We start from the raw sequence: 111,900 nt of genomic DNA on the forward strand, positions 1-111,900 counted from the left end.
CGGCGCCTGCTCGCGGCCTGGTTGGTGCTGGTCAGCGCCGCGACCGTCGCCGCGGGCGCCGCGGGGTGGGGGCTGGGCCTGCCCTGATCGCGCCTACCTGCGCCGACCCGCGCCTACCCGCGCAGCATCTCCGCCACGAGGAAGGCGAGCTCGAGCGACTGCTGGGTGTTCAGGCGCGGGTCGCAGGCCGTCTCGTACCGACCGGCGAGGTCGGTGTCGGAGATGTCCTGGGCGCCGCCGAGGCACTCGGTGACGTCCTCACCCGTGAGCTCGACGTGGATGCCGCCGGGGTGGGTGCCGAGGCGCTGGTGGACCTCGAAGAAGCCCTGCACCTCGTCCACGACCTGATCGAAGTGGCGCGTCTTGTAGCCCGTGGACGCCTCGACGGTGTTGCCGTGCATCGGGTCGCACTGCCAGATCACCTGGTGGCCCGACGCCGTGACCTTCTCGACGATGGCGGGCAGCACGTCGCGGACCTTGCCCGCGCCCATGCGGGAGATCAGCGTCAGGCGGCCCGGCTGGTCGTGCGGGTCGAGGCGCTCGACGTACTCGACGGCCTGCTCGGGCGTGGTGCCCGGCCCGATCTTGATCCCGATCGGGTTGGCCAGCAGCTCGGCGAAGGCGATGTGGGCGCCGTCGAGGGCGCGGGTGCGCTCGCCGATCCACAGGAAGTGCGCGCCGAGGCTGAACAGCCGGGCGTCCTCGCTGCTCGTGGCCTCGACCCGGGAGTCCAGCCGCAGGAGGGCGCGCTCGTAGTCGAGCACGAGGGCCTCGTGGCTGGCGAAGATCTCGGTGGAGTGCAGCGAGTGGTCGGTGACGCCGCAGGCGTTCATGAAGCGCAGCGCCCGGTCGATCTCAGCGGCCACGGCCTCGTAGCGCTCGCCCGCGGCGGAGGTGCGGACGAACTCGCGGTTCCAGTCGTGCACCTCGTGCAGGTCGGCCATGCCGCCCGAGGTCAGCGCACGGACGAGGTTCATGGCCGCGCCGGCGTTGGCGTACGCGCGGATCATGCGGCCCGGGTCGGGGACGCGGCGCTCGGCGTGCGCGGCCAGGGAGTTGACCATGTCGCCGCGGTAGGACGGCAGCCCCAGCGCGTCGACCGGGGACGAGCGCGGCTTGGCGTACTGCCCCGCGATGCGCCCGATCTTGACCACGGGCAGCGACGCGCCGTAGGTCAGCACCACGGCCATCTGCAGCAGCGTGCGGATGTTGCCGCGCAGGTGGGGCTCGGTGTTGTCGGCGAAGGTCTCGGCGCAGTCGCCGCCCTGCAGCAGGAACGCCTCGCCCCGGGCCACGGCGGCGAGCTGGGACTGCAGCCGGTCGACCTCGGCGGGGACGGTGATCGGCGGCACGTGCTCGAGGACCGTGCGTACGTCGGCGACCGCCTGCGGGTCCGGCCAGTCCGGTTGCTGGGCCGCCGGACGGGCGAGGGCGGCGTCCAGGCGGTCACGCAGGTGCGGGGACAGCGGGGGCAGGCCGGGCAGGGTGTCCACGGGCAGGTCGACGGACCAGTTCACGCCGGCCAGCCTAACGGCGGCGTGCGGGGAGCCGTCCCTCGTCCTCGCGGGGCGGACCCGTCACGTCCCGGTGGGGTCCTCCCCACCGTGCAGACGCCGCCAGTGGGCGTCGATGACCCGCCACCGGGCGAGGTTGTGGCGGGCGTCGGCCAGCGCGTCATGCGCGTCGGCCGGCGGCGTCGGTAGCTCGGGGCGGCCCACGTCCTCCCACCGCTGGCGCAGGTCGCGGGTGAAGCGCGGCAGCGCCCGCGGGAGGTCCGGCATGGCTCCCCACAGCTGGGCGATCGCGACATGGTCGTAGGCGGCGTACCAGGCCCACAGCTCGGCGGGGCCCTCGCCGGCGGTGACGAACTCGTAGAACGCCTCGCGGATGGCCAGCCGGCTGCGCCACGCCGGGTCCGACATCGGGGGCAGCTTGTCGAGGACGTTGCGGCGCACCCACGGGCCGGCCCGCATCGGGTCGAACTGGGTGGAGATCGCGTAGAACTCGCGGCCCTGCTCGTCGACCGCGCCGAGCGACACCAGCTCGATGGTGGTCCCGTCCTCGATGAACTCGCAGTCGTAGAAGTACCGGGCCACGCCTCCATTGTCGCGTCACGCGCAGGTCAGGCCGCCTCCGGGGCCTCCTGCTCCTTCTTCGCGGTGCTGGCGTAGACGTCGACGTACTCCTGCTCCGAGAGCACCCGGATCGCGTCCATGACCTCGTCGGTGATCGCCCGCTCGACCTGCCGGTCGTCGGTGATGCCGTGGTAGCGGGAGAAGTCGAGGGGGGCGCCGATGCGGATCCCGATCCGGTGGGGCCGCCAGAACCGGGAGCCCACGGGGTTGGCCTTGTCCGTGTCGATCATCGCGACGGGGACGACGGGCACGCCCGCCTCGAGCGCCATGCGCGCCACCCCGGTCCGGCCCTTGTAGAGACGGCCGTCGGGCGAGCGCGTGCCCTCCGGGTAGATGCCGAACAGCCGGCCCTCGCGCAGCACCCCGATCCCCGTGTCCAGCGCGGCCCGCGCGGCGCGCCCGTTGCCCCGCTCGATCGGGATCTGGCCCATGCCCGTGAAGAACCAGCGCTTGAGCGTGCCGACCACCCCGGGCTGGGTGAAGTACTCGGCCTTGGCGGGAAAGGACATCCGCCGCGGCACCATCAGCGGCAGCACGAACGAGTCGATCACCGCCAGGTGGTTCGACGCGACCAGCGCCCCGCCGCGGCGCGGGAGGTGCTGAGCTCCCTCGACCCGCGGCCGGAACGCCACGCGCATGAGGGGTCCGAGCAGCACCCACTTCATCAGCCAGTACAGCACCGCGCGCTCCCGTCCCGTGCTCCTCGACCGGGGGGTCAGGGTAGGCCCGGAGTCGGGCGACGACGACCCCTCGACGCGCCGCGCGGCGTCGAGCAGTGGTACGCGCCCGCCGCCCGGTGCGGACCCCCCGGTGCTCGAGGCGCCGAGAACCGTGTGGGGGGTCCTGCCCCGCCACGACCTCCTCGCCGCGCCCGCGGAGCTCGGGCGCGTGTGCTGCCGGCGTGGCTCCCCGGCCTCCGGTGACGAAGTCCGCGATAGGCGCGGACGTCGTCACCGAGGTGTCACGCGCCCGGCGCCGCGCACAGCACCAGCAGCAGCACCGGCCCGCCCCGACGCCCTGGAGCCCGCGTCGGCGTCATGCCCCCGGGGGCGGCCCCCGGCGCCGTCGAGGCGCACCACGGGTGCGCCGCCGTGATGGTGTCACCTGCACCCACCCGGGGGCTCCACGGGAGGACCCCGCCGCGACCGCCGCGCGCCCGTCCGGACCAGCGTGCGGACCGCCCGGCGCGCCGGGCCCCCCGCCGCGTGACCCGACCGTGTGGGACGTGCCACGATGGGGTTCTCCCACCGCTCCCCGCCCCTTCGTCCGAGTGCGCGATCCGGAGGACCACGTGCCCGTCATGCCCGGAGCCGAGCCCTTCGCCTCCGACCCCGGCGACGGCTCGCGGGAGATCGGCGTGGTGCTCAGCCACGGACTCACGGGCACGCCCCAGAGCATGCGGGCGTGGGGGGAGCACCTGGCCGCCCACGGCATCGGAGTCCGCGGGCCGCGGCTGCCGGGGCACGGCACCCGGTGGCAGGACCTCAACCGCACCCGCTGGCCCGACTGGTACGCCACCGTCGAGCGCGCGGTCGACGAACTGCGCGGCGAGTACCGCTCGGTCTTCGTCTTCGGCCAGTCGATGGGCGGCACCCTGACGCTGCGCCTCGCCCAGGAGCGGGGCGACGACCTCGCCGGCATCGCGCTGGTCAACCCGTCGGTGACGACGCTGCGCCGCGACGCCGCGGTCGCGCCGTACATCCAGTGGCTGGTGCCCTGGGTGCCCGGCGTGGCCAACGACATCAAGAAGCCGGGGGTCACCGAGCTGGCCTACGACCGGCTGCCCACCCGCGCGGCGGTCTCGCTCACGGCCCTCTGGCGGCTGGTCCGGGCCGAGCTCGACCGGGTGCGCTGCCCGGTGCTGCTCTTCCGCTCCCCCAGCGACCACGTGGTCGAGCCGCTGAGCAGCGAGCTCGTGCTCTCCGGCATCGGCTCGGACGACGTCACCGACGTCGTGCTCGCCGACAGCCACCACGTGGCCACCCTCGACAACGACGCCCCGACGATCTTCGCCGACAGCGTGGCGTTCGTCCGCCGTGTGCACGCCGCCCGCACCGGCAACCCCGCCGACCCCGCCGGCTCCATCCCAGGGACACCCGCATGACGCCGCCCGATCCGGACGACACCCGACCCGACCCCGGCCCCGACAGCGGCCGTCCCGACTCCGCGCGCCCCGACACGGCCCGCTCCCAGAGCGGATCGGAGCCGACGGGGCCCGACGACTCCCGCCGTCCCGGCCTGCCCGACGACATCGACGCGGCCTTCGCCTCGATCGTCGCCGACTGGGCGGCGGCCGGGGCGCCGCGCTGGCCCGACGAGCCGTTCGACCCCGACGTCCGTCGCGAGGACGGCCCCTCGTCCGGCCTCGGTACCGCGACGCCGCCCGGCGGCGCGGAGCTCGGCTCGCAGGGCACCGACCTGTCGCCCGCCCCGCCGGCCCCGCCCGCCCCGCGGCCCCAGGGCGAGGTGCGCCCCACGCCGCCGGTGCCCCCGAAGCCCCCGGCGGCGCGGCCGACCCCGCCGCCCGAGGACGAGCACTTCGTGCCGCCCGAGCCGCCGCCGCTGCCGCGCCTGGGTCTGAGCAGCATGCTCGGGCTCGGCATGCTCGTGATCGGTGTCGTGCTGCTCGCCGTGCCCGGGCTGCTGGGCGGCCCGGTGGGTCTCGGCATCGTCCCGGGCCTGCTGGCCATGACCGCCGGCCTCGGCTGGCTCGTGTTCGGGCTGCGCCGCGGCCGCGACGAGGGCACGCACGGCTCGGACGACGGCGCCGTCCTCTAACCCCGGCTGGCTCCGGCTAGCTCCACCCGCGTTCCCGCGCGTCGATCGCCGCGCCGACCATGCCGGCGCGGCCTCCGAGCATCGCCGGGTGCACGGCGGCCAGGCGTCGGTGTCGCCCGCCGGTGACGTCCTCGACGTACCGCCGGCGGGCACGCTCGAGGTAGAGGTCGGCCGACGCGGACACCTCGCCGCCCACGACGACGACATCGGGATCGAACACGTCGGCGACCAGGGCCAGCGCCTGGCCCAGCCAGTCGGCGAACTCGTCGACCACCCGGCACGCGAGCTCGTCGCCCTGCTCGGCGGCCCGGGCGACGTCGCGGCCGGTGATCGGCTGGGCGCGCTCCCACGGGGCGCGCAACAGGGAGAAGTCGTCGGTGGCGTTGACCAGCTCCTCCGCCGAGCGGCCGAGCGCGGTGCCGCTGCAGTAGCGCTCGAGACAGCCGCGCTTGCCGCACGGGCAGGGCCGGCCGTCACGGACGACGGTGAGGTGCCCGAGCTCCGGGGCGACGCCGTGGGCACCGCGGAACACGGTGCCGTCGAGGAGCAGCGCCGCCCCGATCCCGGTACCCAGCGCCACGAGCACCGCCACCGACGCCCCGGCGGCCGCGCCCACCCGGTGCTCGGCGAGACCCGCGGCGTTGGCGTCGTGCTCGAGGACCACGGGCAGCCCGAGGCGTGCGGCGAGCCGGTCGGCGACCGGGTCGTCGCGCCACGGCAGGTGCGCGCCGAAGGCGACGGTGCGCCGGTCGGGGTCGACGAAGCCGGCGACCGCCAGCCCCACCGCCGCCACCGGGTGGCCGGCGCCGAGCCGGCCGACGAGCCCGGCGACCGCGTCGTCGAGCGCGTCCGGGTCGTCCGCGGTGGGAGCCGACGCCTCGGCGAGGACCGTGCCCTCGCCGTCCACCACCCCGGCGCGCACGGAGGTCCCGCCGACGTCGACGCCGACGGTCAGCACGAGGCGCCGCTGTCGGGGCCCTCGGCGCCGTCCCGTCGGGGTGGGCGGCGGATCGCGATCCGCTGCACCGAGGGGCGCGCGGTGCCGCCGGACGCGGGGGGCGCGACGCGGGCACCCCGCGCCGGCCGCGCCGCTCGCGGGGCTTCCGGGGCGGGATCGGGCGGCGCGCCCGTCGGCGGGACCTCCGTCGTCCCGTCCGTGCCGGGGACGCCCAGCCCGCGGAAGGCGGCGGAGCGGGGCGAGGCCCGCCGGACCGGTGGCCGGCGCCGCCCACCCGCGGACGGCGGTCCGGGCGGCTCGGCGGTGGCGTCGGCGCCGGGCGCGCCGGTGGCGTCGGAAGTGGCGTCGGAAGTGGCGTCGGCGGTGGCGTCGGCGGTGGGCGCGTCGTCCGTCGGGACCGCGTGCTCGTCCCGGGGCGCGGCGGCGTCCTGCGGCTCCTCGCGCGCCGCGGCCTGTGTGGCGGGCGGCCCCGTGCCCCAGCCGTCCCACGCGCCCCACTCGGGCGGCCAGCCCGGCGGGGGCCCGGGATCGCCGCCCGGCGGCGGCGTGGGGTGGGCCGTGGACGTCGGAGTGTGGTGCGCGTGGCCCGGGTCCTGGTGGGCCTGGACCATGAGCCGCAGCAGCGCCATGACGCCCGAGGCGTGCTCGGCGAGGCGGGCGGTCAGCTCGGGCTGCTCCCCGCGCAGGGCGGCGACGAGCGCGCAGAGCGGACACCACGTGCACGGCCCGGCGCTCTGAGCGGGGCGAGGACCCGGCGCGCCGGGGGCACGGTCCACCCGCGTGCCCAGCCAGTCCAGCAGCGCGGACGCCGTGGCGCGCGCCTCCTCGGTCAGCCGCTCCTGCGCGGCGCGACCGGCGTCCCCGGCGGCGTCGCTCGACCCGCCCCCCTGCGGCCCGCTCACCGCATCCACACGGCGGGATCGGGGCGGAAGACGACGGACAGCACGTCCTCCTCCAGATCGGCACCCGTCACCTCGCAACGGCGCAGGACCGGGGGCAGCGCGACCGCGCGGCGCCGGCCGTCGACGGTGACGGCGAGCTCGTCGCCGATCCGCGCGAGGTCCACCGCCGCGTCGCCGATGCCGACGACGTGCAGGTCGAGCACGAACTCGCTGTCCGGCGCCGTGCCGACGCCGCCGGTGCGCCGCACCGCGACCAGGGCGCGCCCGACCGGTCCGTCGAGCGGGTCGTCACCCCCGTAGATGACCTCGGCCAGCTCGGCCAGCGCCTCGACGCCCACCGGCTCGCCGGCCTCGTGCGGCACGCGACGCACCGGGACGTCGCCGCCGACGCCCGACAGCTCGGCGAGCACCGCCTCCTGCTCCTCACGTCGAGCCCGCACCCACGACGCAGCGGGGCCGCGACCATGGCCGGCGTCGGGCACCAGGCGGTTGGCGACGATGCCGTCGACGTGCAGGCCGTGCAGAGCCAGCGCGGTCAGCGTGCGGCGGGTCTCGGCCGCCACGACGCGCTCAGGGGTGAGCACGAGGCGGATCGTCGTGGTGCGGTGGTCGGCGAGCAGGTCGCGCAGGCCGGCGAGCTGCTCGGCCAGGCGCGAGAGCGACGCCGCGGCGGTGTCCCACTTCGCGACCGTCGCGCTGCTGCCGGCGAGGCCCGCGAGGACCCCCCGCACGGCGCGGCGGTGGGCCGGGAACAGCCGCTCGAGGTAGGAGCCGAGCGCCTCGGGCAGGGCCAGCAGGCGCAGGGTCTCGGCGGTGGGCCCGCAGTCGACGACGACGACCTCCCAGGGGCCGTCGACGGTCGCGCGGCGCACGTCCTCGAGGGCGAGCAGCTCCTCCACGCCGGGCAGGACGGTCAGCTCGTCGGCGACCATCTCGTCGACGCCGGCGCCTGCGAGCAGCGTGCGCAGCTGGGCGCGCAGCGGCTCCCACGCGTCGTCGACGAGCGCGCGGGTGTCGATGTGGGCGGCGAACAGCCCGGGATACGCGCGCGGCGCCACCTCCACCGGCGTGCCGTCGAGGCGGGCGGCGAACGCGTCACCGAGCGAGTGGGCGGGATCGGCCGACAGGACGAGCACCTTGCGCCCGCCGCGGGCGAGCGCGACCGCCGTCGCCGCCGCCGCGGTCGTCTTGCCGACGCCGCCCTTGCCCGTGAACAGCAGGACCCGCACTCAGCCCTCCACGCGCCGCTTCAGTCCCGTCAGCGCTTGATCCATGATCCGCTTCTCGGCCCGGCGCTTGAGGAGGCCCGGCAGGGGCACTGCGAGGTCCACCGAGAGCGTATAGGTGACCTCGGTGGCGCTGCCGTCCTCCGACAGGCGGTACCGGCCGCGCTGGGAGCGCTGCATCTGCCCGGAGACGAGGTCCCACGTGACGCCGTCGTCCACCCAGTCGTAGGCCAGCACGTAGGTGTCCTTGATCGGCCCAGCGTCGAGGGAGAACCGGACCTGCTCGGGGCGGCCCTCGTCGTCGTGGGTCAGCACGCTGGCCGAGGTGATCGCGTCCGCCCACTCGGGGTAGCGCTCGAAGTCGGCGATGACCCCGAGCACGTCGGACGCCGGCGCCGCGATCGTGATGGATTGGGTCGACTCGTCGGCCATGGCGGCAGAGGCTACCGCCGGGGCGGTGCCGGGCGGCACGCGCGGTGCGCCCGGCCCCGTGCGGCGTGACGACGCCCTCAGCAGGTCACGCGAACGTGATCGGGCCCTCGTCGGGGTGCGCCGGCGGCACGCCCGGCGGGCGGCCCGCCTCCAGCCGGTCCTTGAGCGCGAACGCGAGGACCTTGGCCGCCCGCTGGCGTCGTTGGGCCTCGCGGGTCGCCGCCCGCCGCCCGAGCGGGGCGCCGACCGGGTCGACACGCAGGAACCAGTGCAGCACCGTGCCGTCCCCGACGGCCTCCAGCCACACCTCCATGCTCCCGCGCCAGGCGTCACCCACCACGCTCCACCGCACGCCCTGGGGTCCGCGATCGGCGAACACCCGCAGGTCGAGGTCCGGCCAGAGGCGGCGCCACCGCGCCGGGTCCGCGAACTCCCGGGCCAGCCGCTCGGGGGGCACCGCGAGGAAGGTCTCGTCCACCACGTCCACCGCCGCCACACACCCAGCGTGACAGGCTCTCCCCCGCGGACACGCGTCCGGCCGGTTGACCGATTCGTCCGGCTACTTGGAGGTAGTGGACCCGCGCGGGACGCGACTAAGGTCACGCCGGAACGCAGCGAGGCGCCCGGGGCAGGAGTGGAGAGAGATGAAGCAGTACGCGGAGCCGGCGGTCGCGAAGGTGGCCGACGACGACAACCTCACCGCCGCCCCCTGGGCCAACGCCGACGCGCACGGCGGTGACGTCGCCTACCGCCGCCTGGTGGGCGACGACTGGCAGGACGTCACGTTCGCGACCTTCCGCGACGAGGTCGCCGCGGCGGCCAAGGGCTTCATCGCCGCGGGACTCCAGCCGGGCGACCGGGTCGGGCTGATCTCGAAGACGCGCTACGAGTGGACGTTGCTCGACTACGCGCTCTGGGCCGCCGGCGCGGTCACCCTGCCGATCTACGAGACCTCGTCGTCCGACCAGGTCGAGTGGTGCCTGTCCGACTCCGGCGCGCGGGGCGTCATCGTCGAGGACGACGCGCACCGCGAGATCGTCGAGTCGCTGCGCGAGAAGCTGCCCGACCTGCAGCACGTCTGGCAGATCGACGGCGCCGACGGGGCCGTGGCGGCGCTGCGCGACGGCGGGGCGGGGGTGGACGACGCGACGCTCGAGGAGCGCCGGAAGGGCGTGCACGCCGACCACCTCGCGACCCTGATCTACACGTCGGGCACGACCGGGCGACCCAAGGGCTGCGAGATCACCCACCGCAACCTGCTCTTCGAGGTGCGCGCGGTCGCCGACACGTTCTCCGACCTCATGCAGCCCGGCAACGCCACGCTGTTGTTCCTGCCGCTCGCGCACATCTTCGCCCGCGTCATCCAGTGCGCCGCGATGGAGTACCGCTACACGATCGGGCACTTCGCGGACACCAAGAAGCTGACCACCGAGCTGCCGCGCTTCAAGCCCGACTTCCTGCTGTCGGTGCCGCGCGTGTTCGAGAAGGTCTACAACGGCGCGAAGGTCAAGGCCCACAACGAGGGCAAGGGCCGGATCTTCGACATGGCCGAGGCCACGGCCGTCGACTACAGCAAGGCGCTCGACCACGGCGGCCCGGGCATCGCGCTGCGGCTGCGCCACGCCCTGTTCGACAAGCTGGTCTACAGCCGCCTGCGCGCAGCGCTCGGCGGGCAGTGCCAGGGCGCGGTGTCCGGCGGCTCGGCGCTCGGCGCGCGCATCGGGCACTTCTTCCGCGGCATCGGCGTGCCGATCCACGAGGGCTACGGGCTCACCGAGACCAGCGCGGCGATCACCGCCAACCCCAACCGAGCGGTCAAGGTCGGCACGGTCGGGAAGCCGATCCCCGGCGTCACCATCGCCATCGCCGAGGACGGCGAGATCCTCGCCAAGGGCGACGTGGTGTTCCGCGGCTACTGGAACAACCCCGACGCCACGGCCTCGGCGATCGTCGACGGCTGGTTCCACACCGGCGACCTCGGCGACCTCGACGACGACGGCTACCTCTCGATCACCGGGCGCAAGAAGGAGCTGATCGTCACCGCGGGCGGCAAGAACGTCGCCCCCGCCGTGCTCGAGGACCGCGTCCGCGCCCACCGGCTGGTCAGCCAGGCCCTCGTGGTCGGCGACAACCGGCCCTACGTCGGGGCGCTGATCACCCTCGACGCCGAGGCGCTGCCCGGCTGGAGCTCCGAGCAGGGCAAGGAGGGCGCCGACGCGTCCGCCCTCGCCGAGGACCCGGACCTCCAGGCCGAGATCGCCGGCGCCATCGAGGAGGCCAACAAGGCGGTCTCCCGCGCCGAGGCCATCCGGCAGTGGCGCATCCTCGCCAGCGACTTCACCGAGGAGAGCGGCGAGCTCACCCCGACCATGAAGCTCAAGCGCAACGTCATCGCCGAGAAGCGCGCCGCCGACATCGAGGCGGTCTACGAGCGCTGACGTCCGTGGCAGCGAACGCGCTGTTCGCTGCTTCTATGCGTTCGAAGTCCCCGTTCACGCGCGGGCGAGGGCGCGGAGGCGGGCGGCGCGGGCCTCCCAGGTCCAGTCGGCGCGCATCCACCGACGCCCGACCGCGCCCATCGCACGGGCGGAGTCGGGGTCGGCGAGGAGGTCGGCGAGGGTGTCGGCGACGTCGGTGGGGTCGCGGCCGTCGACGAGGCGGCCGGTCTCCCCCGGTCGGATGGTCTCGGGCGCGCCACCCGACCGCCCCGCGATGACGGGCACGCCGGTCGCCTGGGCCTCGAGCAGGACGATCCCGAGCCCCTCGACATCGAGGCCCCCGCCGAGCGTGCGACAGGGCAGCGCCGACACGTCACCGGCGGCGTGGTGGGCCGGCACCTCGTCGGGGGTCATCGGCCCGGTGAACACGACGTGGTCGGCGACGCCGTGGGCCTTGGCGAGGCGGCGCAGCCGATCGCGATCGGGTCCGTCGCCGGCGACCACGAGCGCCGCGCCGGCCACCGCCGAGCGCAGCCGCGGGAGCGCGGCGATCAGCACGTCCTGGCCCTTGCGACGCACCAGCCGCGACACGCACACCACCAGCGGTCGCTCCCCCAGCCCGTGGCGGCGCCGGATCTCCTCGCGCGCACCCGCGTCGGGACGGAAGCGCGCGGTGTCGATGCCCGACGGCAACGGCTCGAGGGCGACGTCCGGGCCGAGCGCCGGCGCGATCCGCCCGCGGGTGTACCGGCTCACCGTCGTCACGACGTCGCTGCCGCGCCCGATCCGCCGGAGCAGCTGGCGGCTACCCGGCAACATCGACCACCCCACCTCGTGACCGTGCGTGCTCGCGAGCACCCGTGCGGCGCCCGCGCGGCGCAGGGCCGGCGCCATGAGACCCAGCGGCGCGGCCGCCCCGAACCAGGTGGTGTGGATCCCGTGCGCGCGCACCAGCTCGGCCGCTCGGCGCGTCGCGACCGGCGTGGGCAGCATCATCGTCGTCGGCAGGCGGTGGACCTCGAACGGCTGCGCGGCGTCGAAGCGTCGGCACGCCTCCCGGGCCTCGGGCGAGCGTGCCCAGGTGGAGGCGAGCACGACGAGCTCGTCGGCGGGCAGGTGCGTGGCGAGCGCGTGCAGATAGGACTGGATGCCGCCGGGCCGGGGCGGGAAGTCGTTGGTGACCAGCAGCGTGCGCGGCACGGGCGCGAGCCTCGCACGCGCGCCGCCGGGTCCCCGGCACGGGCGTCACGCCCAGCGTCGGAGGAACTCCACGGTGGCCGCGTCGACGTCGCGGGGGTGCGACGCGCTCAGGAAGTGCTGCCCGCCGTCGACCACGCGAAGCTCGGCCTGCGGAGCGTTGACGAACCGTGGGATCTCGTCCTCGGCGTTCGCCACCGAGTACACCTCGTCCGCGGTGCCCTGGAGCCACAGCACCGGGCACCGCACGCCGTCCAGCCGGCCGTGCAGGCCGTCGCGGTCGCGCAGGTTGATCGAACTCGTCCTCAGCCGGCGCCGCCCGGCGTCGCCGCGGTAGTTCTGCTGGTGCGTCGAATGCCAGAACGCTCGCGTCTCCGCGTCGACGTCCGCGTCGAACCCGGCCTCGAGCACCGCGTCGACCAGATCCGTGGGGATCACCCAGTCGTCGTCGACGGGCTCTGCCAGCGCGTCGATGGCCGGGGTGCAGAAGGCCACGCCGTCCCAGCACCCGAGCTCCCGGCTGCGCGGGCTCTCGGAGTCCATCGACGTGCCCAGCGGTATGACACCGCGGACGACGCCGGGCGCGAGCAGGGCCATCCGGACCGCGACCCAGCCGCCCTGCGACGTGCCGAGCACGAAGGCCTGCGGGATGTCGAGGGCGCGGAGGACCTCGAGCGCGGCGACGGCGCTGTCCCAGTAGGTGAAGTCCTCGTACCCGGCGCGCGTGCGACCGTGGCCGTAGGGCTCGACCGCGAGCAGGTTGGCGGTCGAGAGCAGCTCCTCGTCGGCGAACTGCGGCCGGTACAGCTCCACCGACGTACTGAAGGAATTGACCATGACGAGCGTCGGCCGCGACGCGTCGTACCCTCCGCCGAGGGCGTACCCGATGCTCGAACCGCCGAGGTGGGGCACGGAGAGGGTCTGGGCGACGCCCACGGGCTGCCTCCTGGAGGAGTCGGTCGGCGGCCACGATCCCGTCGCCGACCACTGAGGCCACGGCGGGCCCACGACGGATCGTCTGGTGCGCGCGACGACGGTGTCAACGAGCGCTCGGGACGCCCAGGGGCGCGACCCGTCTAGAGGACGATCCGCCGGACCCCGGTGACATTGCTGCGCACGTTCGACACCTTCACCACGTCGCCGGACTGCGGCGCCTCCAGGAACTTGCCACCACCGACGTAGAAGCCGACGTGGCTGACCGGGCTGTTGAAGAAGATCAGGTCGCCGGGCTGCGCGTCCTGGGGAGCGACGGGGACACCCACCAGCGCCTGCTGCCGGGACACCCGCGGCAACCCCACGCCCACCTGCCGGTACGCCCATTGCACGAGGCCCGAGCAGTCGTACGTGCTGGGGCCGGTGGCACCCCAGACGTACGGCTTGCCCTGCTGGGTGAGCGCCACCCGCAACGCGTCCATCGCGATGCCGACGCCCGGGATGTCGGTGGGATAGGCCGTCGTGCCGCCACTGCGCAGCGCGGCCAGCGTGTCCGGCGACGCCTCGGCGAGCGCGCGCTCCGCCGCGGCCACCTCGCGGTCGGCGTCGACCTTACGGCGGGCGGCGTCGTCGGCGGTGCGCTGCGCGTCGGAGGCCGAGCGTTCGGCGTCGAGGGCGCGGGCCGCGGCGTCGCGCTCGGAGCCCTCGGCCGCCGCGGTCGCGTCGAGGAAGCGCTGGACGATCGCCCGGTTGTCCTCGGAGATGCTGTCGAGCAGCGCGGTGCGGTCGAGGTAGGCCTGCGGGGACTCGCTGCCCAGCAGCGCGCCCAGCGCGTCGAGCTGGCCCCCCTGATACGCCGCTCGGGAGACCTGATCGACGTCGACGAAAGCGCGGTCGCGCTCCGCGCGGGCGGCGTCGGCGACCACCCGGGCGTCGTCGGCCTCCCGACGGGTGCGGTCGGCCTCCCCTTGCCGGACCTCGAGCTGCTCGGCCGCGTCCAGCGACGCCTCCGTGGCATCGGCCGCGCGGGCGTTGGCCTGGGCGAGGGCCGTGACGGCGTCGGAGGCGCCGGGCGGGACGATGGGGTCGGCCGTGGCGGGTGCGGCACCGGCCGCGAGCAGCCCGGCGACGAGGGCCGCCACCAGCGAGGCGACGAGGGCCCCCGGGGGACGGGCCACGGGACGGTGCGGGAGCCCGGGGGGGGGCGAGAACCGGCCTCGCTGGCGTGCGGGGTGGTGCCAACCGCGGGACGGGGGGACGCCACGGCCTCGTCGGGTCCTCTCTGCGCTGCGCGGCACAGCCGACCCTCCGGACCGGGGACCGGCCCTCGTGGCCCGTGCCCGGACCGGACGCGTCGGCCCCCGACGGCCTCCATCCGGGATCCACCACGCCGTACCCGGCAGTAGGTGGGCGGCGACACTGTAGCCGAGCCCCTGGCGGACGCTCGCACCGACGGCGCCGAACGGTGGGCGCCCGGGCGGCGGACGGTCCGCCCCGGGAAACAAGCCGCGCGCTCACCCCACGTCCCGGGCCCGGCGCGGCGCGGCGCGGCCGTCGCGGGCCGGTGGTGGCGCCGCCGGCGCCGGCAGCACGAGGCGCAGCCGGGGGATCAGCCCGTGGTCGGCCAGCACCTCGAGCGCCCGCTGCTCGACGGGGCCGAAGTCCAGCGGCAGCGGGCCGCCGGGCGCGGCGTCGGAGGGCCCGGCGGCGCTCGCCGCGGGCACGGTGGGCGTGCCGAGCAGCACCCCGACCACGCAGTCGTGACAGGCCACGTCGCGGACGGCACAGGTGTCGCAATCGATGAGCACGTCGGCCTCCCGGCCTCGGTCCCCGGCGGGTCCGGGGTCGTGGCGCGCACGCTAGGAGCGCCCCCCGACAACGCCGGGCCGGTCCGTGCCCAGGGCTGCTCAGATCCGCGCCAACCGGTGCAGCAGGACGCTCGAGGGCACCGGGTGCGCGCCTCGGCGGCGCACGGACTCCACGACCGCGCGGTCCGAGGTGACGACCACCAGTGGCCGACCCGACGGCTCGGCGCCCACCAGGGAGCGGATGAGGTCGTCGGCGAGCACGCCCGGTTCGCTGAAGAGCACCCGCACCCCGCGCACCGAGTGCGTCGGCACCCCGGTGATCCCCGCCCCGTCGAACACCAGCGTGGTCTCGGCGCCCGTCCGGGACGCCAGGGGCGCGACGGCGGCGACCAGGCGCTCGCGCTGCGAGGCCAGCGACAGGTCCGGCCACCCGGTCTTGGTCACGTTGTAGCCGTCGACGAGCAGGTGCACCTCGGGCAGCGCGAGCAGGCGGTCCAGCGCGGCCGGGTCCGTGACGCGGGCCTTCGGCGCCGTGCCCGCCCCCGACCCGACGAGCTCCGCGGGGCGTGCACCCTGGTCGCCGGCGCGCAGCCCCAGCTCGCGCCGGAGGCCCTCGGCCGCACCCGCGACGGTGTCGACGAGCAGGGCCAGGCGCGCGTCGTCGGCCCGCCGGGCGTCGAGGGCGGCCCGGCGGGCGCCCGCGAGCTCCTCGACCGCGCGCGCGGCACGCTCCTCCGCCGCGGCCACCGCCTCCCGACCGCGGTCCCGCTCGCGGCGCAGCTCCTCCAGCTCGGCCCGCAGCCCGCCCTCGCCCTCCTCGCGCGCGGCGCGCAGCTCGGCGGCCTCGTCCTCCGCGCGCCGCACCCGCGTGCCCTGCTCGCGCAGGCGGGCGCGCAGCTTCGCGATCTCGTCGCGGTTCTCCTGCGCCGCCGCCTCGACCGCCGAGCGCGCCTCGTCACGCTCGGCGGTCAGGCGGCGCACCTCGCCCTCGAGCCGCTCGGCGCGGGCCAGCGCGGTGTCGCGCTCGGCGCGGGCGCGGGCGGCGTCCGCGCGGTCTGTGACGTCGCGGACCAGCTCCGATCCGTCCTCGCGGCCCTCGAGCACCGCGACCGCCGCCGCGTGCAACGGCTCGGTCTCCGCCCACCGCTCGGGTCGCTCCTCGGTCCACCACTCGACGACCTGCGCGGCGAAGCCGTCGGCCGTCCCCACGGCCGCCAGCAGCGGCGCCGCGCCGACCCGGGCGCGCTTGGCGGGGGCGAAGCGAGCGACGGCCCGCACGGACGGCGGCAGGTCCGGGACCGGGAGGTGGCCGACGGCGGTGGCGGTCAGTTCGGCCACCTTGGCGCGCACGGGCTCGGGCGCCCGGTCGAGCAGCCGTGCCCGGACGGCGGAGCGAGCCGCGTCGTCAGCGGCGTCAGCGGCGACGGCGCCGTCGGCGCCGTCGGCGCGGTCGCCCGGCGCGCCCGGGTCGCCGCCGCCGTCCGTCATGACCGGTCAGGCTAGACCCGCCGACGGCCGCGGGCCGGGCGCGCGCCGCGGCGCTGTCGGGGGCGCTGTCGGGGGCGCTGTCGGGGGCGCTGTCGGGGGCGCTGTCGGGGGCGCGCCCTACCGTCCGCCCCGATGGACGCTCCCGCCCGTCCGGTCACCGGCCCGGACCCCCAGCTCTCGTTCGGCGAGCTCGGCACGCCGCTGTCGGCGGTCACCTTCGTCGTGGTCGACCTGGAGACCACCGGCGGCCCTCCCGACTCCGACGCCATCACCGAGATCGGCGCGGTCAAGGTGCGTGGGGGCGAGGTCGTCGGCGAGTTCGCGACGCTGGTCGACCCCGGGACGTCGGTCCCACCGGCGATCGTGTCGCTCACCGGGATCACGACGGCGATGGTCACCGGCGCGCCGCGGCTGGGCTCGGTGTTGGGCGCCTTCATGGAGTTCTGCGCGGGGGCGGTGCTCGTCGCGCACAACGCCCCGTTCGACGTCGGGCACCTGCGGGCGGCGTGCCGGCGCCACGGTCCGCCCTGGCCGCGGCCGGCCGTGGTGTGCACGGCACGGCTCGGGCGCCGCGTCCTCACGCGTGAGGAGGCGCCGTCCTGCCGGCTCTCGGCGCTCGCCACCCTGTTCCGGTGCGGTACACGCCCGATCCACCGCGCCCTCGACGACGCCCGGGCCACCGTCGACGTCCTGCACGGGCTGCTCGAGCGGGTCGGTGGCCGCGGGGTGTCGACGCTGGAGGACCTGCTGGCGCTGCAGGTCGAGGTCAGCCCGGTCCAGCGGGCCAAGCGGCACCTGGCCGACGCGGTCCCCGAGGCGCCCGGGGTCTATCTCTTCCGCGGGCCGGGCGACGAGGTGCTCTACGTCGGCACCAGCGGCGACCTGCGCCGACGCGTGCGCTCCTACTTCACCGGCGGCGACAAGCGGGCGCGCATCACGGAGATGGTCGGCCTGGCCGAGCGGGTCGACTGGGTGGTGTGCGCGCACGCGCTGGAGGCCGAGGTCCGCGAGCTGCGCCTGCTCGCCGGGCACGCGCCGCGCTACAACCGCCGCTCCCGCTTCCCGCACCGCGGGTGGTGGGTCGCGCTCACCGACGAACCCTTCCCCCGGCTCTCGGTGGTCCGCACCCCTCGCGCCGACGCGATCGGCCCCTTCGGGCGCCGGCCCGACGCGGTGCGGGCGGTCGAGGCCCTCCAGGACGCGGTGCCGCTGCGCCCGTGCACCCAACGCATTCCCGCCCGCGGCGCCGCGGGCACTCCCTGTGCGCTGCACGAGATGCGCCGCTGCGCCGCGCCGTGCGCGGGTCACGTCGACGTCGAGGCCTACCGGCCGGTCGTGGACGACGCCCGGGCCCTGGTGCGCGGCGCCGACGACACGGGGCTGCGCCGGCTCTCGCTCACCGTCACCGAGCTGGCGGCGGCCGAGCGCTTCGAGGACGCCGCGGCCCACCGCGACCGCCTGGCCGACCTCGCCGCCGCCCTCGGCCGGGTCCAGCGCCTGTCCGCGGTCGCCGGGGCGCCCGAGATGATCGCCGCCCGGCCGGACGGCGAGCGCGGGTGGGACCTCGCGGTCGTGCGCCACGGGCGCCTCGCCGCCGCGGGACGGGCCCGCCGCGGGGTGCCGCCGATGCCCGTCGTCGAGACGCTGGTGGCCACGGCGGAGACGGTCCGCCCCGGCGACGGGCCACTGCGTGGGGCGCCGCCCGAGGAGGTCGCCGTCGTGACGCGCTGGCTCGAGCGCCCCGGGACGCGCATGGTGCGCACCACGACGCCGTGGGCGATGCCCGCGTCCGGCGCGGGCGCCTGGGGTGCGTGGGTGGGCCGGGCCCGCGACGCGCGCCACGCGGACCACCGCCCCGAGCACGTGGGAGCGCGCGGGGAGCCGCCCTAGACTGCCCGCCACCCGGGGCATCCGGTCCCGCCGCGGAGAGGAGGAAGGCCCGTGATCACGGCCTTCGTGCTGGTCCACGCCGACGCCGACCGCATCCCCGAGACCGCCCAGGCCATCGCGGACCTCGAGGGCGTGTCCGAGGTCTATTCCTGCGCCGGCGACGTCGACCTCGTGGCCGTGGTCCGCGTCCGCGAGCACGAGCAGCTCGCCGACGTCATCGCCGGCGGCCTGAGCAAGGTGGGCGGGGTGCGCAGCACGACGACCCACATCGCCTTCCGGTCGTACTCGTCACGCGACGACGCGTCGGCGTTCGCGGTCGGCCTCGACTAGCTCGTTCAGCTCGACGGGTCGGTCTCGCGGGCCTGCCGGGCCACGGCCGACCAGCGCGCCAGCAGGTCGGCGGCCGCGCCGGAGTCGACGGCCTCGGCCGCCCGGCGCCGTCCGGCGGCCACGGCCTCGTGCAGGTCGCGCGCCGCGGCGTCCGAGACGGCCTCGTCGTGCGCGGCCAGCGCGGCTCCGGCGTTGAGCAGCACGGCCTCCCGCACCGCGCCGGGCTCGCCCGCGAACACCGCCCGGGCCACCGCGGCGTTGTGCGCGGCGTCGCCCCCGCGCAGCGCCTCGGGCCCCGAGCGCGGTACCGCGAGCGCGGCCGGGTCGAGCGTCTCCACGCGCACCCCGGCGGGACCGGCGTGCCACACGGTCGTGGTCGTGGCCGTGGTGACCTCGTCGAGCCCGTCGTCGCCGCGCACCACCACCGCGCGGTCGCCGCGCGCGGCGAGGACCTCGGCGAGGATCGGCGCGAACCGCACGTCCGCGCAGCCGATGAGCGCCGCCCCGGGACGGGCCGGGTTGGTCAACGGCCCGAGCAGGTTGAAGGCCGTCGGCACCCCGAGCTGGCCGCGCACCGGGCCGGCGTGGCGCATGGCCGGGTGGAAGACCTGGGCGAAGCAGAAGCCGATGCCGACCTCGTCCACGCAGCGCGCGACGGCGGCCGGACCGAGGTCGACGGGCACGCCGAGGGCCTCGAGCACGTCCACCGACCCGCTGCGCGACGACGCGGCCCGCCCGCCGTGCTTGACCACGCGCGCGCCGGCGGCGGCCACGACCACCGCGGCCATCGTCGAGATGTTGACGGTGTGCGCCCCGTCTCCGCCGGTGCCCACGACGTCGACGACCGGGCCGGGCACGTGCACCGGACGGGCGTGGGCCAGCATCGTGCGCGCGAGGCCCGCGATCTCCGGGGCCGTCTCGCCCTTGGCCCGCAGCGCGACCACGAACCCGGCGACCTGCGCCGGCGTGGCCTCGCCCGACATGACCTGGTCCATGGCCCACGCCGTGTCGTCCGCGGCGAGGTGCTCCCCCGCCAGCAACCGCCCGAGCAGCCCGGGCCAGCTCGGGGGCGCGACCGCCGCGCCGCCCGCCCGCCCGGTCACCCGCGGACGGCCGGACGGGCCCGCTCGCGCAGCACGGTGGCCACGGTCTCGGCCGCGGTCACCGGGTCGAGCGGCTGCACCAGCACCGCGTCGGCCTGCGACCACGTCGCCAGCCAGTGGTCGTCGCGCCGGCGCACGACGACGATCACCGGAGGCGGGTCGTCGCTCTCGTTCTTCAGCTGCCGGCAGACACCCATGCCGCCGGTGGGCTGGGCCTCGCCGTCGAGCACCGCGAGGTCGATCTCGCCCGCGTCGGCGGCGCCGAGCACGTCGGCGACGCTGGCCGCCTCCACGAAGCGCAGGCGCGGCAGGTCGGGCGCCGGGCGCCGCCCGACCGCGCTCGCGATGGCCTCGCGCACCTCGGGGCGGTGGCTCATGACCACGACCGTCAGGGTGGGTCCGGGGGCGGTCACCGCGAGGCCCCGGCACCGCGTCGCTGGGCGTCCGTCATGGCCGGGATGCTAGCGGTCGCCCCCCGGGGCCACGAGCGGCCGCCACACGGGTACGACGGCCCGACGTACGACGGGAGGTAGGAGAACCCGCAGGTGGGAGGCGGTGCAGGTCGACACGGGTGCACACCCCGCGGATCACGGTCTCGCCCCGACGGGCTGGTGTCGGGCGGAAGTGTCATCATGACCCGCGTGACGACCGCTCAGGGTGCGCCGGCGCCTTCCTTCAGCGCGAGGATTCACTCCCTCAACCGGCCCAACGTCGTCAGCGTGGGGACGATCATCTGGCTCGCCAGCGAGCTGATGTTCTTCGCCGGGCTGTTCGCCATGTACTTCGTCGCGCGTGCGAACGCCGAGGAGTGGCCGCCCTACCCCACCGAGCTGAACGTCCCGTTCGCACTGGTGAACACGATCATCCTCGTGGCCTCGTCGTTCACCTGTCAGTACGGCGTGTTCGCGGCCGAGCGCGGGGACGTGTTCGGGCTGCGGCGCTGGTACGCGGTCACGTTCGTGATGGGCCTGATCTTCGTGCTCGGCCAAGTCTACGAGTACTCGGTGCTGGTCACCGAGCACGCCACCACGATTGCCAGCAGCTCCTACGGCTCGGTCTTCTACATCACCACCGGGTTCCACGCGCTGCACGTGACGGGCGGCCTGGTCGCGTTCGTCCTGCTCGTCGCCCGCACGTTCCTGAGCCGCTTCACCCCGGCACAGGCCACCGCGGCGATCGTCGTCTCGTACTACTGGCACTTCGTGGACGTCGTCTGGATCGGTCTGTTCGCCGTCATCTACTTCATCCGCTGAGCGCCGTGACCACCACACCGCAGGACCCGCAGCATCCCCAGCGAGGAGAGCTCGAGGTTGGGCACCCCATGAGTGACGAGAAGCCCCGCACGGCCCGCACCCGGGCGCGCCGCGGGTCGAAGATGCGGCGCCGCCTGTCCGGCCTCCTCGCCCTGGGCGTCGCGCTGGTCGCCGTCGGCGGCCTCTACACCGTGATCACCCCGGACCCCGAGCCGGCGCTCGCCGCCGACCCGGCGATCGTCCGCGAGGGCCAGCAGATCTACGACAACTCCTGCATCACCTGTCACGGCACCAACCTGCAGGGCGTCGAGGGTCGCGGGCCGAGCCTCATCGGCGTCGGCGAGGCGTCGGTGTACTACCAGGTCTCCACCGGCCGGATGCCGCTCGCGGCGCAGGGCGCGGCGGCCGAGCGCAAGCCCCCGCGGTTCAACGAGGCCCAGATCGACGCGCTGGGGGCCTACATCCAGGCGAACGGCGGTGGTCCCGTGACGCCGGTCGTCGCCCAGGGCGAGCAGCTGCGCGGGAACGACCTCGGCCGCGGCGGCGAGCTGTTCCGGCTGAACTGCGCCCAGTGCCACAACTTCACGGGTCGCGGCGGGGCGCTCTCGTCGGGCAAGTTCGCGCCGAACCTCGACCCGGCGAGCGAGCGACAGATCTACGCGGCGATGCTCTCCGGCCCGGCCAACATGCCGACCTTTGCCGACTCCCAGCTCAGCCCCGACGAGAAGCGCGACATCATCGGTTACATCAAGTCGGTCGGCGCGGCGAACGAGGCGACCGACCCGGGCGGCGCGGGGCTCGGTGGCTTCGGTCCGGTGCCGGAGGGCGCCGTGGCGTTCTTCGTCGGTCTCGCCGCCCTCATCGGTATCTCTCTGTGGATCGGATCCCGCCAGTGACTCGCCCCGACCAGGACGCGGCATCGCCCATGCAGTCGCACCCGTCGGACGCCGTGCCGCGCGTCCCGTCCGACGAGGAGCTCGCCCGGATGAGCACCGAGGACCTCGTGCGCCTCGGCAACCGGCTCGACGACATCGAGATCGTCTCGGAGCGTGATCGCTTCCCGGTGCCCGGGACGCGCGCCGAGAAGCGCGCCGAGCGCCAGGTCGCGGGCTGGTTCATCCTCGCGACCCTCAGCGGCATCGCCTTCCTCGTGGCGTTCATCGCGTGGCCGTGGGAGTACGTGGCGCCCTTCGAGGAGGGCGCTTTCTGGTACACGCTCTACACCCCCGTCATCGGCTTCACGTTCGGTTTCGCGGTCTTCGCCCTCGGCATGGGCGTCATCGCCTACTCGAAGAAGCTGCTGCCCGAGGACCTGACGATCCAGCAGCGCCACGACGGCCGGTCCCCCGAGGTGGATCGACGTACGGCCGCCGCGCGCCTGGTGCAGACGGGGCAGCGCAGCGGCCTCACCCGCCGCAAGATGGTCGTCCGCTCCGTGGGCGCCGCCGGCGGCGTCCTGGGCGTGGGGGTCCTGGTGGCCGCGTTCGGCGGGTTCATCAAGAACCCGTGGAAGGAAGGCCCGAACTCGCCCCTGCTGGTCACGGACTGGCATTCCGAGGACGGCGAGCGCGTCTACCTCCGTCGCAACACCGGGGTGGCCGAGGACGTCGTCCTCGTCCGTCCGGGTGACCTCGAGCCCGGATCGATGGAGACGGTCTACCCCTTCAAGGAGTCCATGCGGACCCATCCCGAGGAGCTGGCCCACGTCCTGAAGTCGCCGGACTCGCCGGTCATGCTGATCCGGTTGCGCCCGAACGTGACCGTGATCAAGCGGGAGGGCCAGCAGGACTTCAACTACGGCACGCTGTTCGCCTACTCCAAGATCTGTACGCACATGGGATGCCCCACGTCGCTGTACGAGGACCAGACGAACCGCATCCTCTGCCCCTGCCACCAGTCGCAGTTCCTGGCCAACGAGTACGCCAAGCCCATCTTCGGCCCGGCGGCCCGTCCTCTACCGCAACTGCCGATCGCGGTGGACGATCAGGGGTACCTGTACGCACGCAGCGACTTCATCGAACCGGTGGGTCCGGCGTTCTGGGAGCGGAACTCATGAGTGCGATCACCACACCCACCCGCAAGGGCGGCAGCACGGCGATGAAGCTCGTCGGCACCGCGGCCGACGAGGCGGACAGCCGGTTCCACCCCGCCGGACCTCTCCGTCGGCAGATCAACAAGGTCTTCCCCACCCACTGGTCGTTCATGCTGGGCGAGATCAACATCTACGCGTTCATCGTGTTGTTGATCTCGGGAACGTGGCTGGCGGTCTTCTACGACCCCTCGATGGCCGAGGTGACCTACGAAGGGCTCTACGTCCCGCTGCAGGGCGTCGAGATGACCCGGGCGTACGAGTCGACCCTCAACATCTCGTTCGACGTCCGCGGCGGGCTCTTCATCCGCCAGGTCCACCACTGGGCGGCGCTGCTCTTCGTCGCGGCGATGATCGCGCACATGATGCGGACGTTCTTCACCGGGGCGTTCCGCCGGCCGCGTGAGACCAACTGGGTCCTGGGCGTCGTCCTGCTGCTCACCGGCATGATCGAGGGCTTCCTCGGCTACTCGCTGCCCGACGACCTGCTCTCCGGCACCGGTATCCGCACCGGCGTCTCCGCGATCATCCTGTCGATCCCGGTCATCGGGACATGGCTGCACTGGGTCGTGTTCGGCGGGGAGTACCCGGGCAACATCATCATCCCGCGCCTGTACATCGTCCACGTCTTCCTGCTGCCCGGGATCATCACGGCGGTCATCGCGCTGCACGTGGCGCTGGTGTGGTTCCAGAAGCACACCCAGTTCCCCGGGCCGGGGCGCACCGAGCGCAACGTCGTGGGTGTCCGCATCCTGCCGACGTTCGCGGCCAAGGCCGGCGGCTTCACCGTCGTCTCGATCGGCTTCATGGCCATCATGGGCGGCGTGTTCCAGATCAATCCGATCTGGAACCTCGGGCCCTACAACCCCGTGAAGGTGTCGGCCGGCTCGCAACCCGACTGGTACATGGCCATCTTCGACGGGGCGGTCCGATTGTGGCCGGCGTGGGAGATGTACCTCTTCGGCCGGTACACCGTCTCGGCGATCTTCTTCCCCGCCGTGATCGGCATGGGTCTGCTGACGACGTTGCTCGCGCTCTACCCGCTCATCGAGCGCAAGCTGACCGGCGACGAGGCGCACCACAACCTGCTGCAGCGCCCGCGTGACGTCCCGGTCCGGACGGCCACCGGCATGATGGCCATGTTCTTCTACTTCTGGCTGCTCGTGGCCTGCGGCAACGACATCATCGCCTACACGTTCGACATCTCCCTGAACGTGATGACGTGGATCGGCCGCATCGGGCTGCTCGTCGGCCCGCCGATCGTCTACTTCGCCACCTACCGGATCTGCCTCGGCCTCCAGCGCAGCGACCGTGAGGTGCTCGAGCACGGCATCGAGACCGGCCACATCAAGCGCCTGCCGCACGGTGAGTTCGTGGAGGTGCACCAGCCGCTGGGCGGCGTCGACGACCACGGCCACGCGGTGCCGCTGGCCTACCAGGGCGCCAAGGTGCCGAAGCGCATGAACGACCTGGGTTCGGCCGGCGAGCCGCTCAAGGGCGGCTGGTTCCGTCCCGACCCCGCCGAGGAGCAGGACAAGCTCACCAGCGGGCCACGGGGCGGCGACCCGATGGAGGTCGAGCCGGGCGAGAGCCGCGAGCTCGCCGGACGTCCCGACGCCGGGCGTCCACGCGACATCCAGGAGTAGCACACCGCACGACCGCCGACGGGCCGGGAGCGTCACCGCGACGCTCCCGGCCCGTCGTCGTCGTACACCCCCGCGCTTCCCGCGCTCCCCTACCGCTGCTGTGGCACACGGGGTGTGCCAGCAATGCGGCTTTGCTGGCGTTCAACGCCAGGATCGCCACAGCCACGCCGCGGCGACACGCCGACGACGGCTGCGAGTACGGCCCCGAGCACGGCCCGAGGCACAACCCCGAGCACGGCCCCCAAAAGGACCACCCACCCCCGCGAGCCAGGCTTTCGCGATCCTGGGCCCCGCAGCACTGCGAGGGGCACGTCCGGCATCCGGATCGGGCTTCCTCCGCTGCCGTCCGTGCCCCTCGCGCGACCGTCCGGGAGGAGGCCCGCTCCCCCGGCCCCACCCCGAAGGCACCGGACGCGTCCTCACCGCCGCCGGCATCGATCACGTCCTCGAGCCCCCGGGGCACCGCCGCCACCCACCCCGTGCGTGCCACGAACGCCCCGTTCGCCTGGCGAGAAGCAGCGAACAGCGCGCTCGCTGCACCCGAGAGCCCGTCCAGCCGGCCCGGGGAAACACCACGGCCCCGCTCCGGCAGGCGGAGCGGGGCCGTGGAGAGGCCGGGAAGGTGCGCGCGTCAGTGCGCCTCGGGACCGACGTGGTACTCGAACACGAGACCGCAGATGGCGATGATGAGGCCCACGGCACCGGTGATGATGAGCCACCACTGCCAGTAGGCCACACCCAGACCCGTCACGGCGGCGCCACCGGCGACGGCGATGGGCCAGTAGCTGCCGGGGCTGAAGAAGCCCAGGTCGCCGGCGCCGTCGGAGACCTCGGCCTCGGGGTTGTCCTCCGGGCGCTCCTCGAGCCGGCGCGCCACGAACCGGAAGTACGTCCCGATGATCAGGGTGAGGCCACCGGTCAGCGTCAGGGCGACGATGCCGACCTCCTCTCCGGAGAGGACGCCGTACACGATCGCGCAGACGAAGCAGAAGACCGTGAGGATCTCGAAGATGCGGGATTCGACTCTCACCGGGTCCTCGCTCTCGGGTGGATGGGACGGGTGCGCAACGTCGCTACCGGATGGCCTGTTGGGCCGTCGGGTCCGGGTTGTAGACGTAGGTGGTGATCGATTCGGGGTTGCAGAGCTCGCCGCAGTTCATCGCCCCGAGCGCCTCGTTCGTGGTGTAGGGCTGCCCGGTCACGGGGTTGACCTGCTGGCGCAGGCCCAGGAACTGGTCGAACAGGTTCGGCGGCAGGGCGCGGACCTCGAAGTTCATCATCGAGTGGTAGGCGCCGCAGTACTCCGCGCAGCGACCGACGAACGCGCCGGGACGCTCGATGCGCTCGATGATCCAGCTGTTCTTCTGGTCGTTCTGTTCCGGGTACGGGAAGACGTCGCGCTTGAAGAGGAACTCCGGCACCCAGAAGGAGTGGATGACGTCCTTCGACTCCTGGGTGAACTGGATGGGCCGGTCGGTGGGCAGCACGAGGATCGGGACCGAGCTCGTGGTGCCGACGACGGAGGCCGGCAGGCCGTTGGGCGCGATGGTCTCGGGGTAGGTGAACTCCCAGTTCCACTGGAACCCGGTGATGTCGACGCGGAGCTCGTTGCCCGTGGGCGCGCGGTCGACGACGTTCTGGACGACCACGGTGAAGTAGAAGAGCACCGCCACGATGATCAGCGGGATCACCGTGAGCACCAGCTCGAGCGGGAGGTTGTACTGGAACTGCCGGGGCAGGTCCGACGCGCCGGCCTTCTTGCGGTGGAACGCGACGGTCCACGCGGTGAGGCCCCAGACGATGGCGCCGACGACGAGCGCGGCGATCGCGGCGCCGGTCCACAGCGTGCGCATCTGTTCGGCCTCGGGCGTGACCCCGACCGGCCAGCCGAAGCGCAGCACCTCGTCGACCGAGCACCCGGAGGTGGTCACCGCGACCACGACGGCGGCCGCGGCCAGGCCCAGGACCCGGCGCGCGCGACCGGTGCGGGCCCGGGGCGGCGTCCCATCTCGGCGCACTGCTGCTGCCTTCCTCCTCGCGCGGTGCCCCCGCCCGATCAGGGGCACGGACGGCCCCGGACGGTGCGGCGAGCGGCCCGGCGACCCGGGCCCCGACGTCGCTGCGGAGACTAGCCGAGCCAGCCACTACGCGCTGTCGGAGGGGCGCGCGGGGCGGCACGGGTCGGCACACCGGGGTCGTCATACTGAACACGCCCCGCGCGTGGTGGCGGGGCACGTGACCGGAGGAACCGGAGGTGTCAGCGGACGCGTGTGCGGGCTGATGGGATTGATCACGCCGGGCGGCGAGGGCGCGGCGCGCGCCGAAGCGGTGCGCCACAGCCTCGTCTGCATGCGACACCGGGGACCCGACGAATCCGGTGAGTGGCACGACGACGACGTGGTGCTCGGGTTCAACCGGCTCTCGATCATCGACGTCGAGGGCTCCCACCAGCCCCTGACCTACGCCAGCGACCGTTACCGGATCGTGTTCAACGGCGAGATCTACAACTACCTCGAGCTGCGCGAGGAGCTCACCCGCGACCACGGCGTGCAGTTCGTGACCGAGGGCGACACCGAGGCCATCGTCGCGGCCTACGACGTCTGGGGCCGTGACGCCGTCCGACGGTTGCGGGGCATGTTCGCGTTCCTCATCTGGGACACCCACGAGCGCGTGCTGTTCGGCGCCCGCGACCCGTTCGGCATCAAGCCGCTGTTCGTCTCCGCCGGCCCGAACGGCGTCGCCTTCGCCAGCGAGAAGAAGAGCCTGCTCGAGCTGGCCAAGGCCCTCGGCGAGCCGACCACGGCACCCGACCCCGCCGCGCTGCAGCACTACCTGCAGCTGCAGTACGTCCCCGAGCCGCTCACGCTGCACCGCGCGATCCGCCGCGTCGAGTCGGGTACGTCGTTCACCGTCTCCCCCGGCGAGCCGCTCGCCACCGAGCGGTACTTCCACCCCACGTTCGACGTGAAGCCGGTCGACGACGAGACCCGCGTGCACGCCGAGATCACCGAGGTGCTGCGCGACTCGGTGGCCAAGCACATGCGCGCCGACGTCACGGTGGGCTCGTTCCTCTCGGGCGGCATCGACTCGACGGTCATCGCGGCGCTGGCCCGCGAGCACAACCCGGACCTCATGACCTTCACCAGCGAGTTCGCGCGGGAGGGCTACTCCGAGGCCGACGTCGCCCGCGAGTCGGCCGAGGCGATCGGCGTGCGGCACGTGGTCCGGACGGTCAGCGCCCAGGAGATGATGGACGCGCTGCCGCTGATCGTCTGGTACCTCGACGACCCCGTGGCCGACCCGGCGCTCGTGCCGCTGTGGTTCGTGGCCCGCGAGGCGCGCAAGCACGTCAAGGTCGTGCTCTCCGGGGAGGGCGCCGACGAGCTCTTCGGCGGCTACACCATCTACAAGGAGCCGCTGTCGCTCGCGCCGTTCGAGAAGCTGCCCGGCGCGGTGCGCAAGCTCGCCGGGGCGCTGTCGACGAAGCTGCCCGACGGGATGCGCGGCAAGGACCTGCTGCGCCGGGGCGCGCTCCCCCTGGAGCAGCGCTACTACGGCAACGCCCGCATCTTCCGCGACGACCAGCTCGGCGCGGTCCTGCGCGGCCACGACCCCGAGCTCTCGCACGTCGACGTGACCCGCCCGATCTACGCCGACTCGGGCAGCTGGGACCCGGTGGCGCGCATGCAGCACGTCGACCTGTTCACCTGGCTGCGCGGGGACATCCTCGTCAAGGCCGACAAGATGACGATGGCCAACTCCCTCGAGCTGCGCGTGCCGTTCCTCGACCGCGAGGTGTTCGAGGTGGCGTCGCACCTGCCGACCGAGCAGAAGGTCGCGCACGGCACGACGAAGTACGCCCTGCGCCGTGCAATCGAGGACATCGTGCCGCCGCACGTGCTGCACCGGCGCAAGCTCGGGTTCCCGGTGCCGATCCGCTTCTGGCTGGCCCACGACATGCTCGAGTGGGCCCGCGGGATCGTGCGCGACTCCCAGACCGAGGCGATCCTCGACAAGGCGGCGGTGCTGAGGCTCATCGACGAGCACCGCACCGGTCCCGTCGACCACTCGCGACGCATCTGGACGCTGCTCGTCTTCATGCTGTGGCACGGCATCTTCGTCGAGGAGCGCATCCGTCCGGAGATCCCGGAGCCGAACTACCCGGTGTATGCCTGAACGTGCCCCACGCAACGGTGCGGTCCCGGACGCCCCGGGTTTCACCTAGGGTCGATCGCTGGTCCGAAGGACGTAAGCCATTCGAGAGGCATCCATGGACGTACTGGGGATCGGCAACGCGATCGTCGACGTGCTCTTCCGCACCGACGACGACACCATCCGGGCGCACGAGCTGCCCAAGGGCGGCATGACGCTCATCGACGAGACGCAGGCGGAGAAGCTCTACACCGAGGCCGGTGAGACCACCGAGCGCTCGGGTGGCAGCGTCGCCAACGCCATCGCCATCGCGGCCGCCCTCGGCGCCGACGCGGGGTACGTCGGGAAGGTCTCGGACGACCGCCTCGGCACCTCGTTCACCGAGTCGATCCGCTCGCACGGGGTGCACTTCACGACCCCGGCGCTCTCCGGGAGCCCGGCGACCGCCCGCTGTCTGGTCATGGTCACCCCGGACGGCGAGCGCACGATGTCGACGTTCCTCGGCGCCTGCACGGCGCTGGGCCCCGACGACATCGAGCAGGACGACGTCGCCGGCAGCAGGGTCAGCCTCATCGAGGGCTACCTCGCCGACACCGAGCAGGCCCGCGCGACGATCGGCAAGGTCGTCGACGCCGCCGCGAAGAGCAAGGCCCGGGTGGGCCTGACGCTCTCCGACGCCGGCTGCGTCGACCGTCACCGCGAGTACTTCCGCGAGCTCGCCCGTGAGAACGTCGAGATCATCATCGCCGACGAGGACGAGATGGCGGCCCTGGTCGGTGATGAGCCGGCCACCTCGCTGCTGCGGGGCAACGGCGGCAACTGCGAGCTCGTGATCGTCACCCACGGGGAGAAGGGGTCGACGGTGTACGCCCCGGGCGGCGTCGTCGAGGACGTCCTGGTGCACCCGGCCGAGCAGCTCGTCGACACCACCGGCGCCGGCGACGCCTACGCCGGCGGGTTCCTCTACGGCTGGACCCGCGGGCTCGATCTGGCGACCTGCGGGCGGATCGGCGCCGTCGCCGCGTCCCTCGTCGTCGCCCAGCTCGGTGCGCAGCCGCCGGAGGGCCTGCGCGAGAAGGTCGCCGCCCTGGTCCCAGGCCTGGAGGTGCGCTGACGCGCACGCACACGACGGGCCCCGGACCTCGATCGAGGTCCGGGGCCCGTGTGTGTCAGCGCGTCAGTTGAAGCTGTCGCCGCAGGCGCACGACCCACCCGCGTTGGGGTTGTCGATGGTGAAGCCCTGCTTCTCGATGGTGTCGACGAAGTCGATGACCGCGCCCTGCAGGTACGGCGCGCTCATGCGGTCGACCGCGACGGTCAGGCCGTTGAAGTCGCGCTCGAGGTCGCCGTCGAGCGAGCGGTCGTCGAAGAAGAGCTGGTAGCGCAGGCCCGCGCAGCCACCCGGCTGGACGGCGATGCGCAGCGACATGTCGTTGCGACCCTCCTGGTCGAGCAGGGCCTTCGCCTTGCCGGCGGCGGCGTCGGTCAGCTCGACGCCGTGCGGCTGAGCTGACGGAGCCTCGACCTCGGTCGGCGCTGCGGGGTTCTCGACGGTCATGGTTCTCCCTTGAGCTCCCGGGACGGACGCTGTGCACACTCCTGCTCGGCACAACCCGGTCGCGGTGCCGTGTGTTCCCTCGGGGCCCACCCGGTGTGCCCCGCGGCCGACGTCCATCGTCGCACACGTCGCGCGCCGCGACCTGCGAGCGCGCTCACCCCGGCGGCCGCGCTCCCCACCGCCGGGCGACACCCTCGGCGAGGTCGGCCAGCCGGGCGGCGGGCTCGGCCAGCGCGGCCTCGACCGACCCCGCGTCGGCGGCCACCGAGTAGGCGCCCTCCAGACCGGCCTCCAGCGCCTCGCCGGTGCTCAGGTCGACCTGACCGGCCAGCGCGATGCACGGCACGCCCCGCTCGCGGGCCCGGGCGGCCACGACCGAGACGAGCTTGCCGTGCAGCGACTGTCCGTCGAGCCGGCCCTCGCCGGTGACCACGAGGTCGGCCCGGGCGAGGGCCTCGTCGAGGCCGGCGACCTCGCGGACCAGCTCGCCGCCGGCGACCCGTCGCGCCCCGAGCGCCGCCAGCGCCGCACCCAGCCCGCCCGCCGCGCCCGTCCCCGGCTGCTCGGGGAGGTCGGGGCGCCCGCAGGCCTCGGCCAGCACCGCGCCCCACGCCCGCAACGCGGCGTCGAGGGCCGCGACGGTGTCGGCGTCCGCGCCCTTCTGCGGCCCGAACACCGCGGCGGCACCCTCGGGGCCGGTCAGGACGTGGTCGACGTCGGCGGCGACGACGAGCCCCACGCCGGCGAGGCGCTCGTGCACCGCGGCGAGGTCGTCGAGCCGGGCGACCCGCGCCAGCGCCCCTCCCCCGTCGGCGAGCGCCCCACCCTCCGCGTCACGCGCCGTCGCGCCGAGCGCGGCGAGCATCCCCGCACCGCCGTCGGTGCACGCCGAGCCGCCGAGCCCGACGACGATCGTCGACGGCCCGCGCGCGGCGGCGGCCGCGACCAGCTCGCCGACGCCCCGGCTGGTGGCCGCCGAAGCGGTGTCCGGGGTGCGCTCCGCGACGAGGTGCAGTCCGCACGCCGAGGCCGACTCGACGTAGGCGGTCGTCGAGCTCCGCCGCGCCCCGTCTCCCGCCCCGTCGAGCTCGAGCCAGGTCGCGACGGTGGGCGCCCCGAGCGGGCCGGTCACCTCGACGTCGTGGCGGGTGCCGCCACGGGCGGTGTGGAGGACCTCGACGAACCCGGTGCCGCCGTCGGCGAGGGGCAGCAGCACGCACGTGTCGTCGGGGACCGACCGCGCCCATCCCCGCGCCATCGCCGCGGCGGCCTCGGCGGCGGTCAGGCTGCCGCCGAAGGAGTCGGGGGCGAGCAGCACGCGCATGGCGAGCACGGTAGGGGGTCGCGCGGGAGACGGAGCGCAGCGGAGCTCGACCCTGGACGAGGTGCCCTATCCTGGGCGACGTGAACTTCCTGCGCCGTGGTTCGTCGTCTGGCTCCGCGTCCCCCTCCGAGGCTGCCGACACCGCGACCGGTGCCGAGGCCGAGGACCGGGAGACGGTCGTCGTCGGCGAGCGGGCGCGGACGGCGGGCAAGGGACGCCCGACGCCGTCGCGACGCGACGCGCAGGGCAAGCGGCGCGGCCCGGTGGCGCCGGCGCCGAAGACCCAGCGGGAGGCGATGAAGCGGGCCCGCGCCCTGCGCGGCAACAAGGACGACCGCCGCAAGGCCGCCGCCGATCGCCGCAAGCGCATGATGGCCGGCGACGACGCGGTGCTCCTGCCCCGCGACCGCGGTCCCGCCCGGGCCTACGCGCGCGACCTGATCGACTCGCGGCGCAACCTCATGGGCCTGTTCATGCCGCTCGCGGTGGTCATCTTCATCACGGTGATCGTCCCCGTGCCGCAGGTGCAGACCCTGGGCAGCCTGATCTGCCTGGTGATGCTCGTGATGATGGCGCTCGAGGGCGTCCTGCTCGGCCGCTACGTCGTCTCCAACGTCCGCGCCAAGTTCCCCGACGAGCAGATCGGCGGCCTGTCCTACGGCTGGTACGCCTTCACCCGCGCCACCCAGCTGCGCCGGCTGCGCATGCCCGCGCCCCGGGTCGCGCGCGGCACCAAGGTGGCCTGATCCCGCGGGCCCTCGTCCTCGGCGGCACGCGGTCGGGTAAGTCCGCGTACGCCGAGGGGATGCTCGACCCCGCGGGGCCCGCGCTCTACGTCGCGACCGCCCGCGGTGTCGACCCGGACGCGGACCCCGAGTGGGCCGACCGCGTGGCGGTGCACCGCGCCCGGCGCCCGTCGTCGTGGCGCACCGTGGAGGACGCGGACCTGCCGGCGGTGCTCGCCGTGCGCCGCGACGAGCCCGTGCTGGTCGACGACCTCGCCACCTGGGTGACCGGCCTGCTCGACGACGCCGGCTGGGCGCGCGACGCGCCGTCGGTGGCGGCCGGGCGCGATGCGCTCACGGCGGCGGTAGGGGGCTACGAGGGGCACCTCGTGCTCGTGTCGGCGGAGGTCGGGCTGGGGGTCGTGCCCTCGACCAGCGCCGGGCGACGCTTCCGCGACGAGCTCGGCGCGCTGAACCAGTCCCTCGCGGCCGTCTGCGACGAGGTGTGGCTGCTGGTGGCCGGGCTGCCGCTGCGGCTGCGGTGAGCGCCACCGGCTACCGTCGCGGCTGATCGCCCGGATCGAGGAGGGGACCCGCGTGCACCCGGTCGCGACCGGCGCTGGCAGCTCCGCGCCGCCCGGTGTGGCGCCCCCGGACGAGGCGACCCGCCGCGAGGCGGCCGCCGCGCTGCCGGGTGGCACGTACGGCCGGCTCGAGGACCTCGCGGCGTGGCTCGCCGCCTGCCAGGGCCGCGCGCCGGCCCGGGCACCGCGGCGGGCGCGCGCCGTGCTGTTCGCCGCCGACCACGGCATCGCCGCGGCCGGTGTCTCCGCCCACGCCGCCGACGAGACCGCCGCGCGGGTGGCGGCCGTCCGCGACGGCGTGGCCGCCGTCTGCCGGTTCGCCGAGGCCGCCGGCGCGGGCCTGCGGGTCGTCGACGTCGGCCTCGCCGCCGCGGCACCCGGGGACGAGCGCGACGACCGCGCGGTGGCGCGCGGCAGCGGGCGGCTCGACGTCGAGGACGTGCTCACCGAGGAGCAGGCGCTCGCCGCCCTGCGCAGCGGGCGGGAGGTGGCCGACGAGGAGGTCGACGAGGGCGCCGACCTGCTGGTCGTCGGCGAGCTCGCCGTGGGCGTCAGCACCCCCACCGCGGTGCTCGCCGCGGCGATGACCCGGCGGGAGCCGGTGGCCGTGGTGGGCCGCGGCAGCGGGATCGACGACCGGGTGTGGATGGTCAAGGCGGCGGCGGTCCGCGACGGGCTGTGGCGCACCCGGGCGGTGGGCCGCGACCCGCGGGGCCTGCTGCGCGTGGCCGGCGGGGCGGACCTGGCGGCGCTCACCGGCTTCCTCGCGCAGGCCGCGCGCCGGCGGACCCCGGTGGTGCTCGACGGTGCAGCGACGGCCGTGACCGCCCTGCTCGCCGACGCCGACGCCCCCGGCGCGCGGGCCTGGTGGGTGGCGGGAACACGCTGTCCCGAGCCCGCGCAGGCGCTCGCGCTCGACGTCCTGGGGCTCGAGCCGTTGCTCGACCTGCAGATGCGCGCCGGCCAGGGCACCGGGGCGCTCGCCGCCGTGGGCCTGCTGCGCGCCGCGGTCTCCGTGACGGGGTGAGGTGACCGGGCCCGTCCGCGGCGGGCTGGCGCTGGCCGTCGCGATGTTCACCGTCGTCCCGCTGCGCGCCCCGCGCATCGACCGCGCCGCGGCCGGGGTCGCCGTCGCCGTCGTGCCGGTGGTGGGCGTGCTGCTGGGCACGGGGCTGGGCGCCGTGGCCGCGGGGCTGGTCGCGGCCGGCGCGCCGGGGCTGCTCGCCGGGTTCGTGGCGGTCGGCCTGGGTGCGGCGGCGACGCGGGGGCTGCACCTCGACGGGCTCGCCGACCTCGCCGACGGGCTGGGCGGCCACGGCGACGCGGCCCGCACCCTGGCGATCATGCGCGATCCCGGGGTCGGCGCGTTCGCGGTGATCTGGCTGGTCGTGGTGCTCGCGGTGCAGGCCACGGCGCTCGGTGCCCTGGCGGAGCGCGGGGTGCTCGTCGCGACGGTGGCCGGGGGCCTGGCGCTCGGGCTGGGGCGCGCGGCGTTCGCCTGGGTGGCGCGCCGCGGGGTGCCGGCAGCGTCGCCCGACGGCCTGGGCGCGCTCGTCGCCGGGACCCAGCCGATGTGGGTCGCACCGGCGTGGCTCGTCGTGCTGGCCGGGGCGGCGTCCCCGGTGCTGGAGCTCCACGCCGTCGGCGCAGCGTTCGCGGCCGCGGTCGTGGTCGTGGTCGCCGCCGCCCACGCCCGCCGGCGCCTCGGCGGGGTCTCGGGCGACGTCTTCGGCGCCTGCGCCGAGCTGGCCGTCACCGCGACCCTTGGCACTGCGTGCTTGTGAGCGCTCGTCCGTGCCAGGGCACGGACGAGCGCGCACACGTGCGTCAGTGCAAACGCACCATCCAGCCGTGGGGGTCGGGCGCCGCGCCCCGCTGGATGGCGGTGAGCCGATCGCGCAGCCGCTGGGTCATCGGGCCCGGGGTGCCGTCGCCGATGTCGTACGCGCCGCCCTCGTGCTTCACCGTGCCGACCGGCGTGATCACCGCGGCCGTGCCGCACGCGAACACCTCGGTGAGGTGGCCCGCCGCGACCTCCTTCTCCATCTCCTCGGTGGAGATCCGACGCTCGGTGACCGTGGCGCCCTCCTCCTTCGCGAGCTGGAGCAGCGAGCGGCGGGTGACGCCGGGCAGCAGCGAGCCCGACAGCTCGGGGGTGACGACCTCGACGTGGCCGGCGGGGTCGGTGAACACGAAGAAGAGGTTCATGCCCCCCATCTCCTCGATCCACCGGTGCTCGAAGCCGTCGAGCCACACGACCTGGTCGCAGCCCTGCGCCGACGCCTGGGCCTGTGCCGCGAGCGAGGCGGCGTAGTTGCCGCCGCACTTGGCCTCGCCGGTGCCCCCGGGCACGGCGCGCACGTAGTCGGTGGACAGCCAGACCGTCACCGGGGCCAGCCCGCGGGGGAAGTAGGCGCCGGCCGGGGAGGCGATGAGCAGGTAGAGGTACTCCTCGCTGGGCCGCACCCCCAGCCCTGACGACGACCCGAACATGAACGGCCGCAGGTACAGCGAGTCCTCCCCGCCGGCGGCCGGGACCCAGCGCTCGTCGACGGCGACGAGCTCGCGCAGCGAGTCGAGGAACAGCTCCTCGGGCACCGGCGGCATCGCCAGCCGCTCGGCCGAGCGAGCCATGCGGGCCGCGTTGGCCGCGGGCCGGAACGCGTGGATCGAGTCGTCGGCCCAGCGGTAGGCCTTGAGCCCCTCGAAGATCGTCTGGCTGTAGTGCAGGACGACGGACGCCGGGTCCATCGACAACGGCCGGTACGGACCGACCTCGGCGTCGTGCCAGCCCCGGACGGCGTCCCACGAGGCGGTGACCATGTGGTCGGTGAAGTGCTTGCCGAACCCGGGCGCGGCCAGTACCTCCGCCACGCGCTCCGCGGTCGCCGGGGCGGGGTGCGGGGTGCGGGCGAAGGTCGTACTCATGGGGCCAGACTAGTCGCCCGGGGCAAGGCTCTCCGGCGAACCCAGCGCCGCCCGCGTCACCAGTCCGGCGACCCGCCCGTCGCGCACGACCCAGGCGGCGTCGGCGTCGCCGAGGCTCGCCCGGGCGGTCTCGATCCCCTCCCCCGCCCCGACGCCGGGCGCCGGGGGGTCGACGTGCGCCAGCACGGGCTCGTCCTCGGCGAGCCCCTCCAGGCCCGCGGCCGTCACCGCCCCGAGGATCTCCGCGGGCGCCGCCGGACCCTCGCGGTCGTGCGCGACCGGCGCGGGACCGGGCACGCGGGCCAGCACGTCCCGCGCCCGCCCGACCGTCCACGACGCCCGCACCACCGGCACGTCGCACCGGCAGGTCCCCGACCAGCGGTCCGTCGCCGTGGGCCTCGGTGAGGAACCCGAGCCGGCGCAGCCAGCCGTCGTCGAAGTACTTCGACAGGTAGGCACGCCCCGAATCGGGCGCGATGACGACGACGAGGTCGTCGGGCCCGAGGTCGCGGGCCACCCGCAGCGCGCCGGCCACCGCCGTCGCCGACGACCCGCCGAGCAGCAGGCCCTCCTCCCGGGCGAGGCGCCGCGCCGTGGCCATCGTCGTGCGGTCGTCGACGCGGACCACCTCGTCGGCCACCCCGCGGTCCCAGTTGGCGGGCCAGGGGTCGTCCACGGTGTCGGGGTGGCGGTAGTGCCCGATCGCCTCGACGTAGTACGGGCTGCCGTCGCCGCCGCCGTACGCCGAGGTCTCCGGGTCGACCCCGACCACGCGCACCGGTCCGCGCGCCTTCAGCTCCGCGCCCGTGCCCGACAGCGTGCCGCCGGTGCCGATGCCCGCGACGAGGCACGTCACCCGGCCGCCGGTCTGCTCCCAGATCTCCGGCGCGGTCGTGTCGCGGTGGGCCTGCGGGTTGGCGGGGTTGCCGTACTGGTCGGCGAGCCACCCGCCCGGGGTCTCAGAGGCGATCCGCGCGGCCAGGTTGGTGACGTGGCGCGGGTCCTCGCGTGTGAGCCCGCCGGGCGTCCTCACGACCTCGGCGCCGTAGGCGCGCAGGGCGGCGATCTTCTCGGCCGCCGTGGTGTCCGGGACGACGATCATCGTGCGATAGCCGAGGACCCCGCCGACCAGCGCCAGCCCGATGCCCGTGTTGCCCGACGTGCCCTCGACGATCACCCCGCCCGGACGCAGGACGCCCGCCGCCTCGGCGGCGCGCACCATGGCCAGCGCCGCCCGGTCCTTCACGCTGCCGCCGGCGTTCTGCCACTCGGCCTTGACGTAGACGCGGGGCGCCAGGTCCGCCACGACCCGGCGCAGCCGGATCAGCGGGGTGGCGCCGATGGCGTCGAGCACCGACTCGTGCACGCTCCCGGACACGTCGCGTGTCTACACGCCCTTTGCGCTGCGCGCGTGTGCGCGGTTGCCCGTGCCGGGGCACGGGCACGCACTCACGAGCGCGGAGCGCAAACTGGCCCGGTGACGTTCACGGGCTTCGGCGAGGCGGTCGTCGACTTCTACGAGGGTCTCGAGGCCGACAACTCGAAGGCGTACTGGGCCGACCACAAGGCGGTCTACGACGAGCACGTCCGCGCCCCGATGGTGGCGCTGCTGGCCGACCTCGAACCGGAGTTCGGCGAGGGCAGGATCTTTCGTCCCTACCGCGACCTGCGGTTCTCGGCGGACAAGACGCCCTACAAGACGCACATCGGTGCCACGGCGGGCCCGCGGTACGTGCAGGTGTCCGCCGAAGGGCTCATGGTCGCGGCCGGCTACTACGCGATGACCTCCGCCCAGATCGCGCGGTACCGCGCCGCCGTGGGCGACGAGCGCCACGGGACGGCGCTCGCGGCGATCGTCGACGACCTGCGCGCCGAGGGGTTCAGCGTCTCGGGCGAGCAGCTCAGGACGCGCCCACGCGGGGCCGACCCGGACCACCCGCGGCTGGAGCTCCTGCGCCACAAGAGCCTCTACGGGTGGCGCTCCTGGCCGCCGTCCGACGAGCTGCACGGCCCGGCCCTGCGCGACCGGGTGGCGACGACCTGGCGGCGCCTCGCACCCCTCGGGCAGTGGCTCGACGAGCACGTCGGCGTCGACCTCGACGACACCGCCGACCGCCCGGGCCGCCGCCGCCGCTGAGCCCCCGCCGCGCTCACCGCTCCCACGCACCGCCGTCCGTAGCGTGATCACCGTGCGGACGAGGACCCGGGCGGCCGTCGTGACGGCGGTGCTGCTGGTGCTCGCGCTGCTGGGGGCTGCGCTGTGGTGGGCGGCGGCCGAGCGCGGGTTCACCGCTCGTGACCTGTGGGAGGTCGTCGACCCGCCGCCGGAGCCCTGCTCGCAGGACGACCCGACGACGTCGGGCTGCCTCACCCCGACCGCGCTGCGCCTCCACGACGCTGCGGTCGCCCGCTTCGGCGAGCCCGGGCGTGGCGCCCCCATCCGCTCGATCACCTGCTGGTCGGAGCACGCGTGGAACCCGTCGAGCGACCACCCCGTCGGGCGCGCCTGCGACTTCTTCCCCGCCGCATCCGGCACGTTCCCCACCGGCGACGACCTCGCCGCCGGCTGGGCCGTCGCGCAGTGGCTGCGGGACAACGCCCGCGAGCTCGACGTCCGCTACGTCATCTGGCAGGGCCGCATCTGGGTTCGCGGCTCGTCCGACGCCGGTAACGGCTGGGGCCGGCCCTACCGCGGCGGCGGGGTGTACGACCCGCAGGACGCCACCGGCGGGCACTACGACCACGTCCACGTCAGTGTGAGCGAGCGCTCCCGGGCACGACCCTGACCCCGGAACCGTCGGCCGGGGTCAGCCCGGGCCGAGCTCGATGGCCGCGCGGAAGGAACCGTCCATGTGGAACGGCACCGACTGGTGCTGGTGGACGATCCGCCACGCGTCGTCGACCCGACGCAGGGCGTAGGTCGAGCGGAACCACAGCGTGAGGGGCTCTGGCTCGCCGACCGGCCTTGCGGTCAGGCGGGTCAGGCCGTGGACCACGGCCAGGTCGCCGTCGGTGAGCACCGCCCGCGGGCTCCTCGTCGCCGAGTCCACCGTCGCCCAGCCCATCAGCCGGGCGAAGGCCCGCGTCGCGGCCGCCGGAGCACGGTTCACCGAGCCGTCCCCCGCCGAGCGGGAGGAGCGGCTGCCGGTCGTGCTCGAGGTCCTCTACCGGATCTTCACGGAGAGGCACACCGCGAGCTCCGGCGACGCCGTGCTGCGCACCGACCTCAGCGCGGAGGCGATCCGGCTGACCCGCCAGCTTCACCTCGGGCTGCTCGCGCTCATGCTGCTCACCGACGCGCGCCGGGCGTCGGTGAGCAGCACCCCGACGGGGCGCTGGTGCCGCTGGCCGAGCAGGGCCGGGACCTCTGGGACCGCACCGCGATCGCGGAGGGCGTGGCGCTGCTCGACGGGGTCCTGTCCGAGGCCGAGCTGGGCCCGCTCCAGGTGCAGGCCGCGATCGCCGCGGTGCACGACGACGCCCGGTCGGCCGAGGACCCGGACCGGCCCCGGATCCTCGGCCTGTACGGCGCCCTCGAGGTGCTCGCGCCCTCGCCGGTCGTGACCCTCAACCGCGTCGTCGCGCTGGCGATGGTCGAGGGCCCGGACGCCGGGCTCGCGCGCCTCGACGTGCTGGCGCCGTCGCTCGCCGTGCACCACCGCGTCGACGCCGTCCGCGCCCACCTGCTCGGAACGCCGGGGCGACCACGTCGCGGCCGCGGAGGCCTACCGGCGCGCGGCACGGCGCACGCGGAGCGGTCCGGAGCAGCGCTACCTGGCCGCCCGCGCGGCCGCCCTCCCGTGAGCGGCACCGCGGTCACGTCGGGATCGGGTCGTGCTCCCAGTCGCGGAGGTTGACCTGGTCGCACTCGAGGGCGAAGGCGTCGATCTCCTCGGTGCTCGCGCCGCGGGAGAACAGGTCGACCAGGCCGCGGAAATAGTGCTCCCGCGGCGCCCCGGGCACGAACAGGATGAGGAAGCGGGCGCGCTCGTCGCCGACGGCGGCGAAGGCGTGGACGCCGTTCACCGGGACGTGCGCGAAGTCGCCGCTGCCCAGCACCTCCCAGCCCCTCCCGCTCATCACGGCGAGGCGGCCCGAGATCACCCAGAACGACTCGGAGAAACCCTGGTGGTAGTGCGGCACGGCACCGAGACGGCCCGGCTCGGTGGAGCTCTCGAAGAGCCCGAAGCCGCCGCCGACCACGTCGGACGGCGCGGTGAACACGGCCGGGCCGGCCTGCTCGACGTCGGCACGGAACCGGTAGGTGCCCGGCTCCGCCGCGGGGACCTCGGTCGGGAAGCTCACCCGGTCACCGCACCTTCGAGGCCACGAACGGCGGCGTGACGACCTCGCACTCGAGCGCCCGCCCGCGCACGTCGACCGCCAGCACATCGCCCTCGTCGATCCCCGCGGCGGTGTCGAGCAGGGCGAGCGCGATGCCCGTCCTGAGCGTCGGCGAGAACGTGCCGGAGGTCGTCTCCCCCACCGCGTCGTCGCCCCGGCGCACCGTCATGTGCCCGCGCGGCACGCCGCGGCCGGTCGCCCGCAGCCCCCACGAGCGGCGTCGCGGGCCCTCTGCGCGCTCGGCGAGCAGCGCCTCACGACCCCAGAACTCCTCCTTGCGCCACCCGACCGCGAACCCGCACCGCGCCTGCAGCGGCGTGATGTCGGGGCCGAGGTCCTGGCCGTGCAGCGGCAGCCCCGCCTCGGTGCGCAGCGTGTCGCGGGCGCCGAGGCCGGCCGGCAGGCCGCCGCGCTCGCCGACCACCGCGGCCAGCGCGTCCCACAGCTCGCCGGCACCGTCCGACGGGGCGATGAGCTCGTAGCCCCGCTCCCCGGTGTAGCCCGTGCGGCACACCCGTACGAAACGCCCCTGCCACTCGGCGTCGACGAAGGCCATGTAGTCCAGCTCGGCGTCCTCCGCGAGCAGACCCACCTCCGCGAGCACCGCCGGCGACACCGGGCCCTGCACGGCGAGCACCACGTGCGCGTCGTGCTCGTCGGCCACGGTGATCCCGGCCGGGGCCACCCCGGCGAGCCGCCGCCCCACGCCGGCGGAGTTGGCGGCGTTGGGCACGGCGAACACCTCGTCCGGGCCGACGAGGTAGAGGATGAGGTCGTCGACCACGCCGCCGTCCTCGGCGCAGCACAGCGTGTACTGCGCCTTGCCGGGCACGATGCGCGAGAGGTCGTTGGTCAGGCACCGGTCCACGAACGCCGCGGCGCCCGGACCGCTGATGCGGACCTTGCCCAGGTGGCTGACGTCGAACAGTCCGACCGCCTCGCGCGTGGCGGTGTGCTCGGCGACGGTGCCCCCTCGACCGTCACGGCTGTACTGCACGGGCATCTCCCAGCCGCCGAACGGGGCGAACGACGCGCCGAGGGCGACGTGGTGGTCGTGCAGCGGGCTGCGGCGGGCAGGGGTGGGCGCGGCGGTCACGGTCTCGGACACCCGCCGCACCGTACGGGAGCGGGTGCGGTCCTAGCATGTGATCGACACCGCCGGCAGAGGGAGACACCCGACGTGAGCAGCAGCCCCGACCTCGAGCTCCTCGGCGCCGAGCCGGGGGCCGACGCGCTCTCCGACGCCGACGCCCTCGTCGTCGGCGTCCGCCCCGGTGAGGGAGCGTCCGACCCCGTCCTGGTCGGCCCGACATCCGTCCTCGGCGAGCTCGCGGACGAGCTGCCCGGGCTCGTCGCGCTGCTCGGTGGCAGCGGCAAGGCCGAGGAGACGACGCAGGTGCCGACGCGCGGGGCGATCGGGGCCCCGGTGGTGCTCGCGGTCGGGCTCGGGAAGGAGCCCGCCGGGGAGGACACCGCCGGCGAGACGCCCGACCTCGCCGAGCAGGTCCGCCGGGCCGCCGGCGCCGCCGCCCGCGCGTTGCACGGCAAGGCCGCGCACGTCGTCACCACGCTGTCGGGAGTCGACCTCGCCGCCGCGATCGAGGGAACGCTGCTCGGCGACTACGAGTTCACCGCGTACAAGAAGGCGCCAGAGAGCGCGCCGACGGAGCTGACCCGGGTCGCGCTGGTCGGGGACGGCGGCCAGGCCACCCTGACCCGGGCCACCACGGTCGCGCGCTACGTCGCCGCCGCGCGCGACCTCGTCAACACCCCACCCAACGACCTCTACCCCGACGCCTTCGCGCAGCGGGCGAGGACGCTGGCCGAGGCGGCCGGCGTCTCGGTCGAGGTCCTCGACGAGCACGCGCTCGCCGAGGCCGGGTACGGCGGGGTGCTCGGGGTCGGCGGCGGGTCGTCCCGCCCGCCGCGGCTGGTGCGGCTGACGTACGCGCCGGCGCACCCGGTCAAGAAGGTCGCCCTCGTCGGCAAGGGCATCACCTTCGACACCGGCGGCATCTCGATCAAGCCGGCGGCGAACATGGACCACATGACCTCGGACATGTCCGGGGCCGCCGGGGTCGTCGCCGCGACCTGCCTGGCCGCCGAGCTCGGGCTCGACGTCGAGGTCGTCGCCACCGTGCCCATGGCCGAGAACATGCCGTCGGGCACGGCCTACCGCCCGGGCGACGTGCTGCGGATGTACGGCGGCACGACGGTCGAGGTGCTCAACACCGACGCCGAGGGCCGGCTGGTCCTGGGTGACGCGATCGCCCGGGCCTGCGAGGACTCCCCCGACTACCTGCTCGAGACCTCCACGCTCACCGGCGCCCAGCTCGTCGCGCTCGGCTCGCGGACGCCCGGTGTCATGGGCACCGACGCGTTCCGCGACCGGGTGGCCACGCTCGCGGTGGCCGCCGGTGACGGGGGCTGGGCGATGCCGCTGCCCGAGGAGCTGCGCGCCGACCTCGACTCCCGCGTCGCCGACCTCGCCAACGTCACCAACCACCGCTTCGGCGGCATGCTCGTCGGCGGGATCTTCCTGCGCGAGTTCGTCGCCGACGACGTCCCGTGGGTGCACCTCGACATCGCCGGCCCGTCGTTCAACACCGGCGGGCCCCACGGCTACACGCCGAAGGGCGGCACCGGTGTACCCGTCCGGACCATCGTCGCGGTCCTCGACGACATCGCCCGCCACGGCTGACGCGGGATCGTCAGCACGGAGGGCAGCCGAGTGGTGACACGGATGGAAGGATGACCCCGGACATCACCGTCACCGGGACCGTCAGCACCGGCGCCCCTCTGACGGGCACCGCACGCCACACGCCGACGCGGGAGAAGCAGCCGTGACCGACACGTACGACGTCATCATCCTCGGAGCGGGCTCCGGGGGGTACGCCTGCGCCTTCCGCGCCGCCGAGCTCGGCCTCTCGGTCGCGCTGGTGGAGAAGGACAAGGTCGGCGGCACGTGCCTGCACCGCGGCTGCATCCCCACCAAGGCGCTCCTGCACGCGGCCGAGGTGGCCGACTCCGCGCGCGAGGGCGAGCAGTTCGGGGTGAAGAGCTCGCTGTCGGGCATCGACATGAGCGGAGTCAACTCCTACAAGGACAACGTCGTCGCCCGCCTCTACAAGGGCCTGCAGGGCCTGGTGAAGGCCCGCAAGGTCACGCTGATCGAGGGCGCGGGCAAGCTCGTCGGCCAGGACACCGTCGAGGTCGACGGCCAGCGCTACCAGGGCCGCAACATCGTGCTGGCCTCCGGCTCGTACTCCAAGACGCTGCCCGGGCTCGAGCTCGGCGGCCGGGTGCTGACCTCCACCGAGGCCATCAACCTCGACTACGTCCCCGACCGCGTGGTGGTGCTCGGCGGCGGCGTCATCGGCGTGGAGTTCGCCAGCGTGTGGAAGAGCTTCGGCTCCGAGGTCACCATCGTCGAGGCGCTGCCCCACCTCGTACCGAACGAGGACGAGTTCCTCTCCAAGTCGCTCGAGCGCCAGTTCCGCAAGCGCGGGATCGCGTTCAAGACCGGCACCAAGTTCACCGGCGTCGAGCAGACCGCCGACTCCGTGACCATCTCGCTGGAGAACGGCGAGCAGATCGAGGCCGACCTGCTGCTCGTCGCCGTGGGCCGCGGGCCGAACACCGCCGACCTCGGCTACGAGGAGAACGGCATCACCCTCGACCGCGGCTTCGTACCGACGAACGAGCGGCTGCACACCGGCGTCGGCAACGTCTACGCCGTCGGCGACATCGTCCCCGGCCTGCAGCTGGCCCACCGCGGCTTCCAGCAGGGCATCTTCGTCGCCGAGGAGATCGCCGGGCTGAACCCGCCGGTGATCGACGAGAAGGGCATCCCGCGCGTCACCTACTGCGAGCCGGAGGTCGCGTCGGTCGGGCTCACCGAGGCACAGGCCAAGGAGCTCTACGGCGACGTCGCGACCATGACCTACGACCTCGCGGGCAACGGCAAGTCCCAGATCCTCAAGACCGCGGGCGCCGTCAAGCTCGTCAAGGGCGGCACCGGCGACGACGCCCCCGTGGTCGGCGTCCACATGATCGGGACGCGGATGGGCGAGCAGGTCGGCGAGGCGCAGCTGATCTACAACTGGGAGGCCCTGCCCGACGAGGTGGCCAACCTCGTCCACGCCCACCCGACGCAGAACGAGGCCCTCGGGGAGGCGCACCTCGCGCTCGCCGGCAAGCCCCTGCACAGCCACTCCTGATCCCGGCAACGGCTGACCCACCACCCGAGACACGAGCGAGGAGCCCGAGCACGATGGCCTACTCCGTCCAGATGCCTGCCCTCGGGGAGAGCGTCACCGAGGGCACCATCACCCGGTGGTTGAAGCAGGAGGGCGACCACGTCGAGGTCGACGAGCCGCTGCTCGAGGTGTCCACCGACAAGGTCGACACCGAGATCCCCTCGCCCCAGGCGGGCGTGCTGCAGCGGATCGTGGCCCAGGAGGACGACACCGTCGAGGTCGGCGGCGAGCTGGCCGTGATCGGCGACGAGGGCGAGTCCGCGGGGCCCTCCGGCGGCGACACCGACGCGGCGGCCCCGTCGACCAGCGAGGAGCCGCAGACCTCGCAGCCGGAGCCCGAGCCGACCCCGGAGCCCGAGCCGACCCCGGAGCCCGTGGCGTCCTCGGACGGGTCGGGCGCGTCCGCCGGGGGCTCGTCGGGCGGCACGACCGTCGAGATGCCGGCGCTGGGCGAGTCGGTCACCGAGGGCACGGTCACCCGTTGGCTCAAGCAGGTCGGCGACACCGTCGAGGTCGACGAGCCGCTGCTCGAGGTGTCCACCGACAAGGTCGACACCGAGATTCCCTCGCCGGTCGCCGGCACCGTGCTGGAGCTGCGCGCGAACGAGGACGACACCGTCGAGGTCGGCGGGGCGCTGGCCGTCATCGGTGACGCCTCGCAGGCGTCGGGCGGCGGCTCGGCGCCGGAGCCGGCGCCCCCGCAGGAGGCGCAGCAGGAGTCGCAGCCGGCCCCGCAGCAGACCTCGCAGGACCCCCGGCCCGAGCCGGAGCGTCCCGCCGAGCCGGAGCCCGCGCAGGCGCCCAGCGGCGCCCAGGCCGCGTCCGGCGCCGACGACTACGTCTCCCACGAGACCGAGCAGTCGACCGGCCCGACGGGCCCGGCCAACGCCGGCGCGCTGCACCCGCGCGCGGACACCTCGCAGGGCAACGGCGCCTCGGCGCCCTCCGCCCCGTCCACCGAGGCCGGCTCGCCGTACGTGACGCCGCTGGTGCGCAAGCTGGCCGCCGAGCGCGGGGTCGACCTCTCGTCGCTCACCGGCACCGGCGTGGGTGGGCGCATCCGCAAGCAGGACGTGGTCAAGGCCGCCGAGGAGCAGGAGCGCGCCGCGTCGGCGAGCTCGCAGCCCGCGGGCGACGCCCCGGCCACCGCCGCCGCGCAGGGCGGTTCGGGTGACGGCGCGGTGCACGGCGGCGAGGTGCAGAAGCCGTCGGCGGCGGGCGCCCGCGGCGCGTCGGGGGCGGCGGCGCCGGACACCTCGGGGCTGCGCGGCACGACGCAGAAGCTCTCGCGGCGCCGGGCGACGATCGCCAAGCGCATGGTCGAGTCGCTGCAGGTCTCCGCGCAGCTGACGACCGTCGTCGAGGCGGACCTCACCCGCATCGCGCGCCTGCGCGACCGGGCGAAGGCCGAGTTCCAGCGCCGCGAGGGCGTCAAGCTCTCCTTCCTGCCGTTCATGGCGCTGGCGACGGTCGAGGCGCTCAAGGCGCACCCGGCGGTCAACTCGATGATCGACACCGAGAAGGGCGAGGTCACCTACCACGGTGCCGAGCACCTGGGCATCGCCGTCGACTCGCCGGCGGGCCTGATCGTGCCGGTGGTGCACGACGCCGGGGACCTCAACCTCGCCGGGCTGGCTCGCAAGATCGCCGACGTCGCCGAGCGCACCCGGGCGAACAAGATCACGCCGGACGAGCTCTCGGGGGGCACCTTCACGATCACCAACACCGGCTCGCGGGGCGCGCTGATCGACACGCCGATCATCAACCAGCCCCAGGTCGGCATCCTCGGCACCGGCGCCGTGGTGAAGAAGCCGATGGTGCTCCAGGACGACTCGGGCGGCGACGTGATCGCGGTGCGGTCGACGGCGTACCTGTGCCTGTCGTACGACCACCGCATCGTCGACGGCGCGGACGCCGCCCGCTTCCTCAACACGGTCAAGGACCGTCTCGAGGGCGGCGCCTTCGAGGGCGAGCTGGGTCTGTAGCCGGCGCTACCGCCCACTCCGCGGGGAGCGAGGGACGCCCTGGCTGCGTGGCACGCCGTCGGGGCGTCCCTCGCTGCCTCACGGCTCGCTGCGCCCGAGTGAGCGAGGGGCGCCCTCGCTGCCTCCCACGCAGCGAAGGTGACCCTCGCTCCCGCGCCGTCCGTCGTTCGCCCACCGACGCCCCCGGGTCGCGGCGAGCAGGACACTCCGCGACGATCACCCCATGCGCGTCGTCATCGCCGGGTCCTCCGGGCTCATCGGCACCGCCCTGGTCCCACGCCTGCGGGAGGCCGGTCACGAGGTCGTCCGCCTGGTGCGCCGCACCCCGCACGGTCCTGATGAGCGCGGATGGGACCCATCGGCGGGCCACATCGAGCCCGGCGCGCTCGACGGGGCCGACGCCGTGGTCAACCTCAACGGCGTGGGTGTCGGTGACAAGCGGTGGACCGGCGCCTTCAAACAGGAGCTGAGGGACAGCCGCCTGATACCCACCGATCTGCTCGCGCGTGCCGTTGCCGAGAAGGGCATCCCGGTGATGGTCAGCGCCTCGGGGGTGGACTACTACGCCGACGCGGGCGACATGGCGATCGACGAGAACGCCCGGTCCGGTACGGGCTTCCTCTCGGCGCTGTGCCGCGACTGGGAGCGTGCTACGGCACCCGCCTCCGACGCCGGCGCGCGGGTGGTGCTCCTGCGATCGGGCCTCGTCCTCTCGCCCAGTGGCGGGGTGATGGGGCGGATCAAACCGTTGTTCCGGTTCGGCCTCGGCGCTCGGCTCGGCTCCGGCAAGCAGTACTGGCCCTGGATCACCCTCGACGACGAGGTCGCCGTGATCACGCACGCACTGGAGAGCGAGACGCTCACCGGGCCGATCAACGCCACGGGACCGGCGCCCGTGACCAACGCCGAGTTCACGCGGTGCCTCGCCGAGCACATGGGCCGGCCTGCACCATGGTTCGCTCCGCCGATCGCCCTCCGCGTGGCGCTCGGAGAGTTCGCCGACGAGGCCCTCCTGACCAGCAAGCGCGCTCTACCGGTGAAGCTTGAACAGGACGGCTACGCCTTCCGCCACAAGACCCTGGGCGAGGCGCTGCACGCGGTGCTCGACGGATGACGAGTCCGTCCCTGCCCGACGCCGTCGACGTCGTCGTGGTCGGCGCCGGGCTCGCCGGGCTGCGGGCGGCGCGCACGGTCGCGCGTGCCGGGCGCTCGGTGGCGGTGTGCGAGGCGACCGACGGGGTCGGTGGGCGGGTGCGCACCGACGTCGTGGACGGCTTCCTCGTCGACCGCGGGTTCCAGATCCTCAACACCTCCTACCCGGCGCTCCGGAGGGAGATCGACCTCGACGCCCTGGACCTGCGCCGTTTCGTGCCCGGCGCCGCCGTGCGCGACGCCGAGGGCCGCCTGCACCGCCTCGCCGACCCCCGCCGCGTCCCCTCCTGGGCGCCGCGGACGGCCCTCGACCCGCTGCTCGGGCCGCTCGCGAAGGCACGCGTCGCCGGGCTGGCGCTGCGCTCGCTCGTGGTGCCGCCGTCGCGGCAGGCCCGGGCCCCCGAGCGCACGACGGCGGACGAGCTCGCCCGCTGGGGCCTGGACGGCACGCCGACCGAGACGTTCCTGCGGCCGTTCCTGAACGGTGTGCTGGGCGACCGCGATCTCGAGACCTCGTCGCGGGTGTTCTCGCTGTTCTGGCGCAGCTTCGCGCTCGGGGACCTGACGCTGCCCTCGCGCGGCATCGGCGCCCTGCCCGCGCAGCTCGCCGCCCGGCTGCCGGCGGACACGGTGCACCTCCACACGCCCGCGCGCCGGGTGGCGCCCGGGCGCGTCGAGACCCCGCACGGGACGGTCCGCGCGGGCGCGGTGATCGTCGCGGCGGAGGGCACCGCGGCCGCCGAGCTGCTCGACGGGCGCATCCCGGCGCCGCGCACCTTCGCGCTGACCACGCACTTCCACGTCACCGCCGAGCCCCCGACGCGTCGTGCGCTGCTGCACCTCGACGGGGCGGGCGGACCGATCGTCAACACCCTGGCGCTCACCGCCGCGGCCCCGTCGTACTCCCCCGACCACCGCCACCTCGTGCAGAGCACCGTCCTGGGCCCCGAGCCGCTGCCGGAGCGCGACCTGCGCCGCGAGCTCGCCCGGCTCTGGGGTACGCCGGTGGGCGCGTGGGACGAGCTGGCGACGGTACGGGTGCCGCGCGCGCTGCCGGCGGCGGTGCCCCCGACCCCGGCGGGGCTGCGCCACCCCGTGTCCCTGGGCGAGGGCCTGTTCGTCGCCGGCGACCACCGGGACACCCCGTCCGTGCAGGGCGCGCTGGTCAGCGGGCGACGGACGGCGCAGGAGGCGCTCGCGTACCTCTCCGCCGGGACGCGGTGACCGGGGTAGCGTCGGACCCGTGAGCCGCTCCAGCCGCGCCGCCGCCGAGCCCGTCGAGGTGCACGAGATCGGCACCGTCGAGTACCAGGAGGCCTGGGACCGCCAGCGCGAGCACGCCGCCGCGCGCGTCGCGGGCACGGGGCCGGACGTGCTCCTGCTGCTCGAGCACCCCTCGGTCTACACGGCCGGGCGGCGCACGCTGCCCGAGGAGCGGCCGGTCGACGGCACGCCCGTGATCGACGTCGACCGCGGCGGAAAGATCACCTGGCACGGGCCGGGCCAGCTCGTCGGCTACCCGATCGTCGGGCTGGCCGAGCCGTTCGACGTCGTCGACCACGTCCGCCGTCTCGAGCAGGCGCTGATCACCGTGTGCGACACCTACGGGCTGGGCGTCGGGCGGATCGCCGGGCGCAGCGGGGTGTGGCTGCCCGCCGACGACCGCGGGCCGGCACGCAAGATCGCCGCGATCGGGGTGCGGGTGGCCCGCGGGGTCACGCTGCACGGGTTCGCCCTCAACGCCGATCCCGACCTCGCCGCGTTCGGCGCCATCGTGCCGTGCGGGATCCGCGACGCCGGGGTCACCAGCCTGTCCGCCGAGCTGGGCCGTCGGGTGGCCGTCGACGAGGTCCGCCCGGCCGTGCGCGCGGCCGTGCTCGACGCCCTCGACGGCCGGCTCCCGGTCACCGAGCGCTCGCTGCCCGATCCCGCGCAGGCGCAGGAGGTCACCGTCGGCGGGCTGACCGTCCGGGTCGGCGCGAGCCGGTAGTCCGTCCTCAGGCCGCCGCGACCTGCGGGGCCACCTCGGCGGCGACGAGCTCGAGGTGGTCGAGGTCGGAGAGGTCGAGCACCTGCAGGTAGACGCGGTGCAGGCCCGCGCGGTCGGCGAACGCGCCGAGCTTGTCGACGACCTCGGGCACGGTGCCCGCGATGCCGTTGGCGCGCAGCTCCTCGGGTCGGCGGCCGATGGCGTCGGCGCGCCGGGCCACCTCGGCCTCGTCACGGCCGGCGCAGAGCACCTGCGCCGTCGAGCGCCCGAGCGTCGCAGGGTCGCGGCCCCGCGCGCGGCACGCCTCCTCGACGCGGTCGCGGCCGGCGACGAGGTCGTCGAGGCCGGCGAACGGCATGTTGAACTCGGTGGCGTACTCGGCGGCGAGCGCCGGAGTCCGACGCCGCCCGTTGCCGCCCACGATGATCGGCGGGTACGGGGTCTGCAGCGGCTTGGGCAGCCCGGGGCTGTCGGCGAAGCGGTAGTGCTCGCCCTCGTGGGTGTAGGGGACGCCGACCGGCGTCCGCCACGACCCCGTGAGGATCTCCAGCTGCTCGGCGAGCATGGAGAACCGCTCGTCGGTGGGAGGGAAGGGGATGCCGTAGGCGTGGTGCTCCGCCTCGTACCACCCGGTGCCCAGGCCGAGCTCGACCCGCCCGCCCGACATCTGGTCCACCTGGGCCACCGCGATCCCGAGGGGACCGGGCAGGCGGAACGTGGCCGCGGTCATCAGGGTGCCGAGCCGGATCGTGGTGGTCTCGCGGGCGAGGGCGCCCAGCGTCACCCAGGAGTCGGTGGGTCCGGGCAGCCCGTTGGCGCCACCCATGGCCAGGTAGTGGTCGGAACGGAAGAAGGCGTCGTACCCCGCGTCCTCCGCCACCCGTGCCACACGCAGCAGGTCGTCGTACGCAGCGCCCTGTTGCGGCTCGGTGAAGATCCGGAGGTCCACACGATCAGGGTAGTCACCCGATCACGGTCCGAACCGTGCCGGTGCGCACCCGTCGCGCACCGACGAGCCGACGGGACGCGGCGCGCGGCGTAGGGTCGGGGTCGTGACGGTCGGCCCCAGCCAGGATCTCGCGCACGGACGGAAGATGTTGCGGCTCGAGGTCCGCAACTCCCAGACGCCCATCGAGCGCAAGCCGGAGTGGATCCGCACCCGCGTCGCCACCGGCCCGAACTTCACCGAGCTCAAGGGCCTGGTGAAGGGTTCCGGCCTCGCCACCGTGTGCGAGGAGGCGGGCTGCCCCAACATCTTCGAGTGCTGGGAGGACCGCGAGGCCACCTTCCTCATCGGCGGCGAGCAGTGCACCCGGCGCTGCGACTTCTGCCAGATCGACACCGGCAAGCCCTCGCCGCTCGACGTGACGGAGCCGCGCAAGGTCGCCGAGTCGGTCCGGCAGATGGGCCTGCGGTACTCGACGATCACCGGTGTCGCCCGCGACGACCTCGACGACGGCGGCTCCTGGCTGTACGCCGAGACCGTCCGCCAGGTCCACGAGCTCAACCCCGGCACCGGGGTCGAGCTGCTCATCCCCGACTTCGACGGCCGGGACGACCAGCTGGGCCCGGTGTTCGAGGCCGCCCCCGAGGTGCTCGCGCACAACCTCGAGACCGTCCCGCGCATCTTCCGCCGCATCCGGCCGGGGTTCCGCTACGAGCGCTCGCTGGACGTCATCCGGAAGGCCCGCGCAGCCGGGCTGGTCACCAAGTCGAACCTCATCCTCGGGATGGGCGAGACCCCCGACGAGGTCACCGCGGCGATGCAGGACCTGGTCGACGCGGGGTGCGAGCTGCTCACGCTCACCCAGTACCTGCGCCCGAGCCTGCGCCACCACCCCGTCGAGCGCTGGGTCAAGCCCGAGGAGTTCGTCACCCACCGCGACGCGGCGCTGGCCATGGGCTTCCCCGGCGTCATGGCCGGGCCGCTGGTGCGCTCGTCCTACCGCGCCGGGCGGCTCTACGCGCAGGCCAAGATCGCCCGTGGCGAGGAGCTGCCCGCGGGCATGGCCGAGCTGGCCGAGGAGGGCCCGGCCCGCCAGGAGGTCGGCGAGGTGCTGGCGCGCACGCGCTCCTGAGCTCCCCGGACGGCACCGGCGGGCCGTGACGGCCCGGTGAGGCAGAATGGACGCCATGGCGAAGCGGGGCTCCGGCGCGGCGAGCAAGGAAGAGAAGAAGGCCGCCAAGCAGGCGGCGAAGGCCGCGCGCCGGGAGCGGTTCCGCCAGATCTGGCAGGCGTTCCAGATGCAGCGCCGCGAGGACAAGGCGCTGGTGCCGATCATGGTCGGGACGGTGCTGGGCACCGCGCTGGTGCTGTTCCTCGTCGGGCTGCTCATCGGCCAGGAGTGGTTCCTCCTGCCCACCGGCATCCTGCTCGGCGTCCTGCTCGCGGTCATCATCTTCGGGCGCCGGGTGCAGAAGAACGTCTACGCCAAGGCCGCCGGCCAGCCCGGGGCGGCCGGCTGGGCGCTCGACAACATGCGCGGTCAGTGGCGCGTCACCCAGGCCGTCGCGGGCACCACGCAGCTCGACGCCGTGCACCGCGTCATCGGCCGGCCGGGCGTGGTCCTCGTGGCCGAGGGCGCCCCGCACCGCACGAAGAGCCTCGTCGCCCAGGAGAAGAAGCGCGTCGCCCGCATCATCGGGCAGGTGCCGATCTACGAGGTCAGCGTCGGCGAGGACGAGGGCCAGGTGCCGCTGGCCAGGCTGCAGCGCCACATGACCAAGCTGCCGCGCAACATCGACAAGAGCCAGATGGAGACCGTCGAGAAGCGCCTCGCCGCGCTGGCCAACCGCGCCGGCCCGGCCATGCCCAAGGGTCCGGTGCCCCGCAACGCCCAGCAGCTCAAGGGCATGCAGCGCACCGCCCGACGTCGTTAGCGCACGTTCACGACGATCGTCCGGCTCGCGCGGTCCTGCAGGCCGCGGGAGTCACGGTCGAGGATCAGCGCGGGCACGACGAAGAACACCGACGCCGTGCGCACCAGCGACCACAACAGACCGACCCCGGGCGTGTCCGGCCGGTCGAGGCGCACGACGCGCAGCCCCAGCAGCACCATCGCGGGCGTCGCGCCGATCACCGCGACCGGCACGACCATGATCAACGCCCAGGTCAGCAGGCTCCAGTTCTGCGGCGGCGTGGGGAACGTGAAGAGCAGGGCGAGCAGGCCGGCGAGCAGCGCGTCGAGCGCGAACTGCCCGGCGCGGCGCGGCAGCGTGGCCACCGAGCCCGGGCCGGACTCGGGCAGGCCGAACCGGGCGCCCGGGTAGTCGTCGGCCCCCTCGTCGGCTCCCTCGGCCGCGCGGTGAGGGCTCGGCGCGGCGTCCTCGCGGGGAACGGACCGCGGTGCGGTGCGGGGAGTGCCCCGGGCTGACCGCTCCGCGTCGTCCGCCGTGCGGCGGTCGTCTCCCCCGCCCTCGAGCCATTCCCGGAACCACGTCACCGTGACAGGCTACGGCGGTCGCAGATCACGGCAGGGCGCGCCGGACCGTCGCCGCCCGACCACCCTGCGCGCGTTAACTGCTGTGAAACATGTCGGTGACGGACGAGCAACAGCACCCCCATAGCGTCGGGATCACCTGGACCGGTCACGGTCGGGACCCCCGATCAGTGGGTACCGTGCCGCCCCGACCCCCGCCGTCCCCGGCAAGCGTGTGAAGGAGCCACCGAGGGTGTTCAACAATCAGGACGAGGTCTTCAAGTACATCTCCGACGAGGGGGTGAAGTACGTCGACGTCCGGTTCTGTGACCTGCCGGGCCAGATGCAGCACTTCACCGTCCCGGCGTCGGAGTTCGACGAGGACGTGTTCACCACGGGGCTGGCCTTCGACGGCTCGTCGATCACCGGGTTCCAGAGCATCAACGAGTCGGACATGACGCTGCTGCCCGACGTGGCGACGGCACGCGTCGACCCGTTCCGGGCGCAGAAGACGCTGAACGTCAACTTCTTCGTCCACGACCCGCTGACGCTCGAGGCCTACAGCCGCGACCCGCGCAACGTCGCCCGCAAGGCCGAGAAGTTCCTCTCCACCGTCGACGTCGCCGACACGTGCTTCTTCGGCCCCGAGGCCGAGTTCTACATCTTCGACTCGGTGCGCTACGACTCGAAGGCCAACGGCACCTTCTACGAGGTCGACTCGGTCGAGGGCCACTGGAACACCGGCCGCGACGAGCTCGGCGGCAACAAGGGCAACAAGATCGCCATGAAGGCCGGCTACTTCCCCGTCGAGCCGACCGACCAGAGCTCGGACCTGCGCGCCGCGATCGGCACCAACCTCATCAACGCCGGATTCGAGCTCGAGAAGCTCCACCACGAGGTGGGCACCGGCGGCCAGGCCGAGATCAACTACAAGTTCAACACGCTGCTGCACGCGGCGGACGACCTGCAGCTGTTCAAGTACATCGTCAAGAACACCGCCTGGCAGGCCGGCAAGACCGTCACGTTCATGCCGAAGCCCCTGGCCGGGGACAACGGCTCGGGCATGCACTGCCACCAGTCGCTGTTCAAGGGCGGCGAGCCGCTGTTCTACGACGCCAACGGCTACGCGGGCCTGTCCGACCTCGGCCGCCACTACATCGGCGGCATCCTGCACCACGCGCCCAGCCTGGTGGCCTTCACCAACGCCACGGCGAACTCGTACCACCGCCTGGTGCCCGGCTTCGAGGCACCGATCAACCTCGTGTACTCGAACCGCAACCGCTCGGCGTGCGTCCGCATCCCGATCACCGGCGACAACCCGAAGGCCAAGCGCCTCGAGTTCCGCTGCCCCGACTCGTCGGGCAACCCGTACCTGTCCTTCGCGGCCATGATGATGGCCGGCCTGGACGGCATCCGGAACAAGATCGAGCCGCCGACGCCGATCGACAAGGACCTCTACGAGCTCCCGCCCGAGGAGGCCGCCGACATCGCGCAGGTCCCGGCCAGCCTCGACGCCGCGGTCAACAACCTCGAGGCCGACCACGACTACCTCCTCGAGGGCGGGGTGTTCACCTCGGACCTCATCGAGAAGTGGATCGAGCTCAAGCGCGACGACGTGACCGGCCTGCGCCTGCGGCCGCACCCGTACGAGTTCGAGCTGTACTTCAACTGCTGAGCAGGTCCAGCCGCGACGGCCCGGTGTCCCCTCGGGGGTACCGGGCCGTCGTGCGTGTGGGCCCTCCGGTGTCACGACCGGTCCCGCCGGTCGGGCACGTCCTCCCGCGGGGACAGCGCCGCGGCCAGGACGTACTGGTAGACGTAGCGGATCTCCTCCCCCCGCCGGACGGGCAGGCAGACCCAGCCGACCCACTCCCCCGTCGTCGTCCGTCGCCAGGCGAGCAGCTCGCCGGGGACGCGGCTCTGCAGGTCGACGCCCTCGGGCATCGGTCGGACCGGCCGGCCGCCGGGACGCGGGTAGGCGACCGCGAGGTCGACCCAGACCCGCTTGACCTCGTCGCGCTGCAAGGCGCCGGACCGGTCGTTGCGGCGCTGCGCCGGCCCCCGATCGTCGAACACATGTTCGATGGTCGGCGATGGAGAGCCGGAACGCCACCCGCGCCGCGGCGTGTCCCGCCGTCCGCGGCGCAGCTCACCCACTGTCGGGGGTCCCTGCCACGGTGCCACCATGGCCGCAGCGCGCACCGGGGAGGAGGAGCCGTGGCCGCACCCGAGAGAGCCGTCGAGGATCCGTTCGGACCCGGTCCGTGGTCCGAGGAGGACGTGCTCGAGCTGCGCACCGCACAGCGGGTGGAGTTGCTCGACGGAGTACTCCTCCTGAGCCCGCACAGCGCACACCGCCACCAGTGGCTCGCGATCCAGCTGTGTGGGGTCCTGAACGCCGTGCTCCCCCGCGGGCGGGCGATCGGACCGATCAATGTCCGCCTCCGTCGGAACCGCCTCGTGATCCCTGATGTCGCCGTCGTCGAGGGCGTCACGCGCTCCACCGTGGTGTCGGACGCGGCGGCGGTGCTCCTCGCTGTCGAGATCGTCAGTCCGGGCAACGCCGTCATGGACCGGGCGATCAAGCCCCAGCTGTACGCCGAGGCCGGCATCCCGACCTTCCTCCGGATCGAGATGGGTGCGGACGCCCCCGTCGGCCACCTCCACACCCTCGCCGGCGGTGCCTACCACGAGGTCGCGGTCGGGACGACGCTCCACCTCACCCGGCCGTGCGCCGTCACCGTCGATATGGCCGCGCTCGATCTGGACGGCTGACTCAGTCCACCAGGTAGAAGATCCGGTCGACGACGGCGCGGGCGCGGCGGGTGGTGCGGCGGTACTCGTCGAGGAACTCGCCCGGGTCGGCGTCGGGGTCGTGGCCCAGCGCCGCGGCCACGGCGGCGAGCTCCCGGCCGGAGCGGGGGACCTCGTCGGTCGGCTTGCCGCGCACGAGGGTGGCGGCGCCCCGGGCCCGGGTGGCCATCGTCCAGCCGGCCGCCAGCGCCTCGGCGTCCGCGGGCTCCACCAGCCCCGCCTTCGCCGCGGCGTCGAGGGCCTCGAGCGTCGACGGCGTGCGCAGCGACTCCACCGCCCCCGCGTGCTGGAGCTGCAGCAGCTGCACGGTCCACTCGACGTCGGAGAGCCCGCCGGTGCCGAGCTTGGTGTGCAGGGCCCGGTCGGCGCGGCGCGGCAGGCGCTCGTTGTCGACCCGCGCCTTGATCCGCCGGATCTCCACCGCCGCCTTGTCGGGCAGGCCGTCCGCCGGGTAGCGCACCGGGTCGATCGCCTCGACGAACGCCGCGCCGAGCGCCTCGTCGCCCGCGACGGGGCGGGCGCGCAGCAGCGCCTGGTGCTCCCACGTCTCGGCGAGCTTCGCGTAGTACTGCCGGTACGAGTCCAGCGTCCGGACCAGGGGCCCGCCCCGCCCCTCGGGGCGCAGCTTGGTGTCGACCTCCAGCGGCGGGTCCGGGCTCGGTGCCCCGAGGGCGGAGATGGTGGCCTCGGCGACGGCCTTGGCGTAGCGGACCGCCTCGGACTCGTCGACGCCGTCGGTCGGTTCGCACACGAACAGCACGTCGGCGTCCGACGAGTAGCCCAGCTCCGCCCCGCCGAGCCGCCCCATCCCGATCACGGCGATGCGGGCCGGGCGGGCGCCCCCACCGTCGCCACTGCCGACCTGCCCGCGCTCGGCGGCGTCGAGGGCGGCCTGCAGCACCGCGACCCAGATGCTCGAGAGCGCCGAGCACACCGCCGACACGTCGATGAGCCCCAGCAGGTCGGCGCAGGCGACCCGCACGAGCTCGATCCGGCGCATCGACCGGCCGACCTGGCCCGCCGAGTCGGGGTCGGTGTGGCGGGCGACCGCCCGGCGCAGCGAGGCGGCGACCTCCTCGGGCCGGCGCGCGACCAGCTCGGCGTCCGGGCCGTCGCCGGCGAGCAGCCGCAGCACCTCGGGCGTGCGCGGCATCAGCTCGGCCACCCACCGCGAGGTGCCCAGCACGCGCATGAGGCGCTCGGCGGCGATGCCCTCGTCGCGCAGGTAGCCGAGGAACCACGGCGTGCCGGCGAGCGCCTCGGACACCTTGCGGTAGGCGAGCAGTCCGTGGTCCGGGTCGGCGGTGCGCCCGAGCTCGTCGAGCAGGACGGGCAGCAGCGCGCGTTGGATGCGGCTGGCGCGGCTGACGCCGCTGGTCAGCGCCTGCAGGTGGCCCAGCGCGCCCTGCGGCGACGTCCACCCCAGGGCCTTGAGCCGGCGCATCGCCGAGTCCGAGGTCAGCACCAGGGCCTCGCCGGGCACGCGCGCCACCGACTCGAGCAGCGGCTGGTAGAAGAGCTTCTCGTGCAGGCGCCGCACGCGCACCGTGTGCCGTGAGCGCTCGTGCCGGAGCACGCCCACCGCGTCCCGTGAGCCGTCGGCGCGCAGCTTCGCCGCCCGCGCGAGCCAGCGCTGGGCGGCGACGTCGTCGTCGGTCGGGAAGAGGTGGGTGCGGCGCATCTTCTGCAGCTGCACGCGGTGCTCGAGCATCCGCAGGAACCGGTACGACGCGGCCAGGTTGGCGGCGTCGTCGCGGCCGACGTAGCCGCCGTCGGCCAGGGCAGCCAGCGCCTCGAGGGTGTTCGGGCTGCGGATCGTCTCGTCGCCGCGGCCGTGCACCATCTGCAGCAACTGCACGGCGAACTCCACGTCGCGCAGCCCGCCGCGGCCGAGCTTCAGCTCGCGGTCGGCGTGGTCGGCGCGGATGTGGTCCTCGACGCGGCGGCGCATGGCGCGCACGTCGGCGACGAAGTCGTCGCGGTCGGCGGCGGTCCAGACCATCTCCTCGACGGCCTCGCGGTACTGCGCGGCGAGCTCCTCGTCGCCGGCCACCCACCGGGCCTTGAGCAGCGCCTGGAACTCCCAGGTCTTCGCCCACCGCTCGTAATAGGAGACGTGCCCGTCGAGGGTGCGCACGAGCGCGCCCTGCCGTCCCTCCGGCCGCAGGTTGGCGTCGACCTCGAGGAACGCCTCGGTCGCGATCCGCATCATGGTCGAGGCGAGGCGCGTGGCCACGTCCGTCGCGCCCTCGGCCACGAAGATCACGTCGATGTCGCTGACGTAGTTGAGCTCGCGTCCCCCGCACTTGCCCATGCCGATCACGGCGAGCCGGCACGGCAGCGCCTTCTCCCGCCCACCCCCGTCACGCTCGCGGTCGTCCTTGCCGCCGAGCGCGTCCGCGATCGTGGCGTCCGCGACGGCGAGCGCGGCCCGCAGCCCGGCCGCGGCGAGGTCGGCGAGCTGCGCGGAGACGACCTCGACCGGCACGACCGGGAGCTCGGGCTCGCACACGGCCTGCAGGTCGGCGGCGGCGAGCGCGAGGACCTCGTCGCGGTGGGCCAGGCGCAGCACGCCGATGCCGGCGGGCTCGAGGACCGTGGCACGCGGTGGGCCGGAGGCGCCGGGGTCGGCGTCGGGGTCCGCGCCGACGGCCCCGAGCAGCGTGCGGGTGCGCTCGGCGAGGTCGGGCAGCTGGGAGGCGTCGAAGGTGCGGCCCGGCGTGCCCTCGCTGCGCAGCGTGCGCCAGCGCTCGGGGTGCGCGACGAGATGGTCGCCCAGGGCGGTCGAGCCGCCGAGCACCCCGAGCAGGCGCCCACGCAGGCCCTGGTCGGTGCGCAGCGCCTCGTCGAGCGCCGCCCACTCCTGCTCGCCGAGTGCCTCGCGCAGGCGTTCCACGGCCAGCAGCGCGAGATCGGGGTCGGGGCTGCGGGCCAGCGCCCACACGACGAGCTCGGTGCCCGGGACCGGCGCGTCACCGTCCCACCAGCCCAGCGCCGCCAGCCGCGGGCCGGCGTCGGGGTCGGTGAGGCCGAGTCGCGCGGGGGCCCGTCCCGTCCGGTCCGGGCGCCGGCTCGTCGGGGCGGACGACGTGGCGGACTCGGTCATGGGTCAGAGTTTCCCACCCGGGTCGGCCGGGGCGCGCTGGAGCAGGCCCACGAGGGCGGCGACGCCGAGGACCCCGGCCGAGACCGAGAGCCCGGCGGTCAGGCCGCCCCCGGCGTCGGAGACCAACCCCGAGAGCACCGGTCCCAGGCACTGCCCGAGCGCGAACCCCACGGTCAGGACCGCCAGCGCCGCGGTCCAGTGCACCGGGTCGAGGACCCGGCGGGAGGCGTCGGTCAGCGCGCCGATGGCGGTGAGGAACGAGGCCCCGAAGACGATCCCGGAGACCCAGGCCGCAGCGGCACCGCTCGTCAGGACCGGGACCACCGCGGCCAGCGCGGTCGCCGCGACGAGACCGAAGACCCCGACGCCGGGCGCCAGTCGGCGCAGCAGCGGCGCCCACAGCGGGGGCACCACGAAACCCGCCAGCCCGAGCCCGATCCAGAACACCGCGACGCCGGCGTCGCCCACCCCCTGCCCGCGCAGGTGGTCGGGCACGAACGTCATGTAGCCGATGTAACCGACCCCGAAGAGCGTGTACGACGCGACGATCGGGGCGATGCTCCGCAGCGGGGACCGCCCGCGGTGCGGGGCCGCGGCCGGCACGTCGGCACCCCGGAACGCCCACCAGACGACGGGGATCAGGAGGAGCGCCGGCACCGTGAGCGCCAGCCAGGCGGACCGCCACGCCGCCGCCGGCGACCCCGCCGCGGCGGTGGCGAGCGGGACCACCACCCCGCTGAGGGCGACGCCGGCCCCGGCGCCGGCGAAGTACAGGCCGTAGAACGGGCCCGGGCGACCGTCGGCGGTCCGTAACCGGCTCGCCGCCGATCCTCCCAGGACGAACGCCACCGCCGCGGTCACGCCGGCCAGGAACCGCAGGGCGAGCTGGACGGCGAGCTCCCCGGTGATTGCGCCCGCCGCGATCGTGAGCACGACCGCGACGATCATGGCCCGGAACGTCGTCACCGTCCCGAGGCGCCGCGCCACCGCCAGGGCGCCGACCGAGCCGACCAGGTAGCCGATCGCGTTCGCCGTGCTCAGTGACCCCGCCGTGGCGTAGGACCACCCCAGGTCCTCGCGCATGACGGGCAGCACCAGCCCGTAGCCGAAGCGGGAGAGCCCCTGCGCCGTCGCCGGCACCATCGCGAGCGCCACCGCCAGGACGAACGGTCGCGCGCGCACCTCCCGCTACAGCGTCGGCAGGTACGTCGCGAGCTCGTACGGGGTGACGTTGCGGCGGTAGGCGTCCCACTCCGCGCGCTTGTTGCGCAGGAAGAAGTCGAAGACGTGCTCGCCGAGGATCTCGGCCATCAGCTCCGAGCGCTCCATCGCCGCGAGCGCCCCGTCGAGGTTCTGGGGCAGGGTCTCGTAACCCATCGCCCGGCGCTCGCCCTCCGACAGCATCCAGACGTTGTCCTCGGCGGCCGGCGGCAGCTCGTAGCCCTCGGCGATGCCCTGCAGCCCGGCGCCGAGGATCACCGCGTAGGCGAGGTAGGGGTTGGCCGCGGTGTCGATCGTGCGCACCTCGACGCGACGCGAGGACGCCTTGCCCGGCGAGTACATCGGCACCCGGACCAGCGCCGAGCGGTTGGCGTGCCCCCAGCACACGGTGGTCGGGGCCTCGCCGCCGACGATGAGGCGCTTGTAGGAGTTGACGAACTGGTTCGTCACCGCGGAGAGCTCGCGGGCGTGGCGCAGAACCCCGGCCACGAAGGCCTTGCCCGTCTTCGACAGCTCGTAGGGTTCCGAGGAGTCGTGGAACGCGTTGTGGTCGCCCTCGAACAGGCTGATGTGGGTGTGCATCGCCGACCCGGCGTGCTCGGTGAACGGCTTGGGCATGAAGGACGCGTGCACGCCCTGCGTGATCGCGACCTCCTTGACGATGTAGCGGAAGGTCATGATGTTGTCCGCCATCGTCAGGGCGTCGGCGTAGCGCAGGTCGATCTCCTGCTGGCCGGGCCCGCCCTCGTGGTGGCTGAACTCCACGGAGATGCCCATCGCCTCCAGCGACTCGATCGCGCGGCGCCGGAAGTGCGGCGCCGTGTTGTGGCTCGCCTGGTCGAAGTAGCCGCCGGTGTCGGCCGGTACCGGGGGCGTGCCGTCGCCGGGCAGGTCGCGCAGCAGGTAGAACTCGATCTCCGGGTGCACGTAGCACGTGAACCCGGCCTCGGCGGCCCGCGAGAGCCCGCGGCGCAGGACGTGACGCGGGTCGGCCCAGGACGGCGAGCCGTCGGGCATGGTGATGTCGCAGAACATGCGCGCCGAGTAGTGCCCGCCGCCGGCGGTCTCCCACGGCAGCACCTGGAACGTCGACGGGTCGGGTTTCGCGACCATGTCGGACTCGTAGACCCGCGCGAAGCCCTCGATCGCCGAGCCGTCGAACCCGATGCCCTCGGCGAACGCGCCCTCCAGCTCGGCGGGCGCGACGGCGACCGACTTGAGGTAACCGAGCACGTCGGTGAACCACAGCCGCACGAAGCGGATGTCGCGCTCCTCGAGCGTGCGCAGGACGAACTCCTGCTGGCGATCCATGGGCCCGACCCTAGGTGGGTGTCGAGGCCCCCGGTAGGCGGGGCCGGGTCACGTCCGTGATCACGTCGCGGGGCACGTCGCGTTCGGCGGCGGCAGGACGCCGTCGACGAGGTAGCGGGTGGCGATGTCGTCGACGCACTGCGAGTTCTGGAACACCGCCGTGTGGTCGTCGCCCACCTTCGTCAGCAGCGCCCCGTCCAGCGCCCGGGCCAGCTCGACCCCGGCCTGGTACGGCGTCGCCGGGTCGCCGGTGGTGGAGACGACCAGCGGGGGGGCGAGGCCCTCCACCTGCGGGAGGTGCGGCTGGCTGGTGGGCGGCACCGGCCAGAACGCGCAGCTGTCGCGCGCCCCGGACGCCCCGCGCCCGCTGTCGAGGAACGGCGCGGCCTCGTTGTAGGCCTGCGCGCGGGCCAGCGCCCGGGCGGGGTCGGTGACGCGCGGGTCGTCGACGCACCGGATCGCCTCGAACGCGTCCTGCGAGGAGTCGTACGTGCCGTCCGGGTTCCGCTCGTAGTACTCGTCGGAGAGGGTCATCAGCGCGCTGCCCTGGCCCGCGCGCAGGTCGTTCAGCGCCCGCACGAGCCGGGGCCAGTACGCCTCGACGTACAGGGCGTTGATCGTGCCCTGCTGGGCGTCGGCGTAGGACAGCACTCGCCCGTCGGGCAGCGGGAGCGGCGCGTCGATCAGGGGCCGGGTCAGCTCCTGATAGGCCCGCGTGGTCTGCGCCGGGTCCTGACCCAACGGACAGTTCGGGCGGGACGCGCAGTCGCGGGCGAAGGCGTCGAACGCGCCCTGGAACCCGCGGCCCTGCTCGATCAGCTCCGTCGTGGGGTCCTGGTCGGGGTCGAGGGCGCCGTCGAGCACCATCGCCCGCACGTTGCGCGGGAACTGCTCGGCGTAGGTGGAGCCGATGCGCGTGCCGTAGGAGTAGCCCAGGTAGGTCAGCCGGGCATCGCCGAGCGCCGCGCGCAGCACGTCCATGTCGCGGGCGACGTCGCGGGTGCCGACGTTGGCGAGCACGTCGGTGCCGGTGCGCTGGGCGCACAGGCCGACCATCTGCTGCTCCTCGGCCTCGGTCTGCGCCACCCCCGCCGGCGAGGAGTCGGTGTCGTCGTCGCGGCGGTCGGCGTCGCGCTCGGGGCCGGTGAGGCAGCGGATGCTCGGCTCGCTCGCGCCCACGCCGCGCGGGTCGAAGCCGACGACGTCGAAGCGGCGGCCGACCTCGGTGCCGACGAGCGAGGTCGACAGGTACGCCGCGGTCTGGATGCCCGACGCGCCGGGCCCGCCGGGATTGAGCACCAGCGACCCGATGCGTTCCGGCGAGGTCGGGGCCACGTGACGCAGGACGGCGATCGTGGCCGTGCGGCCCTCCGGCTCGGCGTAGTCGAGCGGAACCTCCAGCCGGGCGCACTGCAGCGCGGGGTCGGCGTAGATCTGCCGGTCCTGCTCGGTGGTGGCGAACGGCGCGCACGGTCCCCAGGCGAGCTCCTGGCCGTAGAAGCGCTCGAGCCCGGGCGGGGCGCTCGCCGCCGGGTCGGGCACCGCCACGCCGGGCACGACCTGGGCGCACGCCCCGAGCGCGAGTGCCGCCCCGAGGAGGGCGAGGAGGACGCGGACGACACGGGTCCCGGGACGTCGACCGGCGATGGCGCGCACGGCGGCCACCCTGCCATCTCCCCGGTGATCGCCCGGTGACGGGCCGGTGCTGTGAAACTGGTCCCAGCGAGCGGCCGTCCGTGCCTCCGCGGTGACACCGTGTGCTCAGCGCCAACCCCGACGACCCGGGGACCTACCGCGACCGGTGGGCCTCGAGGCAAGGACGGACGACGATGACGTCACCCCAGGCACCCGCGACGACTCCTCCGGGGCGCCCCCGCCGCACCCGCGTGCACCACCTGCAGGAGATGAAGGCGCGCGGCGAGCGCTGGCCGATGCTCACGGCCTACGACGTGAACACCGCGCGGATCTTCGACGAGGCGGGCGTGCCCGTCCTGCTCGTCGGCGACTCCGCGGGCAACACCGTGCTCGGCTACGACACGACGGTGCCGGTGACCACCGAGGAGCTGCTGGTCCTCACCCGCGCCGTGGTGCGGGGCGCCCCGCGCGCGCTCGTGGTCGCCGACCTCCCGTTCGGCAGCTACCAGGTCTCCGTCGAGCAGGCCGTGACCACGGCGGTCGAGTTCATGAAGAGCGCCGGCGCCCATGCGGTCAAGCTCGAGGGCGGCGCGCACTACGCCGACCGCATCCGCGCCGTCGTCGACGCCGGCATCCCCGTCATGGCCCACCTCGGCTTCACCCCGCAGAGCGAGCACGCCCTCGGCGGCTACCGCGTGCAGGGACGCGGCGACGACGGCGCGGAGAAGCTGCTCGCCGACGCCCGCGCGGTCACCGAGGCCGGCGCGTTCGCCGTGGTGCTCGAGATGGTCCCGGCGCACGTCGCCAAGCGCGTCACCGCCGAGGTGCCGATCCCCACCGTCGGCATCGGCGCCGGCCCGGAGTGCGACGCCCAGGTCCTCGTGTGGACCGACATGGCGGGGCTGTCCGACCCGGCGCGGCGCACCCCGCGCTTCGTCAAGCGCTACGCCGAGATGGGCTCCGTGCTCGCCGACGCCGCGAGCACCTACGCCCAGGAGGTCCGCGAGGGCACCTTCCCGGGGCCCGAGCACAGCTTTGACTGACGTCTGGTGAGTGCTTGCCCGTGCCGGGGCACGGGCAAGCACTCACACCTGCCGATCGCCGTACCCGCCGATGTCGGAGGCCGGCGCGGGGGTACACGCGGCCCATGGCGGACAAGGACACGAAGCAGATCCGTGACGAGTTCGACGACGTCGTCAACATGAGTCCGAAGGAGCTCGAGAACTGGCTGGCTACGGACGAGTCCCAGTCGGTCGGGCAGTCGTCGGGCGACGGCGAGGAGTCGACGGGTCACTCCATGGGCCGGCGCATCGTCGAGATCCAGAAGAAGAAGGCCGACGACCTCGACGACGACGACCTCGCGGCCATGAAGAAGGTCCACGGCTACGTGGCGCGCCACCTCGAGCAGAAGCCGAAGAAGGAGGACATCGAGACCTCGAAGTGGCGTTACTCCCTCATGAACTGGGGCCACGACCCCCTGAAGTAGGTGCGCTCCGCACTAGTCGAGGTCGGTGATCTTGATGCTGGCGTGGACCTTGTACCGCCGGTTGATCGCGATCAGGTTCGCCGTCAGGCACTCCACCTGGTAGGCGTTGCGGAGCCGTCCGCCGTAGATCCCGCGCACGCCCGGGATGGCGTCGGCGAGCGCGCGGACGACGTCGGTGGCCTCGCGGTCGTCGCCGAGCACGAGGACGTCGCAGTCGACGCTCGGCTGCTCCAGGTCGGCCAGCAGCACCGCGGAGACGTTGTGGAACGCCGCGGTCACCCGCGACTCGGGGAGGATCTGCTCGGCCTGCTGGGCGGCGCTGCCCTCCGCGACCGGCAGGGGGTACGGGCCCTTCTTGTCGAACCCGATCGGCACGACGCAGTCGACGAGAATCTTGCCCTTCAGCGGCTCGACCAGCCCGCGCAGGGTCTCGGCGTGCGACTCCCACGGCACCGCGGCGATCACCACGTCGGCCTCGGCCGCGCAGGTCGCGTTGTCCGCGCCGCGGACGTGGTCGACCCCGGCGGCCTCGCGGTACTCCTTGGCCGAGTTCTCCGCGCGCTCGGCGGCGCGCGACCCGACGATGACGCCGATCCCCGCCTGCGCCCACCGCAGCGCGAGGCCCTGGCCCTGGTTGCCGGTGCCGCCGAGCACACCGACGGTGAGCGTGGTCGGGTCGATCGCCTCGGACGGTGCGGTCACGCGGTCACTCCCTGGCGCGAACGGTCAGATCGGACTGTTCCTACCACGATCACGGCGCGAGCAGCCCGGCGAGTTCGGCGTGCAGCGCGGTCACCGCGGCGTCGGCGACGGGCACCGCAGCGGTGAACCCGTAGAAGCCGTGGACGAGCGTGGGGTGCTCGCGACGGCGGACGTCCACACCCGCCGCGGCGAGCGCGTCGGCGTACGCGTGCCCGGCGTCGCGCAGTGGGTCGTAGCCCGCCGTCGCGACGATCGTCGGCCCGAGCCCCGCCAGGGTCGGCGCACGCAACGGCGACAGGCGGGCGTCGCCACGTGGGTCGTGGCCGGCGAGGTAGAGCATCGAGCAGGCGCGCACGTCACCCGCCGTGAGCCAGTAGCCCTCGGAGTTCTCCCGCAGGGACGGGTAGCGCGCCTCGAAATCCGGCGGCGGGTACACGAGCAGGCTCGCCGTCGGCCCGCGCCCCTCGTCGCGCAGGGTCAGCGCCGTGACCGCGGCGAGGTTGGCGCCGGCGCTGTCGCCGACCACGGCCCAGCGCGACGGGCCCTCGTCGTCGAGCAGGGCCCGGACCGCGGCGAGGGTGTCCTCCAGCGGCGCCGGGAACGGGTGCTCGGGGGCCGTCCGGTAGTCGACGGCGACGACCACCGCGCCCACGTCGTCCGCCAGCCGCGCGGCGACCGCGTCGTACGCGGCGCCCCCGCCGAGCACCCAGCCGCCGCCGTGCACGAACACCACCAGCGCGTCCGAGGTCGGCGCCGCCGGCCGGTGCCGGCGGACGGCCACCCTGCCGACCCGCGTCTCCTCGGGCGGCCGGGCGGGTCCGGACACCTCGCCGAGCTGCGTGGCGAAACGTTCGCGCGCCTCGGCGACCGGGCCCTCGAACATCCCCGGCTGATCGGCCCAGCGGTCGAGCAGGGCGCGCACGTCGGGGTCGAGCGGCGCGCGGCCGGAGGTCTCGTGGTCGGGTTCCGCACTCACCCGGGGGAGCCTAGGCATCCCGGCCGGGGGAACCACCCGCTCGGGCCATGCCGGCCGCACAGGTGACGGAGAACAATGCCTCCACGTCGCCATCCCACCGTTGCCGAATCGATACCGAAGCCACGGAACCTCGCGGGCGCCGTGGACGTCATTCCGGTGTCGATCCCCGCGACGCCCCGGCGCTCCCCGGCCCTGCCCGGCCGCCCGGACGCCGGCGCGGCCCCCGACGCGCCCCGCTGGACATCACGACCCGAAGGACCGACACACCCCGATGGCTCTGCCCTGGCCGCACAGCACGCCCACCCTGCCCCGCCCCGTCCCCGCCGTCTCGCAGGCGGCCCCGGCCCGACCCTCCGGGGCCGAAGCCTCGCTCACGACGCGCGTGATCACCGCCGCGCGCAGCAACCCCACGCTCGTGCGCCTCGGCGCGGGCGCGACCAGCCCGGTGACCGCGCTCGTCGTCATGCTCCTCGGCCTGGCGCTGCTGTTCGTGCTCCCGATGGTCGGCCTGCCGTTCGTGGCCCTCGTCGTGCTGCCCGCGGTCGTGCACCAGCTGCGCCCCGAGAACCGCGCCCTGCTGCGGCGCCGGCGCGTCTGACCGCCCGCGAAGGCGCCGCGAACGCACCGACGGCCCCGCTCCCCCTCGGGAGCGGGGCCGTCGGCATTGCGGGCCCGGCGTCGCGCGTGGTCTCCGGGGAGCGCCAAGTCCCGCGTCAGCCCGCCGAGGGCGTCGAGGTCGGGGGCTCCGTTGCCGGGGGCTCCGTGGTCGGGGGCTCGGGCGCCTCCCGGGGGGACGGGCTGGTCGACGGGGACTCCGACGGGGACTCCGACGGGGGCTGCTCGGACGAGGGCGGGGTCGAGCTCGGCGGGGTCGTGGGCCGGGTCGTGGGCCGGGTCGTGGGCCGGGTCGTGCCCGTCGAGGTCCCCGGCGATGTCCCCGGCGAGGTCACGGGACGCCGGTCCCCGTTCGAGGTGGGGCGCTCGGGTCGCGGGTCGGGGGCGGCGCCGACGGGAGCCGGGGCGCCGGCGGCCGGCGGGACCGCGGACTCGACGGGCTCGGGCAGCGGCCGGCGGTCGGCACGCAGGTCGAGGTCGGCCACGGTCGGGGTGATCGTCGTCGGTCCCGTCGACGCCGGGAGCGCCGGCGCGGCCACGGGCGTGCCCCACGGCAGCGGCGTGTCGACCTCGGCGACGGTGTCGGGCACGCCGACGGTGGTCGAGGCCTGGGTGATCGTCTGGTACACCGCCGTGCTCAGCGACGCGACCCCGACGAGCCCGACACCGAGACCCGCCGCGATCCGCGAGCGCACGCCGCGGGGCTCGGGCGGCGCCGCGTCGCACGGCGTCTCGGAGGCGAGCCCCGGCGGGGGTCCGAACACGGGCTCGGTCAACGGGCCTCCCTCTCCTCGTGGTGCGCCACGCCGCCCCGGGGGGCGGTCCCGGGGCGGCGCCACCTGATCCAACGCGACGAAGGTGTGACCGTGGCTCGGACGATCGGGCGGAGCCTCGTGAGCCCGGACGGCCCAGCACCGTGGCGCGCAAACGCCATGCTGACCAGCGCGGACGCCGCCGACGACCACCACACGCGATGACCGTGGGTGAGGACCGATCACGACGCGTGAGTGACACGGCGGGGTCCGCGGCCCCGGACGGCCCTACCATCTCGCCGTGTGACCGCTGAGCAGCTGCCCGAGGAGCACCGCGACGACGCGGCGCCCGCCCCGACCGGCGGACGCCCGCCCGGGGCGACGGCCCCCGGGCTCGCGCTGAGCGCGACGCAGGCCTGGGAGAACGTGCGGGACTACGTCGTCCACGGCGGCCATCTCGCCGACACCCGGCGCATGCCCCGCCTGCCGATCCTGCACGGCGACGGCTACACGGTGCACCGTTACGAGCCGACCGTCGCCCCGGACCCGGCCCTCGCCCGGCTGCTGCTCGTCCCGCCGCTCGGAGCGCCCGACTTCGCGTTCGACCTGCGCCGCGGCGCGAGCCTGGTCGAGGATCTGCTGGCCACCGGGCGCGAGGTCTGCATCGTCACCTACGAGTCCACCGGGCGGGCCGCCGGCCGTCGCGGGCTGGAGCTGTGGGTCGACGAGATCGTCCCGGCGGCCCTGTACGCGGTGTCCCGCCGCCACGACGACACCCCTGTGCACCTCGTGGGCTGGAGCCTCGGCGGCCTGTTCACCCTGCTCGCCGCGGCGAGCGGGGTCTCCGGCGCCCCGATCCGCTCGGTGACGGCCTTCGCCTCGCCGGTCGACGTGTCGGCGGTGCCCCTGGTGGCACCGTTCCGCTCGGTGGCCGAGTACACGGGTGGTCGCATCTTCTCGGCGGCCTACCGCACGCTCGGCTCGTTCCCCGCCACGGCGGTGAAGTGGGCGTTCCAGCTGACCAGCGTCGAGCGCTACCTCACGAAACCGGTGACCCTGCTGACCCACCTCGACGACCGGCAGCTGCTCGAGCAGATCGAGGCCGTCGACGTCCTCATGGACAACATGACCGCCTACCCGGGGCGGGCGTTCGGGCAGATCTACCACCACGTCATCCGGTCGAACGACCTCGCGCAGGACGAGCTGCGCCTGGCCGGGCGCCCGGTGCGGCTCGCCGACGTGCGGGTCCCGGTGCTGCTCGTGGCGGGCGCCGACGACGTCATCGCGCCCGTCGCCGCCGTCGAACGCGCCACCGAGCTGCTGACCGGGAGCCCCGACCTGCGCTTCGTCGTCCGTCCAGGAGGCCACCTGGGCGTGCTGGCCGGCCGCCGGGCCCGGGAGAGCTCGTGGCGCGATCTCGAGGACTTCCTCACCGCGCACGAGCGCGACTGACGCGGGTTAGGGGCTCGCGCGCGGTCGGGTACGCCCCGCCGGTTCGCGCCATCCCCACCACGAGGACTTCCTCCATGACCGACGTGTCCAGCAAGGGTCCGGCGCCGGGCGACAGCCAGAACGACCCTGGCGCCGCGGTGCTGACCAACCGGCAGGGCCACCCGGTCTACGACAACCAGAACCAGCGCACGGTCGGCGCCCGCGGGCCGGCGACGCTGGAGAACTACCAGTTCCTCGAGAAGATCAGCCACTTCGACCGGGAGCGCATCCCCGAGCGCGTCGTGCACGCCCGCGGCGCCCTGTCCTACGGCTACTTCGAGTCCTACGGCACCTGGGGCACCGGTGACGACGCGGAGCCCATCAGCCGCTACACCCGCGCCAAGCTGTTCGCCGAGCAGGGCAAGCGCACCGACGTCGCCGTCCGCTTCTCCAGCGTCATCGGCGGGCGCGACTCCACCGAGTGCGCGCGCGACCCGCGCGGTTTCGCGGTGAAGTTCTACACCGAGGACGGCAACTGGGACCTCGTCGGGAACAACCTCGCGGTCTTCTTCATCCGTGACGCCATCAAGTTCCCGGACGTCATCCACGCGCTCAAGCCGGACCCCGTGACGTTCCGGCAGGAGCCGAACCGGATCTTCGACTTCATGTCGCAGACGCCGGAGAGCATGCACATGCTCATGAACCTGTTCAGCCCGCGCGGGATCCCGTCGGACTACCGCCACATGCAGGGCTTCGGCGTCAACACCTACAAGTGGCTCGACGAGAACGGCGAGTCGGTGCTGGTCAAGTACCACTGGATCCCGACCCCGGGCGTTCGCTCGATGACCGAGGAGGACGCCGCCAACATCCAGGCGTACGAGCTCGGGCACGCCACCAAGGACCTGTACGAGGCCATCGAGAACGGCGACTACCCCGAGTGGGAGCTGCGCGTCCAGATGATGGCCGACGGCGAGCACCCGGAGCTCGACTTCGACCCACTCGACGACACCAAGACCTGGCCCGAGAACGACTTCCCGGCGAAGCCCGTCGGCAAGATGGTGCTGAACCGGAACGTCGTCAACCAGTTCGCGGAGAACGAGCAGATCGCGTTCGGCACCGGCGTGCTCGTCGACGGTCTCGACTTCTCCGACGACAAGATGCTGGTCGGTCGGACGTTCTCGTACTCCGACACCCAGCGGTACCGCGGCGGGCCCAACTACCTGCAGCTGCCGGTCAACCAGGCGAAGAACGCCCGGGTGGCCACCAACCAGCGCGACGGGCAGATGGAGTACCACGTCGACCACGCTCCGGGCACGAACCCGCACGTCAACTACGAGCCGTCGATCCACGGCGGCTTGCGGGAGGCGCAGTACCCGCAGCACGACGAGCAGGGCCCGGTGATCGAGGGCCGGCTGACGCGCAAGCGCATCCCGCTCACCCAGGACTACCTGCAGGCCGGCCAGCGCTACCTGCTCATGGAGGACTGGGAGCGCGACGATCTCGTGAACAACTTCGTCACCCTCCTCGGCCAGTGCGAGCGCGACGTGCAGGAGCGCATGGTCTGGCACTTCTTCATGGTGGAGGACGAGCTGGGCGAGCGGGTCGGAGAGGGCCTGGGCATCAAGGCCTCCGACGTGTCGCACCTCGAGCCGCTGGAGAGCCAGACGCTCTCCGAGTCCGACCAGCAGCGCCTGGCCGACCTCGGCAACAACGGGCGTCGGGACGTCGAGGGTCTGGTCATGACCCACTGCGTCCCCGACGAGCGGCACGTGGTCAGCCGGTACGCCGGACCGGAGTCCCACGCGAAGGGCCCCTCGCCCGGCTCCGGGCGAGGGGCCCTTCGTGCGACCTGCGGGGGTGTGCCGGTCAGCGCGCCTCGGGCGGGATCTCGTCGGGGTGGTCGTCCTCGGCGAGCGACACCGAGGCGACGACGTCGGCCGGGCTCCCGTACTCGACCGGCGGGATCGCGCGCAGCGCGCGCACGGTCTGCTCGTCGCCGGTCCGCTCGGCGGCCGCGACGATCCGGTCGCGGTCGGCGGGGAACGACAGGCCGTCGAGGGCGGCGTCGAGGCGGTCTCGGGTGGTGGACGCGGACACGGGCGGCTCCTCCGGGTCGGGACAGCGGTCGGGACAGCGGTCGGGACAGCAGTCGGGCGGTGGTGCCCGCGCGGGTGCCGCGCGCACACCTCGAGGGCGAACGACATCGATGTTGTTCAACGGGCCCCCTCCCGCTCACCCCGCCGCGGGGCTGCCGTACGGTCGGCGCCGCTCCCTGCTCCCCGAGGAAGGACACGGATGGCCGAGACGCTCAAGGCACGCCTTCTCGACTCCGACCGCCGCCCCGCCGTCGTCACCGACCTGCAGGGTCTGGTCGACAGCGAGGTCGCGAACAAGAGCGGACTGTCGGGTGGCGTCGTGAAGACGGGCTACGCCGCCGTCAAGAAGGTCAAGCCGGGCATCATCCCCGAGGCGATCGACAAGATGCTCGACGAGTTCGTCGACCAGCTCGAGCCGTTCTGGGCCGCGTACTCCACCGAGACCGGCGGCGACTTCGGCGCTTTCCTGGCCGCGCGCCCGCACGAGGCCTCCGAGGCCCTGCTGTCGGTGACCGACCGACGCGCCGAGCGCAGCAGCCGCGCGGCGATCACCTCGGTCTACGGCAAGCTGCGCCCGAAGGCCCAGGAGAACGTCGTCGAGGCCCTCCCCGGCCTCGGCACCGTGGTGGAGAAGCACGCGCGCGTCTGACCTCCCCGCTCCCCCGGCGACGGCCCCGGGTCACGGACCACCCCGAACGGTCCGAGATCCGGGGCCGTCGCGCGTGGTGGCTCCTTGACCTCGAGGACGGTCGAGGTCGCAGGCTCGGTGGATCACAGCACGCACCGAGCCCCGGAGGCCCCGATGTCCACGCCCGCTCCCTCGCGCTTCCAGGACGCCTACCTCGCCGGCGAGCCGCCGTGGGTGATCGGCGAGCCGCAGCCCGCGGTCGTGGCCGCCGAGTCCGGCGGCCTGCTGCGCGGGCGGGTGCTCGACCTGGGCTGCGGCACGGGCGAGCACACCGTCCTTCTCGCCGCCCGCGGCTACGACGTCGTCGGCGTGGACTCCGCGCCGGCGGCGCTCGAACGCGCACGGGCGGTCGCCGCCGCCCGCGGCGTCGCGGCGCGCTTCGTCGAGGCCGACGCGCTGGACCCGGCGGGCCTGCGCGGGTTCGACACCGTGCTGGACAGCGCCCTGTTCCACATCTTCGACGCCGCCGATCGGGCACGGTACGCCGACGCACTGCGCGACGTCGTGGTCCCCGGCGGCCGGGTCGTGCTGCTCGGCCTCGCGCCCGGGCCGGCGTTCGGACCCGAGGTGTCCGACGACGACATCCGCACCGCCTTCTCCCGCCCCGGCTGGACCGTCGAGGAGGTGCGCGAGAGCACCTACCGCGGCCGGGTGCCCGACGAGGAGCAGGCCGACCTGCTGGACGTGCCGGTCGGCGGGCACGTCGACCTGCCCGCGTGGCTCGCGGTCGCGCGGCGGTTCTGACAGTGCGTCGGGCGGTGGGGGCTCGGGCGGCGGGGGCTCGGGCGGCAGGGGCTCAGGCCGCGAGGTGCTCCGGCGGCACGGTGCCGGCGAGCTCGGCGAGCATCGCGATGTTGAGCTCGAAGGCGTGGCACGCCTCGTCGGCGATGCGGGCGCGCTCGACGTCGTCCCAGGCGGCGGCGTCGAGCAGTGAGCGGTAGTGCGTGCGGAACAGGGGGACCGGGCCGAGCGCGCTGAAGTCGTAGAACCGTGAGCCGTCGCCGGTCACCCCGTAGGTGCGCCGCAGCAGCCCGCGTACGGCCTGCCCGCCGGCGAGGTCGCCGAGGTAGCGCGTGTAGTGGTGGGCGACCCAGCCGCCGGGCCACCGGTCGACCGTGTCCCGGATGCGGTCGACGTAGGTCGCGGTGGCGGGCAGCGGGGTGAGGTCGTCGGCCCAGGCGGGCCCGCGGAGGAACGCGAGGTCGGCGGCGAGGGCGTCGCGCCGGCGCAGCGCGTCGACGGCGAACCCGCCGACCACCGGGTCGTCGCCGAAGCGGTCGGCCCCGTCCTCGAGCGCGCCGTAGACGTGCCAGTACTGGGTCACCAGCGTCGCGTAGTCGTCCAGCGCGAGCCGCCCGCCGAGCAGGGCCTCCATGTAGGTCGAGTGGTGCGCACGCTCGTGGGCCGCGGCGGTCGCGCGACGCAGGACCTGGGAGAAGGGCTGGTGCTCGCTCACGGTCCGCCTCCGGTGTCGCTGGGCCCACCGGGGACGACACTAGGGTCCGGCGGCGAGTAAGGCTACCCTCACCTCGTCGGCGCTTCCCGGGACTCGCCAGGCTGCCGGGCCGTGCGGGTCGCGGTGACGGGAGCGGGCGGGTTCGTCGGCCGCGCGGTGGTGTCGGCGCTCGTGGCCGCCGGGCACGAGGTCGTGGGCTTGGTGCGGTCGCATCCTGCGGCCGGGATGCGGATCGCCGACCTCGACCGGCCCGCCTCGCTCGCCGACGCGCTGGCCGGCGTGGACGGGGTGTGCCACCTGGGCGCCGTGGTTCGGGTGCGCGCGTCACTCACCGACCCGCTCGGCACCTGGCGCACCAACCTCGGCGGCACCCTCGCCGTGCTCGAGGCCCTCCCCCGCGGCACGCGCCTGGTGCTCGCCTCCACCGCGGCGGTCGGCGACGGTCTCCCCGACCATCCCTACGGGTCGTCGAAGCTCGCGGCGGAGTGGGCGGTCCGGGACGCGGCTCCCGCCCGCGGGCTGGGCGCGGTGGTCCTGCGCCTGGCCAACGTCGCGGGTCCGGGCGACGCCGACCCGACCCGGCTGGTCCCGGCCATCCTCGGGGCCGCTCTCGAGGGCACGGAGTTCACCGTGAACGGCGACGGCTCGGCCGTCCGGGACCTCGTGCACGTCGCGGACGTCGCCGAGGCCTTCGTCGCGGCGCTCGGGGCCGCGGAGCCGGGCCGGCACCGGACGCTCCCGATCGGTAGCGGGCGGCCGGTCGCCGTCCGCGACGTCATCGCGGCTGCGGAGCGGGCCACCGGTCGGCCGGTGGCCGTCCGTCACCGCGAGGCCGCTCCCGAGCCGCAGGCCGTCGTCGTCGACCCCGTGCCGGCGCGCGACGAGCTCGGCTGGGTGCCGCGGCGCTCGGCGATCGACCGGATCGTCGGGGACGCGTGGGCCGAGAGGGCGGCCGCACAGCAATGGTGACGTCCGGCAGGGCCTTCGCCGTGCGGATCGCCATGTGCACCCACGGGGCCGTCGTCTCAGAAGGGTGGGTCGTCGGGCAGGCCGTGGCGGTGGGGCGGTCGGGGGTGGGGGGTGGGTGGTGGCGCGGGGGGTCCTCCGGTGTCGGGGTAGGGGTCGTTGATCCAGATCGGTGCGTCGTCGGTGGCGGGCTGATCGGGGGTGGTGTTCGAGCGGCACTGGCCGGGGGCGGGGTCGGGGAGGTCGGGGCGTACCGGTTGTGGGGGTTGGCGGTAGGTGTGGCCGGTGGGGCTGGTCCAGGTGAAGTCGCCGGGGGCGGTCTGTTCGAGGTGCCAGCCGGGGGCGTGTTTGAGGTGGTGGTCGTGGGGACAGACCGGGCCGAGGTTGACCTCGAGGGTCTGGCCGCCGGCGGCCACGGCGAGGGTGTGGTCGAGGTCGGCCACGAGGGCCGAGGCCCGGCACGGGGGGAACACGCAGCTGCGGTCGCGTATCTGGATCCAGCGGGCCAGGGCCGGGGACGGGACGCGGCGCGCGGTCTGTTCGGGGGTGCGGGGGTCGGGTGGGGACCATGCGCGGAGCTGGTGGTGCAGCTCGTCGAGGACCTCGCTCCAGCCCGGGTGGTCGTCGGGGCGCAGCCGGGCCAGTGCCGCGGCGTCGATGTGCATCTCGAGGACCGGGCGGGGGGTGATCGGTGCGTCGTCGGCGGGGGTGGTGGCGTAGCCGCGGGGCCGGCGCCGCGGCAGGAGCGCGGCGATCGGCAGGCCGTGGGGGTCGGTGACCGCGACCCGCCATTGGGCGGTGCACAGCTGGCGGACGAAGTGGCGGGCCAGGGGTGCGTGCACGACGCCGTGGCCGGGCATCATCGCCGGCTTCTCGTCGAGCCCGAGCAGCGTGGCCAGCCCGACCCGCAACTCGATGCGCGAGCGCCGGGTGCCCCCACCTCGACCCCGGGAGGCAGCCGTCCCGGCGGGTTCGGCGGGCTCGGCGGGCTCGGCGGGTTCGGCGGGCTCGGCGGGCTCGGCGCGTGGGTCGCGCTCGGCCGGCTGGTCGGACTGGTCCGGTGGGCCGTCGGTGGGTGCGTCGGGGTGGGGTCGGTGGATGTGTTGGGGGGCGGGGCGGCCGCGGTGGTCGCTGGGATCGGCGGCGGCGACGACGGCGGCGACGAGGGCCTCGTCGTCGAGCCCGGCGGTGCGGGGGCGCAGCAGGGCGAGGTAGACATCGGCGCGGATGGTGTCGATCAGCCCGGGGTGGCCGGCGGCCTTGGCCCGCAGGGCGAGGGTCTCGACATGGGCGATCGAGCGGGCGGCGGCGTCGAGGGGCAGGTCGAGCCCGGAGAGGTTGACCGTGCCGGCCTCGGTGCGCCGGGACCGGACCCGGCGTTGGCGACGGGTGTTGTCGTAGAGCCGGGCCGCCCAGCCGGGGTCGATGGCGGTGGCCAGCTGCTGGAGGCGCTCGACCAGCCCCGACAGGGTCAGCCGCGGGGCATCGGGCAGTACCCGGCGCACCACCCGGGCGGCGTGCTCGGCCGACAGCGAGGAGGTCCAGGTGATGCACAACCGGACCCGGTCGGTGTCGATGCGCCCGGCGTCCCAGGCCGCCCACAGCGGCGGGATGGCCGCGATCGCGGTGTCGGCCTGCCCGAGCAGCTTGCTCACCCGGGTGCGGGACTCGACCAGCGCGGCGCGTAGCTCGTCGGCGCTGAACTCGCCGTAGCCCTCCCGGCGCCCGCCGGGGCGGTCGGGGTCGGCCAGCGCGGCCTCGCGGGCGGCCAGGGCGAACCGGGCCTCGTGGTGGGAGAGCTGGCGGCGCCAGGCCCGGGCCAGGGTCACCGCGTCGTGCGGGGACACCGCCCTCGGGTCGACCTGCTCCAACAGGGCACCCAGCGCCGCGCCGGGGGGCGTCGTGGCAATCCCCTCGGGCAACGATGCGAACACCTGTTCGATCACGACCGCAGACTATCGCCACCCCCCGACAACGACGGCCCACCGGCCGCCCTCGGCGGTCGGGTGAGGCCGGGATCGCTGCCGAGGGCGAGGACGGCGACGCCCTCCGACCGAGGCCACGACGGCACAGATCGCGGGCCGTACCTGCACGTCGACGGCCAGGACATCGTTGCGCCCGGGCCACCCGAGGGGATCTCCGACTGAGGCCGAGGTCGGACTTCCCCAGCCCGCCACGCTCGCCCCGCACAAGCCCGAGCACTGACTCGGCCACCAGTGTCGGGGGGTGGCCCTACCTTACGGTCATGGCTCTCTGGACCGACTTCGCCACCGCCGCGCCCCGCATCGCCGAGGTCTTCGCCCGTCGCCACGCCGCCGCGGGCAACCTGTGCATGCTCGGGACGCTGCGTCCCGACGGCTGGCCGCGCATCAGCCCGATGGAGCCCCGCTTCCTCGAGGGCGACCTGTGGCTGGTGGGCATGCCCGGCACGGCGAAGTTCGCCGACCTGCAGCGCGATCCCCGCTTCACGCTGCACACGGCGACGGTCGACGCCCAGGTCACCCAGGGCGACGCGAAGATCTGGGGCCGGGTCGAGGACGTGCGCGACGAGGCCCTGCACCAGCGCTTCGCCGAGGCCGTGTACTCCGAGATCGGGCTCGACCTGCGCGGCCAGCCGTTCGATCCGTTCTACCGTGCCGACGTCGTCGGGGCCGCGTCGGTGGCCGTCGGGGACGACCACATGGACGTGACCACGTGGCGCGAGGGCGGGGAGGAGACGGTGCTCCGGAAGCACTGAGCCCGAGAGTCAGTTCGGGAACGTGAACGCGTACCCCTGCTCCTGCAGCCACGGCAGCAGTTGCCGCACGGCCTCGACGGTCTGCTCGCGCGGCCCGCCGCCGTCGTGGAACAGGATGATCGCGCCGGGGTGCACCGACTGCTTGACGCTGTTGACGATCGCGTCGACGCCGGGCTGGGTCCAGTCGAGGGTGTCGACCGACCAGCCGAGGGGGCGCATGCCGGTGCGCGCCGACATCTCGTCGAGGATGGGGGTCCATGCGCCCTCGGGCGCACGGAAATAGTCGATCGGCGCGGGCGGGTCGAACACCGTGGCCAATGAGGTGCGGCTGAAGTCGAGCTGCCGGCCCATGAGGTCGGTCTCGTGGTAGCCGACCGTCGCGTCGTGGGTCATCGTGTGGTCGCAGAGCCGGTGCCCCTCGGCCGCCACCCGGTGCACCATCTCGGTGTGCGCGGCCGCCTGGTTGCCGACCATGCAGAAGGTTGCGGGCGCCCGGTACTGGGCGAGCAGGTCGAGCACCTGCGGGGTGTACACGTTGTTCGGCCCGTCGTCGAACGTCAGCGCGACCGTCGGGCGCTCTGTCGTCGTCGAGGTGACGGTCAGACGTGTGGACGTGATGGCCGGGCGCGCGACGCCCGGCATGCCGCGTGCGGGGGCGTCCTCAGCGGTGCGCGCCCGGATGCCGGACGGGGACGCGACGGCCGGTCCGGCGCTCGTGGCCAGCACGGCGGACGTCCGCGTGTCGGCGAGCACCACCACTGCGACCCCGACGATCAGGCCGACCGTCGTGAGGAGTCCGGCCCAGCGATAGATGTAGGGCGGACTCACGATCTGGCGCAGGATGATGCGCTGCCGAGGAGTGAGCATTCGTCTCTGCCGTCCCATCAGTCACAGGCATCACAGGAGTCACAGCGTCGGACACCATAGAGCGCCGGTGGAGTGAGCCGCGAGTGAACCCTGCAGGTCTGATCGAGTGAATGTCGTGTCCGGCCCGCGACCGGGCCCCGGACGATCCGCGCAGGGGCCGTTCGTATGCCGTGAGGCCGGCCTGGGAAGACCCCGCGGGTGAAGAAGCTGATCAACGACCCCGCCCGCGTCGTCGCCGAGTCCCTCACCGGCGTCGCCCGAGCCACCGAGGGCGCCGCGCTCGTCGACGGCCACCAGGTGCTCGTGCGCACCGCCCGGGACGAGGGGCGGGTGGCGGTGCTCTCCGGCGGGGGGTCCGGCCACGAGCCCGCGTTCAGCGGCTACCTCGGCCCCGGGCACCTGGACGGCGCCGTGTGCGGCGAGGTCTTCGCCTCACCGGGCGTCGACGCCGTCCTCGCCGGCATCCGCGCCGTCGACGCCCCGACGCTGCTCGTGGTCATGAACTACACCGGCGACCGGCTGAACTTCGGGCTCGCGGCCCAGCTCGCCCGCGCGGAGGGCCGCGAGTGCGCGATGGTCACGGTCGCCGACGACGTCGCCCTCGACGCCGACGACCACGTCACCGCGGGACGCCGTGGGCTCGTGGGCACGGTCCTGGTGACGAAGGTGGCGGGGGCCGCGGCGGCCGCCGGGTGGTCGTTGGACAAGGTCACCGTGGCGGCGGAGGACGCGGCGCGGGCGGTGGGCACGATGGGCCTCGCGCTGTCCCCGGCAACGGTGCCGGGCGGCGAAGCCGGCTTCTCCCTCGGCGAGCAGGAGATCGAGATCGGGCTCGGCATCCACGGGGAGCCGGGCGTGCGACGGGAGTCGCTGCGTCCCGCCGACGAGCTGGTGGACGAGCTGGTCGAGACGGTGTGCGCCGATCGCGGCATCGGCGACGGTGACCGGGTCGTCGTCCTCGTCAACGGCACGGGAGCCACGCCGCCGATGGAGCTCTCGATCGTGCTGCGCCGGGTCGTGGAGAACCTCGGCGGTCGGGGCGTGCGGGTCGAGCGCTGCTGGTCGGGCACCTTCCTCTCGTCGATCGACATGGCCGGCGTCTCGGTGGCGTTGCTGCCCGTCGACGACGAGCGCCTCGAGCTGATCGACGCGCCGGCCCGGTCGGCGGGCTGGCCGTCGGGATCGGGGCGCTTGTCGGGCCCGGCGTCGGAGCCCGTGCCGACCATCGCGGTGGCCGAGGACTCGCAGGTCCGCTCCGGGGACGGCACGGGGCGTCTGCGTGCGGCCGTCGAGGCGGTCTGCCGCGCGGTGCAGGACGCCGAGGAGCACCTCACCGAGCTCGACGCCGCGACCGGCGACGGCGACCTGGGCACCTCGTTGACCCGCGGGGCGACCGGAGTACTCGAGGACCTCGACACGACCGACCTCGACGACCCCGTCGCGACGCTGCGCGCGGTCGCCGCGTCCGTGCGGCGCGCCATCGGTGGCACCTCGGGCCCGCTGCTCGCCACGGCGCTCCTGCACGCGGCCGAGCACCTCGACGCCGCCGGCAGCTCCGACGAGACGCTGCGCGCGGCGGCCGACGGGATCGCCGACCTCGGCGGTGCGCGCCGCGGTGACCGCACCCTGCTCGACGCCCTCTACCCCGCCGCCGACGAGCTCGCGTCGTCCGGGTCGATGTCTTCCGCGGCCTCGGCCGCCGCCGACGGCGCCGAGGCGACCGCGAGCATGACCGCGCGCCGCGGCCGCTCGAGCTACCTGGGCGAGCGCGCCCACGGGCACCCGGACGCCGGCGCCGAGGCGGTCGCGGTGGTCCTGCGCGCGCTGGCCGGGGCCTGATCTCCCCCGCCGGTCACGGTCCGGCCGGGCCGCGCGGCGAGACCGAGGGGCGTCGGTCCGGCTCGACCGGCCCGACGACGGCCTCCAGGCCCGCGGACCGGTCGGCCCCGGTGTCGAGGCGGAGCTGCACGACGTCGCCTCGGTACTCGACCCTGGCCACCTCGAAGGGCCGGTCCCCGGACGCGGTGGTGCGGTACTCGGTGCACAGGACCAGGAACACCGGGGTCCGGTGGGGCACACCGAAGCGGTCCGCCTCGAACTGACCGCACTGACTCGTCTCGATCGACACGTGGGAGCGACCGAGGGCCACGCCGTGGTCGGAGAGCGACAGGTCCTCGGGCAGGTGCCGGCCGACGTGCAGGCGCTCCTCCAGCCACCGCGCGTCCACCCGGCGGAAGAAGGAGTAAGCGATCGCCAGCGCGGTCTGGTCGAGGGTGAGCAACGAGGTGACCCGCAGGACGTCCTCGCCCTCGGCGACGTCGAGACGCTCCCGGATGCTGCGCTCCACTGTCGGGGCGCCCACGTCGAGGATGAGGACCCGATCACCGGCGTCCGATGACCCGAGCTGCCGCGAGAGGCCCCCGGCGCGGAAGGCGCGCTTGGGCGGGGCGACGAAGGTTCCGCGACCCCGGACGCGGTGGATCTGGTGGTCGTCCTCGAGGATCGCGAGTGCCTGGCGGACGACGACGCGGCTGACACCGAGGTGACGGGCGAGCTGGGGCTCGGACGGCAGCATGTCGCCGGGCCGCCACGTCCCGGATTCGATCTGCTGCTTGAGCAGCTCCTGCAGCTGGTAGTACAGCGGCACGAAACTCGTCCGGTCAAGCGCGCAGGCGCCCGTGGGGAACATCCCGCTCCACCTCGCGATTTCCCACTCACTGCGGATCTGATCTGATAGGACAACCATACAACTACCGACGTGACAAGAGCCACGTCAGGCGCCTCCCGCGGCGGCCCACCACCCGCATATGCGCTGCTCAGCGCCTTGGGAGGGCCTTGACATCATCGTCCGAGGTCCCTCTACTGACAGGCCCACTTGTTCTAGCGAACGGACAGGACGGGCCCATGGGCGACGACTCCGCGTCAACGACGGCACGACCTGGTTCCGAGGACGATCGCCTGCTCAGCGAGTTCGGCTATCGTCAGGAGCTGCCCCGCGTCCTGCGCTTCTGGACCAACTGGGCCCTCGGTTTCGCCTTCATCTCGCCGATCGTGGGCCTCTACACGGTGGTCGCCCTCGGCGCCCAGACGGCGGGACCGGCCTGGGTGTGGGTGCTGCCGATCGTCGTGCTCGGCCAGCTCCTCGTCGCGCTCGTCTACGCGCACCTGGCCCGTCGGTGGCCGCTGGCGGGGGGCATCTACCAGTGGTCCCGCCGACTGATCGGACCCGCGTACGGGTGGTGGGCCGGGTGGATCTACATGTGGGCCCTGGTGCTCACCCTGTCGACCGTCGCCTACGGGGGCGGCTTCTTCCTCGGGCAGCTGCTCGGATGGGAGGAACCGTCCACCGCCGAGAGCGTGCTGCTCGGACTGATCGTCATGGCGATCTTCACCGCGGTGAATGCGGCGGGCCTGCACCTGCTGCGGTGGGTGGTCAACATCGGCATCGCCTGCGAACTGATCGCGAGCATCGGTATCGCGGTGGTCCTCATCTCGCTGTTCCGCGTGCAGCCGGTGAGCACGTTGACCGACACCTCGGCGACGCCCGACGGTGTCGCGTTCTTCCCTGCGTTCATCGCCGCACTGGCCATCGGCGGCTGGGTGATCCTCGGTTTCGACGCCTGCGGCAGCGTGGCCGAGGAGACCCGCGAGCCGCGGCGCCAGGTGCCGCGCGCGATCGTCGTCTCACTGATCACCGTCGGCGCGGTCGACATCCTCGCGGCCGTCGCGCTGGTGCTCGCGCACCCCGACATCGGCGCCGTGGTCAGCGGACAGTCTGCCGACCCCGTCTCCGAGGCGGTGGTGGCCGGCCTCGGCGAGTGGGCGGCCAAGCCTTTCCTGGTCGTCGTCGTCGTCGCGTTCATCGCCTGCGGGATCGCCGTGCAGGCCACGGGGGTCCGGGTGGTCTACTCGTTCGCGAGGGACGGCATGCTGCCCCTGTCCCGGGTCTGGCGGCGTGTGTCGACCCGCAACCAGGCGCCGGTGTACGCCGTCGCCCTGGTCGCCATCCTCTCGGCGCTCGCCTTCGTCTACGCCAACGCCCTGTCCGTGCTCGTTGCCTTCGCCACCGGCGCCTACTACGTCGGTTTCCTCGCCCCGGTGGCCGCCCTGCTCTACCTCCGCCTGCGCGGTCGGTGGCGCGACCCGGACGGGCGGCGCGGGCTCGGGAAGATCGGCGTGATCGTGAACGTCGTCGCGGTGGCGTGGCTGGTCTTCGAGCTCGTGAACATCGCGTGGCCACGGGATCTCGGCCTGCCGTGGTGGCAGACCTACGCGTTCCTGCTCGGGTTGGGGTGCTTCGGCACGGTCGGGTTGGTGTACTTCTTCGCCACCCGCCCCGACCGCAGGTTCGTCGAGGAGAGCGTGTCGATGGGGGAGGCACCGCCTCCCGCGTCGGCGGAGCAACAGAGCGCATCGACGGCCACGAACGTGGGAGGGACTCAGGAATGACGGACGCCCCTGACCAGACGCACGGCTTCGACCGATCGACCCTGCAGGGCATGCAGGGGCTGCGGAGGCTCGCGCAGATCCCGGAGACCGCCCAGCACCGCGCCGTCCAGCAGGGGCTGGAGTTCGGGCTCGAGGCCGCACCGTCGGTCCAGGACCGCCGGATCAGCACGTTCTCCCGCGGCGCCCAGCCCGCCTTCGCCGGGATCAACACGTTCCTCAAGGCCCCGTACTGCGAGGACGTGCGCGAGATCGGCCGCTACGACGCCGCGATCATCGGGGTCCCCTTCGACATGGGCACCACATATCGCTCGGGGTGCCGTTTCGGGCCGCAGGCGGTGCGGCGTATCTCCGCCGTCTACGACTCGTACAGCCTCGACCTCGCCGTCGATCTGGAGGAGGAGCTCGCGCTCTGCGACGCCGGGGACGTCTTCGTCATCCCGTCGAACATCGAGAAGACCTTCGACCAGATCGACCGGGCCGTCTCCCACGTCGTGTCCCAGGGCGTCTTTCCCGTGATCATCGGCGGGGACCACTCCATCGGCTACCCCGATGTCAGAGCGATCGCGAAGCACGTCGACGGCAACGTCGGGATCATCCACTTCGACCGGCACATCGACATCCAAGAACGTGACATGGACGAGCGGATGCACACGACCCACTGGTTCCACGCCACGAACATCCCGAACGTCCCGCCCGAGAACCTCGTCCAGATCGGGATCGGTGGCTGGTACGGCTCCCGGCCCGGCCTCTCCGTCGCCTACGAACGCGACACCACCGTCATGACGATCGGCGACGTCGAGAAGCTGGGCATCGACAAGGCCACGGAGATCGCGCTCGAGGTGGCCTGGAAGGACGCCGCCGCAGTCTTCCTCTCCTTCGACATCGACTCGGTCGACGGCGGGATCGCCCCGGGCACCGGCTCGCCCGAACCCGGCGGGCTGCTCCCCCGGGAGGCGCTGCACGCCTTGCGCACGATCGCCAAGGAGGGCATCTGTGGGATGGAGGTCATCGAGATCTCCCCGCCGTACGACACCAGCGACTCGACCGCCCAGCTCGGATGTCGCGCGATCATGGATGTGCTCGGTGTCCTCGTGGCCGAGGGCAGGCTGGGTCGGCGCGCGACCCACGAGTCCTGATCACGGCCTCCGGGGGCGACGGGCTGCGCCGGCCGCCGCCGCGGGGTCGGTCGTCATCGGGGCACGACGGGTCTCACTGCAGGACCTTCAACCCGACCACGCAGCCGACGACGCCGAGCAGCAGGGCGACCCTCACTGGCGAGACGGCCTCGTCGCCGCTCACCATCGCGTAGGCGGCGGTCAACACGGCACCGATCCCTACCCACACCGCGTAGGCCGTACCGGTCGGTAGCTCCCGCATGGCGAAGGCGAGCCCGCACATGCTCAGGAGGAGCCCGAGACCGAAGACGATCGACGGCACGAGCCTGGTGAAGCCCTCCGCCTTGCCGAGCGCGGTAGCCCACACCGCCTCGAGGACACCGGACAGCACCAGCACGACCCACGACATCGCTCGACCTCCAACGAAGTCGCCGTCTTGTCGCGGTCTGGGTACGGCGCCGCTCGTCCAGGACCCCCGAAACCAGGGATCGACCCGAGGCTGCCCAGCCCCCAGGTCCACGGCAACCCGACGGGTTGGTGGGTCCGGTCACTGACCGCTCGTGGAGGGCGGGTGCCTCGTGGCGGCCACTGACCCCGTCGGCGCCGGTTGCCGGACCGTCGAGACGGGCAGCCCGGGACCATGACCGGACCGACCAGCGAGAAGCGCGAGGAAGGCTCGTCCCGGCGGGACGAGCCGGCGCCCGAGGCCGCCTCCCCGTTCACCGACGCGGACGCGGAGGGCGCCGACCAGGAAGGGCGCGACGTCGACCGCGACGTCGCTGACAACGCCGACCTCGACGGGTGACGGACGCGGCGTTCTTCCCGGCGTTCATCGCCGCACTGGCCCCACCATGAGCGCGGGATCGCGCGATGGACGCACGGGGGCGGGAACCCGGCTCAGCCGTAGATGTCGTTCCCGCGGGAGAACTCGACGAAGGTGCAGGGCTCGTCGCCCACGCTCCAGGCGTCGTGGCCGGGCGGCAGGAGCATCACCGAGTGGGGACCGAAGTCCTCCTCCGACCCGTCGTCCATGACGACGTGCAGCGTGCCCGAGAGGACCAGCGCGACGTGGGGCAGCTCGCACGACTCCGTGCCGACGTCGGGCTTGAGGTCCTTCGACCACACTGCGCCGACCCCGAAGGTCACCTCGGTGACACTGACCCCGTCCAGCTCGACGGTCTTCTTGGAGATGGCGCCGTGGGTGTCGGCCGGGGCGGCGGCCAGGTCGCCCTTCTGCATGCGTCGAGTGCTCGCGGTCATGTCTGCCTCCTCGGCGTGGCGGTCGGTCGGCCCGATCCTCCCCGCCACCCATGCGCGCGTCGCGATATCCGACGCCGAGGCCGAATCGCGCGCACCCCGGCCCGTGGAGCGGCCCCGACGTCGGTCGCGGCCCGGTCCGCGGGTACTGCCTGGTGATGGGGATGGCAGGAGCCGAGCAGAGCGAGCCGCGCCCGCTGCGGGACCCGGGCCAGGCGGAGCGGTTGGCCCGCCGGCTCGACAAGCCGATGGGGGCCATCGGCGTGGTGTTCCTGCTCGTCGTGCTCGGCCAGTCCCTCGCCGAGGACCGGCGTCTCGTCACGGCACTCACCGTCGCGGGCTGGCTGCTGTGGCTGGTCTTCGTGACGGAGTTCGCCCTGCGTGCCTACGTCGCGAGGGACCAACGCCGGTTCTGGGCGCGGAACTGGTGGCAGCTCGTCTTCCTCGCGGTGCCGTTCCTGCGGTTCTTCCCCCTGCTCTCCGTGCTGCGGGCCTCGCGGGTGGGCAGCGTGCTGTCGGCGGCGGTCCGCGGCTCGCGGTCCACGGGCCGGCTGCTGTCCGGGCGGATCGGCTGGCTGGGCGTCGTCACCGGCATCGTCGTGCTCGCCGCCAGCCAGTTGCTCTACGTCCTCGGCGCCTACACCCGCTACCTCGACGCCCTGCACGAGGCGGCGCTGGCGACCGTGACCGGGGAACCGCTGTCGGCCGACGACGGCGTCGCCCGGGTGCTCGAGGTGGTCCTCGCCGTGTACTCCGTCGCCGTCTTCGCGACCCTCGCCGGCGCGATCGGCGCCTACTTCCTGCACGCGCGCGCGGCCGAGTCCGACTGAGGTCTCTCGACCTCAGACGCCGGCGTCGTCGGTCTCCCGCGACCGGCGGGCGTCGACCGGCGGGATCGTCGGCTCCGGCGGTTCGACGGTCTCGTCCTCCGGGACCGGCGGGAGCTCTTCCTCCGGCAGCTCGGGGACCTCACGCTCCGCCACGCGAGGCACCTGAGGGCGCGGGGTCGGCGGCACCTCGTCGTCGTGCTCGTGACGGGCGTGTCCCCGGGCGCTGGTCATGGCGTCGACTCCCTCCGACGGCGCGCGACCGAGGCTACGCCGGGGCCGACGTCGCTCCGATGCCGTTCGTGCGGGGCGGACGAGCCGGCCTGTAAGCCGGAGCGTGTTCGTCGGTCGGAGCGACCAGGGCCGCCAGGGCTCGTCCTGGCCCTGACCTGGCTGTTGACCTTCTCGTGGTTATGGGCGTCTCGCGCCTCGTTGAGGGCTCCCGTGCCCCCAGCGTGCCCCAAGAGTCGATCACCGCCGACGCTGAGCCCCGCCTTGGGAAGGCCGCGCCGGGCTCACGGTGTTGGCGTACGACCTCGGGAAGAGCCGGCAGGCACTGCCGGTCGTGACCCTCGTTGACCGCTTCCAATCGCACGCTCATCGCACGGCGCGATGGACGATCTTTGACAACTCCATGACGACACCATGTGTCGACCATCGCCCGAAGGTGTGCGGGGTGCGACTTGACCCCGTACCCGAGTACAGGGTTCATGCTCGGGGCATGCGGACGAGCGAGGTAGCCGCCCAAGCGCGGGTCAACCCGCAGACGTTGCGGTACTACGAGAGAAGAGGGCTGCTGCCAGACCCGGCACGGTCCTCGTCGGGATACCGCTCGTACGGATCGGAAGCCGTTCGGCTGGTGCGGTTCATCAAGCGGGCCCAAGATCTCGGCTTCGCCCTCGATGAGGTCAAGTCACTGTTGGAGCTGGCTGAGGGCGGTCCCGACCGCTGCGAGGCCACTCGCCGGCTGGCGACCTCCAAGATGGCGGACCTGCAAGGCCGAATCGCGGACCTGGAGGCGATTCGCGCAGGTCTCGCGCGACTGGTGGAGACCTGCGATCAGCCCCGGGAGCGGCGGGACTGCCCGATCTTGGCCGACATCAGCGACGACAGCGACAAGGAGGTACACCGATGACCGCCGCCAGCGGACCGCTGAGAATCGAATTGCTGTGCGACAGGGACGGGGGCGGCGTCGCCGCCCAGCAGAGCGCTCTGCCGCCCGCGGCGCAGGACGTGCACCGCATGGTGCTTCGCGCGTTCCTGAACAGCGGCGACGCTCCCCATCGTCGTGATCTACCGGACTCGTGCGGGGTCGAGGTGGACGAGGCGTTGGACCTGCTTGACGAGGTCGACTTGGTACACCTGGACGCGGAGGGGCGAGTGGTCGTGGCCTATCCGTTCGCCGCCCGGATCACCGGGCAAACCGTGCGCGTCGACGCCGGTCCCGTGCTGCAGGCGATGTGCGCGATCGACGCCCTCGGTATCCCGATGTTGGCAGGGCGAGACGGGGTCATCGAGTCGGCTGACCCGCTCGATGGGCAGCCGATCCGAGTCGAGTGCACCGGTGGCAGCTGGCGTTGGGCTCCGGCGGAGACGGTCGTGCTGCTGGCCTCGTCCGCGGAGTGCGGCGTTGCCGCCGAGTGCTTGTGCCCAGAATCACCTTTCGCCGGACTCGGCACGGCGCCGAGGCCCATCTTCACGGCCGATCAAACCTGACGGCGCTGGTGCTGGGCCAAGATCAGCGCTCGAGATCGCTCGCTTCTCTTTTGGCCTGTTACTTGCTCCGGCCGTGGACGCGAATGGAGACATTGCATGACAATCGAGCTCTTGCACACCGAGGAGTGCGCGAACGCCGCGACATACTTGCCTCGACTGCGGCAGCTCGTCGCCGACGCTGGGGTGAGCGAGCCGGTACAGGTACGCCTCATTTCGGACCCGACGCAAGCGCAGCGCGAGGAGTTCCTCGGTTCGCCGACGGTCCGAATTGATGGTCGGGACGTCGACCCCGGCGCCGTCGAGAGCCGCGACTATGGCCTGAGCTGCCGCCTCTACGCCGGCCCGTCCGGATTGAGCGGTGCGCCACCGGACAGCTCGGTCTTGGAGATGCTCCGTCGACACGGAACGGAGGAGACTAGCGATGTTGAGGCGTAGGCCACGACGAGTGGCCGCCGCCGAGGGCTTGGTCTTGGCCGCGTTGAGCGGCTATGGGGGACTAGCGCTATGGGCCCGTGTCGCAGAGATTGTACGTGTGCTGGCTACTTGGTCACCGCCGCCCACCAAGACGGCTGCGACACGAGGCAGAAGGGACGGCCAGCGGTGATGCCAATTCACTACCCGAAGCTACGACAGTTGCTTGACCAAGGCGTGCAGCTTGTCGAAGTGCTCCCGGCGGAGGAGTACGCGGAGATGCACCTGCCTGGTGCGGTCAACATTCCACTAAAGCACCTCGATGAGGCCACGACCGCTGGCCTGGACCGTGATCAACCTGTTGTCGTTTATTGCTGGGACGGTCTTTGAGACATGAGCCCACGAGCCGCGTGCCGGCTCCAGACACTCGGGTTCACACAGGTCTATGATTACATGCCTGGCAAGGTTGACTGGCTGGCGCGGAACCTTCCCGTTGAAGGTGCCGGGACCAACGCTCCGACCATTGGCCGATTCCTTCTTGACGATGTGGTCGCAGCCGCACCCGAAGAGGCCATCGCCACTGTACGCGCCCGGGTCGCAGCGTCTCCGCACTCCATCGCGCTAATCACCGAGTCCGGTGTCCTAATTGGCCGGCTCCGAGCCAGTCATCTGGAAGACACTAGCGACACTTCCACCGCAGCCGCCGTGATGGAGCCCGGCCCCTCAACGCTGCGACCACACGAGCTCGCGGAGTCTGTCCATGCCCGTCTGACCGAAAAGGGCTTGCATTACGCCATCGTCACCGACCCCGACGGACGCCTCCTCGGCGTCGTCCGACCTCAAGATCTAGCCTAAGGCTCACTACCTCCTGAGATGCGGTGGTGTCGTTTGGCGGGCACTCCAGATCGAGGGTCCCTCACCTCCCGTGGGCCGTGGCCTGCTCCTCCTCGGTCATGTTCGGCACGGTGTCCGAGTTGGTCGACGTCGTCCAGACATGACGGCCGGTGTGTGGTCTCCCCGTCGGCCAGGTCCTCCCGAAGCGCGGCAGGGCCAGGGGGCCAGGTGGAGCACCCGACGCGCTGAACGACCTGGCCCCCTGGCCCTGGGGTGCTACGCCCTCGCGGTGGCCGGCGGGGAGACCTGCCCCCTCCCCGGAGGTCGCCTGGGGGTGCGGGGGGCGGCGAGCGCTCCCGCTCGTGTCGGAGCTGGTGTCACGCGCCGGTGACCAGTTCCATCACATGGCCCCGGCAGCAGGTGGGGTTCTGGTCGCCCGAGCAGTCGGCGGGTGCGCCCTTGGTGACGGTGACCTCGCAGCCACAGGACGGCTCGGGGCAGCGGTAGACCTGACCCTCGCGAAACGCCATCACGATCTCCTCTCGGGATTCCGGTCCGGAACTGGTGACGACGCTATGACCCGACCCCAGGGTGAAGGTCGAATCGCGTCGCGAGGAACCCCGTGTCGTCGGCGGCTGGGACGATGTAGTCATGCACAAGAGCGGACTGTCGATCGGGGAAGCTGCCGAGGCGGCTGGGGTGACGCGGAAGGCCATCCGGGTCTACGAGAGCAAGGGGCTGCTGGAGGAGCCCGCCCGGACAGCGAGTGGCTACCGGATGTTCGACGCTGGTGACGTGCAGGTGTTGACCTTCATCCGGCGCGCTCGGACGATGGGTCTGCACCTGGAGGACATCGCCGAACTGCTGGCGGTGAGCCGCGAGGGCCAGGCTCCGTGTGACCGGCTTGCCCCGCGGCTCGACCAGCGGATCGCTGAGGTGGACGAGGCCATCTTTGAGCTGGAGGGCCTTCGTCGGAGTCTCGGCGCGGCGCGCGAGCGGTTGAGAGTTGGCGTTGACGACGGTACCGACGCGTCGATATGTCCGGTCGTCGAGCAGGTTGGCTGAGCAGTTCGCGCACGCGGTGAAGACCTGGCGCCTTCGCTTGGTCCGCGGGTGGCCGGGCGTGCCCGCGCCGGCCGCCGGGCCGGAGGTAGAGGCGTGCCGGCTGCGGAGCCGCCCGGTTGTCAACGGCCAGTTCGTGGTCCCCGCTGGTGGCCAGGAAAAAGTCCCCGGTCCGGGGTTGTTCAGCTGCTGGTCACGGGGGTTGCTCCCTTCGCTCGGGCTTGGCGCATGCGGTAGGACTCGCCGTCGGTGACCACGACGTGGGCGTGGTGCAGGAGCCGGTCGAGCAGGCTGACCGCGGTGGTGTGTTCGGGCAGGAAGCGGCCCCATTGGTCGAAGGGCCAGTGGGAGCTGATCGCCAGGCTGCGCCGTTCGTAGGCGGCGGCGACGAGGCGGAACAGCAGCTGGGCGGCGGTGTCGTCCAGCGGCGCGAACCCGATCTCGTCGATGATGATCAGGTCGTGGCGCAGGGTGTGGTCGATCAGGCGGCCGACGGAGTTGTCGGCCAGCCCGCGGTAGAGGGATTCGACGAGTTCGGCGGCGGTGAAGTAGCGGACCCGGTGGCCGTGCTCGACCGCGGCGTGTCCGAGGGCGACGAGCAGGTGGGACTTGCCGGTGCCGGCGGGGCCGACCAGGGCGAGGTTCTCGCTGCCGCGGGTCCATTCCAGCGAGGCGAGGTAGTCGAAGGTGGCTCGCGGGATGCTGGAGGCGGCGACGTCGAACTCCTCGAGGGTCTTGGCGACGGGGAACCCGGCGGCCTTGCGCCGGTGGGCGGTGTTGGAGGCCTCGCGGGCGGCGATCTCGGCCTCGATCAACGTGCGCAGCAGTTCCTCGGGGCGCCAGCGTTGGGTGCGGGCGGTGACGAGCAGTTCGGGGGCCAGGCGGCGCATCGCGGCGAGCTTGAGCCGCTTGAGGCCCGCTTCGAGGTCGGCGTCCAGCGCCGGTGGCGTGGTGGCGGTCATGACGCGTCCCCCGCGGCCTCGACCGTGGCGCCGGGAGCTGGTCGGTCGATGGCGTAGTCGGCTAGTGCGTTGACCACGAACGTTCACCGGGTCATGCGGCTCGGCGTCGGCCCCAGCGGTGTTGGCGTTCGCTGCGGATGCGGGCGCGTTCGCGGCGTTGGGCGGCCAGGACGTCGGGGTGGCGGGCGTTGGCGTTGCGCCAGCGCAGGTAGGCCTGCAGCCGTCGGGCGAGCACGGTGTGGTTGGGGTGGTTCGAGGCACCCATGGTGAAGGTGCGCAGCGGCCCGAACTGGGCCTCGATGGGGTTGGCCCAGGACGCGTAGGTCGGGGTGAAGCAGAGCTCGACCTTGTTCTTCCCGGCCCAGGCTCGGACCGCCGGGGTCTTGTTCGCCGACAGGTTGTCCATGATCACGTAGATCGGGGCGCCGTCGGGGCGGGCGGCCCGAATCGAGCGCAGCGCGGCCAGGGTGTGCTCGCCGCCCTTGCGGCGGCGGGCCACGCCCCATAGCTGGTCGTCGCCGAGGCTGTAGCAGCCGTGGAAGTAGCGGATGCCGTGGGTGCGTCGGTAGGTCGCCGGCAGCCGTGCCGGGTGAGACTCGCGGGCCCAGGTTGTGCCGTGGCCGGGGCGGATCGACAGCGGCCCGAACTGGTCGAAGGCGAAGCACCGGTTCGGGTAGTGGCTGGTGACGTGCTCGATGCGGTCGAGCTTGGCGTCTTTGTCGGGGTCGTTGGACTCTTTCCAGGTCCGGGTGCGCTGGAACGACACCGCGTGCTCACGCAGGACCTGCCGGAGCCGCTCGCGGCTGATCACGATGCGGTGCTGGTGGCAGCGGGCCAGGTGCGCGGCAAGCATGCGCACGCTCCAGTGCGTGAACGGCAGGTCGTGCACCGCGGGGCGGTCGGTGGCCGTCGCGACGATGAACGCGATGTCCTCATCGGTGATCAGGCGGGGACGGCCTCCCGCCCACTGAGGGTCCAGCGCGGCCAGCCCCCGCTCGTTGAACGCGTGGACCACATCGCGCACGGTGTCTTCGTCGGCGGCCACGAGCCGTGCGATCGCCGGCACCGGCGTCCCCGACGCCGAGGCCATGATCATGGTGGCCCGGCGGACCCGGATCGAGCTGCCCTTCCCGCGGCGCACGATCTGGGCCAGCCGCTGGCCCTCCTGATCGGTGAGTCGTCGTGCTCGTACTGGTTCCGCCATCGCGCCCCCACTCCCGGTCCCGTCCTGCGGTCGACACCGGGAATGAGATCTTGCTCCAGCGCAAAGCGTTGAACCTACGACGGCGTGTCGCGAAACCGGTCAACGTTCATGGTCAACGCACTAGCGAGCGGGTCGGGACCGCGGGCAGCTCGACGATCAGTGCGTCCCCGGCGGGTCGGGGACGGGGGGCGGCGGTGCCGGCGGCGAGGATGGAGCGGACGTCGTCGGCGCGCCAGCGACCGAACGCGGTCGCCCGGGCCAACGCCTCGAGCAGCGCCTGTTCACCGTGGGCGTCGCGCAGCGCGAGCAACTCGGCGAGCTCGGCGCCCAGGCGGGTCGATCCGGCCGCGGCGGCGCCGGCCAGGAACTCTTCGGCGACCCGGCCCAACGCGCAGAACGCCTTCTCGTTCGCGGTCTTCGGGCGGATCGCCCGCGCCGGGGTCGCCGGGCGCGGCCCGCCATAGTGGGTGTCGTGCACCGAGGCCTCGCCCGGCCCGACGAGACGGTGCTCGGCCAGCACCGTGACCGCTCCGTGGGTGCCCGACAGGATGGTGAGCTGGTCGCCGTGGACGCGGACCTCGACCTGGGTGCCGATCGCGGTGGTCGGCACCGAGTAGCGCGCCGAGCCGTAGCGGACACAGGACAGACGGTCGACCTTGCGAGTGACGGCCGGCCCGCCGACGCGGGGGCGCAACGCCGGCAGCCCGCCGAGCAGCGCCGCCTCGTGCTCGGCCAGCCGTTGCGCCGGGACCGCGGCGATCTCGGAGTGCTCCGTGGCGTTGACCTCGGTGCACCACGCCGCGGCGGCTGCGTTCGCTGCGGCCAGGTCCACTGGCCGTTCCCCCTGGTTGAGGCCGCAGCCGATGATCAGGTCGGTCTTGGCGTAGCCGACGAGGTTCTCCACGATGCCTTTGGACTGCGGGTCCGCGCCGTGGCAGAAGTCGGGCCGGAACCGGTAGTGCGAGGCGAACCGGACATAGTCCGGGGTCGGGACGACCCGGTCGGCGACCACGTCGGCCTTGAGGCAGGCCATCCGGTCGGCGAGGACGACCTTGGGGACCCCGCCGAGGGTCTCGAAGCACTCGGCGAGCAGCGAGAGCGTGGTCGCGGCACGCTCGTCGACGGCGAAGCGCACGAACCGCACTCGTGACCAGGCCAGCACCGCGCAGAACACGTGCAGCCCGGCCAGCACGCCCCAGTCGATGACCAGGTGCTCACCCGGGGTCCACACCGCTGGGCGCCGGCCGCGGTGATGGGTCCGGCGCCAGTCGGCCTTCGCTTCGGCGACCAGGCGCCGGAAGTTGCGCGCCGAGCCCTCATAGCCGGCAGCGCGCATCTCAGGCAGCAGCCGCTTCGCCGAGATCCGGCCCTGGGTCTTGGCGATCTTCGCGGCCACGAGCTCGGCGACCGGCTCGTAGTTGCGCTCCCGCGCCTTGCGCTCGGGTCCGGCGCCGCCGGCCTCGTGGCGCTCGATCACCCGACGCACCGTCTTCGGCGTCGTTGCGCACATCGCGGCCGCGCCGCGATAACTGCCGACCTCGCGATAGGCCGAAATGATGTCCATACGTTCCCTCGCAGACTTCAATGGCAGACCCCTGGGCGGTGCGGTGAGCTGGGTGGCACCGCCACCGTCACCGCCCAGGGCCCGACCGTCGGGACGACACGACGAGGGACCGGGGACTCCTACCTGGCCACCAGCGGGGACCTCACTTGGCCACCCGCGGGGACCTCCACTTGGCCACCAGCGGGGACTTTTTCATGGCCACGGACACCGGTCCGGCCCGTCAGGGCCGGCTTGAAGACGTACAGAAAGTTCTCACCGGCAGCCGCGACAGGTGCTTGTCCTGTCTCGGGACATGCTTGACACCGCGTTTTCAGGACATCTTTGACACCGGCCGTGATCGGCCTCGTTGTGCTCCCGTCGTCGGCGGGATGCGCGGGAGGCCGGATTGGCCCTGGTGGACATGTCGGTGGTCGAGCAGCGCTACCGCGCCGTGTTGGCCGTGCAGTCCGGTGAGACCGCGGGAGTGGTCGCCGCGCAGTTCGGCGTCTCGCGCCAGAGCGTGCAGAACTGGCTGCGTCGCTACCGCGACGACGGCCTCGCGGGCTTGGTGGACCAGCCCCGACGGCCGGAGACCAGCCCGTCGCAGACGTCGGTGGAGGTGGAGGCGTTGATCTGCGAGATGCGCCGCGAGCACCCCCGCTGGGGCGCCCGCCGGCTGGCCCACGAACTGCAGCAACGGGGCGTGTCCCCGGTGCCGTCACGGACCACGGTGCACCGGGTGTTGCTGCGCCACGGCCTGGTCGATCCCCGTCCCCGCCGCCGGCGGCGCTCGGACTACCGGCGTTGGCAGCGGGAGGCGCCGATGGCGCTCTGGCAGCTCGACATCGTCGGCGGCGTCCTGGTCGACGACGGCGCCGGCGGCACCTTCGAGGCCAAGGTCGTCACCGGGGTCGACGACCACTCCCGGTTCTGCGTGATCGCCGCGGTGGTCGCCCGCGCCACGGGCCGGGCGGTGTGCCTGGCCTTCGCCGACGCGCTGGCGCGGTGGGGCGTCCCGGAGGAGGTCCTCACCGACAACGGCAAGCAGTTCACCGCCCGCTTCGGCCGGGGCGGGGAGGTGCTGTTCGACCGCATCTGCCGCGACAACGCCATCACCCACCGACTCACCCAGCCCGCCAGCCCGACCACGACGGGCAAGGTGGAGCGGTTCCACCAGAGCCTGCGCCGCGAACTACTCGACGACCACGACACGGCGAACCCGTTCGCCTCGCTGCTGGCCGCGCAGGCCGCGGTCGAGTCCTGGGTCAGCGACTACAACTGCTCCCGCCCGCACCAGGCCCTCGACATGGCCCGCCCGGCCGAGCTGTTCGGGCCGTCCCAGCTTTCCGAGTCTCGGGCCGGCGAGGAGCTGTTGCCGCTGCGGCTGCCGCCCGCGCTGACCAGCACCAACACGCTCGTCCCGTCCGACACCGCCTCGTCGGTGTCGGCACCGGTCGAGCCGGAACCCGACCCCGTGGTCGAGCCGGCGGTGACGCCCTGGACCGGTGGCCCGGTGGAGTTCGACCGGGTGGTGCCGGCGAGCGGGAACCTCGGGGTCTGCGGCAAGCAGTTCTGGCTCGGGCCCGTCCGCGCCGGGGTGACGGTGACGTTCTGGGCCGACGACGAGGTCATCCACCTGCTCATCGCCGGGGCGAGGGTCAAGACCGTGCGCTCGCACCTGTCGAGCACCGACCTCGCTGCCCTGGCCGCCGACGGCGGGCGCGCCGCCGGACCCCCGCCTCTCCCGCCGGCCGAGCCCGGGGCCGCGCTCGAGGTCGACCGCACCGTCAGCCGCGCGGGCACCATCTCGCTCGGGTCGAGCATCGTGCTGGCCGCCGAGATACTCGGCGGACGCCGCGTCACCGTCCGGGTCGACGAGCAGGTGTTGTCGTTCTTCGACCCCGAGACCCGCGAGCTGCTGCGCACCCGCCCCAACCCCTTGTCCTGGGAGCAGGCCCGCAAACTGCGCGGCGCCCGTCCCGCCGGCCCACCGCCCCGGCCGCCGGTCGAGCCGATCACCGTCCAACGCCGCGCCTCCAACACTGGCGTGATCATGGTCGCCGGGCAGAAGATCGCCCTCGGGCGCGGCTACGCCGGCCGCGTGGTGACCCTGCACGTCGCGGAGACCACCATCAGCGTCGAGCTCGACGGCGACGTCCGCACCGTTGCTCGGACTACCACCCAGCCGGTCCGCAGCATCAAGGCCCACCGCCCACGGAAGACCGGGCAGACCTATGTTTCCTAGGCTCGGTGTCAACGATGTCCTGAGGCCGAACTGTCAAACGTCTCCTGGGACTGGACAGCCGCGACAGGTGCTCAGTGCCCCCTTTGGCAAGAGTGAAGATTGCTGGCACACTGATCTCATGAGTCGGTTCAGGAGCTTTCTGTATATCGACCACGCTGCGGTCGAGAGCCTGCTGTCGGGCGTCGAGGGCGGCACTTACGAGTCAGAGGATCAGCGCGACACCAGCGGGACCGGCTGGGATGCACACGGAAACGTGAACGCTGGTCCGGTCGGTGTCTCGGGCGGCGGTGGCTCAACAGGTGAGCATGAGCGTATGCGGTCGATGAGACAGAACGCCGAGGCTCGTTTCACCCGGCTTGCCCGAGAGATCGAGGCCGACGAAGATGAGCAGGTTGTTGAAGCTAATCGATCTAGCACTAACCCGTGGACCGAAGCCGATGAAGGAACGTTTGTCAAGTTCACGGGGGACCTGAGCGTTTCTGACATCGTCATAGCCCTGGCCAACAGCCAGGAGTACTCAAAGATCGGCGAGGCGTTTCAGCGAGCCGGCGTCTTCGACGTGACACAGGAGCAGCGCGAGATGCTCGAAGGGTTGGCATCCATCAATGAAGCGATTGGCCACAATCTCCCGGTGGTGATGGAGACGCATCCGGATCACCCGAAGACCGTACTAAATCTAGACCCCGAGATGAGTCGTCAGCGGATCGATCGGTACCGTGGACGTGCCACAGTCGTCGGACGTGTAAGCGAGAAGGTTCCGGCGCGGACGCGGCACGCCCTCGTGGAGATTCCTGGCAGCCGACAGATGAACCGCAAGGAGCGGCGATCCAAGGGGACGAACGCAGCCCAAGACTACGAAATTGAAGGGCCAGCTCTTATCTTGAGCGTCCTCGCTGTTTACCAGTGAAGCTCCGTGATCTAGCAGAAAGTCTCCTGGCAGACGAACTGCCGCAGCGATGGGCGCATGTCCAGGCAGTCGCCGAGCGGGCCAGTAAACTGGATTCGGCCCGAGGGGACGATGCAGTTCTAGAGACTGTTGCATGGGTGCACGATGTAGGATACGCGAGCCCTCTAGTGGTTACAGCGTTTCACCCGCTCGACGGCGCCTGCTATCTACGCAAAATAGGCGTGCAGCCTCGCATCGTAGGGCTAGTTGCCTTCCATTCATCGGCTGCCGCTGAAGCCAAGGTCTTCGGTGTGGCAGACGGACTGGCGGAGTTCGAGGACGAGCGGACACTCACTCGGGACCTGCTCTGGTTCCTCGATATGACTACTGGTCCGGACGGCCAGCGCCTGAGCTTTGACGAGCGAATGGACGAGGTCCGGGAGCGCTACCCGTCCGATCACTACGTGATCCGGGCGCTTGACCTCGGGATGCCTGAGCGTGTCGGGGCCGTGGAGCGGGCGACAGCCTGGCTCTCCTCAGCGGGTCTCGATCACGTGTAGTACGGCGCCGGGTCCTCAGTGCGAGCGTGCTCGATGCGCAACCGGATCGACGGGTGAACCTCGATGTCGTCGAGGTGGTCGAGGTCGACCCACACGACCTCGCTGGACTCGCTGCTCGTGCGTGCCTGGCCGCCGGTGAGCTCGGCGCGGAAGCAGATGGAGAACTCTTGGCGGACCTCGCCGTCGTCGTAGGCCATGACGTGCTCGGGGTCGGAGTAGATGCCCACGAGGCTGGTGACGGCGACGTCGTAGCCGGTCTCCTCGCGGGTCTCGCGGACCGCGGTCTCGGTCATCGTCTCGCCGAGCTCGTGCCGCCCGCCGGGCAGCGCGTACAGGTCGTTGTCGGTCCGGCGGATCATCAGCAGACGACCGGCGTCGTCCAGGACGAACGTGCTCACTGCGATGACGATGCTGTTGGGCGCGGGCGCCTCGGGGTCGCGGAAGTGGTCGACGCGGCTCATCGCCCGCTAGTTCACCACGTGGCCGGCGTCGAGCGACTCCACACGTCGACGAAGCTGCGGGAGTAGGTGTCGAACAGGTCCCCCGCGCCGAGCCTGCGCAGGTGCAGCGCTGGCGCATGCGCTCCCGGGACCCCGTAGACGTGGGTGTTGACGATCATCTGGTCGTCGAACCGGAAGATCGAGTTGTAGAGCGTGGCCGCGTGGAACCGGAACTCCACGCCCGGCACCTCGAGCAGCGCCCGGTACGGGACCAGGCCGTAGCGGATGCGGGCGCCCAACACGCCCTCGCCCAGTCCTTCCTCCTGGCTGCGCCGCTCGGTCGCCTCGGCCTCGGGGTCGCCGAAGTCGATCCGGATCGTGACGCCCTGGCCGGCCTTCTCCGCGAGCGTCCGCACGAACCCGGGGCGTTCGGCGAGGAACTGGCCGGCGTGTACCAGGATGTCGATCCGATCGGACGCGTCGGTGATCAGCTTGTCCCACAGGTCCGAGGGCACCGACCCGCGGTGCGGGAACGCCGCGACGATCTCCGACTGCGCGATCTCGGCCTGACGCGCCGCCGGAATCGCAGCGGGCCACAGGTAGGACTCGGGCTGGTGCACCAGCGCGGAGAGCGCCCGCCGATTCCGTGCGTGCGGGGTGCGGGTCGTGGTGATCCACCGCTCCACCGACTTCGGGTCGAGCCCGAGCCGGTCGGCGGCGTGATCGGTGGTGACGCCCGCGGCCATCATCGCGTCGCGTAGTCGCTCGTTCGCCATGACGACCCTCCCGCACGTTCGGGGACGTTTTCGAGCGTACGCGGGACGTCCTGAAACGTCACGTGAGTTGGTGTGGGCGTCCCACCGATTTCCGGAGTCTTCGTGGTGCCCCGAGACCAGGGGCCATCACCGAAGTCCTCGGAGGACACCATGGCAATGATCAAGGTCGACATCTCGGGAGCCCGCTACAGCGTCGGCGTCGAGCCCAAGCCCAAGAACGACATGGAGGGCCGGCAGCGGACCGACCGGCTCACCGGCACCCCGCTGTACGTCACCCAGCTGGTCAAGCTCGACGACGACGGCGCCGAGATCGTCGCGGTCACCACCCCCGGTCAGCCGGACGTCGGGCAGGGCGCCGAGGTCCGCCCGGTCAACCTCATCGCGATCCCCTGGCAGCAGGGCCAGCGCTCCGGCGTCGCGTTCAAGGCCGACAGCATCGAGCACGCCCCGGTACCCACCGGCAAGGGCGGTGCCGCGTGACCGCCGCCCGCGAACACACCGAGACCCGCGGGGCCGGGCTCAACGCTTCGCAGGCCGGCGGCCACGAGTGCGTCATGTGCGAGACCTCGTTCGTCTGGCCCGAGGTCCCCGCCCAGCACCGCCCGAACCCGGTCCCCGGCACCCGCTCCGGACCGGCCGGCATCCCCGCCGTCCCGGTCGGGGTCTCCGGAACCGGCTCGCAGGTCTTCGCCTGCCTCGGCATCTGCGCCGCCCTCGCCTACCCCGACTGAACCGCCCACCGGCATTACCCGGGTCGGGGCTGGCTTCCCCGCAGCCCCGACCCCTCCCCACATGGCCCGGCCGGTGCCCGCCCGGCCCTCCCGCTCCGGAGTGACCCGCTATGTCTGCGAACAACAACAGCCGCCCGGCCAACCGCCCGATCATCCGCCGCGCCCGCACCGACTCCTTCGAGGTCATCACCGCACCCACCCGGCACCCCGCCGCCCGAGTCCTCGGACTCCTGATCCGGCTGCGCGCCGAGATCGCCGTCGTCGTCGGGCTCGTCGCCGCGTACGCGCTGATGCTCGGCTGGCTGCCGCCAGTCGCGGTCTCCGCGATCGTCGCCGTCGCCGTCGCCGTGGTCCTCGCCGTTCCCGCCCTGCGCCGCTTCGTGTCCCACCGCGCCTCGGCGGTCATGACCCGCCACCGGCTGCGTCAGGTCCTCGTCGAACGGCGCTGCTTGAACTTCTCCCGCTCCGCCCCGCTGTTCCTCTGGTCGCACCCCACCGAGGTCGGCGAGACCGTCTGGCTCCTGCTCCGCGCCGGGATCAGCCCCAGTGACGTCGAGAACGAGACCGAGTGGATCGCCTCCGGGTGCTTCGCACGCGACGCCCGCGTCACCCCGGTCCGCCGCATGTCTGCGCTCGTGCGGGTCGAGGTCATCCGTCGTGACCCCCTTGCCCAGGCCCTGATCGCCTCCGAACTCGACGACTGGACCGCCATCGCCGGCCAGGCACCCCCGCGCGGCACGCAGGTCGTCCCCCCGAAGCCCGGCAACCAGCACTGGTCCGGCACCGGCAACCGCGCCGACCACTGCCCGACCCCTCGGGCCACGCTCGACGAGCACGACAACGTCCCGTCGGTCGTCATCGAGCACGCCGATCCGGTACCCGCGGCGACGCCGGAGCCGGTGGCGGTTCCGGAGCGCGGTGGGGATTGGTCGGACTATGTCTGAGCCGGTCCGCTTCCGGGACCTGCTGCGCTCGTGGACCTCTTCGGTCCGGACCCCGTCCGCGCCGTGCGTGGAGGCGCCGGCGCCGCCGTCGATCTGGGACCCGATCCACCTCGGCATCGACGAGCACGGCCACCCCGTCCGCGTCACCCTCGCCTACCGCAACGCCCTGCTGGCCGGTGAGCCCGGCGCCGGCAAGTCCGTCGGTCTGAACCTGCCTACCGCGCACGCCGCCCTGTCCACCGACTGCTCGCTGTGGCTCTTCGACGGCAAACGCGTCGAACTCGGACTCTGGCGCCCCGCCGCCGACGGCTTCGTCGGCCCCGACCTCACCGAGGCCATCGACGCCCTCCGCGAGCTGCAGGCCGACATGGACACCCGGTACGACTGGCTCGACGCCCGCCGCCGCCGCAAGATCACCCCCGACGACGCCGCCCACGGGCTCTCACCGATCGTCGCGGTCTTCGACGAGGTCGCCTACTACTCCGCCACCGTCGGCACCAAAGCCGAGCGCGAGGCGTTCTCGGTGCTCGTGCGTGACCTCGTCGCCCGCGGCCGCGCCGCCGGGATCATCGTCATCGCCGCCACCCAACGCCCCAGCAGCGACATCATCCCTACGTCGCTGCGGGACCTGTTCGGCTACCGGTGGGCGTTCCGCTGCACCACCGACGCCAGCTCGGACATCGTCCTCGGGCACGGCTGGGCCGCCCGCGGCCACTCTGCCGCCGCGATCCCGCCCGAGGACAAGGGCATCGGCCTGCTGCTCGCCGAAGGCGGCCAGCCGACCCGGATCAAGTCGGCGTTCCTGTCCGACCAGCAGGTCGACGCGCTCGCCGCCACTGCCGCCTGGCTTCGCGAGGGCCGGCGCATCGCCGACGACGCCGTGGCCGGCGCGAGAGGTGATCGACGGTGAGCACCACCGGCACGACGGTCGACGAGCTCGGGCGCCGCCGTCTCGCGCGCGCCGCCGCCACCACTGCCTCGGCGGAGTTCACCCGCCACGCCCGCGCGGACTGGTCGGGCTGGCTCGCGCACCTTGGCGGCGCCGTGGCGGGCTGCTCGCACCCGATCCGCCTCGCCGGCTCGATGACCACCGTCGAGCAGGCGACCGGGCGCATCACCGCCGAGACCTCGACGGCCGATCTGCCGGACGCGGCGCTCTACGTGCCGTGCGGCAACCGCCGCGCCAACGTGTGCGCCTCGTGCGCGGAGACTTACCGCGCCGACACCTACCAACTCGTCACCGCCGGGCTGCTCGGCGGCAAGGGCGTCCCCGCCACCGTCACCGAGCACCCGTGCGTGTTCCTGACCTGCACCGCCCCGTCGTTCGGGCCCGTCCACACCTCCAGGACGGACGCGAAGGGCCGGGCGTTGCCGTGTCATCCCCGCCGCACGGTCGAGCAGTGCGAGCACGGGCACGACCTCGTGTGCTGGCATCGGCACGACGAGCACGCCCCCGAGGTCGGGCGCCCGCTGTGCCTGGACTGCTACGACCACGACCACCAAGCCGTCTGGAACCACTCCGCCGGGGAGCTGTGGCGTCGCACCATGGTCACCGCGACCCGCGCGCTGCGTCGCCTCGAGCAGCCGGGGGCGAAGCTGCGGCTGTCCTACACGAAGGTCGCCGAGTACCAGAGCCGCGGCGCCGTGCACTTCCACGCCCTCGTGCGTCTCGATGGCCGCGACCCCGACGACTCGCCCGCGATCCTGACTCCGCCCGCGGGTATCCGCGCCGGGCAGGTCGCGCTGCTGCTGGGCGAAGCCGTCCACGGCGCCACCTGGCGCACCGAAGCCCACCCCGAGCAGCCGGACGGCTGGTCGATCGGCTGGGGCGAGCAGTGCGACCCCCGCCCCGTCCGCCTGACCGTCCGCGACGTCGACGACGCGGGCGAGATCACCCACGGCGCGGTGGCCGGCTACCTCGCCAAGTACGCCACCAAAGCCACCGAGATGGCTGGTCACGTCTCCACCCGCCTCGACGACACCACCGCCTCGGCCTACGCCGACCCCACCTCTCACGTCGGGCGGCAGATCGCCGCCTGCTGGCGCCTGGGCACCCGCCCCGATCTCGAGGACGCCCCGCCGCCGGACGCCCATGACTGGCGCCAGGGCTGGGGTCGGCTGCGGCGCTGGGCGCACATGCTCGGCTTCGGCGGCCACTTCTCCACCCGCTCCCGGCGCTACTCCACCACCATGACCGCCCTCCGCTCGGCGCGCCGCGACTGGGCCCGCGCCCACGCGCGCAGCGCTGGCCCCGAGGTCGACGAGCACGACGACCAGGCCGACGAGGAGAGCACCGAGGTCGTCGTCGCCTCCCTCACCTTCGCCGGGATCGGCTGGCACACCACCGCCGACGCCCTCATGGCCAACACCGCCGCCGCCAACGCCCGCGCTAGGAAGCAGGCGGCTCGCGACGCGCTCGGCTCGATCACCGCATGACCAACGAGAAGGGAAGGACGATGCAGAACGAGGAACCGGAACGGCTGTGGGGAGTCGCCGACGTCTCGGCGTTCCTAGGCGTGCCGGTGAGCACGCTCTATCAATGGCGTTATCAGGGCATCGGGCCCGCCGGCCGGCGCGTCGGCCGTCACGTCCGATACGACCCGCGAGACGTGCGCCGTTGGTTCGCCGAACTCGACGACGCCGCCTGATGTCGTCGATCGAGAAACGCATCCGCGACGGCAACACCACGTGGATCGCCCGCTGGCGCGACCCGTCGAGGAAGCAGCGCAAGCGTTCGTTCCCACGAAAGCTCGACGCGCAACGCTTCCTCGCGACGGTGGAGGCCGATCTCGTCCGTGGGTCGTACGTCGACCCGAACGACAAGACGGTTCTCCGCGACTACGCGGAGTCGTGGCGACTCGCGCAGGTGCACCGGCCGACTACGCGGGCGCATGTGGAGACCAACCTCCGGCGCAACGTCTACCCGTACTTCGGTGACCGCCGGCTCGCCTCCGTCCGCCCGAGTGAGGTGCAGGCGTGGGTGAGCCGGCTGTCGTCGGAACCGGACGCGCTCTCGGCCTCCACGGTGCAGGTCGTCCACGGGATCGTGGCGTCGATCTACAAGGCCGCGATCCGTGACCGGCTGGTCTCGTCCTCGCCGTGCGAAGGCACGCGGTTGCCCAAGAAGCTGCCGCGCGAGATCGTCCCGCTCGCGACGGAGACGGTCGAGGCGCTGATCTCGGCCGCTCCCCCGCGCCTGCGGGCGCTCGTCGTCCTCGGAGCCGGAACGGGGATGCGACAGGGCGAGTGCTTCGGGCTCGCGCTCGACCGGATCGACTTCCTGCGCCGGACGCTGCGCGTGGACCAACAGCTCGTGCTCATGCCCGGGAAGTCCACGTTCCTGGCGCCACCAAAGACATCGGCCTCGCACCGGACGATCCCGCTGCCCCAGGTCGTCGTCGAGGAGCTGGCCGAGCACGTGCGGCGGTTCGCGTCGTCGCACCCCGACGGCCTGGTCTTCACCGTCGAGAACGGGAGTGGGCTGCGGCGGACGGTGTTCTCCCGCGTCTGGCGCCCGATGGTCTCCGTGGCCGGTGCTCCGGCCGGTACCGGGTTCCACGACCTCCGGCACTACTTCGCGTCGCTGCTGATCCGCCACGGCGAGTCGGTGAAGACGGTGCAGAGCCGGCTGGGGCACGCGACCGCGGCCGAGACCCTGGACACCTACTCGCACCTGTGGCCGGACTCGGACGACCGCACGCGGGAGGCGGTGGACTCGGTGCTCCGACGGCCTGCTGTGCCCCCGATGTGCCCCGACCAGGGCACCGAGGAAGGGTCCGGGTAGGAACATGCAGGTCACAGGGTGTGGGGCGGACGAGTCGGCCTGTAAGCCGGATCCTGTCCCCACGGGCCCTCGCGGTCCCGTGGGTGGCGACCATCCATCTCGGCCCGCCGTCGCCGGCGGGCTCCAGCGGTCTACCCGCAGGTCTCGGGCGGGCAGCCCTCGGACGACCTGCGCGGCCGGTCCTCGCGGACCGGCCTTCTTGACCTTGCTCCGGGTGGGGTTTACCGAGCCGTCCTGGTCACCCAGGACGCTGGTGGTCTCTTACACCACCGTTTCACCCTCACCACCGGGCGAACCCGGTGGCGGTCTGTTCTCTGTGGCACTGTCCCGCGGGTCACCCCGGGTTGCTGTTGGCAACCACCCTGCCCTGTGGAGTCCGGACTTTCCTCGACGGGCCTCGTGGGCCCGCCGCGGTCGCCCGGCCGACTCGTCCGCCACACCCACGATACGACGCCGCCGCGAGGGGCACGTACCGCACCCGCTCCGGGCCGTGGATCATGCCGGACGTGCCCCTCGCGGGCGGGCACGTCCCCAGGACACGCGTCGGCACGACCGTTAGCGTCGCTCACCGTGTCGGACCCGTCGGTGCTCCAGATCGTGCTGCTGGGCGGGCTGGGGCTCCTCGCCGGCGCGGTGAACGCGATCGCGGGCGGCGGGTCGCTCATCGTCTTCCCGGCCCTGCTCGCGACCGGGATGGCGCCCCTGCCCGCGAACGTCACCAACTCGGTCGCGCAGTGGCCGGGCTACGCCGGGTCGACGGTCAACGCGCGCACCGACCTGCGGCGTCAGCGTCGCCGGCTGGTCACCACGAGCGTCGTCGCCGCGCTCGGGTCGGGCGCGGGATGCGCGTTGCTGCTGACGCTGCCGCAGTCGGTGTTCGACGCGGTCGTGCCCGTGCTGGTGCTGCTCGCGAGCCTGACCCTCGGCGCCCAGCCCTGGATCAAGAGCTGGACGCAGCGGGAGGAGCGCAGCGCGGACAACCCGAGGGCACTCCTCCCGGCGACCTTCCTCGCCGCGGTGTACGGCGGGTACTTCGGTGGCGCGCTGGGCGTCGTGCTGATCGCCGTGCTCTCGCTGCTGGCCCACGACACACTGCAGCGGCTCAACGCTGTGAAGGTCCTGCTGTCGCTGGTCACGAGCACGGTGACGGTGCTGCTCTTCGCCCTGTTCGCACCCGTCGACTGGCTCGCGGTGCTCCTGCTCGCCCCGACGACGCTCGCCGGCGGCTACCTCGGGATGGCCGTCGCCAAGAAGATGCCCGACGGCGTGCTGCGCTGGAGCGTCGTGGTGCTGGGGGTCGGGGTGGCGGTCTACCTGTTCCTGCGGTGACGGCGCTCGCGGTCGGCCTCCTGGCCGCCGTCCTCGTCGTCGCCGTCACCCGCCCCCGCGGGCTGCCCGAGGCGACGGGCGCCGTGCCGGCGGCCGCCGTCGTCCTGGTGACAGGGCTGGTGACGACGGCGGTCGCGTGGGACGAGGTCCGCGAGCTCGCACCGACCGTCGGGTTCCTCGCCGCGGTGCTCGTGCTCGCCCGCCTCGCCGACGCCGAGGGCGTGTTCCGGTGGGCCGGCGGGGTACTGGCGCGCCGGTCGGGCGGCCGGCCGCGGCGCCTGTTCCTGCTGGTCGTGGTCGCCGCGACGATCACCACCGCGGTCCTCAGCCTCGACGCCACCGTCGTCCTGCTCACGCCCGTCGTGCTCGACACCGCCCGGCGCCTCGGCGCCCGGCCCGCCCCGCACGCCTTCGCGTGCGCGCACCTGGCCAACAGCGCCTCGCTGCTGCTGCCCGTCGCCAACCTGACCAATCTGCTGGCCCTGCAGTCCACCGGGCTGCCGTTCCTCGGGTTCGCCGCGATGATGGCGCTGCCGCAGCTCGCGGTGCTGGTCGTCGAGTACGTCGGACTGCGGTGGACGTTCCGCTCCGACCTCGCCGTCGACCCGGTCGGCACGCCGACCGGGGACGCCGCACCGCCGCCCCGGTTCGCGGTGGCGGTCCTCGCCGCGACACTCGTCGGGTTCGCGGCCGCCTCATCGCTGGGTGTGGAGCCGGTGTGGGTCGCCGTGGCGGGCGCGGCCCTGCTGGCGGCCCGCACGCTCGTGACCGGATGCGCCGAGCCCCGTCACGTGCTCGCCGCGGCCTCGCCGGTGTTCTGCGTGTTCGTGCTGGCCCTGGGCGTGGTGGTCGCGGCGGTCACCGAGCACGGGCTCGGCGACCTCCTCGCCGGCCTGCTGCCCGCCGGCACCTCGTTCCCGCAGCTCCTGGCCGTCGCGGGGCTGGCGGCGATGCTGGCCAACCTCGTCAACAACCTGCCCGCGACGCTCGTCCTGCTCGCGGCGCTCGGGCCGACGCCCCCGGTCGGGCTTGTCCTCGCGATGCTGATCGGGGTGAACGTCGGGCCGAACCTCACGCCGGTCGGCTCGCTCGCCACACTGCTCTGGCGTCGCGTCCTGGCCGCGCGCGGGATCCCGGCGCCGCTGGGGACGTTCACGCGCGCCGGCCTCCTGACCGTTCCGGCGGGCGTGGTCGGCGCGACGGCGGCGCTGTGGCTCGTGTTGACCCTGACGGGCTGATCTGCCGCGAGCAGGCGGGTCGGTGTTGCACGACCGACCCGGCGCTCGGCACGCTACGGGCTCGTGACGTCCCCCGAGGCCGAGTCGCGCGCCCGCGTGCGCGAGCAGGCGCTCGGCATCGCCGCGGGCTGGTCGCCGCCCGACGCGCCGCCGACCTGGGCGCTGACCGCCGAGCTGTTCCGGGCGATCGCCACCGAGCCCGAGCTGCTGGCGCTCGGCGCGCGTATCCCGGCCGACCGGCTCCCGCCGTTGCTGCTCAGCGCGGCCGTGCGCTACCTCGTCGGGCGGCGGCGGGAGGATGGGCTCGCCCGCTACTTCCCCACCCCCGGCTCGGGTCAGCCGCCGCTGGACCGCGGCTTCCGGCCGGCCCTGACCGCCTTCGTCCGAGAGCACGCGGGGGAGCTGGCGGCGCTGTGCGCCGAGCACCGCTACCAGATGAACGAGGTGGCCCGCAGCGCCGACGTCCTCGCCGTCCTGGGGCACGTCGACCCCGAGCGCCCGATCGCGCTCGTCGACCTCGGCACCGGCGCGGGACTCGGGCTGCACCTCGACCGCTACCGGTTCGTCTTCGGCGACCGCGCGGTGGGCGACCCCGACGCCGCGCTGACGATCGCGCCCCGACTGCGCGGGCGTCCCGCACCCCTGCCCTCGCGGATGCCGACCATCGCCGCCCGCCTCGGTGTCGACGTGGAGCCGCTCGACCTCGACGACCAGCGTGTGCGCGACTGGCTCGCCGCCTGCATCCCGCCCGAGGCCGGTGCGGTCGACCGATTTGCGGCGGCCTCGGAGGTCGTCCGCGAGCACCCGGCGCCGATGGTGCGCGGCGACGCCGTCGAGGACCTGCTCGCCCTGTGCGACGGGATGCCCCGCGACGCGCTGCTCGTCCTCGTCGACACCTACGTCCACGTGTTCCTCAGCGACGCCCAGCGCGCCGCGTTCCGGCGGCGGCTGCCGGAGCTGGACCGTGACGTCGAGTGGATCTCGGTCGACCCACTGACCCCGCTCGGACCCGACGGCACCGAGAGCGTGCAGGGCCTGCCCGTGCCGCCCCGGGCGCGGGAGGCGTCGCGGGCCGGGGTCACCGGGGTGATCGGCCACGTCTCGATCGCGCGCGACGGCACGACGACCGGCGCGGTGCTCGGCCTCGCGCACCCCGGCGGGGGGTGGCTGGAGTGGCTTTGACCTGCGGTCGTGTGCGCGCTTGTCCGTGCCCTGGCACGGGCAAGCGCGCACGAGGCCGCTAGGCCAAATAGCTGGTGTCGTTGACCAGCCGCACCGACGCCCCGCCGTCGGGCCAGAACTCGACGACCGACAGGCACGCGAGGTCGAGGTGCAGGCGGTAGAGCATCTGCGGCCCGGCGTCGAGGGCGCGGCGCAGGATCAGCTTGATCGGGGTGACGTGGCTGACCACGACGACCGTCTGCCCCGGGTGGCGGCGCAGCAGGTCGTCGAGGGCGGTGTCCACCCGGCCCGCGACGACGTCGAAGCTCTCGCCCTGCGGCGGGCTGACCGAGCTGTCGCCGAGCCACGCCCGGTGCACCTCGGGGTCCTGCTGGGCGGCCTCGGCGAAGGTCAGGCCCTCCCACGTGCCGAAATCGGTCTCGGTGAGGCGCTCGTCGACGCCGATGCCGAGCCCGAGCACCCCGGCGACCGGCTCGGCGGTCTGGCGCGCCCGCAGCAGCGGGGAGCTCACGACCGCGCGGATGTCGCCGTCGCCGATGTGCCGGGCCGCCAACGCGGTCGCCGCGGCCGCGGCCTGCTCGAGGCCCTCGCGGGTGAGCTCGGGGTCGCCCCGCCCGGAGTAGCGCTTCTCCACCGACAGCGGGCTCTGCCCGTGGCGCAGGAGCAGCACGCGGGTCGGCATCGTCGTGCCGCGCCCGGTCCAGGACCCGGCCGTCGTCATGCGTTCCCCGCCTTCGAAGTCCGCACCACGATCGCCCCGCACTGCTCGCACCGCACGACGTCGTCCGGGGCGGCCGCGGCGATGTCGCGCAGCTCGCTGCGGTCCATCTCCAGCCGGCACGCCCCGCACCGGGCGCCGATGAGCTCGCCGGCGCCGGTACCGCTGCGGGCGCGTTGCTGGTCGTAGAGGGCAAGGAGGTCCTCGGGCAGGGACGCGGCGAGCTCGGTGCGCTCGGCGCCGCGGCGCGTCTCGATCACCTCGATGTCGCCGAGCACCCCGTCGCGGCGCTCGACGGCGTCCGCGAGCACGGTCTCGGCCTCCTCCAGGGCCGCCTGCTCGTGGGCGAGGTCGGTCTCGGCGGCGTCGAGGCGCTCCATGGCCTCGAGCTGGGAGTCCTCGAGCACGCCGCGGCGCCGGGCGAGGGTGTCGAGCTCGTGGGACAGGTCGGTCATCTGCTTCGCCGACACGCTGCCCGAGTCCATCAGCCCGCGGTCGCGCTGCTCGCGGGCGCTGACCTGGGCCACCTCCTGCTCGAGCTTCGCCACGTCCCGGCCGAGGTCGCTGACCGAGGTGCGGGCGCGCACCACCGCGTCCCGGCGGGCGCGCAGGACGGTCTCGGCCTCCTCCACCGCGGTCTGCTCGGGCAGCGTGCGCCGCCGGTGCTCGGCCCGCGCGAGCTCGGCGTCCAGGGCGGCGAGGTCGAGCAGCTTCCGCTGGACGGTGGGATCGGCCTTCACGAGATCACGGCTCCTGCAGCAGAGGTGGCGGGCGAGGCGTGGCCGAGGCTCCACGCGTCGGTGCGGATCGTCGAGACGGTGATCTCCGGCGCGTCGTCGAGCGCGCCCAGCACGCCCGCGGCCTGCGCGCACCAGGGGTGCTCGGAGGCCCAGTGCGCGACGTCGACCAGAGCGGGAGCGCCGGGTTCGGCGAGGTGGTCGGTGGCGGGGTGGTGGCGCAGATCGGCGGTGACGTAGACGTCGACCCCGGCGGCGCGGGCGAGGTGGAGCATCGAGTCACCGGCCCCGCCCGAGACCGCGACGCGCGCCACGCTGCGCTGCGGGTCGCCGCCGGCGCGCACGCCCCAGGCCGTGGGCGGCAGGGCGTCGGCCACCCGGCGGGTGAACGCGGCGAGCGTCTCGCGCTCGGGCAGGCGGCCGATCCGGCCGATCCCGACCCCGGTGCCGTCCGCCGGCGCGTCGTCCTGGGGGGCGAGCGGGGCCTCCACGGTGATCCCCAGCGCGTCCGCCAGCGCGTCGGACACCCCGGGGTTCGCCGCATCGGCGTTGGTGTGGGCGCAGTAGAGCGCGATCCCGGCGCGGATGAGGCGGTGGATCGCCGAGCCCTTCGGCGCCGTCGTCGCCACCGCGTGCACGCCGCGCAGCAGCAGCGGGTGGTGGGTGACCAGGAGATCGGCACCCGTCGCGATCGCCTCGTCGATCACTGCGGGCAACGGGTCGACGGCGACCAGCACCCGGCGGACCGGCTCGGAGGGGTCGCCGACCGTCAGCCCCACCGCGTCCCAGTCCTGCGCCAGCGCCGGCGGGTACGCGGCCTCGAGCGCGGCGACGGCGTCGGCGACGGTGCGGGTCATGGCCGCCCATTCTGCCCACCCGCCGCGGGGGCACCGAGGGGGCGGGCGGGACGATGGCGGCGTGCACGTGGTCTTCGTCTGTGCGAAGACTCGCGCTAGCATCTTTGCTGTGACCACCACGCGTGCCGGCGTCTACTGCCGCATCTCCCGTGATCGAGTCGGCGCCGGGCTCGGCGTCGAGCGCCAGGAGCAGGACTGCCGCGACCTCGCCGCGTCGCTCGGGTGGGAGGTCGCCGACGTCTACGTGGACAACGACCTCAGCGCCTACTCGGGCAAGCCGCGACCGCAGTACGAGCGCGCGCTGACCGACCTCGAAGCGGGCCGGATCACCGCCGTCCTCGCCTGGCACACCGACCGGCTGCACCGCTCCCCGACCGAGCTGGAGCGCTACATCGCGGTCTGCGAGCCCCGGGGCTTGCCGACGCGGACGGTGCGGGCCGGCGAGCTGGACCTCAGCACCGCCGCCGGGCGCATGACCGCGAGGATCACCGGCGCAGTGGCCCGGCACGAGAGCGAGCAGAAGGGCGAGCGCGTGAAGCGGCAGAAGCAGCAGGCGCAGGCGCAGGGCCGCTGGACCGGCGGGCGCCGCCCGTTCGGCTTCGAGCCGGACGGCGCCACGGTCCGCGAGGTCGAGGCCGAGGCCATCCGCGACGCCACGCGCCGCATCCTCGCCGGGGAGTCGATCCGCTCGATCGTCCGCGAGTGGAACGTCCGCGGGCTCACCACCACGACCGGCACCCCGTGGGACGCCACGAGGGTCCGTCAGATGCTTCTTCGACCCCGGAACGCCGGGCTCGTCGGCAACCGCGCCCGTCGCGTCGTCGGCCCCGCCGTGTGGCCCGCGATCGTCGAGGGCGAGGCGTGGCAGGCGCTCGTCGCGCTGCTCTCCGACCCCTCGCGGACGACGCATCGCGGGACGTCGCTGCGCTTGCTCGGCTCGGGGCTCTTCCACTGCTGGTGCGGCGCGCTGGTGCGCTCGGGCGGCAACTCCGCGGCCGGACGCCCGCGCTACACCTGCACGGCGGTGTCCTCGCACGTGCGCCGGGTCGCCGAGCCGGTCGACGAGATGGTCACCGTCGCCGTAGAGGCGCGGCTGGAGCGACCCGACGTCGCCGACCTCCTCGCCCCGACGCCGGCCGACCCCGGACCGCTGCGCGAGCGCCTCGACGTGCTGCGCGCCCGCGCCGACGAGATCGCCGCCCTGTTCGGCGACGGCGACATGACCGGTGCGCAGTTCCGCCGGGCGAACGAGCGCGTACAGGGCGAGATGCGCGATATCGAGGCCGAGCTGGGTCGGCAGCACACCGGGACCGCGCTCGCCGGCATCGCCGACGCCGACGACCCCGTGGCCGCGTTCCGCGAGGCGAGCATCGAGCGGCGGCGCGCGGTCGTCGACCTGCTCGCGACGGTGTCGCTGCGCCGCGGGACGCCGGGCCGGAACTCGTCCGGCGCCTACTTCGACCCGGAGTCGATCATCATCGGATGGAAGTAGTGAGCTGCGTCACCTGATCGAAAGCGTGACATCGTTACACGCAGTGATCGAAAGCCGCAGGTCACGGCCGGCGCCCGGGTGCCTTGTGACACAGTATTAGCGTATCCAAGTGACACGTTTTCGCAGATCAGACGGCCTTTAGCGCCTGGAAACATGATTGAAAGCCCCTGATCTGTGGTTGTCGCCCAACACGGGCGGTCGCACCCAGGAAGGGGACACACCGTGACGATCCCGGTCACCGACGACGCGGCTCCCGCCGACGCCCTCGTCCTCGCCTACACCCCCGACGAGGTGGCTCACGGCATCCGCGTTCCGGTCCGTCAGGTCGACGACGCGATCCGGCGCGGTGAGCTGAAGGCCATCCGGGTCGGGCGCCACCGCCGCATCACCCCCGCCGCCGTCGACGAGTACCTCGCTCGGCTCACGGGTCGCTGACGTGGCCCTCACCAAGGTCGCGAGGCGCGCGGCCCGCGAGAGCGCGGAGTCGGCGCCGCCGCTGAGCGAGGAGCAGCGCGAGCGCCTGCGTGGGCTGCTGCTGCGTCGCGACCGCGCGGCCGACGTGCCGGCGCCACGAGCGAGGAGCGCCTGACCCCGGACATGAGTGCGGCCCGAGGCCGATCAACCCCGGGCCGCCGAACCTCACGACCACGCTCCTGATGCGCGAGGCCCGTCGTAGTCGGTGTGCGGACCGGCTACACCCCGCGCGAGGTGCGTGA

At 73.7% G+C, this 111,900-nt stretch carries 116 protein-coding genes, 1 other RNA gene, 3 pseudogenes and 1 riboswitch (1 of these 121 cut by a window edge); of the genes and pseudogenes, 66 read left to right on the plus strand and 54 right to left on the minus strand.

What is annotated here, in order from left to right; translation table 11 throughout:
* A protein-coding gene (locus C8D89_RS29770; protein WP_207787235.1) for a protein kinase domain-containing protein crosses the window boundary here: on the plus strand, positions 1–87 show its final stretch. 1,179 nt of this gene lie to the left of the window's left edge; the window shows 87 of its 1,266 coding nt (coding positions 1,180–1,266); its start codon lies off the left edge, out of view; its stop codon occupies positions 85–87.
* Between the two features lie 26 nt (positions 88–113).
* Here the strand turns inward: C8D89_RS29770 and C8D89_RS15065 are convergent, their stop codons facing one another.
* The 4 genes from C8D89_RS15065 to C8D89_RS29240 form a co-directional block, all read right to left on the minus strand.
* Complete coding sequence (locus C8D89_RS15065; RefSeq protein ID WP_116708938.1) at positions 114–1,517, minus strand: class II 3-deoxy-7-phosphoheptulonate synthase; 1,404 nt, start codon at positions 1,515–1,517, stop codon at positions 114–116.
* A gap of 60 nt (positions 1,518–1,577) precedes the next feature.
* Positions 1,578–2,096 carry a polyadenylate-specific 3'-exoribonuclease AS gene (locus C8D89_RS15070; RefSeq protein ID WP_116708939.1) on the minus strand — a complete coding sequence of 173 codons (519 nt, stop codon included), beginning with the start codon at positions 2,094–2,096 and terminating at the stop codon, positions 1,578–1,580.
* 26 nt (positions 2,097–2,122) lie between these two features.
* Positions 2,123–2,815 (minus strand): lysophospholipid acyltransferase family protein, encoded by a 693-nt coding sequence (locus C8D89_RS15075; protein WP_116708940.1) that lies wholly within the window; start codon positions 2,813–2,815, stop codon positions 2,123–2,125.
* A gap of 281 nt (positions 2,816–3,096) precedes the next feature.
* Entirely contained in the window at positions 3,097–3,249 is a 153-nt protein-coding gene (locus C8D89_RS29240) for a hypothetical protein (RefSeq protein ID WP_165825715.1), read from the minus strand.
* A gap of 177 nt (positions 3,250–3,426) precedes the next feature.
* On the opposite strand from C8D89_RS29240, the gene C8D89_RS15080 reads away from it, so the two are divergent.
* Together C8D89_RS15080 and C8D89_RS15085 are read left to right on the plus strand one after the other, a co-directional pair.
* Positions 3,427–4,239: an alpha/beta hydrolase gene (locus tag C8D89_RS15080; RefSeq protein ID WP_116709107.1), complete on the plus strand. Its 813-nt coding sequence runs from the start codon at positions 3,427–3,429 to the stop codon at positions 4,237–4,239.
* Positions 4,236–4,913: a hypothetical protein gene (locus tag C8D89_RS15085; RefSeq protein WP_116708941.1), complete on the plus strand. Its 678-nt coding sequence runs from the start codon at positions 4,236–4,238 to the stop codon at positions 4,911–4,913. Before C8D89_RS15080 ends, C8D89_RS15085 begins: the two co-directional genes overlap by 4 nt.
* Positions 4,914–4,929: 16 nt before the next feature.
* Here the strand turns inward: C8D89_RS15085 and C8D89_RS15090 are convergent, their stop codons facing one another.
* The 5 genes from C8D89_RS15090 to C8D89_RS15110 form a co-directional block, all read right to left on the minus strand.
* Positions 4,930–5,871 carry an ROK family protein gene (locus C8D89_RS15090; protein ID WP_116708942.1) on the minus strand — a complete coding sequence of 314 codons (942 nt, stop codon included), beginning with the start codon at positions 5,869–5,871 and terminating at the stop codon, positions 4,930–4,932.
* On the minus strand, positions 5,865–6,773 hold the full coding sequence (locus C8D89_RS15095) for a hypothetical protein (protein WP_116708943.1): 909 nt from the start codon (positions 6,771–6,773) through the stop codon (positions 5,865–5,867). The genes C8D89_RS15090 and C8D89_RS15095 overlap by 7 nt, the downstream gene beginning before the upstream one ends.
* On the minus strand, positions 6,770–8,002 hold the full coding sequence (locus C8D89_RS15100; RefSeq protein WP_116708944.1) for an ArsA family ATPase: 1,233 nt from the start codon (positions 8,000–8,002) through the stop codon (positions 6,770–6,772). The genes C8D89_RS15095 and C8D89_RS15100 overlap by 4 nt, the downstream gene beginning before the upstream one ends.
* Entirely contained in the window at positions 8,003–8,431 is a 429-nt protein-coding gene (locus tag C8D89_RS15105; RefSeq protein WP_116708945.1) for an SRPBCC family protein, read from the minus strand.
* An 85-nt stretch (positions 8,432–8,516) separates the two neighbouring features.
* A complete protein-coding gene (locus tag C8D89_RS15110; protein WP_116708946.1) occupies positions 8,517–8,927 on the minus strand; it encodes a polyketide cyclase / dehydrase and lipid transport in 411 nt (136 codons plus the stop codon).
* A 148-nt stretch (positions 8,928–9,075) separates the two neighbouring features.
* Here C8D89_RS15110 and C8D89_RS15115 point away from each other — a divergent pair, with 148 nt between their 5' ends.
* Complete coding sequence (locus C8D89_RS15115) at positions 9,076–10,869, plus strand: AMP-dependent synthetase/ligase (RefSeq protein WP_116708947.1); 1,794 nt, start codon at positions 9,076–9,078, stop codon at positions 10,867–10,869.
* A 54-nt stretch (positions 10,870–10,923) separates the two neighbouring features.
* Here the strand turns inward: C8D89_RS15115 and C8D89_RS15120 are convergent, their stop codons facing one another.
* From C8D89_RS15120 to C8D89_RS15140, 5 genes are all read right to left on the minus strand, one after another.
* Positions 10,924–12,069 carry a glycosyltransferase family 4 protein gene (locus tag C8D89_RS15120; protein ID WP_116708948.1) on the minus strand — a complete coding sequence of 382 codons (1,146 nt, stop codon included), beginning with the start codon at positions 12,067–12,069 and terminating at the stop codon, positions 10,924–10,926.
* A 45-nt stretch (positions 12,070–12,114) separates the two neighbouring features.
* Positions 12,115–13,002: an alpha/beta fold hydrolase gene (locus C8D89_RS15125; RefSeq protein ID WP_207787236.1), complete on the minus strand. Its 888-nt coding sequence runs from the start codon at positions 13,000–13,002 to the stop codon at positions 12,115–12,117.
* Between the two features lie 140 nt (positions 13,003–13,142).
* Positions 13,143–14,177, minus strand: coding sequence for a C40 family peptidase (locus tag C8D89_RS15130; RefSeq protein WP_116708949.1), 1,035 nt, complete (start codon positions 14,175–14,177; stop codon positions 13,143–13,145).
* 336 nt (positions 14,178–14,513) lie between these two features.
* The gene (locus C8D89_RS15135; RefSeq protein WP_116708950.1) at positions 14,514–14,807 is read right to left on the minus strand and encodes a hypothetical protein; all 294 of its coding nucleotides are present in this window, start codon (positions 14,805–14,807) and stop codon (positions 14,514–14,516) included.
* A 99-nt stretch (positions 14,808–14,906) separates the two neighbouring features.
* Positions 14,907–16,295 (minus strand): NYN domain-containing protein, encoded by a 1,389-nt coding sequence (locus C8D89_RS15140; protein WP_116708951.1) that lies wholly within the window; start codon positions 16,293–16,295, stop codon positions 14,907–14,909.
* Positions 16,296–16,427: 132 nt separating this feature from the next.
* On the opposite strand from C8D89_RS15140, the gene C8D89_RS15145 reads away from it, so the two are divergent.
* Both C8D89_RS15145 and C8D89_RS15150 read left to right on the plus strand, forming a co-directional pair.
* Positions 16,428–18,185, plus strand: a complete 1,758-nt coding sequence (locus C8D89_RS15145; RefSeq protein ID WP_116708952.1) for a DEDD exonuclease domain-containing protein — start codon at positions 16,428–16,430, stop codon at positions 18,183–18,185.
* 51 nt (positions 18,186–18,236) lie between these two features.
* A complete protein-coding gene (locus tag C8D89_RS15150) occupies positions 18,237–18,515 on the plus strand; it encodes an Lrp/AsnC family transcriptional regulator (RefSeq protein WP_116708953.1) in 279 nt (92 codons plus the stop codon).
* A gap of 5 nt (positions 18,516–18,520) precedes the next feature.
* On the opposite strand, the gene trpD is transcribed toward C8D89_RS15150, so the two are convergent.
* Together trpD and C8D89_RS15160 are read right to left on the minus strand one after the other, a co-directional pair.
* Entirely contained in the window at positions 18,521–19,618 is a 1,098-nt protein-coding gene (gene trpD / locus C8D89_RS15155) for an anthranilate phosphoribosyltransferase (protein ID WP_116708954.1), read from the minus strand.
* On the minus strand, positions 19,615–19,995 hold the full coding sequence (locus tag C8D89_RS15160) for a response regulator (RefSeq protein ID WP_116709109.1): 381 nt from the start codon (positions 19,993–19,995) through the stop codon (positions 19,615–19,617). The genes trpD and C8D89_RS15160 overlap by 4 nt, the downstream gene beginning before the upstream one ends.
* Positions 19,996–20,250: 255 nt before the next feature.
* On the opposite strand from C8D89_RS15160, the gene ctaE reads away from it, so the two are divergent.
* From ctaE to qcrB, 4 genes are all read left to right on the plus strand, one after another.
* Positions 20,251–20,871 (plus strand): aa3-type cytochrome oxidase subunit III, encoded by a 621-nt coding sequence (ctaE, locus tag C8D89_RS15165; RefSeq protein ID WP_116708955.1) that lies wholly within the window; start codon positions 20,251–20,253, stop codon positions 20,869–20,871.
* A gap of 68 nt (positions 20,872–20,939) precedes the next feature.
* A complete protein-coding gene (gene qcrC / locus C8D89_RS15170) occupies positions 20,940–21,767 on the plus strand; it encodes a cytochrome bc1 complex diheme cytochrome c subunit (RefSeq protein ID WP_116708956.1) in 828 nt (275 codons plus the stop codon).
* A 29-nt stretch (positions 21,768–21,796) separates the two neighbouring features.
* Positions 21,797–22,927 (plus strand): cytochrome bc1 complex Rieske iron-sulfur subunit, encoded by a 1,131-nt coding sequence (qcrA, locus tag C8D89_RS15175; RefSeq protein WP_116708957.1) that lies wholly within the window; start codon positions 21,797–21,799, stop codon positions 22,925–22,927.
* The gene (qcrB, locus tag C8D89_RS15180; protein ID WP_116708958.1) at positions 22,924–24,606 is read left to right on the plus strand and encodes a cytochrome bc1 complex cytochrome b subunit; all 1,683 of its coding nucleotides are present in this window, start codon (positions 22,924–22,926) and stop codon (positions 24,604–24,606) included. Before qcrA ends, qcrB begins: the two co-directional genes overlap by 4 nt.
* 631 nt (positions 24,607–25,237) lie before the next feature.
* Here the strand turns inward: qcrB and C8D89_RS15185 are convergent.
* Both C8D89_RS15185 and ctaC read right to left on the minus strand, forming a co-directional pair.
* Positions 25,238–25,636: a cytochrome c oxidase subunit 4 gene (locus tag C8D89_RS15185; protein WP_116708959.1), complete on the minus strand. Its 399-nt coding sequence runs from the start codon at positions 25,634–25,636 to the stop codon at positions 25,238–25,240.
* A 43-nt stretch (positions 25,637–25,679) separates the two neighbouring features.
* Positions 25,680–26,624 carry an aa3-type cytochrome oxidase subunit II gene (gene ctaC / locus C8D89_RS15190; protein WP_243418121.1) on the minus strand — a complete coding sequence of 315 codons (945 nt, stop codon included), beginning with the start codon at positions 26,622–26,624 and terminating at the stop codon, positions 25,680–25,682.
* Between the two features lie 250 nt (positions 26,625–26,874).
* Here ctaC and asnB point away from each other — a divergent pair, with 250 nt between their 5' ends.
* Positions 26,875–28,782, plus strand: a complete 1,908-nt coding sequence (gene asnB, locus C8D89_RS15195) for an asparagine synthase (glutamine-hydrolyzing) (protein WP_116708960.1) — start codon at positions 26,875–26,877, stop codon at positions 28,780–28,782.
* 94 nt (positions 28,783–28,876) lie between these two features.
* Entirely contained in the window at positions 28,877–29,872 is a 996-nt protein-coding gene (locus tag C8D89_RS15200) for an adenosine kinase (protein ID WP_116708961.1), read from the plus strand.
* Positions 29,873–29,935: 63 nt separating this feature from the next.
* Here the strand turns inward: C8D89_RS15200 and C8D89_RS15205 are convergent, their stop codons facing one another.
* Both C8D89_RS15205 and C8D89_RS15210 read right to left on the minus strand, forming a co-directional pair.
* A complete protein-coding gene (locus C8D89_RS15205; protein ID WP_116708962.1) occupies positions 29,936–30,316 on the minus strand; it encodes a HesB/IscA family protein in 381 nt (126 codons plus the stop codon).
* Positions 30,317–30,470: 154 nt separating this feature from the next.
* Positions 30,471–31,640: a glycerate kinase family protein gene (locus tag C8D89_RS15210; protein ID WP_116709111.1), complete on the minus strand. Its 1,170-nt coding sequence runs from the start codon at positions 31,638–31,640 to the stop codon at positions 30,471–30,473.
* A gap of 80 nt (positions 31,641–31,720) precedes the next feature.
* On the opposite strand from C8D89_RS15210, the gene C8D89_RS15215 reads away from it, so the two are divergent.
* From C8D89_RS15215 to C8D89_RS15230, 4 genes are read left to right on the plus strand one after another with little or no spacing between them, the layout of a single operon-like run.
* A complete protein-coding gene (locus C8D89_RS15215; RefSeq protein ID WP_116708963.1) occupies positions 31,721–32,386 on the plus strand; it encodes a DUF3043 domain-containing protein in 666 nt (221 codons plus the stop codon).
* Entirely contained in the window at positions 32,383–32,910 is a 528-nt protein-coding gene (locus C8D89_RS15220; RefSeq protein WP_116709112.1) for a bifunctional adenosylcobinamide kinase/adenosylcobinamide-phosphate guanylyltransferase, read from the plus strand. Before C8D89_RS15215 ends, C8D89_RS15220 begins: the two co-directional genes overlap by 4 nt.
* A 52-nt stretch (positions 32,911–32,962) precedes the next feature.
* Positions 32,963–33,976 (plus strand): nicotinate-nucleotide--dimethylbenzimidazole phosphoribosyltransferase, encoded by a 1,014-nt coding sequence (locus C8D89_RS15225; RefSeq protein ID WP_243418123.1) that lies wholly within the window; start codon positions 32,963–32,965, stop codon positions 33,974–33,976.
* A 1-nt stretch (position 33,977) separates the two neighbouring features.
* A complete protein-coding gene (locus C8D89_RS15230) occupies positions 33,978–34,733 on the plus strand; it encodes an adenosylcobinamide-GDP ribazoletransferase (protein ID WP_243418124.1) in 756 nt (251 codons plus the stop codon).
* Positions 34,734–34,776: 43 nt separating this feature from the next.
* Here C8D89_RS15230 and C8D89_RS15235 read toward each other — a convergent pair whose 3' ends face one another.
* The 3 genes and pseudogenes from C8D89_RS15235 to C8D89_RS31125 form a co-directional block, all read right to left on the minus strand.
* Positions 34,777–35,877 carry a branched-chain amino acid aminotransferase gene (locus C8D89_RS15235; RefSeq protein WP_116708964.1) on the minus strand — a complete coding sequence of 367 codons (1,101 nt, stop codon included), beginning with the start codon at positions 35,875–35,877 and terminating at the stop codon, positions 34,777–34,779.
* Between the two features lie 9 nt (positions 35,878–35,886).
* Positions 35,887–36,231 (minus strand): hypothetical protein, encoded by a 345-nt coding sequence (locus tag C8D89_RS29775; RefSeq protein ID WP_207787237.1) that lies wholly within the window; start codon positions 36,229–36,231, stop codon positions 35,887–35,889.
* A 172-nt stretch (positions 36,232–36,403) separates the two neighbouring features.
* A pseudogene (locus C8D89_RS31125) lies at positions 36,404–37,255 on the minus strand (PLP-dependent cysteine synthase family protein); the annotation flags it as partial.
* Positions 37,256–37,354: 99 nt separating this feature from the next.
* On the opposite strand from C8D89_RS31125, the gene C8D89_RS15245 reads away from it, so the two are divergent.
* Positions 37,355–38,014: a DUF2461 domain-containing protein gene (locus C8D89_RS15245; protein WP_116708965.1), complete on the plus strand. Its 660-nt coding sequence runs from the start codon at positions 37,355–37,357 to the stop codon at positions 38,012–38,014.
* 52 nt (positions 38,015–38,066) lie between these two features.
* Positions 38,067–38,663 (plus strand): VldE C-terminal domain-containing protein, encoded by a 597-nt coding sequence (locus tag C8D89_RS15250; RefSeq protein WP_133251920.1) that lies wholly within the window; start codon positions 38,067–38,069, stop codon positions 38,661–38,663.
* A gap of 21 nt (positions 38,664–38,684) precedes the next feature.
* Here the strand turns inward: C8D89_RS15250 and C8D89_RS15255 are convergent, their stop codons facing one another.
* Entirely contained in the window at positions 38,685–38,987 is a 303-nt protein-coding gene (locus C8D89_RS15255) for a nuclear transport factor 2 family protein (protein ID WP_243418126.1), read from the minus strand.
* A gap of 40 nt (positions 38,988–39,027) precedes the next feature.
* Between C8D89_RS15255 and C8D89_RS30980 the strand changes: the two are divergent.
* Positions 39,028–39,177: pseudogene (locus tag C8D89_RS30980) on the plus strand (DUF6596 domain-containing protein); the annotation flags it as partial.
* Positions 39,178–39,215: 38 nt separating this feature from the next.
* Positions 39,216–39,734, plus strand: a complete 519-nt coding sequence (locus C8D89_RS29780) for an RNA polymerase sigma factor (RefSeq protein WP_116708967.1) — start codon at positions 39,216–39,218, stop codon at positions 39,732–39,734.
* On the opposite strand, the gene C8D89_RS15265 is transcribed toward C8D89_RS29780, so the two are convergent.
* Together C8D89_RS15265 and gcvT are read right to left on the minus strand one after the other, a co-directional pair.
* Entirely contained in the window at positions 39,694–40,182 is a 489-nt protein-coding gene (locus C8D89_RS15265) for a cupin domain-containing protein (protein ID WP_165825716.1), read from the minus strand. The two genes, C8D89_RS29780 and C8D89_RS15265, sit on opposite strands and share 41 nt — an antisense overlap.
* Before the next feature lie 4 nt (positions 40,183–40,186).
* Positions 40,187–41,329, minus strand: a complete 1,143-nt coding sequence (gene gcvT, locus C8D89_RS15270; protein WP_207787238.1) for a glycine cleavage system aminomethyltransferase GcvT — start codon at positions 41,327–41,329, stop codon at positions 40,187–40,189.
* A gap of 72 nt (positions 41,330–41,401) precedes the next feature.
* Here gcvT and C8D89_RS15275 point away from each other — a divergent pair, with 72 nt between their 5' ends.
* The 6 genes from C8D89_RS15275 to lipB all read left to right on the plus strand — a co-directional run bounded on the left by C8D89_RS15275 (position 41,402) and on the right by lipB (position 49,607).
* Positions 41,402–42,922, plus strand: a complete 1,521-nt coding sequence (locus C8D89_RS15275; protein ID WP_116708969.1) for a leucyl aminopeptidase — start codon at positions 41,402–41,404, stop codon at positions 42,920–42,922.
* A gap of 142 nt (positions 42,923–43,064) precedes the next feature.
* Positions 43,065–44,441, plus strand: coding sequence for a dihydrolipoyl dehydrogenase (gene lpdA / locus C8D89_RS15280; RefSeq protein WP_116708970.1), 1,377 nt, complete (start codon positions 43,065–43,067; stop codon positions 44,439–44,441).
* 53 nt (positions 44,442–44,494) lie between these two features.
* A complete protein-coding gene (locus C8D89_RS15285) occupies positions 44,495–46,465 on the plus strand; it encodes a 2-oxo acid dehydrogenase subunit E2 (protein WP_116708971.1) in 1,971 nt (656 codons plus the stop codon).
* Positions 46,466–46,688: 223 nt separating this feature from the next.
* On the plus strand, positions 46,689–47,579 hold the full coding sequence (locus C8D89_RS15290) for a TIGR01777 family oxidoreductase (protein WP_116708972.1): 891 nt from the start codon (positions 46,689–46,691) through the stop codon (positions 47,577–47,579).
* Complete coding sequence (locus tag C8D89_RS15295) at positions 47,576–48,841, plus strand: NAD(P)/FAD-dependent oxidoreductase (RefSeq protein WP_165825717.1); 1,266 nt, start codon at positions 47,576–47,578, stop codon at positions 48,839–48,841. The genes C8D89_RS15290 and C8D89_RS15295 overlap by 4 nt, the downstream gene beginning before the upstream one ends.
* A 19-nt stretch (positions 48,842–48,860) precedes the next feature.
* The gene (lipB, locus tag C8D89_RS15300) at positions 48,861–49,607 is read left to right on the plus strand and encodes a lipoyl(octanoyl) transferase LipB (RefSeq protein WP_116708973.1); all 747 of its coding nucleotides are present in this window, start codon (positions 48,861–48,863) and stop codon (positions 49,605–49,607) included.
* A gap of 7 nt (positions 49,608–49,614) precedes the next feature.
* On the opposite strand, the gene C8D89_RS15305 is transcribed toward lipB, so the two are convergent.
* Positions 49,615–50,556: an LLM class F420-dependent oxidoreductase gene (locus C8D89_RS15305; RefSeq protein ID WP_116708974.1), complete on the minus strand. Its 942-nt coding sequence runs from the start codon at positions 50,554–50,556 to the stop codon at positions 49,615–49,617.
* 145 nt (positions 50,557–50,701) lie between these two features.
* On the opposite strand from C8D89_RS15305, the gene lipA reads away from it, so the two are divergent.
* Complete coding sequence (gene lipA, locus C8D89_RS15310) at positions 50,702–51,685, plus strand: lipoyl synthase (RefSeq protein ID WP_116709118.1); 984 nt, start codon at positions 50,702–50,704, stop codon at positions 51,683–51,685.
* 55 nt (positions 51,686–51,740) lie between these two features.
* Complete coding sequence (locus tag C8D89_RS15315; RefSeq protein ID WP_207787239.1) at positions 51,741–52,487, plus strand: DUF4191 domain-containing protein; 747 nt, start codon at positions 51,741–51,743, stop codon at positions 52,485–52,487.
* On the opposite strand, the gene C8D89_RS15320 is transcribed toward C8D89_RS15315, so the two are convergent.
* The gene (locus tag C8D89_RS15320) at positions 52,484–53,050 is read right to left on the minus strand and encodes an RDD family protein (RefSeq protein ID WP_207787240.1); all 567 of its coding nucleotides are present in this window, start codon (positions 53,048–53,050) and stop codon (positions 52,484–52,486) included. The genes C8D89_RS15315 and C8D89_RS15320 overlap by 4 nt on opposite strands.
* Positions 53,051–53,279: 229 nt before the next feature.
* Here C8D89_RS15320 and glnA (C8D89_RS15325) point away from each other — a divergent pair, with 229 nt between their 5' ends.
* The gene (glnA, locus tag C8D89_RS15325; RefSeq protein ID WP_116708976.1) at positions 53,280–54,701 is read left to right on the plus strand and encodes a type I glutamate--ammonia ligase; all 1,422 of its coding nucleotides are present in this window, start codon (positions 53,280–53,282) and stop codon (positions 54,699–54,701) included.
* Between the two features lie 71 nt (positions 54,702–54,772).
* Here glnA (C8D89_RS15325) and C8D89_RS15330 read toward each other — a convergent pair whose 3' ends face one another.
* Positions 54,773–55,102, minus strand: coding sequence for a hypothetical protein (locus C8D89_RS15330; protein WP_116708977.1), 330 nt, complete (start codon positions 55,100–55,102; stop codon positions 54,773–54,775).
* A gap of 141 nt (positions 55,103–55,243) precedes the next feature.
* Between C8D89_RS15330 and C8D89_RS15335 the strand changes: the two genes are divergently transcribed.
* Positions 55,244–55,801, plus strand: a complete 558-nt coding sequence (locus C8D89_RS15335; RefSeq protein ID WP_165825718.1) for a Uma2 family endonuclease — start codon at positions 55,244–55,246, stop codon at positions 55,799–55,801.
* Position 55,802: 1 nt separating this feature from the next.
* Here C8D89_RS15335 and C8D89_RS15340 read toward each other — a convergent pair whose 3' ends face one another.
* Genes C8D89_RS15340 through C8D89_RS15355 form a run of 4 tightly spaced genes read right to left on the minus strand, consistent with a single transcriptional unit; the run spans position 55,803 to position 63,134 of the window.
* Positions 55,803–58,946 carry a bifunctional [glutamine synthetase] adenylyltransferase/[glutamine synthetase]-adenylyl-L-tyrosine phosphorylase gene (locus C8D89_RS15340; protein ID WP_116708979.1) on the minus strand — a complete coding sequence of 1,048 codons (3,144 nt, stop codon included), beginning with the start codon at positions 58,944–58,946 and terminating at the stop codon, positions 55,803–55,805.
* A gap of 3 nt (positions 58,947–58,949) precedes the next feature.
* Entirely contained in the window at positions 58,950–60,128 is a 1,179-nt protein-coding gene (locus C8D89_RS15345; RefSeq protein ID WP_116708980.1) for a YbfB/YjiJ family MFS transporter, read from the minus strand.
* A 6-nt stretch (positions 60,129–60,134) separates the two neighbouring features.
* Positions 60,135–61,478 carry a type I glutamate--ammonia ligase gene (glnA, locus tag C8D89_RS15350; protein ID WP_116708981.1) on the minus strand — a complete coding sequence of 448 codons (1,344 nt, stop codon included), beginning with the start codon at positions 61,476–61,478 and terminating at the stop codon, positions 60,135–60,137.
* Positions 61,479–61,538: 60 nt separating this feature from the next.
* Positions 61,539–63,134, minus strand: a complete 1,596-nt coding sequence (locus C8D89_RS15355) for an alpha/beta hydrolase (RefSeq protein WP_423717067.1) — start codon at positions 63,132–63,134, stop codon at positions 61,539–61,541.
* 173 nt (positions 63,135–63,307) lie between these two features.
* On the opposite strand from C8D89_RS15355, the gene panB reads away from it, so the two are divergent.
* Both panB and C8D89_RS15365 read left to right on the plus strand, forming a co-directional pair.
* A complete protein-coding gene (panB, locus tag C8D89_RS15360; protein WP_116708982.1) occupies positions 63,308–64,156 on the plus strand; it encodes a 3-methyl-2-oxobutanoate hydroxymethyltransferase in 849 nt (282 codons plus the stop codon).
* A gap of 104 nt (positions 64,157–64,260) precedes the next feature.
* Complete coding sequence (locus C8D89_RS15365; protein ID WP_116708983.1) at positions 64,261–64,599, plus strand: DUF3140 domain-containing protein; 339 nt, start codon at positions 64,261–64,263, stop codon at positions 64,597–64,599.
* Between the two features lie 12 nt (positions 64,600–64,611).
* Here C8D89_RS15365 and npdG read toward each other — a convergent pair whose 3' ends face one another.
* Positions 64,612–65,301, minus strand: a complete 690-nt coding sequence (gene npdG, locus C8D89_RS15370) for an NADPH-dependent F420 reductase (RefSeq protein WP_116708984.1) — start codon at positions 65,299–65,301, stop codon at positions 64,612–64,614.
* 49 nt (positions 65,302–65,350) lie between these two features.
* Positions 65,351–66,277 carry an alpha/beta hydrolase fold domain-containing protein gene (locus C8D89_RS15375; RefSeq protein ID WP_165825719.1) on the minus strand — a complete coding sequence of 309 codons (927 nt, stop codon included), beginning with the start codon at positions 66,275–66,277 and terminating at the stop codon, positions 65,351–65,353.
* 271 nt (positions 66,278–66,548) lie between these two features.
* On the opposite strand from C8D89_RS15375, the gene C8D89_RS15380 reads away from it, so the two are divergent.
* A complete protein-coding gene (locus tag C8D89_RS15380) occupies positions 66,549–66,875 on the plus strand; it encodes a hypothetical protein (RefSeq protein ID WP_116708986.1) in 327 nt (108 codons plus the stop codon).
* Between the two features lie 115 nt (positions 66,876–66,990).
* Here C8D89_RS15380 and C8D89_RS15385 read toward each other — a convergent pair whose 3' ends face one another.
* Positions 66,991–67,668: a hypothetical protein gene (locus tag C8D89_RS15385; protein WP_116708987.1), complete on the minus strand. Its 678-nt coding sequence runs from the start codon at positions 67,666–67,668 to the stop codon at positions 66,991–66,993.
* A gap of 279 nt (positions 67,669–67,947) precedes the next feature.
* On the opposite strand from C8D89_RS15385, the gene C8D89_RS15390 reads away from it, so the two are divergent.
* Positions 67,948–69,096 carry an alpha/beta fold hydrolase gene (locus C8D89_RS15390; RefSeq protein ID WP_243418128.1) on the plus strand — a complete coding sequence of 383 codons (1,149 nt, stop codon included), beginning with the start codon at positions 67,948–67,950 and terminating at the stop codon, positions 69,094–69,096.
* 74 nt (positions 69,097–69,170) lie between these two features.
* A pseudogene (locus C8D89_RS31130) lies at positions 69,171–70,679 on the plus strand (catalase); the annotation flags it as partial.
* Positions 70,680–70,941: 262 nt separating this feature from the next.
* Here the strand turns inward: C8D89_RS31130 and C8D89_RS15400 are convergent.
* Positions 70,942–71,172, minus strand: coding sequence for a DUF2795 domain-containing protein (locus tag C8D89_RS15400; RefSeq protein ID WP_165825720.1), 231 nt, complete (start codon positions 71,170–71,172; stop codon positions 70,942–70,944).
* A 198-nt stretch (positions 71,173–71,370) separates the two neighbouring features.
* On the opposite strand from C8D89_RS15400, the gene C8D89_RS15405 reads away from it, so the two are divergent.
* Complete coding sequence (locus C8D89_RS15405; RefSeq protein WP_116708989.1) at positions 71,371–71,820, plus strand: DUF6918 family protein; 450 nt, start codon at positions 71,371–71,373, stop codon at positions 71,818–71,820.
* A 153-nt stretch (positions 71,821–71,973) separates the two neighbouring features.
* The gene (locus C8D89_RS15410; RefSeq protein WP_116708990.1) at positions 71,974–72,603 is read left to right on the plus strand and encodes a class I SAM-dependent methyltransferase; all 630 of its coding nucleotides are present in this window, start codon (positions 71,974–71,976) and stop codon (positions 72,601–72,603) included.
* Between the two features lie 52 nt (positions 72,604–72,655).
* Here the strand turns inward: C8D89_RS15410 and C8D89_RS15415 are convergent, their stop codons facing one another.
* On the minus strand, positions 72,656–73,315 hold the full coding sequence (locus C8D89_RS15415) for a biliverdin-producing heme oxygenase (protein ID WP_116708991.1): 660 nt from the start codon (positions 73,313–73,315) through the stop codon (positions 72,656–72,658).
* Positions 73,316–73,426: 111 nt separating this feature from the next.
* Between C8D89_RS15415 and C8D89_RS15420 the strand changes: the two genes are divergently transcribed.
* A complete protein-coding gene (locus C8D89_RS15420) occupies positions 73,427–74,284 on the plus strand; it encodes an NAD-dependent epimerase/dehydratase family protein (RefSeq protein WP_116708992.1) in 858 nt (285 codons plus the stop codon).
* A gap of 56 nt (positions 74,285–74,340) precedes the next feature.
* Here C8D89_RS15420 and C8D89_RS15425 read toward each other — a convergent pair whose 3' ends face one another.
* Positions 74,341–76,227, minus strand: coding sequence for an HNH endonuclease signature motif containing protein (locus tag C8D89_RS15425; RefSeq protein ID WP_116708993.1), 1,887 nt, complete (start codon positions 76,225–76,227; stop codon positions 74,341–74,343).
* 299 nt (positions 76,228–76,526) lie between these two features.
* Here C8D89_RS15425 and C8D89_RS15430 point away from each other — a divergent pair, with 299 nt between their 5' ends.
* Positions 76,527–77,018: a pyridoxamine 5'-phosphate oxidase family protein gene (locus C8D89_RS15430; protein WP_116708994.1), complete on the plus strand. Its 492-nt coding sequence runs from the start codon at positions 76,527–76,529 to the stop codon at positions 77,016–77,018.
* Between the two features lie 9 nt (positions 77,019–77,027).
* Here C8D89_RS15430 and C8D89_RS15435 read toward each other — a convergent pair whose 3' ends face one another.
* Entirely contained in the window at positions 77,028–77,885 is an 858-nt protein-coding gene (locus tag C8D89_RS15435) for a polysaccharide deacetylase family protein (protein WP_207787241.1), read from the minus strand.
* A gap of 198 nt (positions 77,886–78,083) precedes the next feature.
* Here C8D89_RS15435 and C8D89_RS15440 point away from each other — a divergent pair, with 198 nt between their 5' ends.
* The gene (locus C8D89_RS15440; RefSeq protein WP_116708995.1) at positions 78,084–79,724 is read left to right on the plus strand and encodes a dihydroxyacetone kinase family protein; all 1,641 of its coding nucleotides are present in this window, start codon (positions 78,084–78,086) and stop codon (positions 79,722–79,724) included.
* Between the two features lie 13 nt (positions 79,725–79,737).
* Here C8D89_RS15440 and C8D89_RS15445 read toward each other — a convergent pair whose 3' ends face one another.
* Positions 79,738–80,574, minus strand: coding sequence for a GntR family transcriptional regulator (locus tag C8D89_RS15445; RefSeq protein WP_165825721.1), 837 nt, complete (start codon positions 80,572–80,574; stop codon positions 79,738–79,740).
* Positions 80,575–80,789: 215 nt separating this feature from the next.
* Here C8D89_RS15445 and C8D89_RS15450 point away from each other — a divergent pair, with 215 nt between their 5' ends.
* Both C8D89_RS15450 and C8D89_RS15455 read left to right on the plus strand, forming a co-directional pair.
* Positions 80,790–82,334, plus strand: a complete 1,545-nt coding sequence (locus C8D89_RS15450; RefSeq protein WP_116708997.1) for an APC family permease — start codon at positions 80,790–80,792, stop codon at positions 82,332–82,334.
* Entirely contained in the window at positions 82,331–83,470 is a 1,140-nt protein-coding gene (locus tag C8D89_RS15455; protein ID WP_243418129.1) for an agmatinase family protein, read from the plus strand. Before C8D89_RS15450 ends, C8D89_RS15455 begins: the two co-directional genes overlap by 4 nt.
* Before the next feature lie 73 nt (positions 83,471–83,543).
* Here C8D89_RS15455 and C8D89_RS15460 read toward each other — a convergent pair whose 3' ends face one another.
* Positions 83,544–83,858, minus strand: a complete 315-nt coding sequence (locus tag C8D89_RS15460) for a DMT family transporter (RefSeq protein ID WP_116708998.1) — start codon at positions 83,856–83,858, stop codon at positions 83,544–83,546.
* A gap of 16 nt (positions 83,859–83,874) precedes the next feature.
* Positions 83,875–83,941, minus strand: a riboswitch (guanidine-III (ykkC-III) riboswitch).
* A 148-nt stretch (positions 83,942–84,089) separates the two neighbouring features.
* Here C8D89_RS15460 and C8D89_RS29250 point away from each other — a divergent pair.
* Positions 84,090–84,254, plus strand: coding sequence for a hypothetical protein (locus C8D89_RS29250; RefSeq protein ID WP_165825722.1), 165 nt, complete (start codon positions 84,090–84,092; stop codon positions 84,252–84,254).
* 92 nt (positions 84,255–84,346) lie between these two features.
* Here the strand turns inward: C8D89_RS29250 and C8D89_RS15465 are convergent, their stop codons facing one another.
* Positions 84,347–84,709: a cupin domain-containing protein gene (locus C8D89_RS15465; protein ID WP_116708999.1), complete on the minus strand. Its 363-nt coding sequence runs from the start codon at positions 84,707–84,709 to the stop codon at positions 84,347–84,349.
* A gap of 161 nt (positions 84,710–84,870) precedes the next feature.
* Here C8D89_RS15465 and C8D89_RS15470 point away from each other — a divergent pair, with 161 nt between their 5' ends.
* On the plus strand, positions 84,871–85,536 hold the full coding sequence (locus C8D89_RS15470) for a hypothetical protein (RefSeq protein ID WP_116709124.1): 666 nt from the start codon (positions 84,871–84,873) through the stop codon (positions 85,534–85,536).
* 12 nt (positions 85,537–85,548) lie between these two features.
* Here C8D89_RS15470 and C8D89_RS29255 read toward each other — a convergent pair whose 3' ends face one another.
* Entirely contained in the window at positions 85,549–85,689 is a 141-nt protein-coding gene (locus tag C8D89_RS29255) for a hypothetical protein (protein WP_165825723.1), read from the minus strand.
* Positions 85,690–86,254: 565 nt separating this feature from the next.
* Between C8D89_RS29255 and C8D89_RS15480 the strand changes: the two genes are divergently transcribed.
* The 5 genes from C8D89_RS15480 (at position 86,255) to C8D89_RS31140 (ending at position 88,515) form a co-directional block, all read left to right on the plus strand.
* On the plus strand, positions 86,255–86,668 hold the full coding sequence (locus tag C8D89_RS15480) for a MerR family transcriptional regulator (protein ID WP_116709125.1): 414 nt from the start codon (positions 86,255–86,257) through the stop codon (positions 86,666–86,668).
* Positions 86,665–87,249, plus strand: a complete 585-nt coding sequence (gene merB, locus C8D89_RS15485) for an organomercurial lyase (RefSeq protein WP_116709001.1) — start codon at positions 86,665–86,667, stop codon at positions 87,247–87,249. Before C8D89_RS15480 ends, merB begins: the two co-directional genes overlap by 4 nt.
* A 96-nt stretch (positions 87,250–87,345) precedes the next feature.
* Complete coding sequence (locus tag C8D89_RS15490) at positions 87,346–87,684, plus strand: DF family (seleno)protein (protein WP_116709002.1); 339 nt, start codon at positions 87,346–87,348, stop codon at positions 87,682–87,684.
* A gap of 168 nt (positions 87,685–87,852) precedes the next feature.
* Positions 87,853–88,050: a rhodanese-like domain-containing protein gene (locus tag C8D89_RS31135; RefSeq protein WP_423717068.1), complete on the plus strand. Its 198-nt coding sequence runs from the start codon at positions 87,853–87,855 to the stop codon at positions 88,048–88,050.
* A gap of 318 nt (positions 88,051–88,368) precedes the next feature.
* Complete coding sequence (locus C8D89_RS31140) at positions 88,369–88,515, plus strand: CBS domain-containing protein (RefSeq protein WP_423717069.1); 147 nt, start codon at positions 88,369–88,371, stop codon at positions 88,513–88,515.
* Positions 88,516–88,871: 356 nt separating this feature from the next.
* Here C8D89_RS31140 and C8D89_RS29260 read toward each other — a convergent pair whose 3' ends face one another.
* Positions 88,872–89,024, minus strand: coding sequence for a hypothetical protein (locus C8D89_RS29260; RefSeq protein ID WP_165825725.1), 153 nt, complete (start codon positions 89,022–89,024; stop codon positions 88,872–88,874).
* Positions 89,025–89,085: 61 nt separating this feature from the next.
* Between C8D89_RS29260 and C8D89_RS15505 the strand changes: the two genes are divergently transcribed.
* A complete protein-coding gene (locus C8D89_RS15505; RefSeq protein WP_243418130.1) occupies positions 89,086–89,559 on the plus strand; it encodes a MerR family transcriptional regulator in 474 nt (157 codons plus the stop codon).
* A gap of 179 nt (positions 89,560–89,738) precedes the next feature.
* Here the strand turns inward: C8D89_RS15505 and istB are convergent, their stop codons facing one another.
* The 3 genes from istB to istA form a co-directional block, all read right to left on the minus strand.
* Positions 89,739–90,518, minus strand: coding sequence for an IS21-like element helper ATPase IstB (gene istB, locus C8D89_RS15510; protein ID WP_116709006.1), 780 nt, complete (start codon positions 90,516–90,518; stop codon positions 89,739–89,741).
* Between the two features lie 91 nt (positions 90,519–90,609).
* Complete coding sequence (locus C8D89_RS15515) at positions 90,610–91,722, minus strand: IS630 family transposase (RefSeq protein ID WP_116709007.1); 1,113 nt, start codon at positions 91,720–91,722, stop codon at positions 90,610–90,612.
* Between the two features lie 112 nt (positions 91,723–91,834).
* Positions 91,835–93,307 carry an IS21 family transposase gene (gene istA, locus C8D89_RS15520; protein WP_116709008.1) on the minus strand — a complete coding sequence of 491 codons (1,473 nt, stop codon included), beginning with the start codon at positions 93,305–93,307 and terminating at the stop codon, positions 91,835–91,837.
* A 379-nt stretch (positions 93,308–93,686) separates the two neighbouring features.
* On the opposite strand from istA, the gene C8D89_RS15525 reads away from it, so the two are divergent.
* The 3 genes from C8D89_RS15525 (at position 93,687) to C8D89_RS15535 (ending at position 96,956) form a co-directional block, all read left to right on the plus strand.
* Positions 93,687–95,510: an IS481 family transposase gene (locus tag C8D89_RS15525; protein ID WP_423717072.1), complete on the plus strand. Its 1,824-nt coding sequence runs from the start codon at positions 93,687–93,689 to the stop codon at positions 95,508–95,510.
* 118 nt (positions 95,511–95,628) lie between these two features.
* Positions 95,629–96,417 (plus strand): DUF6414 family protein, encoded by a 789-nt coding sequence (locus C8D89_RS15530; RefSeq protein ID WP_133251921.1) that lies wholly within the window; start codon positions 95,629–95,631, stop codon positions 96,415–96,417.
* A gap of 290 nt (positions 96,418–96,707) precedes the next feature.
* On the plus strand, positions 96,708–96,956 hold the full coding sequence (locus C8D89_RS15535) for a hypothetical protein (RefSeq protein WP_116709011.1): 249 nt from the start codon (positions 96,708–96,710) through the stop codon (positions 96,954–96,956).
* On the opposite strand, the gene C8D89_RS15540 is transcribed toward C8D89_RS15535, so the two are convergent.
* Both C8D89_RS15540 and C8D89_RS15545 read right to left on the minus strand, forming a co-directional pair.
* Complete coding sequence (locus tag C8D89_RS15540) at positions 96,947–97,417, minus strand: NUDIX hydrolase (protein WP_116709012.1); 471 nt, start codon at positions 97,415–97,417, stop codon at positions 96,947–96,949. The two genes, C8D89_RS15535 and C8D89_RS15540, sit on opposite strands and share 10 nt — an antisense overlap.
* An 11-nt stretch (positions 97,418–97,428) precedes the next feature.
* Entirely contained in the window at positions 97,429–98,172 is a 744-nt protein-coding gene (locus tag C8D89_RS15545; RefSeq protein WP_116709013.1) for a helix-turn-helix domain-containing protein, read from the minus strand.
* 150 nt (positions 98,173–98,322) lie between these two features.
* On the opposite strand from C8D89_RS15545, the gene C8D89_RS15550 reads away from it, so the two are divergent.
* From C8D89_RS15550 to C8D89_RS15580, 7 genes are all read left to right on the plus strand, one after another.
* Positions 98,323–98,652, plus strand: a complete 330-nt coding sequence (locus tag C8D89_RS15550) for a hypothetical protein (RefSeq protein WP_116709014.1) — start codon at positions 98,323–98,325, stop codon at positions 98,650–98,652.
* Positions 98,649–98,903, plus strand: a complete 255-nt coding sequence (locus tag C8D89_RS15555; RefSeq protein ID WP_116709015.1) for a hypothetical protein — start codon at positions 98,649–98,651, stop codon at positions 98,901–98,903. Before C8D89_RS15550 ends, C8D89_RS15555 begins: the two co-directional genes overlap by 4 nt.
* Before the next feature lie 110 nt (positions 98,904–99,013).
* Positions 99,014–99,847, plus strand: a complete 834-nt coding sequence (locus tag C8D89_RS15560) for a hypothetical protein (RefSeq protein ID WP_116709016.1) — start codon at positions 99,014–99,016, stop codon at positions 99,845–99,847.
* Complete coding sequence (locus C8D89_RS15565) at positions 99,840–100,757, plus strand: FtsK/SpoIIIE domain-containing protein (protein ID WP_116709017.1); 918 nt, start codon at positions 99,840–99,842, stop codon at positions 100,755–100,757. The genes C8D89_RS15560 and C8D89_RS15565 overlap by 8 nt, the downstream gene beginning before the upstream one ends.
* Positions 100,754–102,283, plus strand: a complete 1,530-nt coding sequence (locus tag C8D89_RS15570) for a replication initiator (protein WP_116709018.1) — start codon at positions 100,754–100,756, stop codon at positions 102,281–102,283. The genes C8D89_RS15565 and C8D89_RS15570 overlap by 4 nt, the downstream gene beginning before the upstream one ends.
* Entirely contained in the window at positions 102,280–102,495 is a 216-nt protein-coding gene (locus tag C8D89_RS15575) for a helix-turn-helix transcriptional regulator (RefSeq protein WP_243418131.1), read from the plus strand. The genes C8D89_RS15570 and C8D89_RS15575 overlap by 4 nt, the downstream gene beginning before the upstream one ends.
* Positions 102,495–103,631, plus strand: a complete 1,137-nt coding sequence (locus tag C8D89_RS15580; RefSeq protein ID WP_116709019.1) for a tyrosine-type recombinase/integrase — start codon at positions 102,495–102,497, stop codon at positions 103,629–103,631. Before C8D89_RS15575 ends, C8D89_RS15580 begins: the two co-directional genes overlap by 1 nt.
* Positions 103,632–103,657: 26 nt before the next feature.
* Here the strand turns inward: C8D89_RS15580 and rnpB are convergent.
* Positions 103,658–104,061, minus strand: an RNA gene (gene rnpB, locus C8D89_RS15585) — RNase P RNA component class A.
* A 140-nt stretch (positions 104,062–104,201) separates the two neighbouring features.
* On the opposite strand from rnpB, the gene C8D89_RS15590 reads away from it, so the two are divergent.
* The 3 genes from C8D89_RS15590 to C8D89_RS15600 all read left to right on the plus strand — a co-directional run bounded on the left by C8D89_RS15590 (position 104,202) and on the right by C8D89_RS15600 (position 107,380).
* Entirely contained in the window at positions 104,202–104,960 is a 759-nt protein-coding gene (locus tag C8D89_RS15590; RefSeq protein ID WP_116709020.1) for a sulfite exporter TauE/SafE family protein, read from the plus strand.
* On the plus strand, positions 104,957–106,198 hold the full coding sequence (locus C8D89_RS15595) for an SLC13 family permease (RefSeq protein WP_116709021.1): 1,242 nt from the start codon (positions 104,957–104,959) through the stop codon (positions 106,196–106,198). The genes C8D89_RS15590 and C8D89_RS15595 overlap by 4 nt, the downstream gene beginning before the upstream one ends.
* 63 nt (positions 106,199–106,261) lie before the next feature.
* Positions 106,262–107,380, plus strand: coding sequence for a DUF2332 domain-containing protein (locus C8D89_RS15600; protein ID WP_116709022.1), 1,119 nt, complete (start codon positions 106,262–106,264; stop codon positions 107,378–107,380).
* Positions 107,381–107,438: 58 nt separating this feature from the next.
* On the opposite strand, the gene C8D89_RS15605 is transcribed toward C8D89_RS15600, so the two are convergent.
* The 3 genes from C8D89_RS15605 to C8D89_RS15615 are packed head-to-tail and all read right to left on the minus strand — an operon-like array spanning position 107,439 to position 109,692.
* The gene (locus C8D89_RS15605; protein WP_116709023.1) at positions 107,439–108,101 is read right to left on the minus strand and encodes a histidine phosphatase family protein; all 663 of its coding nucleotides are present in this window, start codon (positions 108,099–108,101) and stop codon (positions 107,439–107,441) included.
* Positions 108,098–108,838 carry a zinc ribbon domain-containing protein gene (locus C8D89_RS15610; protein ID WP_116709024.1) on the minus strand — a complete coding sequence of 247 codons (741 nt, stop codon included), beginning with the start codon at positions 108,836–108,838 and terminating at the stop codon, positions 108,098–108,100. Before C8D89_RS15610 ends, C8D89_RS15605 begins: the two co-directional genes overlap by 4 nt.
* Positions 108,835–109,692 (minus strand): Nif3-like dinuclear metal center hexameric protein, encoded by an 858-nt coding sequence (locus C8D89_RS15615; protein ID WP_116709025.1) that lies wholly within the window; start codon positions 109,690–109,692, stop codon positions 108,835–108,837. The genes C8D89_RS15610 and C8D89_RS15615 overlap by 4 nt, the downstream gene beginning before the upstream one ends.
* Positions 109,693–109,801: 109 nt before the next feature.
* On the opposite strand from C8D89_RS15615, the gene C8D89_RS15620 reads away from it, so the two are divergent.
* The 3 genes from C8D89_RS15620 to C8D89_RS29265 all read left to right on the plus strand — a co-directional run bounded on the left by C8D89_RS15620 (position 109,802) and on the right by C8D89_RS29265 (position 111,773).
* Positions 109,802–111,184, plus strand: a complete 1,383-nt coding sequence (locus tag C8D89_RS15620) for a recombinase family protein (RefSeq protein ID WP_165825726.1) — start codon at positions 109,802–109,804, stop codon at positions 111,182–111,184.
* A gap of 222 nt (positions 111,185–111,406) precedes the next feature.
* Positions 111,407–111,619, plus strand: a complete 213-nt coding sequence (locus C8D89_RS15625; RefSeq protein WP_165825727.1) for a helix-turn-helix domain-containing protein — start codon at positions 111,407–111,409, stop codon at positions 111,617–111,619.
* 1 nt (position 111,620) lies between these two features.
* Entirely contained in the window at positions 111,621–111,773 is a 153-nt protein-coding gene (locus C8D89_RS29265; protein WP_165825728.1) for a hypothetical protein, read from the plus strand.
* The last annotated feature ends 127 nt before the right edge of the window (positions 111,774–111,900 follow it).

Source organism: Actinomycetospora cinnamomea (assembly GCF_003096675.1).
Taxonomy (GTDB): Bacteria; Actinomycetota; Actinomycetes; order Mycobacteriales; family Pseudonocardiaceae; genus Actinomycetospora; species Actinomycetospora cinnamomea.

Coding starts and splice junctions, on each gene's coding strand:
- C8D89_RS15560 (WP_116709016.1), top strand. CDS start 99,014: ATGTCTGCGAACAACAACAGCCGCCCGGCCAACCGCCCGATCATCCGC.
- qcrA (WP_116708957.1), top strand. CDS start 21,797: ATGCAGTCGCACCCGTCGGACGCCGTGCCGCGCGTCCCGTCCGACGAG.
- C8D89_RS15480 (WP_116709125.1), top strand. CDS start 86,255: ATGCGGACGAGCGAGGTAGCCGCCCAAGCGCGGGTCAACCCGCAGACG.
- C8D89_RS15315 (WP_207787239.1), top strand. CDS start 51,741: ATGGCGAAGCGGGGCTCCGGCGCGGCGAGCAAGGAAGAGAAGAAGGCC.
- C8D89_RS15580 (WP_116709019.1), top strand. CDS start 102,495: ATGTCGTCGATCGAGAAACGCATCCGCGACGGCAACACCACGTGGATC.
- C8D89_RS15285 (WP_116708971.1), top strand. CDS start 44,495: ATGGCCTACTCCGTCCAGATGCCTGCCCTCGGGGAGAGCGTCACCGAG.
- C8D89_RS15435 (WP_207787241.1), bottom strand. CDS start 77,885: ATGCTCACTCCTCGGCAGCGCATCATCCTGCGCCAGATCGTGAGTCCG.
- C8D89_RS15455 (WP_243418129.1), top strand. CDS start 82,331: ATGACGGACGCCCCTGACCAGACGCACGGCTTCGACCGATCGACCCTG.
- C8D89_RS15380 (WP_116708986.1), top strand. CDS start 66,549: ATGGCTCTGCCCTGGCCGCACAGCACGCCCACCCTGCCCCGCCCCGTC.
- C8D89_RS15445 (WP_165825721.1), bottom strand. CDS start 80,574: ATGTTCCCCACGGGCGCCTGCGCGCTTGACCGGACGAGTTTCGTGCCG.
- C8D89_RS15525 (WP_423717072.1), top strand. CDS start 93,687: ATGTCGGTGGTCGAGCAGCGCTACCGCGCCGTGTTGGCCGTGCAGTCC.
- C8D89_RS15085 (WP_116708941.1), top strand. CDS start 4,236: ATGACGCCGCCCGATCCGGACGACACCCGACCCGACCCCGGCCCCGAC.
- C8D89_RS15405 (WP_116708989.1), top strand. CDS start 71,371: ATGGCCGAGACGCTCAAGGCACGCCTTCTCGACTCCGACCGCCGCCCC.
- C8D89_RS15295 (WP_165825717.1), top strand. CDS start 47,576: ATGACGAGTCCGTCCCTGCCCGACGCCGTCGACGTCGTCGTGGTCGGC.
- C8D89_RS15450 (WP_116708997.1), top strand. CDS start 80,790: ATGGGCGACGACTCCGCGTCAACGACGGCACGACCTGGTTCCGAGGAC.
- C8D89_RS15615 (WP_116709025.1), bottom strand. CDS start 109,692: ATGACCCGCACCGTCGCCGACGCCGTCGCCGCGCTCGAGGCCGCGTAC.
- C8D89_RS15200 (WP_116708961.1), top strand. CDS start 28,877: ATGGACGTACTGGGGATCGGCAACGCGATCGTCGACGTGCTCTTCCGC.
- C8D89_RS15210 (WP_116709111.1), bottom strand. CDS start 31,640: ATGCGCGTGCTGCTCGCCCCCGACTCCTTCGGCGGCAGCCTGACCGCC.
- C8D89_RS15545 (WP_116709013.1), bottom strand. CDS start 98,172: ATGGCGAACGAGCGACTACGCGACGCGATGATGGCCGCGGGCGTCACC.
- merB (WP_116709001.1), top strand. CDS start 86,665: ATGACCGCCGCCAGCGGACCGCTGAGAATCGAATTGCTGTGCGACAGG.
- C8D89_RS15605 (WP_116709023.1), bottom strand. CDS start 108,101: ATGACGACGGCCGGGTCCTGGACCGGGCGCGGCACGACGATGCCGACC.
- C8D89_RS15340 (WP_116708979.1), bottom strand. CDS start 58,946: ATGACCGAGTCCGCCACGTCGTCCGCCCCGACGAGCCGGCGCCCGGAC.
- C8D89_RS29260 (WP_165825725.1), bottom strand. CDS start 89,024: ATGGCGTTTCGCGAGGGTCAGGTCTACCGCTGCCCCGAGCCGTCCTGT.
- C8D89_RS15540 (WP_116709012.1), bottom strand. CDS start 97,417: ATGAGCCGCGTCGACCACTTCCGCGACCCCGAGGCGCCCGCGCCCAAC.
- C8D89_RS15115 (WP_116708947.1), top strand. CDS start 9,076: ATGAAGCAGTACGCGGAGCCGGCGGTCGCGAAGGTGGCCGACGACGAC.
- C8D89_RS15235 (WP_116708964.1), bottom strand. CDS start 35,877: ATGAGTACGACCTTCGCCCGCACCCCGCACCCCGCCCCGGCGACCGCG.
- C8D89_RS31135 (WP_423717068.1), top strand. CDS start 87,853: ATGCCAATTCACTACCCGAAGCTACGACAGTTGCTTGACCAAGGCGTG.
- C8D89_RS15530 (WP_133251921.1), top strand. CDS start 95,629: ATGAGTCGGTTCAGGAGCTTTCTGTATATCGACCACGCTGCGGTCGAG.
- C8D89_RS15105 (WP_116708945.1), bottom strand. CDS start 8,431: ATGGCCGACGAGTCGACCCAATCCATCACGATCGCGGCGCCGGCGTCC.
- panB (WP_116708982.1), top strand. CDS start 63,308: ATGACGTCACCCCAGGCACCCGCGACGACTCCTCCGGGGCGCCCCCGC.
- glnA (WP_116708981.1), bottom strand. CDS start 61,478: ATGGATCGCCAGCAGGAGTTCGTCCTGCGCACGCTCGAGGAGCGCGAC.
- C8D89_RS15410 (WP_116708990.1), top strand. CDS start 71,974: ATGTCCACGCCCGCTCCCTCGCGCTTCCAGGACGCCTACCTCGCCGGC.
- lipA (WP_116709118.1), top strand. CDS start 50,702: ATGTTGCGGCTCGAGGTCCGCAACTCCCAGACGCCCATCGAGCGCAAG.
- C8D89_RS15515 (WP_116709007.1), bottom strand. CDS start 91,722: ATGGCGGAACCAGTACGAGCACGACGACTCACCGATCAGGAGGGCCAG.
- C8D89_RS15575 (WP_243418131.1), top strand. CDS start 102,280: ATGACCAACGAGAAGGGAAGGACGATGCAGAACGAGGAACCGGAACGG.
- C8D89_RS29250 (WP_165825722.1), top strand. CDS start 84,090: ATGACCGGACCGACCAGCGAGAAGCGCGAGGAAGGCTCGTCCCGGCGG.
- qcrB (WP_116708958.1), top strand. CDS start 22,924: ATGAGTGCGATCACCACACCCACCCGCAAGGGCGGCAGCACGGCGATG.
- C8D89_RS15145 (WP_116708952.1), top strand. CDS start 16,428: ATGGACGCTCCCGCCCGTCCGGTCACCGGCCCGGACCCCCAGCTCTCG.
- C8D89_RS15160 (WP_116709109.1), bottom strand. CDS start 19,995: ATGAGCCACCGCCCCGAGGTGCGCGAGGCCATCGCGAGCGCGGTCGGG.
- C8D89_RS15365 (WP_116708983.1), top strand. CDS start 64,261: ATGGCGGACAAGGACACGAAGCAGATCCGTGACGAGTTCGACGACGTC.
- C8D89_RS15430 (WP_116708994.1), top strand. CDS start 76,527: ATGGCTCTCTGGACCGACTTCGCCACCGCCGCGCCCCGCATCGCCGAG.
- C8D89_RS15290 (WP_116708972.1), top strand. CDS start 46,689: ATGCGCGTCGTCATCGCCGGGTCCTCCGGGCTCATCGGCACCGCCCTG.
- C8D89_RS15490 (WP_116709002.1), top strand. CDS start 87,346: ATGACAATCGAGCTCTTGCACACCGAGGAGTGCGCGAACGCCGCGACA.
- C8D89_RS15460 (WP_116708998.1), bottom strand. CDS start 83,858: ATGTCGTGGGTCGTGCTGGTGCTGTCCGGTGTCCTCGAGGCGGTGTGG.
- C8D89_RS15140 (WP_116708951.1), bottom strand. CDS start 16,295: ATGACGGACGGCGGCGGCGACCCGGGCGCGCCGGGCGACCGCGCCGAC.
- C8D89_RS15470 (WP_116709124.1), top strand. CDS start 84,871: ATGGCAGGAGCCGAGCAGAGCGAGCCGCGCCCGCTGCGGGACCCGGGC.
- C8D89_RS15550 (WP_116709014.1), top strand. CDS start 98,323: ATGGCAATGATCAAGGTCGACATCTCGGGAGCCCGCTACAGCGTCGGC.
- istB (WP_116709006.1), bottom strand. CDS start 90,518: ATGACCGCCACCACGCCACCGGCGCTGGACGCCGACCTCGAAGCGGGC.
- qcrC (WP_116708956.1), top strand. CDS start 20,940: ATGAGTGACGAGAAGCCCCGCACGGCCCGCACCCGGGCGCGCCGCGGG.
- C8D89_RS15565 (WP_116709017.1), top strand. CDS start 99,840: ATGTCTGAGCCGGTCCGCTTCCGGGACCTGCTGCGCTCGTGGACCTCT.
- C8D89_RS15465 (WP_116708999.1), bottom strand. CDS start 84,709: ATGACCGCGAGCACTCGACGCATGCAGAAGGGCGACCTGGCCGCCGCC.
- ctaE (WP_116708955.1), top strand. CDS start 20,251: ATGACCCGCGTGACGACCGCTCAGGGTGCGCCGGCGCCTTCCTTCAGC.
- C8D89_RS15205 (WP_116708962.1), bottom strand. CDS start 30,316: ATGACCGTCGAGAACCCCGCAGCGCCGACCGAGGTCGAGGCTCCGTCA.
- C8D89_RS31140 (WP_423717069.1), top strand. CDS start 88,369: ATGGAGCCCGGCCCCTCAACGCTGCGACCACACGAGCTCGCGGAGTCT.